This window comes from Serratia sp. ID 25-353, from assembly GCF_054792795.1.
The window spans coordinates 4,653,983-4,765,379 of the sequence record NZ_CM139236.1; the positions used below are offsets into that span (position 1 = coordinate 4,653,983).

Sequence of the window (111,397 nt, forward strand, 5' to 3'; positions counted from 1 at the left end):
CTCGTCCATGTTGATGTCGATGATCTGCGCGCCGCTCTCGACCTGCTGGCGCGCCACGTCGAGCGCCTCGTTGTATTTCTCTTCTTTGATCAGGCGCTTGAATCGCGCCGAACCGGTGACGTTGGTGCGCTCGCCGACGTTGACGAACAGGGTGTTGGCGTCGATGGTCAGCGGCTCCAGACCGGCCAGGCGGCAGGCAACCGGGATCTCCGGCAGCCGGCGCGGCGGCACGCCCTCGACCGCCTTGGCCATCGCGGCGATATGTTCCGGCGTGGTGCCGCAGCAGCCGCCGATGATATTGAGGAAGCCGGCCTGCGCCCACTCCCCGACCTGGCGCGCCATCTCGGCCGCATCCAGATCGTACTCGCCGAAGGCGTTCGGCAAACCGGCATTCGGGTGCGCAGTGACGTAGGTCTCCGAGATGCGCGCCAGCTCGGCGACGTACTGACGCAGTTCGTCCGGGCCCAGGGCGCAGTTCAGGCCAAAGGTCAGCGGCTTGACGTGGCGCAGCGAATTGTAAAACGCTTCGGTGGTCTGGCCGGACAGGGTGCGGCCGGAGGCGTCGGTGATGGTGCCGGAAATCATGATCGGCAGTTCCACCCCCAGCGCTTCGAATTCGGTTTCCACCGCAAAAGCGGCGGCCTTGGCATTCAGGGTGTCGAAGATGGTTTCGATCATGATCAGATCGACGCCGCCCTCCACCAGCGCACGGGTCGATTCGCGGTAAGCCACCACCAGCTCATCGAACGAGATGTTGCGGAACGCCGGATCGTTGACGTTCGGCGAGATGGACGCGGTGCGGTTGGTCGGCCCCAACACCCCGGCGACGTAGCGCGGTTTCTCCGGCGTGCGCGCCGTCCATTCGTCGGCGCAGACGCGCGCTAGGCAGGCGGCCTGATAGTTAATCTCGGCGGACAGCGACTCCATGTGGTAGTCGGCCATGGCGATGGAGGTCGAGTTGAAAGTATTGGTCTCAAGGATATCGGCGCCCGCCTCGAGATAGGCGTAATGAATGGCGGTGATCACTTCCGGCTTGGTCAGCACCAGCAGATCGTTATTGCCTTTCAGATCGCTGCGCCAGTCGGCAAAACGCTCACCGCGGAAATCGCGCTCGTCCAGACGGTAGCTCTGGATCATGGTGCCCATGCCGCCGTCCAACACCAAAATGCGCTGCGCTAACTGGCGGCGCAGTTGTTCTACTCGATTCGTCACTGTAACCCCTTCCATTGCCATCCAGCCCATTGCTCAACTGCCGCAAAAACCAACGAGTCATCCTAGCACAGCTTGTAGGGACAAAGGGCCAGGCGACAATTGAGAGTTTTTCAGGTTGTGCGCCAACACCTCCGATGAGCTGACGGCGACTTGCAATTCATCGACAAAAAACGAAAATGAATTCCATCATACGGAAAAAGGAATCTCATCCATGGCCACCCCTGCTCCCGCCAAACGCGGCAAGAAGCCCCGCGCAGCAGCCCCGGCCGCCAGTGCGGCGACCGGCCAGGTACAATCGTTGACCCGTGGCCTGAAGCTGTTGGAATACATTTCGGAAGCCCAGGGCAACGTGGCGCTGACCGATCTGGCCCAGCAGGCCGGCCTGCCGAACTCCACCACTCACCGCCTGCTCACCACCATGCAGCAGCAGGGATTCGTGCGCCAGGTTGGCGATCTCGGCCTGTGGACCATCGGCTCGCACGCCTTTGTGGTCGGCAGCAGCTTCCTGCAAAGCCGCAACCTGCTGGCGATGGTGCATCCGACGCTGCGCCGCCTGATGGAAGAGTCCGGCGAAACCGTCAATCTGGCGGTGCTGGATACCAGCGAGTACCAGGCGATCATCATCGATCAGGTGCAGTGTACGGCGCTGATGCGCATGTCGGCGCCGATCGGCGGCAAACTGCCGATGCACGCCTCCGGCGCGGGCAAAGCGTTCCTCGCCACCCTGCCGGACGATCAGGTGACCAAACTGCTGCACAAGAAAGGTATGCACACCTACACGCCGCACACCCTGACGCCGCACAACCTGAAAGAGGGGCTGGCGCAGATCCGCAAACAGGGCTTCTCCTTTGACGACGAAGAGCACGCGCTCGGCCTGCGCTGCGTGGCGGCCTGTATCTTCGACGAGCACCGCGAAGCCTTCGCCGCCATCTCCATCTCCGGCCCGGTGTCGCGCATCACCGATGACCGCGTGATCGAACTGGGTGCGCTGGTGATCCACGCGGCGAAAGAGATCAGCCTGGCCTACGGCGGCGTGCGCTGATCCCCCCTCCGAGGGGCGCCCCTGCGCGCCCTCTCTCCTGATTCCTTGCTCTGTTGTCAGCATGTAACAGGCTATCGGCATCCTGTTTAGCACACGGGAAAAAAGCTTGAAGCCGATCACAGTTAACGATCCTCACGGCGAAAGCCCATTGCAACCGCTCACACTTCCTTCGACAATGTTACCGATAACATGTTACCGGTAACAACAGGCTGAACGAAGGTAACGTCACCCGGTGTTTTGGAGCCAAGCCATGACCAACAATCAAAATCGCATTTACGTCGTTATGGGCGTTTCCGGCAGCGGCAAGTCCGCCGTCGCCGCCGCCGCGGCCCGCCAACTCTCCGCCGGTTTCCTCGACGGCGACTTCCTGCATCCGCGCAGCAACATCCTGAAGATGGCCGCCGGCGAAGCGTTGAACGACGACGATCGCGCGCCGTGGCTGGCCGCGCTCAATGACGCCGCCTTCGCCATGCAGCGCACCAACAACGTGTCGATCATCGTCTGCTCGGCGCTGAAAAAGCAGTATCGCGACCGCCTGCGCGCCGGCAACGGCAACCTGTCGTTCATCTATCTGCACGGCGAGTTCCCGGTGATCGAGTCCCGCCTGGCGGCGCGTAACGGCCACTTCTTCAAACCGCAAATGCTGGTGACCCAGTTCGCCGCGCTCGAGCAGCCGGGCGCCGACGAAAGCGACGTGATGGCGATCGACATCAATCAGCCGCTGGACGCGGTGATCGCCGATACCGTGCGCCATATCCAGAGCTTCCTGCCGCAGGACGTGTGCGCGTGAGTACCGTTACGCTGGTCGGTACCGCAGTCGGCTCGGTTTTACTGCTGTTATTCCTGGTGATGAAGGCGCGCATGCACGCCTTCGTCGCGCTGATGCTGGTGTCCATCGCCGCCGGCATCTTCTCCGGCATGCCGCTGGACCATATCGCCGACACCATGCAAAAAGGCATGGGCGACACGCTGGGCTTCCTGGCGATCGTCGTGGCGCTGGGGGCGATGTTCGGCAAGATCCTGCATGAGGTCGGCGCGCTCGATCAAATTGCGGCGCAATTGCTGAAACGATTCGGACAAAGCAAGGCGCACTACGCGCTCGGCATCGCCGGCCTGATCTGCGCGCTACCGCTGTTCTTCGACGTGGCGGTGGTGCTGCTGATCGGCATCGTGTTCGCCGTGGCGCGCCGCACCGACGGCAATATCGTCAAGCTGGCGATCCCGCTGTTCGCCGGCGTGGCCGCCGCAGCGTCCTTCCTGCTGCCGGGGCCGGTGCCGATGCTGCTGGCTTCGCAGATGAAGGCCGACTTCGGCTGGATGATCGCCATCGGCCTGGTGGCGGCGGTGATCGGCATGCTGATCGCCGGCCCGCTGTACGGCAGCTTTATCAGCCGCTTCGTCAACTGGCTAATGCCGCCGGAAGAGAACGAGCCGACGCTGACCAAGGGCAATCTGCCGTCGTTCGGCTTCAGCCTGGCGCTGGTGCTGTGCCCGCTGGTGCTGGTCGGCATGAAAACCATCGGCGCGCGGCTGGTCACTCCGGGTTCGCAGTTGCAGCAGTGGCTGGAGTTTATCGGCCACCCGTTCACCGCCATCCTGCTGGCCTGCCTGATCGTGATTTACGGCCTGGCGAAACCGCGCGGCATGAGCAACGAACAGACGCTGGCCATCTGCTCCGCCGCGGTGCAACCGGCCGGGATCATCCTGCTGATGACCGGTGCCGGCGGGGTGTTCAAACAGATCCTGGTGGATTCCGGCGTAGGGCCGGCGCTGGGTGACGCCATGATCGGCGCCGGCCTGCCGATCGCCGTGGCCGCGTTCGCGCTGTCCGCCATGGTGCGGGTAATTCAGGGCTCGGCCACCGTTGCCTGTCTGACCACCGTCGGCCTGGTGCTGCCGGTCACCAGTCAGCTCGGGCTGAACGGCGGGCAATTGGCCGCGCTGGCAATCTGCATCGCCGGCGGCTCCATCGTGCTGAGCCACGTCAACGACGCCGGTTTCTGGCTGTTCGGCAAATTCACCGGCGCCAACGAACTGCAAACGCTGAAAACCTGGACGGTGATGGAAACGATTCTGGGCAGCGTCGGCGGCGCCATCGGCATGATTGCATTCACGATGTTTTAAATCCAAATCGCCCCCGGCCTTGCACACCAGGGCTGCAAATTACCCCCGGGGGCACCGCCACAGGCGGCGACTATAACAACAGCAATGTGAGGAAGGCATGATTAATCCAACCTTGTCCCGTGTCACACAGCGCATCATCCACCGTTCCCAGGCCAGCCGCATCGCCTATCTGGCGCGCATCGAGGCGGCCCGTTCCCAAACCGTCCACCGCGCGCAGCTGGCCTGCGGCAACCTGGCCCACGGCTTCGCCGCCTGTCAGCCTGATGACAAGACGGCGCTGAAAAACATGGTGCGCAGCGATATCGCCATCATTACCGCCTACAACGACATGCTGTCGGCCCACCAGCCGTACGAACACTACCCGCAGCGGCTGAAACAGGCGCTGAAGGCAGTGGGCGCCGTGGGCCAGGTGGCCGGCGGCGTGCCGGCGATGTGCGACGGCGTGACGCAGGGGCAGGACGGCATGGAGCTGTCGCTGATGAGCCGCGACGTGATCGCCATGTCGGCCGCCGTCGGCCTGTCGCACAATATGTTTGACGGCGCGCTGTTCCTCGGCATTTGCGACAAGATCGTGCCGGGGCTGGTGATGGCCGCCCTCTCCTTCGGCCACCTGCCCGCGCTGTTCGTGCCGGCCGGCCCGATGAGCAGCGGTTTGCCCAACAAGGAAAAGGTGCGCGTGCGCCAGCTGTACGCCGAGGGCAAGGCCGATCGTCTGGCGCTGCTGGAAGCTGAGGCCGCCTCCTATCACGGCATCGGCACCTGCACCTTCTACGGCACCGCCAACACCAACCAGATGGTGATGGAAGTGATGGGCCTGCATCTGCCAGGCGCCTCTTTCGTGCATCCGGACACGCCGCTGCGCGACGCGCTGAACGACGCCGCTGCGCGCCAGGTGACGCGACTGACCGACACCGCCGGCAACTACCTGCCTATCGGCCGCCTGGTGGACGAGAAAGTGGTGGTAAACGGCATCGTCTCGCTGCTGGCCACCGGCGGTTCCACCAACCTCACCATGCATCTGGTGGCGATGGCGCGGGCGGCGGGCATCATCATCACCTGGGACGATTTCTCGGAGCTGTCGGAGGCGGTGCCGCTGCTGTGTCGCATCTACCCGAACGGCCCGGCCGACATCAACCAGTTCCAGGCCGCCGGCGGCGTGCCGTTGGTGGTGCGTGAGCTGTTGCAACACGGGCTACTGCACGAAGACGTGCACACCGTGGCCGGTTTCGGCCTGCATCGCTACACCCAGGAACCGTGGCTGGATAATGGCCAGCTGGTGTGGCGCGCAGGCGTAGCCGGCTCGCTCGACGCCAGCGTGATCGCCAGCGTCGCTCAGCCGTTCGAACATCACGGCGGCACCAAAGTGATGGCCGGCAATCTGGGCCGTGCGGTGATGAAAACCTCGGCAGTGCCCACCGGCAACCAGATCATCGAAGCGCCGGCGGTGGTGTTCGACAGCCAGCACGACATCGTGCCGGCGTTCGAAGCCGGCAAACTGGATCGCGATTGCGTGGTGGTGGTGCGCTTCCAGGGGCCACAGGCCAACGGCATGCCTGAGCTGCACAAGCTGATGCCGCCGCTGGGCGTGCTGATGGATCGCGGCTTCAAAGTGGCGCTGGTGACCGATGGCCGCCTGTCCGGCGCCTCCGGCAAGGTGCCTTCCGCCATCCACGTCACCCCGGAAGCCTATACCGGCGGCCTGCTGGCGAAAGTGCGCGACGGCGATCCGATCCGCGTCAACGGCCGCAGCGGCGAGCTCCAGGTGCTGGTCGACGCCGACGAACTGGCCCAGCGCACGCCATGCCAACCCGATCTGAGCGCCGAACACATCGGCTGCGGCCGCGAGCTGTTCGGCGCGCTGCGCAGCCAGCTGTCCGGCGCCGAACAGGGCGCCTGCTGCATCACATTTTAATCGATAGCCTGGCCGCATCGCCGCCTGGCGGCGGCCACAGAGGAGAACGTCATCATGAACAAGTGGAAAACAAGCGCCGAGCAGATCCTGACGGCGGGGCCGGTGGTGCCGGTCATCGTGATCAACAAGCTGGAACATGCGGTGCCGCTGGCGAAAGCGCTGGTCGCCGGCGGCGTGCGAGTGCTGGAAGTAACGCTGCGCACCGCCTGCGCCATGGACGCCATTCGCGCCATCGCCCAAGCAGTGCCGGAAGCGATCATCGGCGCCGGTACCGTGATCAATCCGCAGCAGCTGCGTGAAGTGACCGAGGCCGGTGCGCAGTTCGCCATCAGCCCAGGCCTGACCGACGAACTGCTCAAGGCGGCCACCGCCGGGTCTATTCCGCTTATTCCGGGCATCAGCACCGTTTCCGAGCTGATGCAGGGCATGGATTACGGCCTGCGCGAGTTTAAATTCTTCCCGGCTGAAGCCAACGGTGGCGTAAAAGCGCTGCAGGCGATCGGCGGCCCGTTCCCACAGGTGCGCTTCTGCCCGACCGGCGGCATCTCGCCGGACAATTACCGCAGCTATCTGGCGCTGAAAAGCGTGCTGTGCATCGGCGGCTCCTGGCTGGTGCCGGCGGACGCGCTGGAAAGCGGCGACTACGCCCGCATCACCGAACTGGCGCGCGCCGCCGTCGCGGGCGCTCAGGCCTGATTTACATCGCAGCGGTGGCGGCCGGTAGCGCCGCCCCGCTGCGCTGGCTGAACCGCTGCTTCTTGCGATAAGCGAACACGTCTTCCACATGCCCCTCGCGGATGCGCTGCTGCAACCCGCGCCAATACTCCGCCGTAAACAGATCGCTGTGCAGCTCTTCAAACACCTGCCGAATGCGCCGATCGCCGCACAGGAAGTGGCGAAACTCCTCCGGGAACACGTCGTTGGGCGCGATGCTGTACCACGGCTCGCTGGCCAGCTCGTCCTCCGGATAGCGCGGCGGCGGAATGTCGCGGAAGTTAACCTCGGTCATGTAGCAAATTTCGTCGTAGTCGTAGAACACCACCCGCCCGTGGCGCGTCACGCCAAAGTTCTTGAACAGCATGTCGCCGGGGAAGATATTGGCGGCGGCCAACTGCTTGATGGCATTGCCGTACTCTTCGATCGCATCGCGCATCTGCTGGTCGTTGGCCTGCTCCAGATACAGGTTCAGCGGCGTCATGCGCCGTTCCATATACAGATGCTTGATTACGATGCGGTCGCCGAGATCCTCCAACTTGCCCGGCACTTCGCGCCGCAGTTCAGCCAACAGCTCTGGGCTGAGGCGCGCCTTGTCGACGACAAAATTCTCGTACTCCTGGGTATCCGCCATGCGCCCGACGCGATCGTGCTCTTTCACCAACTGATAGCAGGCCATCACCTGCGCCTGCGTCACCTCTTTTTGCGGGGCGAATTCGTCTTTGATCACTTTGAATACCCGATCGAAAGACGGCAGGGTGAATACCAGCATCACCATGCCCTTCACTCCCGGCGCAATGATGAATTGCTCCTGCGACTGCGCCATAAAGGTCAGGTATTCGCGATAGCATTCGGTTTTGCCGTGCTTCTGGCAGCCAATCGCCATGTACAGCTCGGCGGTGGTCTTGCCCGGCAGGATCTCGCGCAGCCACTCCACCATCGCCGCCGGCAGCGGCGCGTAGACCATGAAATAAGAACGGGCGAAGCCGAAAACGATGCTGGCCTCGGCCTTACCGGTCAGGCAGGCGTCGATAAACAACGCGCCCGACTCGCTGTGGTGGATCGGCAGCAAGAACGGATAAACGCCGTCGGCCAGGCGCAGCTTGCCAACCAGCCAGGCGGCCTTGTTGCGATAGAACAGTTCGTTGGCGATCTGGAAGGTTGCCCCCGCCAGCTGCTGTGCGCTGAAGGCACGTTGCAGCGCCTGAGTGATGTCGCGAATATCGCGCGTCAAATCCTCCCACGGCAGCCGCAGCGGCAGATCGCTCAGCACGCTGCGCAGCATCGCCGGCAGATCGCCATGGGGAGTGAAATCGCGCGCCAGCGGACGCGGAATGTCGCGAAAACGCCGCTCCGGCTGCGAACTGAAGACGAACAGTTTGTCCGGCGTCAGATCGCGGTGCTTAAACAGCCGGCAGTAGACCGAGTTAAAGAAGCTTTCGGCAATCTCGAAACGCGGATAGTCCGGCAACAGGTCGATATAGACTGCTTTGACCCGGCTGGGGAAGTCGGCGTCGAAGTATTTCTGCCCGGTGATGCATTTGAGCTGCTCCACCACCAGGCCGACGTGATGGTCGTACAGATGGATGCGCTTTTTCATCGCCTGCTGCACCGCCGGCCAGTCCGCCTGCTCGAAGCGCTGCTGCGCGCCGGCGGTCACCTCCAGAAAGCGGCCGTACTGCGCGTCGAAGCCCTGCAGGATCGTCTGTGCGATCAACAACTCCAGTTTTGCCGCCATCCTTACCCCCGCCAGAAAAAGAAGCCTGCGCATGCAGGCTCCGGGTGAAACGTCTTCAAGCTTGCCGCATCAGAACTGCTGTTCTTCCGTCGAACCGGTCAGCGCGGTGACCGAAGAGGCGCCGCCCTGAATGATGGTGGTGACCTTGTCGAAGTAGCCGGTGCCCACCTCTTGCTGGTGCGACGCGAAGGTATAACCGCGATCCACCGCGGCGAACTCCGCCTGCTGCACCTTCTCGACGTAGTGTTTCATACCCTCGCCCTGCGCATAGGCGTGCGCCAGGTCGAACATGTTGAACCACATGCTGTGGATGCCCGCCAGCGTGATGAACTGATATTTGTAGCCCATGTCCGACAGCGCCTGCTGGAAGCGAGCGATGGTCTGGTCGTCGAGGTTCTTCTTCCAGTTGAACGACGGCGAGCAGTTGTAGGCCAGCAGCTTGCCCGGGTATTTGGCGTGGATGGCGTCGGCGAAGCGTTGGGCGGCGTCCAGATCCGGCGTTGAGGTTTCGCACCACACCATATCGGCGTAAGGGGCGTAAGCCAGGCCGCGACTGATCGCCTGCTCGACGCCGGCATGGGTACGGAAGAAGCCTTCCGCCGTGCGCTCGCCGGTGACGAAGGCGCTGTCATACGGATCGCAGTCGGAGGTCAACAGGTCGGCCGCATCGGCGTCGGTGCGGGCGATCACCAGCGTCGGCACGCCGAGCACGTCGGCCGCCAGGCGCGCGGCGACCAGTTTCTGGATCGCTTCTTGCGTCGGCACCAGCACTTTGCCCCCCATATGACCGCATTTCTTCACCGCCGCCAGCTGGTCTTCAAAGTGCACCCCGGCGGCGCCGGCGGTGATCATCGCTTTCATCAGCTCGAAGGCGTTCAGCACGCCGCCGAAGCCGGCTTCCGCATCGGCGACGATCGGCAGGAAATAATCGGTGTAGCCTTTGCTGCCCGGCTCAATCTGGTTAGCCCATTGGATCTGATCGGCGCGGCGGAAGGTATTGTTGATGCGCTCGACGACCTTCGGCACCGAGTCCACCGGATACAGCGACTGGTCAGGGTACATGGCCGCCGCGCTGTTGGCGTCCGCCGCCACCTGCCAACCGGACAGGTAGATAGCCTCGACGCCGGCTTTGGCCTGCTGCAGCGCCTGGCCGCCGGTCAGCGCGCCCAGGCAGTTCACGTAGCCTTTGCGCGCCTTGCCGTTCAACAATGCCCACAGTTTGGCGGCGCCGTTTTGCGCCAGGGTGCATTCCGGGTTGACCGAACCGCGCAGGTTGATCACGTCTTCGGCGCTGTAAGGGCGGGTGATGCCTTCCCAACGGGCCGATTTCCATTCCTGTTCCAGCTGCTGGATCTGTTGAGAACGAGAGGTAGACATAATTTTTATCCTTTCAGTCATGTAGGGTTGATTGGGAAAATTCAGGCCAGCAGCTCATAGCCGGGCAGCGTCAGGAAATCGATTAATTCATCTTGCGTGGTGATGCGCTCCATCAGGCGCGCCGCCTCTTCAAACCGGCCGGCGTTAAAGCGTGCTTCCCCTACTTCTTCACGCACCACCAACATCTCTTCTTGCAGCATCTGGCGGAACAGCGCCTTGGTGACCGGGCGCCCATCGCTCAGGCTCTTCTCGTGGTGGATCCACTGCCAGATAGACGTACGGGAGATCTCCGCCGTCGCCGCATCTTCCATCAAACCGTAAATCGGCACGCAGCCGTTGCCGGAGATCCAGGCTTCGATGTACTGCACCGCCACGCGGATATTGGCGCGCATCCCCGCTTCGGTGCGTTCGCCGTCGCACGGTTCCAACAACTGTGCGGCGCTGATTGGCGCGTCTTGCTCACGCAGCACCTCCAGCTGGTTTTGGCGATCGCCCAATGCTTTGCCGAATACCTCCATCACCGTGTCCGCCAGCCCCGGGTGCGCCACCCAGGTGCCATCGTGACCGTTGCTGGCCTCCAGCTCTTTGTCCGCCCGTACCTTGTTCAACACCCAGTCATTTTTCTCGGCGTCTTTGCTCGGAATAAACGCCGCCATACCGCCCATGGCAAACGCGCCGCGCTTATGACAGGTTTTGATCAGCAGGCGCGAATAGGCGCTGAGGAAAGGCTTCTCCATGGTCACCGACTGACGATCCGGCAGCACGCGATCGCCGTGATTCTTCAGCGTTTTGATGTAGCTGAAGATGTAATCCCAGCGGCCGCAGTTCAGGCCGACGATGTGGTCGCGCAGGTGGTAGAGGATTTCGTCCATCTGGAACACCGCCGGCAGGGTTTCGATCAGCACGGTCGCTTTGATGGTGCCGCGCGGCAGATCGAAACGATCCTCGGTAAAGCTGAAGACATCGCTCCACCAGGCCGCCTCTTCCCAAGACTGGGTTTTCGGCAGGTAGAAATATGGGCCGCTGCCCTTGGCCAGCAGCTGACGATAGTTGTGATAGAAGTACAGCGCGAAATCGAACAGGCCGCCGGGAATGGCTTCATCACGCCACAGCACGTGTTTTTCCGGCAAATGCAGGCCGCGCACGCGGGCGATTAACACCGCCGGGTTCGGCTTCAACTGGTAGATTTTGCCGGCTTCATTGGTGTAGGAAATGGTGCCGTTAACCGCATCGTGCAGGTTGATTTGGCCATCGATGACTTTGTCCCAACTTGGTGCCAGCGAGTCTTCGAAATCCGCCATGAACACTTTTACGTTGGCGTTCAGCGCATTGATCACCATCTTGCGCTCGACCGGCCCGGTGATCTCCACGCGACGATCGCGCAGGTCTTGCGGAATACCACGGATTTGCCAGTCGCCTTCACGAATGGAATCGGTTTCCGAAATAAACCCCGGCAGTTCGCCGCGATCGATATTTTGCTGCCAGCGGACACGCGCCGCCAGCAGCTCGTTGCGCCGCGGCGTGAATTTCCCCACCAGTTCCGCCAAGAATTCAACCGCTCCATCCGTCAACACCTGGTGCTCCGCTGCGGCGAAACCCTGCGTAAACCTTAACTCCGTGCCTGCTATCTGTTGCGTCATGACCTTGCTCCTTCCCATCGTTGCGCCCGAGCGACCGGCGCATTTTCATCAGAAATCACTGTGGATCAGGGCGGATGAAACGATCCTCAACTGGTCAGATCTCATCCCGATAGAGTTAAGAATACTCAACAAAAAATAAAAATCAAAAACCATTTCCATTTTATTATTAAATATTTTATTAACACTTTGTTATCAATTGGTTAGGATAAATAACACAATCATCAGGTAAGGAAACTGCTTCCAGTAACTTAATGAAGACGCACTAACGCCTTGTTGGACAATAGATTTTTTGGAGAAGTGACGGATAAAAAGAAGGGCGTGCAGAGGGTCAACAGTGCGGCGGCCTCGATTCAGCCGCCGGCAAGCAGAAAAGATCAGTCGAGCGTCGGATTCATATGGCGCAGATCGTACGGCGTGATCTGGTAGACGTAATAGTTGAGCCAGTTGGAAAACAGCAGATGCCCGTGGCTGCGCCAGGTGGCTTTCGGTGTCAGGGCGGGGTTGTCATCGGGGAAGTAGTTGAGCGGAACGGCAGGATCGAGGCCAGCTTCGTTGTCGCGACAATACTCCCCCGCCAGGGTCAGCGTATCGTATTCCGGATGGCCGGTGACAAACGCCAGGCGCTTGTCCCTGCTGGCGAACAGGTAGGCGCCGGCTTGTTCGGATTCGGCCAGAATATCCAGGTCGGTATATTGGCGAATCACCTCGGTCGGGAAATCGGCATAGCGTGAATGCGGTGCCAGGAAGCTTTCGTCGAAGCCGCGCGTCAGCAACGCATGCTGTTGCAGCGTTTGGTGCGGGTAAACGCCGGAGAGCTTCACTTCGCGCGTCATCTTGGGAATGCCGTACAGGATGTTCAGCGCCGCCTGTACCGCCCAGCACACGAACAGCGTGGAGGTCACGTGGTTCTTGGCCCAGTCGATCACCCGTTCGATCTGCGGCCAGTAGGCAACATCGCAGAAATCGACCAGTCCCAGCGGCGCACCGGTAACGATCAGACCATCGAAGTTCTCGTTCTGGATGTCTTCAAAGTCGCAGTAGAAGTTGTTCAGATGCTCGGCTGGCGTGTTCTTCGATTCGCGGCTATCGATACGCAGCAGCTGGATATCGATCTGCAGCGGCGAATTGGACAACAGGCGCAGAAACTGGTTTTCCGTTTCGATCTTCTTCGGCATCAGGTTGAGGATCAGCACTTTCAGTGGCCTGATTTCCTGTGTTTTTGCCCGCGAGGATGTCATCACGAAGACATTCTCACCGCGCAAGAAATTGACCGCAGGTAACTCATCAGGAACACGAATCGGCATTGCTTAACCCTCACACATCCATTTATACGTTTAGACTTCTAGATGCCCGAAGATAGCGTTTTTTTCCGTCGCTGTCGAGCATTCAGCGAGAAGGTGAAAATGTTTCATTGCGCGATCTGCGCCAAGATATGAGTAGAGGGAGTAAAGGGGCTGAAAAGCGAAAAGGCCATGCTCGTGCAGAACGCCAGATAACAGATAAAACAAAAAGCCCCATGCTTTCGCATGGGGCTTGTTGCTTTATTTGATGCTTGGCAGTGTCCTACTCTCGCATGGGGAGACCCCACACTACCATCGGCGCTACGGCGTTTCACTTCTGAGTTCGGCATGGGGTCAGGTGGGACCACCGCGCTATTGCCGCCAAGCAAATTCTTTTTTCTGCCGAACTTCTAAACCCACTTTAAATAAAGTGGTGCTGATACCCAGAGTCGAACTGGGGACCTCACCCTTACCAAGGGTGCGCTCTACCAACTGAGCCATATCAGCACGCTTAATTTGATGCCTGGCAGTGTCCTACTCTCGCATGGGGAGACCCCACACTACCATCGGCGCTACGGCGTTTCACTTCTGAGTTCGGCATGGGGTCAGGTGGGACCACCGCGCTATTGCCGCCAGGCAAATTCTGTTTCATTCCAACCGCTTCACTCTCGTGTCGCCATCAGAACCAATCTCGGAACTTCGCTGAAAATCTCTCTAAAAACACCTTCGGTGTTGTAAGGTTAAGCCTCACGGATCATTAGTACTGGTTAGCTCAATGCATCGCTGCACTTACACACCCAGCCTATCAACGTCTTAGTCTTAAACGTTCCTTCAGGGACCTTAAAGGCCCAGGGAAGACTCATCTTGAGGCAAGTTTCGCGCTTAGATGCTTTCAGCGCTTATCTTTTCCGCACTTAGCTACCGGGCAATGCCATTGGCATGACAACCCGAACACCAGTGGTGCGTTCACTCCGGTCCTCTCGTACTAGGAGCAACCCCTCTCAATCTTCCAACGCCCACGGCAGATAGGGACCGAACTGTCTCACGACGTTCTAAACCCAGCTCGCGTACCACTTTAAATGGCGAACAGCCATACCCTTGGGACCTACTTCAGCCCCAGGATGTGATGAGCCGACATCGAGGTGCCAAACACCGCCGTCGATATGAACTCTTGGGCGGTATCAGCCTGTTATCCCCGGAGTACCTTTTATCCGTTGAGCGATGGCCCTTCCATTCAGAACCACCGGATCACTAAGACCTACTTTCGTACCTGCTCGAGCCGTCACTCTCGCAGTCAAGCTAGCTTATGCCTTTGCACTAACCTCACGATGTCCGACCGTGATTAGCTAACCTTCGTGCTCCTCCGTTACTCTTTGGGAGGAGACCGCCCCAGTCAAACTACCCACCAGACACTGTCCTCACCCCGGATCACGGGGCCGAGTTAGAACATCAAACATTAAAGGGTGGTATTTCAAGGATGGCTCCACGCAGACTGGCGTCCACGCTTCAAAGCCTCCCACCTATCCTACACATCAAGGCTCAATGTTCAGTGTCAAGCTATAGTAAAGGTTCACGGGGTCTTTCCGTCTTGCCGCGGGTACACTGCATCTTCACAGCGAGTTCAATTTCACTGAGTCTCGGGTGGAGACAGCCTGGCCATCATTACGCCATTCGTGCAGGTCGGAACTTACCCGACAAGGAATTTCGCTACCTTAGGACCGTTATAGTTACGGCCGCCGTTTACTGGGGCTTCGATCAAGAGCTTCGCCTTGCGGCTGACCCCATCAATTAACCTTCCAGCACCGGGCAGGCGTCACACCGTATACGTCCACTTTCGTGTTTGCACAGTGCTGTGTTTTTATTAAACAGTTGCAGCCAGCTGGTATCTTCGACTGGCTTCAGCTCCATCCGCAAGGGACTTCACCTACATGCCAGCGTGCCTTCTCCCGAAGTTACGGCACCATTTTGCCTAGTTCCTTCACCCGAGTTCTCTCAAGCGCCTTGGTATTCTCTACCTGACCACCTGTGTCGGTTTGGGGTACGATTTAATGTTACCTGATGCTTAGAGGCTTTTCCTGGAAGCAGGGCATCAACTACTTCTGCACCGTAGTGCATCGTCATCACGCCTCAGGGTTAGTATGCAACCGGATTTACCAGGTCACACCCCCTACACGCTTAAACCGGGACAACCGTCGCCCGGCTAGCCTAGCCTTCTCCGTCCCCCCTTCGCAGTAACACCAAGTACAGGAATATTAACCTGTTTCCCATCGACTACGCTTTTCAGCCTCGCCTTAGGGGTCGACTCACCCTGCCCCGATTAACGTTGGACAGGAACCCTTGGTCTTCCGGCGAGCGGGCTTTTCACCCGCTTTATCGTTACTTATGTCAGCATTCGCACTTCTGATACCTCCAGCAACCCTCACAGGCCACCTTCAACGGCTTACAGAACGCTCCCCTACCCAACAACGCCTAAGCGTCGCTGCCGCAGCTTCGGTGCATGGTTTAGCCCCGTTACATCTTCCGCGCAGGCCGACTCGACCAGTGAGCTATTACGCTTTCTTTAAATGATGGCTGCTTCTAAGCCAACATCCTGGCTGTCTATGCCTTCCCACATCGTTTCCCACTTAACCATGACTTTGGGACCTTAGCTGGCGGTCTGGGTTGTTTCCCTCTTCACGACGGACGTTAGCACCCGCCGTGTGTCTCCCGTGATAACATTCTTCGGTATTCGGAGTTTGCATCGGTTTGGTAAGCCGGGATGGCCCCCTAGCCGAAACAGTGCTCTACCCCCGAAGATGAGTTCACGAGGCGCTACCTAAATAGCTTTCGGGGAGAACCAGCTATCTCCCGGTTTGATTGGCCTTTCACCCCCAGCCACAAGTCATCCGCTAATTTTTCAACATTAGTCGGTTCGGTCCTCCAGTTAGTGTTACCCAACCTTCAACCTGCCCATGGCTAGATCACCGGGTTTCGGGTCTATACCTTGCAACTATTCGCCCAGTTAAGACTCGGTTTCCCTACGGCTCCCCTATACGGTTAACCTTGCTACAAAATATAAGTCGCTGACCCATTATACAAAAGGTACGCAGTCACACCACGAAGGTGCTCCCACTGCTTGTACGTACACGGTTTCAGGTTCTATTTCACTCCCCTCGCCGGGGTTCTTTTCGCCTTTCCCTCACGGTACTGGTTCACTATCGGTCAGTCAGGAGTATTTAGCCTTGGAGGATGGTCCCCCCATATTCAGACAGGATGTCACGTGTCCCGCCCTACTCATCGAACTCACGACCTGTGCATTTTAGTGTACGGGGCTATCACCCTTTGCTGCGCGACTTTCCAGACGCTTCCACTAACACACAAGCCGATTCAGGTTCTGGGCTCCTCCCCGTTCGCTCGCCGCTACTGGGGGAATCTCGGTTGATTTCTTTTCCTCGGGGTACTTAGATGTTTCAGTTCCCCCGGTTCGCCTCATGCCACTATGTATTCATGACATGATAGTGTGTCGAAACACACTGGGTTTCCCCATTCGGGTATCGCCGGTTGTAACGGTTCATATCACCTTACCGACGCTTTTCGCAGATTAGCACGCCCTTCATCGCCTCTGACTGCCTAGGCATCCACCGTGTACGCTTAGTCACTTAACCTCACAACCCGAAGATGTTTCCATCGTTCGCGCTGCAAACATTTGAGAGACTCTATGACAGGTTACTCTTTATCCCAGTACTTCTACGGAGGGATAAATTTCAGCCGTCATGTTTCAATTTTCAGCTTGTTCCAGATTGTTAAAGAGCAAAATACTTCGCAGCATACTGTTTCCAATATACTCTGAAGTATTGAAATACCGGACTATATGGTGGAGCTAAGCGGGATCGAACCGCTGACCTCCTGCGTGCAAGGCAGGCGCTCTCCCAGCTGAGCTATAGCCCCATACAGTCACGTGCAGTACCTTTTCCACTTCGAAGAAGTGGTAGGCCTGAGTGGACTTGAACCACCGACCTCACCCTTATCAGGGGTGCGCTCTAACCACCTGAGCTACAAGCCTATAAAGGTATTTCTGCTCGTTACTTTCTATCAGACAATCTGTGTGAGCACGCCACTCGAACTAATATCTTTAGGTAAGGAGGTGATCCAACCGCAGGTTCCCCTACGGTTACCTTGTTACGACTTCACCCCAGTCATGAATCACAAAGTGGTAAGCGCCCTCCCGAAGGTTAAGCTACCTACTTCTTTTGCAACCCACTCCCATGGTGTGACGGGCGGTGTGTACAAGGCCCGGGAACGTATTCACCGTAGCATTCTGATCTACGATTACTAGCGATTCCGACTTCATGGAGTCGAGTTGCAGACTCCAATCCGGACTACGACATACTTTATGAGGTCCGCTTGCTCTCGCGAGGTCGCTTCTCTTTGTATATGCCATTGTAGCACGTGTGTAGCCCTACTCGTAAGGGCCATGATGACTTGACGTCATCCCCACCTTCCTCCAGTTTATCACTGGCAGTCTCCTTTGAGTTCCCGGCCGAACCGCTGGCAACAAAGGATAAGGGTTGCGCTCGTTGCGGGACTTAACCCAACATTTCACAACACGAGCTGACGACAGCCATGCAGCACCTGTCTCAGAGTTCCCGAAGGCACCAATCCATCTCTGGAAAGTTCTCTGGATGTCAAGAGTAGGTAAGGTTCTTCGCGTTGCATCGAATTAAACCACATGCTCCACCGCTTGTGCGGGCCCCCGTCAATTCATTTGAGTTTTAACCTTGCGGCCGTACTCCCCAGGCGGTCGATTTAACGCGTTAGCTCCGGAAGCCACGCCTCAAGGGCACAACCTCCAAATCGACATCGTTTACAGCGTGGACTACCAGGGTATCTAATCCTGTTTGCTCCCCACGCTTTCGCACCTGAGCGTCAGTCTTCGTCCAGGGGGCCGCCTTCGCCACCGGTATTCCTCCAGATCTCTACGCATTTCACCGCTACACCTGGAATTCTACCCCCCTCTACGAGACTCTAGCTTGCCAGTTTCAAATGCAGTTCCCAGGTTGAGCCCGGGGATTTCACATCTGACTTAACAAACCGCCTGCGTGCGCTTTACGCCCAGTAATTCCGATTAACGCTTGCACCCTCCGTATTACCGCGGCTGCTGGCACGGAGTTAGCCGGTGCTTCTTCTGCGAGTAACGTCAATTGATGAGCGTATTAAGCTCACCACCTTCCTCCTCGCTGAAAGTGCTTTACAACCCGAAGGCCTTCTTCACACACGCGGCATGGCTGCATCAGGCTTGCGCCCATTGTGCAATATTCCCCACTGCTGCCTCCCGTAGGAGTCTGGACCGTGTCTCAGTTCCAGTGTGGCTGGTCATCCTCTCAGACCAGCTAGGGATCGTCGCCTAGGTGAGCCATTACCCCACCTACTAGCTAATCCCATCTGGGCACATCTGATGGCAAGAGGCCCGAAGGTCCCCCTCTTTGGTCTTGCGACGTTATGCGGTATTAGCTACCGTTTCCAGTAGTTATCCCCCTCCATCAGGCAGTTTCCCAGACATTACTCACCCGTCCGCCGCTCGTCACCCAGAGAGCAAGCTCTCTTGTGCTACCGCTCGACTTGCATGTGTTAAGCCTGCCGCCAGCGTTCAATCTGAGCCATGATCAAACTCTTCAATTAAAAGCTTGATTTGCTTCCACTCGAGAAGCGATGCTCAAAGATTTACTGCATGAATTTTACTTCAGTTAGTCACTCTTCAAGACTTGATATTTTTTTGCATCCGAAGATGCTGGATATCGTCTTGTGGAGTGCCCACACAGATTGTCTGATAAATTGTTAAAGAGCAGTGAGTTAGGCGCTTTCGCTTGCTAACTCGAGGTGGCGTATATTACGCTTTCCTCTTTCAGAGTCAACCCTAATTTTCAGGATTTTTTCTCTTTCTTCCCGGCCGCTGTGTGAAGTGAATCACTTGCGCCGTGTCGATGGAGGCGCATTATAGGGATCCGAGTTTTTTGCACAACCCCTTTTTTGATCTTTTCTTTCTGTTTGCACACTTTTCAGCCCTTCCGTGTGGATCTTGTGCGATCAGGGCCATTTTCCGCAGGATCCGGCGCTGCCGTTGGTTGTAATTCCATCGCCAGAGTCTAGTATTGCCGGTAAATATGATCCCGACGTGAGGCAGCACTATGTCCGATGCAGTACGTTCTTATCTTCAATACACCCCCAAACTCGGTCAGCGCGTCTTGATCGATCCTTCCAGCGTCGTGATCGGCGACGTCGATCTGGCGGATGACGTCAGCATCTGGCCGCTGGTCGCCATCCGCGGTGACGTCAACGCAGTAAAGATTGGCGCGCGCAGCAATATTCAGGACGGCAGCGTACTGCATGTAACTCACCGCTCCGAACATAACCCCGACGGTTATCCCCTACTGATTGGAGAAGATGTGACCGTAGGCCATAAAGCGATGCTGCACGGCTGCGCCATCGGCAACCGGGTGCTGGTCGGTATGGGATCGATCCTGTTGGACGGTGTAGTAGTAGAAGACGACGTAATGATTGGTGCCGGCAGTTTGGTGGCGCCGGGCAAACGCCTGGTCAGCGGCTATCTTTATATGGGTAGCCCGGCACGCCAGGTTCGGCCTTTGACCGCCGCCGAGTTGGAAGGATTGCTTTATTCTTCTAACAACTATGTACGCTGGAAAGATGAATACCTGTCGGAAGACATCTGACGGGCACCCCGTTCCTTATGAAAGAGAACGGGGTAGGATTTATGCCGCCAGTTCGCTGCGCAGTTGGCGCAATACCGGCTCGATCTCTGGCATCACTCCGTGCCAAAGCAGGAAAGCATGCGCCGCCTGCCCCACCAGCATGCCCAACCCATCGGCATATTCCGTTGCCCCCCGCTGCTGCGCCCAGGCCAGGAACGGCGTGACGCCCTGCTGATAGAACATGTCATAGCAACGGGTTTGCGCGTTCACCACGCCTGCGGGCAACGCCGGGATCTCCCCGCTGATACCGGACGCCGTCGCGTTGATCACCAGATCGAACGCTTGCTGATTCAGTTGATCCATCGGTACCGCCGAGATCTCCCCCAGATGCCGGAAAGCGTCGGCCAACTCTTGAGCCCGGCTGAAGGTGCGGTTGGTGATCGTGAGCCGGCAGCCGAAAGACAGCAGCGGCAGAATCACGCCACGCGCCGCGCCGCCGGCGCCCACCAGCAGGATATGATCCTGCGGCCGGATCAATTGCTGACGCTGCAAATCGGTCAGCAAACCGATGCCGTCGGTGTTATCTCCCAATAGACCACCATTCGGCAACACCTTCAAGGTATTGACCGCCCCGGCCATCGCTGCACGCTCGCTCAGCTCGGAGGCGAGCTCATAAGCACGCTCTTTGAAAGGCACCGTGACGTTCGCCCCCTGCCCTCCGGCGTGGATAAACGCCTGCAGACGGGTTTCAAAACCATCAAGCGGCGCCAGCACTGTTCCATAAGGATGCTCAATGCCGGTCTGAGCAGCGAACAGCGCATGAATTCGCGGCGACTTGCTGTGACCGATAGGGTTGCCAAATACCGCAAATTTCTCCATGCCCATTACCTCTAGCCCTGACGGATCTGTTCGCCGGTCAAAGCATCTCTGATTTCGGAAGGATTAAGACGGCCGCCCACCTCGCCGGCCAATACCGGGAAAGCTTCGCCGAATTGCCGTGTGACCTCATCCGTACTGCGGCATGGCTCCAGCCCACTGAGATTGGCGCTGGTCGACACCAGCGGCTTGCCATACTGCCGGCACAGCAGCTGCACCAACGGATGGTCGCTGACGCGCACCGCCAGCGAGCTGAAACGCCCTGTCAACAAGCGCGGCGTCTCCGGCCGGGCGGGCAACACCCAGGTTACCGGCCCTGGCCAACTGGCAAACATCGTTGCGCGCTGCTGTTCGCTGAGCGCGCTGTCGTCGATATAGGGCTTAAGCTGTGCATAATCGGCGGCAATCAGAATCAGCCCCTTTTCCCACGGCCGCTGTTTCAACGCCAGCAGCGCATTGACCGCTTGTTCGCTGTCGGGATCGCAACCCAGGCCGAATACCGCTTCGGTGGGATAAGCGATAACCTGCTGTTGATGCAAAGCATCGATGATAGATACAAGGTTCGGGCTTAATTCTGAGTTCATGATGTGATTATTCTGTAGTCGCGACGGGTTTTCCGCACAGCTTGCTGGCACAGCACAGGACGGGGCCTTTTGCCGTGCGCTTTTCCATCAGCAGCGGATAATGGCAATAGGCACATTCACCGGCGACGGGTTTAACATTGAGGGCGAATTGGCATTCAGGGTAACGATCGCAGGAATGAAAAATCTTGCCGTAGCGCGACTTGCGCTGCAGCAGTTTGCCCTGACCGCACTGCGGGCAGGTAATGGCGGTTTCGTCAGGCTTATCGATCACTTCAGTGTGATCGCACTGCGGATAAGCACTGCAACCGATAAACATGCCATAGCGCCCCTGGCGCAGCACCAACGTCGCCTGGCATTTCGGGCACTGCTGCCCATCCAGCACCTTGACGATATGCCCATCGGCCTGCGCTTTCAGCGGGCGAATATATTGGCATTCAGGGTACTGGGAACAGCCGAGGAAGGGGCCATGGCGACCGCTACGGATCACCAGCTCAGCCCCGCATTCCGGACAGGGTTCATTTTGCCTAGCGGCAAAAATCGCGTTTTTTGTCATAACGTCTTCTATGCGCGTTATCGGCTCAATGCAGATAACCTTCGTTCACTTCAAACAACAGTTCTTCCATTTGCTGATAGGCGCTTTCATATCCGGGGATATTAAACAGCACCATCAACACGACCCATTTCAGATCTTCGAGATCGAATTCCGCATTATCCAAGGCCATAACGCGGTCGATAACCATTTCACGGGTTTCGAGGTTCAATACCTGAATCTGTTCCAGGAACAGGAGAAAACCACGGCAGCCGGCGTCCAAACGCGCGCTTTCCTCTTCGGTGTAGATCCGCATTGCCAGCGGATCGGCATCCATAAAGTAAGGCGCATTTTGACCTTCTTGCAGGTCAGCCAACTTCTCAAGCCAATTCAACGCGTTGTAGATATCATCCCGATCAAACCCCGCCTGAGCGAGATCATCGGTCAGTTGATCCTGATCGACGCGCATCTCTGGTTCATTGTGGATATAAGTTTCAAACAAGTACATGAGTACGTCGAACATGGCTTGCCCTCCTTATTCGGACATAGCCGCCGGGTACAGCTGCGATCCACCCTGCTAACTCCAGTTCGAGTAACTTGATTACCACCACTGGCACAGGTTGGCCGGCACGTTCAGCGACGACGTCAACAGGTGTCACCTCATCTCCTACGTTAGCCAACACATCGGCAAATGGCAATTCAACTTCAGCCTGCGACGCACAAATAGTTGTATTTTCGTTCAGTGGCAGCCATTGAAGACCGCTTCCCAGCAATTCGGCGATATCTTTCGGCCCAGTCACCAGATGCGCGCCCTGTTGGATCAGCCAATGCGTGCCTTCGCTCATCGGATTCCCTAACGGCCCCGGCAAGGCGAATACCTCACGCCCCTGCTCCAGCGCATAGCGAGCCGTCACCAGGGTACCGCTGCGCAACGAGGCTTCTATGACCAGAACGCCCTGGCTCAGCCCGCTGATAATGCGGTTGCGGCGCGGAAAATGGTCGGCCAGAGGCAAATCGGTGACCAAATGATCTGAAATCACCGCGCCGCCCTGCTCGACAATCTGCTCCGCGAGCCTGCGGTGCCGGCGTGGATAAACATTGGCCAGCCCACTGCCCAACACCGCTACCGTGCAACCCCCGGCCGCCAGCGCTGCGCGATGGCAAATGCCGTCGATACCGATCGCCAAACCGCTGGTGATGGTGAAACCGCAACGCGCCAATTCCTCGGCGAAATAATTGGCCCAACGCTCGCCGTAGTGGCTGAACTGCCGGCTGCCAACCATGGCGAGCTGCGGGCGCAGCAACGCCTGAGGATCGCCCTCGATCAGCAGAAACAGCGGTGCATCGTCGATCTGGGCCAGACGTTCGGGATAGCCGGCAGCCCCATAGTTCAGCATACGGTGCGCCGGCTCCTCCAGCCAACGCAGAGTCGCGGCCAAATAACCGGGATCCAGCTGGTTGAACTGCGTCTGCTGCCGTTCGTTCAACCCCAGCTCATGCAGCACGCGGCGAGGCTCGTTCCCCATTTGCGATAGCTGCCGCACGATCCGGCTGGCCACGACGGTCTGCAGCCCCGTTACCCCTCGCATCCGTAAAGCGATCTCTTCCGGCCGCATCGTCTGTTCCCTCAGCAAAAACGGTGGTATTACCAATCCGAGCAATTGGTGCGCAATGCTGTCAATCAGGCCGGGAAATGTCTAGAATAGAGGTTAAACCTCGTTCATTACTCGGATACAGATCTAAAGATATATGTCAGTCTTGCAGGTATTACATTTCCCAGACGAGCGTCTGCGCAAAGTCGCAGCGCCGGTAAAAGAAGTCAATGCAGATATCCAGCGCATCGTGGATGATATGTTTGAAACCATGTACGCAGAGGAAGGTATTGGCCTGGCTGCGACTCAGGTGGATATCCATCAGCGCATTATCGTGATCGACGTCTCCGAGAATCGCGATCAGCGCCTGGTGCTGATCAACCCGGAATTGCTGGAAAAGAGCGGCGAAACCGGCATCGAGGAAGGCTGTCTTTCCATTCCCGAGCAGCGTGCGTTGGTACCACGTGCCGCGCAGGTGAAGATCCGCGCGCTGGATCGTGAAGGCAAACCTTTCGAGCTGGAAGCGGACGATCTGTTGGCGATCTGCATTCAGCACGAGATGGATCACCTGATGGGTAAACTGTTCGTCGATTACCTGTCGCCGCTCAAGCGTCAGCGCATTCGTCAGAAACTGGAAAAAATGGCCAAGCTTCAAGCCCGCGCCTAACCGATCAGGAAATCAACGTGTCTGATTCTTTACGGATTATTTTCGCCGGAACACCAGACTTCGCAGCGCGTCATCTTGACGCGCTGTTGTCATCTGAGCACCAGATTGTCGGCGTTTTTACCCAGCCCGACCGCCCGGCGGGCCGCGGCAACAAGCTGACGCCAAGCCCAGTCAAAGTGCTGGCCGAGCAACACCACCTGCCGGTATTTCAGCCCAAATCGCTGCGCCCCGAAGAGAACCAACGCCTGGTGGCCGATCTCAACGCCGACGTGATGGTGGTGGTTGCCTACGGGCTGATCCTGCCGCAGGCGGTGCTGGATATGCCGCGTCTCGGTTGCATCAACGTACATGGCTCGCTGCTGCCTCGCTGGCGCGGCGCGGCACCGATCCAGCGTTCGCTCTGGGCCGGCGACAGCGAGACCGGCGTGACCATCATGCAGATGGACGTCGGCCTCGATACCGGCGACATGATGCACAAGATTGCCTGCCCGATTGAGAGCAGCGATACCAGCGCCAGTCTGTACGACAAGCTGGCACAGCTCGGCCCACAGGGCATGCTGACTACGCTGCGCCAAATGGCAGACGGTAGTGCCACCCGCGAAGTGCAGGACGAAGCGCTGGTCACTTACGCCGAGAAACTGAGCAAAGAAGAAGCCCGCCTGGACTGGAATCTGTCCGCAGCCCAGCTGGAGCGCTGCATCCGCGCCTTCAATCCTTGGCCGATCAGTTACTTCACCATCGACGATCAACCGGTGAAAGTATGGCAAGCCAGCGTACTGGCGCAAAGTGCCAATGCGGAGCCAGGCACCGTTGTCCATGCCGACAAACACGGCATCCAGGTGGCAACCGCCGACGGCATCCTCAATCTGATCCAACTGCAGCCCGCCGGCAAGAAACCGATGTCGGCGCAAGACCTTTTAAATTCACGTCGTGAATGGTTTGCCCCGGGTAACCGGCTGTAAGTCACCCCACTGCCCGGCCGTTCATCGCCGGGCCGTTATTTTCTTAATGCCGATCGTTATCAGCTTCAGCCTATGAAAAATAATTACAATCTCCGCAGCATCGCTGCCAAAGCCATCGGCCAGGTGCTGGATCAAGGGCAGTCACTCAGCACTGTCCTGCCGGCGCTCCAAGCCGCCATCAGCGATAAAGATCGCGGGTTGTTACAGGAACTGTGTTTCGGCACGTTGCGCGTGCTGCCGCAGCTCGAATGGTGCATTCAACAATTGATGGCCAAGCCGCTGACCGGCAAACAGCGTACGCTGCACTATCTGCTGATGGTCGGCCTGTATCAGCTGCTGTATACCCGTATCCCGGCGCACGCTGTATTGGCCGAAACCGTGGAAGGCGCGGTGGCGCTGAAACGTCCGCAGTTGAAAGGCCTGATTAACGGCGTCTTGCGGCAATTCCAGCGCCAGCAGGAAGAGCTGCTGCAGCGCGCCGCCAACAATGACAGCCGCTATCTGCACCCGAGCTGGTTACTGAAACGCATTCAACAAGCCTATCCCGCCAACTGGAAACAGATCGTCGATGCCAATAACCAGAAGCCACCGATGTGGCTGCGCGTCAACCGCCTGCATCACACCCGCGAAGCTTATCTGCAGTTGTTGACCGACGCCGGTATCGCCGCAGAGCCTCATTCAGACTATGCCGATGCAGTGCGGTTGCTGGCGCCTTGCGCCGTGACCGATCTGCCTGGGTTCGCCGACGGCTGGGTCACCGTGCAAGATGCCTCAGCCCAGGGCTGTGTCGATCTATTGGATCCGCAAGACGGTGAACAGATCCTCGATTTGTGCGCCGCGCCTGGCGGCAAAACCACGCATATACTGGAAGCGGCACCGAAAGCGCACGTCATGGCGGTCGATATCGACGAACAGCGCCTGGCGCGGGTGAAGGAAAACCTGCAGCGCCTGCGTTTGCATGCCGAGGTTAAACTGGGCGATGGCCGCACCCCGCAGCAATGGTGCGGTGACAAGCAGTTCGACCGGATCCTGCTGGACGCGCCTTGTTCCGCCACCGGCGTGATCCGCCGTCACCCCGACATCAAATGGCTACGCCGCGATCGCGACATCGCCGAACTCGCCGCGCTGCAGGCCGACATCCTGAAAGCCGTCTGGCCCCATCTGAAATCGGGCGGCGTGATGGTTTACGCCACCTGCTCTATCCTGCCGGATGAAAACAGCGGCCAGATCGCCGCGTTCTTGCAGCGCCACGCCGATGCCAAGCTGCTTGAAACCGGCGATGCGCAGCGGCCGGGGCGGCAGAATATCCCGCATCCCGAGGACGGCGATGGCTTCTTTTACGCTAAGCTGATTAAAATGTAATGCTTCGGGGCGTGCATGCGCGCCCTAAGTCTTTCAGTGTGAAGCAGAGAACACGATGAAAATAATTATTCTTGGTGCCGGTCAGGTTGGCGGGACACTGGCGGAAAACCTGGTGGGTGAAAACAACGATATCACCGTCGTCGATACCGATTCCGGTCGTCTGCGTCAGCTGCAGGATAAATTCGATCTGCGGGTGGTTCAGGGACACGGCTCTCACCCTAGGGTGCTGCGCGAAGCCGGCGCGGAAGACGCCGACATGCTGGTCGCCGTCACCAACTCCGACGAAACCAACATGATCGCCTGCCAGATCGCCTATTCTCTGTTTAATACCCCCAACCGTATCGCCCGTATCCGCGCGCCGGAATATATCCGCGAGTCGGAGAAACTGTTCCTGCCGGAAGCGGTGCCGATCGACCATCTGATTTCACCGGAGCAGTTGGTCATCGACTATATCTACAAGCTGATTGAATACCCCGGTGCGCTGCAGGTAGTCAATTTTGCCGAAGGCAAGGTCAGCATCGCCGCGGTTAAAGCCTATTACGGCGGCCCGCTGGTCGGCAATGCGCTCTCTTCGATGCGCGAACACATGCCGCATATCGACACCCGCGTCGCCGCGATTTTCCGCCAGGACAGACCGATCAGGCCGCAAGGCTCGACCATTATCGAAGCCGGTGATGAAGTCTTCTTCGTCGCAGCCTCACAGCACATCCGTGCGGTGATGAGCGAACTGCAGCGGCTGGAAAAACCGTATAAGCGCATCATGATCGTCGGCGGCGGCAACGTCGGCGCAGGCCTAGCCGCCAGGTTGGAAAAAGACTACAACGTCAAACTGATCGAGCGGAACCAGCAACGCGCCGCAGAACTGGCCGAGCAGCTGCACGATACCATCGTGTTCTATGGCGATGCCTCCGATCAAGAACTGCTGGCCGAAGAGCACGTCGAGCAGGTGGATGTCTTCATCGCCATCACCAACGACGATGAGGCCAACATCATGTCGGCCATGCTGGCCAAGCGCATGGGCGCCAAGAAGGTGATGGTATTGATCCAGCGCCGCGCCTATGTCGATTTGGTGCAGGGCAGCGTGATCGATATCGCCATTTCACCGCAACAGGCGACCATCTCCGCCCTGTTGGGGCACGTGCGCAAAGCGGATATCGTCAGCGTGTCGTCGCTGCGCCGCGGGGTGGCGGAAGCGATCGAGGCGATTGCCCACGGCGATGAAAGCACGTCCAAAGTGGTCGGCCGCATCGTCGAAGACATCAAGTTGCCACCGGGTACCACCATCGGTGCGATCGTGCGTGGCGACGATGTGATCATCGCCAACGGCAATAGCAAAATCGAACAGGGCGATCACGTCATCATGTTTATTACCGACAAGAAATTCGTGCCGGACGTTGAACGCTTGTTCCAACCGAGCCCGTTCTTCTTGTAGAACGAATTTATTAGGCGATGGTCTATAATCGCGTAGTTGTTCTCTGCCTTGGGGGGAGATAAAACTTCTCTCCTTTTGTGGCAAAGGGAAATTGCTTTGTTAAACTTGAGTTATTAATTCTGCAAGGGGTGCGTTCTATGAGTATGTTGAAAGAGTTTCGCGAATTTGCCATGCGTGGCAACGTGGTCGATTTGGCCGTCGGTGTGATTATCGGTGCTGCATTCGGCAAGATTGTTTCGTCCTTCGTGGCCGATATCATCATGCCACCTCTGGGCTTGCTGATCGGCGGCGTCGACTTTAAACAGTTCCATCTGGTATTACGTGAAGCTCAGGGCGCCGTCCCGGCGGTGGTAATGAACTACGGTTCATTCATTCAAACCGTATTCGATTTCGTGATTGTCGCCTTCGCCATCTTCCTGGCGATTAAATTGATGAACAAAATGCGCCGCAAGCAGGAAGAAGCACCGGCAGCGCCGCCAGCACCTACTGCAGAAGAGAAACTGCTGACGGAAATCCGTGACCTGCTGAGCCAGCAACAGCAGCCAAAACTGTAAAACAGCGTTTGGTTATGCCAATAAAAAGCCACCTGACGACGGTGGCTTTTTTAATGCCTTAAAACCAGAAGGCCAGTGGTAACTTATCGTTTGATAGTTTACCACTGGCCTCCCAGTTACCGCCTTTGTTGTGTTTTTCTTTACGCCGATAGCTGCCTTTGCCTTTCACATTCTTTTCTACTCTTTGACGGAATAGCGGATCATGCAGCAGCGCCTCAATGGCGTTATCTTGTATCTGACCTTTAGTGTGACGATATTTCGTCATGATAATGCTCCTGTAAAAGGTGTGGTGATAAAACGGGGCGATAATACTGCCGGCGGTATAAAAATTAAAGTGCCGTCAACAACCTTTTTTACCTTTTTCATCGCTGGCGCCCTGTTCTAAGGCTTCCAGAATAGAACAATAATTGCTGGTATGGGCAGTACCGCAGCAGGCATCACTCAGCCGCTTCAGCGATTCACGCATACGAGTCAGCTCCGCCAACTTGCTTTCCACTTCGCTCAGGCGCGCATCGACGATAGACTTCGACTCCTGACAGGTATGATGCTCAGGATCGACGCGGATCGACAGCAGCTCGGCGATCGTTTCCAGAGTAAATCCCAGTTGCTTAGCATAGCGAATGAAGCGCAGCCTCTGCAGATCCTGCTCGGTGTACAGCCGATAGCCACCTTCGGTGCGGACATTGTGATCCATCATGCCCTGCTTTTCATAGTAACGCACGGTATCCGGCGTCACTTCGGCGAGTTTGGCCAACTGACCTATCTTGAACATTACTTCTCCTCTCGGGTAAATTTGCCGTCCAATGCACGCTGATATTCACCATGTAAGAAATCCGTGCTCATCCCAGCCTGGCGCAACCGGTGCTCCAGCAGCGCCATGCGTTTGCTGAGTTCGACATAATCCGGATGCTCACCGTTAATCCCTTGCAGCAAGCGAGCAACGGTCAATGCCTCTTTGCGATCTTCCAGTACCGGTGGCAAGTAACCGGTATTCTTCAGCAGACGGTAACCGGCGCGCAGCTCAGCCGGCACTGCGCTGTCATCTTCCAGCGCCAACGGTTGGCCCTGTCCGGGCAGATTGTCGAACTCGCCTTTATCCTGGGCATCAAGGATATGGCGTTCCGCCCATTGATCGAGCAACCCCATGACAGACAACCTCGGTAAGCCTAATGATGAAGCCTTAGCATAGCGGATAGGGGCGGGGATCTTAAGCGCAGCGGGAGAATTACGCACATTCGGCTAGGTTTGGACGTAAAAAAACCGGGCAAGCCCGGTTTTTTTACGCGTCTACAGATTACTCTGCAGTTGCTACTTCTGCTTGAGACTCAGCACGATCAACCAGCTCGATGTATGCCATCGGCGCGTTGTCGCCTGCGCGGAAGCCACACTTCAGAATGCGAGTGTAACCACCGGCACGGCTCGCGAAACGCGGGCCCAGCTCGTTAAACAGTTTTGCCACGATCTCGTTATCACGAGTACGGGCGAATGCCAGACGACGATTAGCTACGCTGTCGGTCTTGGCAAGAGTAATCAGCGGCTCAACAACGCGACGCAGCTCTTTTGCTTTTGGCAGGGTCGTCTTGATGATCTCATGACGAACCAAAGAGCCGGCCATGTTACGGAACATAGCCTGGCGATGGCTGCTGTTACGGTTCAGTTGACGACCACTCTTACGATGGCGCATGACCTTATCCTTCTCAGTAAAACCTTAACCTGTGATCCGGTTACTCGTCAGCAATGCTTGCCGGCGGCCAGTTTTCCAGGCGCATGCCCAGAGACAGACCACGTGAGGCCAGCACGTCTTTAATCTCGGTAAGAGATTTTTTACCCAGGTTTGGCGTTTTCAGCAACTCAACCTCGGTACGCTGTACCAGATCACCGATGTAGTGGATAGCTTCTGCCTTGAGGCAGTTAGCAGAGCGGACAGTCAATTCCAGATCGTCAACAGGGCGCAGCAAGATCGGATCGAACTCTGGTTTCTCTTCTTTAACTTCCGGCTGACGTACATCACGCAGGTCAACGAAAGCTTCAAGTTGTTCAGCCAGAATGGTGGCCGCACGGCGGATCGCCTCTTCAGGATCGATCGTGCCATTGGTCTCCATCTCGATGACCAGCTTATCCAAGTCAGTACGCTGTTCTACACGCGCAGCTTCAACATTGTAGGCGATACGCTCTACAGGGCTGTAGCAGGCGTCAACCAACAGACGACCGATTGGGCGCTCATCTTCTTCCGAATGAATTCGGGCAGAAGCCGGCACATAACCGCGACCGCGCTGAACTTTGATACGCATGCTGATAGCCGCGTTCTCATCAGTCAGGTGGCAAATCACGTGCTGAGGCTTGACGATTTCGACATCACCATCATGGGTGATGTCGGCAGCGGTCACAGGGCCAATGCCAGATTTATTCAGGGTAAGAATAACTTCGTCTTTGCCTTGAACTCTCACCGCCAGCCCTTTCAGGTTGAGCAGGATCTCCAGGATATCTTCCTGTACGCCTTCTTTGGTGCTGTACTCATGCAGTACACCATCAATCTCAACCTCGGTCACCGCGCAACCCGGCATAGATGAAAGCAGAATACGGCGCAGTGCGTTGCCAAGAGTATGGCCAAAGCCACGCTCTAAAGGCTCAAGGGTCACCTTGGCGTGCGTCGAACTGACTTGCTCGATATCTACCAGGCGCGGTTTTAGAAACTCTGTCACAGAACCCTGCATTGTGTCCTCTCTTTGGTACTAAGCTTTACTTGGAGTAAAGCTCGACGATCAGGTGTTCGTTAATGTCCGCAGACAGATCGGTACGTTCAGGCATACGCTTGAACACGCCTTCCATCTTAGCAGCATCAACTTCCAGCCAAGTCGGCTTTTCACGCTGCTCAGCCAGCTCCAGAGAAGCTTTAACACGAGACTGCTTTTTAGCTTTCTCGCGGATGCTGACTACGTCATTCGGAGATACCTGATAAGAAGCGATGTTAACAACGTGACCGTTTACCATAACTGCTTTGTGGCTAACCAGCTGACGTGACTCTGCACGAGTAGCGCCGAAGCCCATACGGTAAACAACGTTGTCCAGACGACCTTCCAGCAGCTGCAACAGGTTTTCACCGGTGTTGCCCTTCAGGCGGGTTGCTTCTTTGTAATAGTTACGGAATTGACGCTCCAGAATGCCGTACATACGGCGAACTTTCTGCTTCTCACGCAACTGAACACCGTAATCAGACAGACGCGGTTTACGCGCACCGTGCTGACCAGGTGCTTGTTCAATTTTACACTTGGAATCGATCGCGCGAACGCCAGACTTAAGGAACAGGTCTGTGCCCTCACGACGGCTCAGCTTGAGCTTAGGACCCAAATATCTTGCCATTTTCTTTCTCCAACAATCCTAAAAGCTGCGTTACACGCGGCGCTTTTTCGGCGGACGACAACCGTTATGAGGGATCGGAGTCACATCAGTAATATTAGTGATGCGGAAACCAGCCGCGTTCAGAGCGCGGATAGTAGACTCACGACCAGGACCAGGTCCTTTAACCATAACTTCCAGGTTCTTGATACCGTATTCTTTTACTGCGTCAGCACAACGTTCTGCTGCAACCTGTGCTGCGAACGGAGTGGACTTACGAGAACCACGGAAACCGGAACCACCGGCTGTTGCCCAACCCAAAGCATTACCCTGACGATCAGTGATGGTAACGATGGTGTTGTTGAAAGAAGCATGGATATGAGCCACGCCGTCAGAGACTTGCTTTCTTACACGTTTACGTGTACGAACAGGTGCCTTTGCCATTATTCAATAACCCCGATTATTTCTTGATCGGCTTGCGCGGACCCTTACGGGTACGAGCGTTGGTCTTGGTGCGCTGACCGCGTACCGGCAGACCACGACGATGACGCAAACCACGATAGCAACCAAGGTCCATAAGACGCTTGATGCTCAGGGTAATTTCACGACGCAAATCACCCTCGACGGTGTATTTGGCAACTGCATCACGAAGCTTTTCGATTTGCTCTTCAGACAGCTCACTGATCTTAACATTTTCAGCAATACCCGTGGATGCACAGATAGCCTGTGAACGGGTTTTACCGATACCGAAGATCGACGTTAAGGCGATAACGGTATGTTTATGATCAGGAATGTTAATGCCTGCTATACGGGCCACTATGCACTCCTACTATTTTATACAGCAACACCATTCTGAAAAGCCCGTTTTCAGGATACTCAAATAGTGTTGCAGTGCGACATACAAAAGATTGGCTGGCTAATCTAGCCAGCTCAACCCAACTTTGCAAGAAAAATATGCGAGATAATCAGCCTTGACGCTGTTTATGCTTCGGCTCGGCGCTGCAAATCACACGAACGACACCGTTACGCTTAACGATTTTGCAGTTACGACATAATTTCTTGACGGAAGCACGAACTTTCATTTTTACTCTCCGTAACTTCTCAAACGAATCTGACTAGCGGTTATAGCCTTTCAGATTTGCTTTCTTCAATGCAGACTCGTACTGACTTGACATCATCAGAGTTTGCACTTGAGCCATAAAGTCCATGATGACGACAACCACGATCAGTAGCGAGGTACCACCAAAGTAGAATGGTACTTTCATTGCATCACGCATGAACTCCGGGATCAGGCAGATGAAAGTAATGTACATCGCGCCCACCAGGGTTAAACGCGTCATTACTTTATCGATATACTTCGCCGTTTGCTCTCCCGGACGAATTCCTGGTACGAAGGCACCGGACTTCTTCAGGTTATCTGCTGTCTCACGCGGGTTGAAGACCAACGCCGTGTAGAAGAAACAGAAGAAGATGATTGCAGACGCATAGAGTAACACATAAAGCGGTTGCCCTGGCTGCAAATACAGCGAAATCGTAGTCAGCCAGTTCCAACCGGTACCGCCCCCAAACCATGATGCAATCGTGGCCGGGAACAGAATAATGCTGGAAGCGAAAATCGCCGGGATAACACCCGCCATGTTCACTTTCAACGGTAAATGTGTACTCTGTGCTGCATAAACACGACGACCTTGTTGACGCTTCGCATAGTTAACGACGATACGACGTTGACCACGCTCGATGAAAACAACGAAGAAGGTTACTGCAAACACCAATACTGCAACCAACAGCAGCAGGAGGAAGTGCAGGTCGCCTTGCCGCGCTTGCTCGATAGTATGGGCCACTGCCGGCGGGAGCCCCGCTACAATACCCGCGAAGATAATGATCGAGATACCGTTACCGATACCGCGCTCAGTAATCTGCTCACCCAGCCACATCAGGAACATTGTCCCGGTTACCAGGCTCACAACCGCAGTAAAGTAGAATGCAAAGCCTGGGTTTAACACCAGGCCCTGCATACCAGGCATATTCGGCAGACCGGTAGCAATACCGATCGACTGAAATATGGCCAATACCAGCGTACCGTAACGGGTGTACTGGCTAATCTTGCGACGGCCAGCCTCCCCTTCTTTCTTGATTTCCGCCAACGCTGGATGAACCACCGTCAGCAACTGGATAATGATCGACGCCGAGATATACGGCATGATCCCCAGAGCAAAGATAGAAGCACGGCTGAGGGCACCACCAGAGAACATGTTAAACATTTCAATGATAGTGCCTCTCTGCTGCTCAAGCAATTTGGCAAGCACAGTGGCATCGATACCAGGAATCGGAATGAAAGAGCCGATACGGAAGACAATCAGCGCGCCGATTACAAACAAAAGTCTGCGCTTCAGCTCGCCGAGCCCGCCTTTAGCACTTTGAAAATCTAATCCTGGTTGCTTAGCCATCTGCTACTTATTCCTCAATTTTACCGCCAGCAGCCTCGATAGCAGCACGAGCGCCTTTGGTGACACGCAGACCACGCAGGGTTACCGGACGAGCGACTTCGCCAGAAAGTACAACTTTCGCGAATTCGATCTGGACACCAACTACGTTAGCGGCTTTCAGCGCGTTCAGGTCGATAACATCGCCTTCAACCAGAGCCAGTTCAGACAGACGAACTTCTGCCGTGATCATCGCTTTGCGTGAAGTGAAGCCGAATTTCGGCAGACGACGGTACAGAGGCATCTGACCACCTTCGAAACCACGACGTACGCCACCGCCAGAACGAGACTTCTGACCTTTGTGACCACGGCCGCCGGTTTTACCCAGGCCAGAACCAATACCACGACCTACACGCTTAGGCGCATGCTTGGCACCTTCAGCCGGAGACAGAGTATTTAAACGCATCTGTTACTCCTCAACTTTAACCATGTAGGAAACCAGGTTGACCATACCGCGAACAGCAGGAGTATCCTCGCGCTCTACGGTGTGACCAATACGACGCAGACCCAGACCGAGCAGAGTAGCTTTATGCTTCGGCAGACGGCCAATTGAGCTGCGAGTTTGTGTAACTTTAATAGTCTTAGCCATGGTCAATTACCCCAGAATGTCGGCAACGGATTTACCACGCTTAGCAGCGACCATTTCAGGAGACTTCATATTCGCCAGAGCGTCGATAGTTGCACGAACCACGTTGATCGGGTTGGTGGAACCATAAGCTTTAGCCAATACGTTGTGCACCCCAGCAACTTCGAGAACGGCGCGCATTGCACCACCCGCGATGATACCGGTACCTTCATGAGCAGGCTGCATGAACACGCGAGAACCCGTGTGAGCGCCCTTAACAGGGTGCTGCAGGGTGCCGCTGTTCAGCGCGACGTTCATCATGTTGCGACGGGCTTTTTCCATCGCTTTCTGGATCGCTGCTGGAACTTCGCGTGCTTTGCCGTAGCCAAAACCAACGCGACCGTTACCATCACCAACTACAGTCAGTGCGGTAAAGCTGAAAATACGGCCACCTTTTACGGTTTTAGATACGCGGTTTACCGCGATCAGCTTTTCCTGCAGTTCGCCAGCTTGTTTTTCGATGTGAGCCATCTTAAACCTCTTCCTTAGAACTGAAGGCCAGCTTCACGGGCAGCATCTGCCAGTGCCTGGACTCGACCATGATATTGGAAACCGGAACGGTCAAAGGATACTTTCGCAATCCCTTTTTCCAACGCGCGCTCAGCCAGAGCTTTACCTACGGCTGCTGCTGCGTCTTTGTTACCGGAATACTTCAGTTGCTCCGCGATAGCTTTTTCTAAAGTAGAAGCGGCTACCAGTACTTCAGAACCGTTTGGAGCAATCACCTGTGCGTAAATGTGACGCGGGGTACGATGTACCACCAGGCGGGTTGCACCCAGCTCTTGGAGCTTGCGGCGTGCGCGGGTCGCACGACGGATACGAGCAGATTTCTTATCCATAGTGTTACCTTACTTCTTCTTAGCCTCTTTGGTACGCACGACTTCGTCGGCGTAACGAACACCTTTGCCTTTGTAAGGCTCAGGACGACGGTAAGCACGCAGATCTGCTGCTACCTGGCCAATGACCTGCTTATCAGCGCCTTTCAGCACGATTTCAGTTTGGCTTGGGCATTCAGCAGTGATACCTGCCGGCAGCTGGTGATCGATAGGGTGAGAGAAGCCCAGGGCCAAATTCACCACGTTGCCTTTAACGGCAGCACGATAACCAACACCTACCAGTTGAAGCTTTTTGGTGAAGCCTTCGGTAACACCAACAACCATTGCGTTCAGCAGAGCGCGCGTGGTACCCGCTTGAGCCCATGCGTTAGCAAAACCTTCGCGCGGAGCGAAAGTCAGTGCGTTAGCTTCTTGCTTCACTTCAACGGCGTCGTGGATAGTACGAGTCAACTCGCCGTTTTTACCCTTAATCGAAATAACCTGACCGTTGAGTTTTACCTCTACGCCGGCAGGAATGACGACGGGTGCTTTTGCAACACGAGACATTCTTTCCTCCCGAATTAAGCTACGTAGCAGATAATCTCGCCACCAAGACCAGCCTGGCGAGCTGCACGATCGGTCATAACACCTTTAGAGGTAGAAACAACAGCGATACCCAAACCGGCCATAACTTTTGGCAGCTCATCTTTTTTCTTGTAGATGCGCAGACCTGGACGGCTGATACGTTGAATGCTTTCTACCACAGCTTTGCCCTGGAAGTACTTCAGTACCAGTTCCAGAACAGGCTTGGCGTCGCCTTCGATTTTGAAATCTTCAATAAAACCTTCTTCCTTCAGCACGTTGGCAATTGCCACTTTCAGCTTGGAGGAAGGCATGGTGACCGCAACTTTGTTCGCGGCTTGACCGTTACGGATACGGGTCAGCATATCCGCGATCGGATCTTGCATGCTCATCTGTCTTTACTCCCGTGATTCAATTGGTAATTACCAGCTAGCCTTTTTCAAGCCTGGTACTTCACCGCGCATAGCGGCTTCACGAAGCTTAATACGGCTCAACCCGAATTTGCCCACATAACCATGTGGACGGCCAGTTTGGCGGCAGCGTTTACGCTGACGAGACGGGCTGGAATCACGCGGCAGAGTTTGCAGCTTGAGAACGGCATTCCAACGATCTTCATCGGATGCGTTCACATCAGAGATAATAGCTTTCAGTTCAACGCGTTTTGCAAAGAACTTGTCAGCTAATTTCACGCGCTTGACTTCGCGTGCTTTCATTGATTGCTTAGCCATCAGTAACCCTGCCTTACTTGCGGAACGGGAAGTTAAAAGCAGCCAGCAGCGCGCGGCCTTCATCATCAGATTTCGCAGTAGTGGTAATGGTAATATCCAAACCACGAACGCGATCGACTTTGTCGTAGTCGATTTCTGGGAAGATGATTTGCTCACGCACGCCCATGCTGTAGTTGCCACGGCCATCGAATGACTTGGCGGACAGGCCACGGAAGTCACGGATACGTGGAACAGCAATGGAGATCAGGCGCTCAAAGAACTCCCACATGCGTTCGCCACGCAGAGTTACTTTACAGCCGATCGGATAGCCCTGACGGATTTTGAAGCCTGCAACAGATTTGCGGGCTTTGGTGATCAACGGTTTTTGACCGGAGATAGCTGTCAGGTCCGCTGCGGCGTTATCCAGCAGTTTCTTGTCAGCAATCGCTTCACCAACACCCATGTTCAGGGTGATCTTCTCGACCCGAGGGACTTGCATGACAGAGTTGTAATCAAACTGAGACATCAGTTGTTTGACTACCTCGTCTTTGTAGTAATCATGCAGTTTCGCCATCGTATTACTCCAAATTACTTGATAGTTTCGCTGTTAGATTTGAAGAAACGGACTTTTTTGCCGTCTTCGAATCTAAAGCCTACACGGTCAGCCTTGCCGGTAGCCGCGTTGAAGATAGCAATGTTAGAAACCTGAATTGCAGCTTCTTTTTCAACAATGCCGCCTGGTTGGTTCAGAGCCGGAACCGGCTTCTGGTGTTTCTTAACCAGGTTGATGCCTTCAACAATGACCTTGCCAGCAGACAGGACATTTTTTACTTTACCGCGCTTACCTTTGTCTTTCCCGGTAATCACGATAACTTCGTCATCACGACGGATCTTCGCTGCCATGTTCGCTCCTTAGAGTACTTCTGGTGCCAGAGAGATAATTTTCATGAACTTCTCATTACGCAGTTCACGAGTTACCGGCCCAAAAATACGCGTACCGATAGGCTGCTCGCTGTTATTGTTCAAAATAACGCATGCATTGCCATCGAAGCGAATGACAGAACCGTCCGGGCGACGTACACCCTTCTTGGTGCGCACCACTACCGCCTTCAGAACATCGCCTTTCTTCACCTTACCGCGAGGAATTGCTTCCTTGATGGTAATTTTGATGATGTCGCCGACGCCTGCGTAGCGACGGTGCGAGCCACCTAGAACCTTGATACACATTACGCGACGTGCACCGGAGTTGTCGGCGACGTTCAGCATAGTCTGTTCTTGGATCATTTTAGTGCTCCGCTAATGTCAACTACTACTTTAAAGACCCAAGTAAAAATTAGGCCGTTGAAAAGCCCCATAACCGAGGGCGCAGCATTATAACACCGCTTACTTGGTATGGGTAGAAAAAATAAACGGCTCATTTTCTGAGCCGTTTATTAAGTGAGAGCCAGCTACTCTATTACAGAATCGCTTTCTCTACAACGCGAACCAACGTCCAGGACTTAGTCTTGGACAGTGGGCGGCATTCGCGGATTTCCACCACGTCGCCGGTACCACATTCGTTGTTCTCGTCATGTACGTGCAGCTTGGTCGTACGTTTGATGAATTTCCCGTAGATCGGGTGCTTCACAGTACGTTCGATAGCAACAACGATGGATTTCTCCATTTTATCGCTAACAACACGACCCTGCAGGGTACGGATAACTTCAGTCATTTACACACCCGCCTTTTGAGTCAGTAAAGTCTTAACGCGTGCGACGTCACGACGCACTTGTTTCAACAGGTGAGTTTGTTGCAGCTGGCCACTGGCCGCCTGCATGCGCAAGTTGAATTGCTCACGCAGCAGGTTGAGCAGCTCGGCATTCAGCTCTTCAACGCTTTTTTCACGCAGCTCTTGTGCTTTCATTACATCACCGTCTTAGTTACAAAGGTGGTTTTGATCGGCAGTTTCGCTGCTGCCAGTTTGAATGCCTCGCGGGCAACCTCTTCTGGCACGCCGTCCATTTCGTACAGGACCTTACCAGGCTGGATCAGGGCAACCCAATACTCCACGTTACCCTTACCTTTACCCATACGCACTTCCAGCGGCTTCTCGGTGATCGGTTTGTCCGGGAATACACGGATCCAGATCTTGCCTTGACGCTTAACTGCACGAGTCATTGCACGACGAGCTGCTTCGATTTGACGAGCAGTCAGACGGCCACGGCCAACAGCTTTCAGACCGAAAGTGCCGAAGCTAACATCCGTACCTTGCGCCAGACCACGGTTGCGGCCCTTGTGCACCTTACGGAATTTTGTACGCTTTGGTTGTAACATCAGCGACTCTCCTTACTTGCGGCCTTTACGCTGCTGCTTTTTAGGTTGAGCAGCCGGTTCCGGTTGTTCAACTGCAGCCATACCACCCAGGATCTCACCTTTGAAGATCCATACCTTAACGCCGATTACACCATAAGTGGTGTGCGCTTCAGATGTGTTGTAGTCGATGTCCGCACGCAGAGTGTGCAATGGAACACGACCTTCGCGGTACCATTCGGTACGTGCGATTTCGGCGCCGCCAAGACGGCCGCTTACTTCAACTTTGATACCTTTAGCGCCAAGACGCATTGCGTTCTGTACTGCACGCTTCATAGCACGACGGAACATAACGCGACGTTCCAGCTGAGAAGTGATGCTGTCAGCAACCAATTTAGCGTCGAGTTCCGGTTTACGGACTTCGGCGATGTTGATCTGTGCAGGAACGCCAGCGATGTTCGCTACGACCTTGCGCAGTTTTTCGACGTCTTCACCTTTCTTGCCGATAACGATGCCTGGGCGAGCAGTGTGAATGGTCACACGGATGCTCTTCGCAGGACGCTCGATAACGATGCGAGAAACGGAAGCTTTCGACAGTTCCTTAGTCAGGAATTGACGAACTTTAAAGTCGCTGTCCAGGTTGTCAGCGAATTCTTTGGTATTCGCATACCAAGTAGAGTTCCAAGGTTTGACAATACCCAGGCGAATACCATTAGGATGTACTTTCTGACCCATTGCTAGTCTCCAGAGTCTCAGCGATCGGACACAACCACAGTAATGTGGCTGGTGCGCTTCAGGATGCGATCTGCACGACCTTTTGCACGCGGCATAATGCGCTTCATGCTTGGGCCTTCGTCTACGAAGATTTTCGTAACTTTCAGATCATCGATGTCAGCGCCATCGTTGTGTTCTGCGTTAGCAATGGCAGACTCCAGCACTTTCTTAACCAGACCAGCAGCTTTCTTGTTGGTGTAGGTCAGAGTTTCCAGAGCTTGCGACACTTTCTTACCGCGAATCAGGTCAGCAACAAGGCGAACCTTCTGAGCAGAAGAACGAGCGTGGCGATGTTTAGCGATAGTTTCCATCTCTTCCTCCTACCTTAGCGCTTTTTAGCTTTTTTATCAGCCGCATGGCCGCGATAAGTACGAGTCGGCGCGAATTCACCCAGTTTGTGACCGACCATTTCATCGGAAACGAACACTGGTACGTGCTGACGACCATTATGGACAGCGATGGTCAAACCGATCATGTTAGGAAAGATCGTTGAACGACGGGACCAAGTGCGCAAAGGCTTCTTGTCACCGCTTTCCACCGCTTTCTCTACCTTCTTCAGCAAGTGCAGGTCAATAAAAGGACCTTTCTTGAGAGAACGTGGCATGGCTTATCCTCTAATTATTTTTTGCTACGGCGACGTACGATGAACTTATCAGTACGCTTGTTGCTACGGGTCTTCTTACCTTTGGTCTGAACGCCCCACGGAGTTACCGGGTGCTTACCAAAGTTACGACCTTCACCACCACCGTGCGGGTGATCTACCGGGTTCATCGCCGTACCGCGAACGGTAGGACGAACACCACGCCAACGTGCAGCACCTGCTTTACCCAGAACGCGAAGCATGTGTTCAGCGTTACCGACTTCACCCAGGGTGGCGCGGCAATCAGCTGGAACTTTACGCATTTCGCCGGAGCGCAGACGCAGAGTTACGTAGGAACCATCACGAGCAACGATCTGAACGTAGGCGCCAGCGGAGCGAGCCATCTGGCCGCCTTTACCTGGTTTCATTTCTACGTTGTGAACCGTTGAACCAACTGGAATGTTGCGCATCGGCAGGGTGTTACCCGCTTTGATTGCAGCATCAACGCCAGATTGAATCTGGTCACCAGCTTTCAGGCCTTTCGGCGCCAGGATGTAACGGCGTTCGCCGTCTTTGTACAGAACCAGCGCGATGTTCGCGGAACGGTTCGGATCGTACTCCAGACGCTCAACCACAGCAGGGATACCGTCTTTGTTGCGCTTGAAGTCAACCAGACGATAATGTTGCTTGTGGCCACCACCGATATGACGGGTGGTGATACGGCCATTGTTGTTACGACCACCGCTTTTGCTCAGTTTTTCCAGCAGCGGGGCATAAGGTTTACCCTTGTGCAGCTCAGGGTTAACCACTTTAACAACGTGGCGACGACCCGGAGATGTAGGTTTACATTTAACAATTGCCATTGTTCTTACTCCTCCGACTTACTCTGCGCCGCCGATGAAGTCCAGATTCTGGCCTTCTTTCAGGGTGACGTAAGCTTTTTTCCAGTCGCTACGACGACCAACACGCTGACCGTGACGCTTCACTTTCCCTTTAACTACCAGGGTGTTCACGTCTTCGACTTCGACTTCAAACAGTTTCTGCACTGCAGCTTTGATTTCTGCTTTGGTCGCGTCTTTGGCAACTTTGAGAACGATGGTGTTGCTTTTTTCCATCGCAGCGGATGCTTTTTCAGATACGTGCGGTGCACGCAGCACTTTCAGCAAACGTTCTTCACGGATCATGCCAGCATCTCCTCAACTTGCTTCACAGCATCAGCAGTCATAACCACTTTGTCGAAGGCGATCAGGCTAACCGGATCGATACCTGCTACATCGCGCACGTCAACCTTGTACAGGTTGCGAGCTGCCAGGAACAGATTCTCATCCAGTTCACCGGTCACGATCAGCACGTCTTCCAGAGCCATATCTTTCAGTTTCTGTGCCAGCAGCTTAGTTTTAGGCGCTTCTACAGAGAACTTCTCGACAACGATCAGACGATCTTGACGTACCAGCTCGGACAGGATGCTTTTCAGCGCGCCGCGGTACATCTTTTTGTTTACTTTCTGACTGTGGTCCTGTGGCTTAGCAGCAAAGGTCACGCCGCCTGAACGCCAGATCGGGCTCTTTACAGAACCTGAACGCGCACGGCCGGTGCCTTTCTGACGCCATGGCTTTTTGCCGGAACCAGTTACTTCAGCACGGGTCTTCTGAGCACGGGTACCTTGACGGGCACCTGCTGCATAAGCAACAACAACCTGGTGTACCAGCGCTTCGTTGAAATCACGACCGAAGGTAGTTTCGGAAACAGTCAGCGCGCTTTGCGCGTCTTTCAATACTAATTCCATTGCTATCCCCTTACGCCTTCACAGCTGGTTTAACGATCAGGTTGCCACCGGTTGCGCCCGGTACAGCACCCTTAACCAGCAGCAGGTTGCGCTCAGCGTCAACACGTACTACGTCCAGGCTCTGAACGGTTACGCGCTCATCACCCAGGTGGCCAGCCATTTTCTTGCCTTTGAACACTTTGCCCGGAGTCTGGTTCTGACCGATAGAACCCGGAACGCGGTGAGACAAGGAGTTACCGTGGGTAGCGTCTTGGGTACGGAAGTTCCAGCGCTTAACAGTGCCAGCAAAACCTTTACCTTTAGAAGTACCGGTAACATCGACTTTTTTAACGTCAGCGAAGATTTCTACGCTAATTTCCTGACCTGCAGCGAACTCTTGACCTTCTTCAAGGCGGAATTCCCACAGACCACGGCCAGCTTCAACGCCAGCTTTAGCGAAATGGCCCGCTTCCGGTTTGGTTACACGGTTAGCTTTTTTGCTACCAGTGGTAACCTGAACGGCACGGTAACCGTCGGTGTCCAGGCTTTTAACCTGAGTCACGCGGTTCGCTTCAATTTCAATTACGGTTACTGGGATAGAAACGCCATCTTCAGTGAAGATACGGGTCATACCCACTTTTTTACCGACTAAACCAATCATTGTTTCAACCTCTCAATCGCTCAATGACCTGATTAACCCAGGCTGATCTGCACGTCTACACCGGCAGCCAGATCCAGACGCATCAGAGCATCAACGGTTTTCTCGGTTGGCTCAACGATGTCAACCAGACGCTTGTGAGTGCGAATCTCGTACTGATCACGCGCGTCTTTGTTGACGTGCGGAGAGATCAGAACGGTAAAGCGCTCTTTGCGAGTTGGCAGCGGGATCGGACCACGGACTTGCGCACCAGTGCGCTTTGCAGTCTCGACGATTTCCGCGGTTGATTGATCGATCAGACGATGATCAAACGCTTTCAGGCGGATACGGATTCTTTGGTTCTGCATGAGACCAGAGCTCCAATTATTTATAAACGTAAATAATTACTCCTCACACCCATTTCGATTGATGGGGGAGTGTAATCGTCAACATATAACCCCCATATCGGGAGTATTGTTCGAAGGGCAAAAAAGCCTGCCAATCGACTGATTCGCTAAAATCAGGCTTACCAAGATTAGGTAAGCCCGCGCATTATACGCAAAATGGCCCAGGAAGCAAGCCGCAGTTGGAAATATGCTCAGGAAATCGTCATTTTTGCGCGTTCAGCGGCAGTAGGCGGGTTAACACGGTGAACAGGGAATGCATTATGCTTGGGCGGGGATATTCTCCCCTGCCCCGCCGTGAAAACGGACGCCGGCAGGAGAGGCAATGGCGAATGGGCGAAAGGCTTATTCTTTGCGCTCCAAAATCTGGGCCTGGGCATAGTTTTGAATACCGAGGCGAGCGATGAGATCCAGCTCGGTCTCCAGCCAGTCGATATGCTCTTCTTCATCGGCCAGGATATCTATCATCAAATCGCGGCTGACGTAATCATGAATCGAGTCGGCATAGGCGATACCTTCGCGCAGGTTTTTGGCGCCCGCTAGCTCCAGAGCCAGATCGGAACGCAGCATCTCTTCAATGTCTTCGCCGATGTTCAGCTTGCCGAGATCTTGCAGGTTAGGGAGCCCTTCCAGGAACAGGATACGCTCGATGTAGCGATCGGCATGTTTCATTTCGTCGATCGACTCGTGGTATTCCTTGTCGTTGAGGCGCATTAAGCCCCAATTCTTGAACATACGGGCGTGCAGAAAATATTGATTGATGGCAACCAGCTCGTTGCCGAGCAGCTTGTTGAGATGAGCAATGATCTTTTTATCGCCTTTCATAGGTAACTCCTCCTGGCCAGTTCTAAAAGTGTAGAACCTGTAAGCCAAGAGTCAAAAATAACCTTACCCTTTGTTAGGCAACTTCATGCATTGGGATGATAGTTCCGCGTTCCTCCACCATAATCTGTCTTGCCTGACGAATGCACTTTCCACAGTCGGTACCAATCGGCACAAGTTCACGCAGCTGCTTCATGGTATGGGGATTGTGCTGACGCACCGCATTACGGATCGCTTTGTCAGTCACCGCATTACACAGACATACATACATAGAGAGACTCACTTCTTAACCAATGCATTGAGTCTAAATAGGAATGGTTTTTATTTCAATTAAGATTTAAACAAATTGTATAAAAAAAGGGCACCGAAGTGCCCTTTTTTGTGTCGAAAAATTATTCGCGATTAAGCGATAACTTTAGCAACAACACCAGCGCCTACAGTACGGCCGCCTTCACGGATTGCGAAACGCAGACCGTCGTCCATCGCGATTGGGTGAATCAGGGTGACAATCATGTTCACGTTGTCGCCTGGCATTACCATCTCTACGCCTTCTGGCAGTTCGATGGTACCGGTCACGTCAGTGGTACGGAAGTAGAACTGTGGACGGTAGCCTTTGAAGAATGGCGTGTGACGACCACCTTCATCTTTGCTCAGGATGTACACTTCAGATTCGAACTGGGTGTGTGGCTTGATAGAGCCTGGCTTAGCCAGTACCTGACCACGTTCGATGTCTTCGCGCTTGATACCACGCAGCAGAACACCTACGTTCTCACCCGCACGGCCTTCGTCCAGCAGTTTGCGGAACATTTCAACGCCAGTACAGGTAGACTTAACGGTGTCTTTGATACCAACGATTTCAACTTCTTCGCCAACTTTGATGATACCGCGCTCAACACGACCGGTAACAACGGTACCACGACCGGAGATGGAGAATACGTCTTCGATTGGCAGCAGGAACGGCTTGTCGATAGCACGCTCTGGCTCTGGGATGTAGCTGTCCAGGGCTTCGGCCAGTTCGATGATTTTCGCTTCCCACTCAGCTTCGCCTTCCAGCGCTTTCAGCGCGGAACCGCGGATTACTGGCAGGTCGTCGCCTGGGAAATCGTAAGCGGACAGCAGTTCGCGAACTTCCATTTCTACCAGTTCCAGCAGCTCTTCATCATCAACCATGTCGCATTTGTTCATGAATACGATGATGAAAGGAACGCCAACCTGACGACCCAGCAGGATGTGCTCACGGGTCTGAGGCATTGGGCCGTCAGTCGCAGCTACTACCAGGATCGCGCCGTCCATCTGAGCGGCACCGGTGATCATGTTTTTCACGTAGTCGGCGTGCCCTGGGCAGTCAACGTGCGCGTAGTGACGAGTCGGGGTGTCATACTCAACGTGAGAGGTGTTGATGGTGATACCACGAGCTTTTTCTTCTGGCGCGTTATCGATCTGGTCGAAAGCACGTGCAGAACCGCCGTAGGTTTTAGCCAGTACGGTAGTGATCGCTGCAGTCAGGGTAGTTTTACCGTGGTCAACGTGGCCGATAGTACCAACGTTAACGTGCGGTTTTGTACGTTCAAATTTTTCTTTAGACACGGCTATATTCCTTACTATAGCGCTCTCCCCTTCTGGAGAGAGCACGGGACTTTGGTTTTAACCCTGCGGCTTATTTGCCACGGGCTTCGATTACGGCCTGAGCGACGTTGTTCGGTGCATCATCATACTTCAGGAATTCCATGGTGTATGATGCGCGACCTTTAGTCAGAGAACGCAGCTGAGTTGCGTAGCCGAACATTTCGGACAACGGTACTTCAGCGTGGATCTTAACGCCAGTCACTTCAGATTCCTGACCGCGCAGCATGCCGCGACGACGGCTCAAGTCACCGATAACGTCACCGGTGTTCTCTTCTGGAGTCTCAACTTCAACCTTCATGATAGGCTCAAGCAGAACCGGTTTCGCTTTCTTAAAGCCTTCTTTAAAGGCGATAGACGCGGCCAGTTTAAACGCCAGTTCAGAGGAGTCAACGTCGTGGTAAGAACCGAAGTGCAGACGAATACCCATGTCTACTACCGGGTAACCAGCCAACGGACCAGACTTAAGCTGCTCCTGGATGCCTTTATCAACGGCAGGGATGTATTCGCCAGGAATTACACCACCTTTGATGTCGTTGACGAACTCGTAACCTTTCGGGTTAGAGCCCGGCTCCAGTGGGTACATGTCGATCACAACGTGACCATACTGACCGCGACCACCAGACTGCTTGGCGTGCTTACCTTCAACGTCGGTAATCTTCGCGCGAATCGCTTCGCGGTAAGCTACCTGAGGTTTGCCCACGTTAGCTTCAACGTTGAATTCACGCTTCATGCGGTCAACGATGATGTCGAGGTGCAGTTCACCCATACCGGCGATGATGGTCTGGTTAGACTCTTCGTCAGTCCATACGCGGAACGACGGGTCTTCTTTAGCCAGACGGCCCAGAGCCAGACCCATTTTTTCCTGGTCAGCTTTGGTTTTCGGTTCAACGGCGATAGAGATTACCGGCTCAGGGAATTCCATACGCTCCAGGATGATTGGAGAGTCTGGATCACACAGGGTGTCCCCGGTGGTCACGTCTTTCAGACCGATCGCAGCGGCGATATCGCCTGCGCGAACTTCTTTGATCTCTTCACGCTTGTTGGCGTGCATCTGAACGATACGGCCAAAACGCTCGCGCGCAGACTTAACGGAGTTCAGCACGGTGTCGCCGGAGTTAACAACGCCGGAGTACACGCGGAAGAAGGTCAAGTTACCTACGAACGGGTCGGTAGCGATTTTGAACGCCAGAGCAGAGAACGGCTCGTCATCACTTGCGTGACGCTCAGCCGGAGTGTCTTTACCGTCGTCCAGGATACCGTTGATCGCAGGAACGTCAGTTGGTGCCGGCAGGTATTCGATTACCGCATCCAGCATCGCCTGCACGCCCTTGTTCTTGAACGCAGAACCACAGGTAACCAGGATGATTTCGTTGTTCAGTACGCGCTGACGCAGAGCTGCTTTGATTTCTTCCTCGGTCAGATCTTCGCCGCCCAGGTATTTTTCCATCAGCTCTTCGGAAGCTTCCGCAGCGGACTCGATCAGGTTCTGGCGCCATTCTTCAGCCAGATCCATCATGTCAGCCGGGACGTCTTCGTATTCGAAGGTTACGCCTGCGTCTTCTTCGTTCCAGTTGATCGCCTTCATTTTCACCAGGTCGATAACGCCGGTGAATTTGTCTTCTGCGCCGATAGCCAGCTGCAGAGGAACAGGGTTAGCGCCCAGACGAGATTTGATCTGGCCAACAACTTTCAGGAAGTTAGCGCCCATACGGTCCATTTTGTTAACGAACGCGATACGTGGCACTTTGTATTTGTTAGCCTGACGCCATACGGTTTCAGACTGTGGCTGAACACCACCAACAGCACAGTAAACCATTACCGCGCCATCCAGCACACGCATGGAACGTTCTACTTCGATGGTGAAGTCAACGTGCCCTGGGGTGTCGATGATGTTTACGCGATGCGGTTCGAACTGCTTGGCCATACCAGACCAGAAAGCAGTAGTCGCTGCAGAAGTGATGGTAATACCACGCTCCTGCTCCTGTTCCATCCAGTCCATGGTGGCAGCGCCGTCATGAACTTCACCGATTTTGTGGTTTACACCGGTGTAGAACAGAATACGTTCGGTAGTGGTGGTTTTACCGGCGTCGATGTGAGCACTGATACCGATGTTGCGGTAGCGTGCAATGGGTGTTGTACGAGCCATTTGATTCCTCTATTCCTAGGGCGTTCAAGTTCAGTTAACCCAAGCGGGCCGATTTGACGCGCCCGCTTGGTTAGCATGACTACAGCCGGGTGATTACCAGCGGTAGTGGGCGAACGCCTTGTTGGCTTCGGCCATACGGTGAACGTCTTCACGCTTCTTAACAGCAGAACCTTTGTTCTCTGCTGCGTCAGACAGCTCGTTCGCCAGGCGCAGAGCCATGGATTTATCACCGCGTTTACGTGCAGCATCAACGATCCAACGCATTGCCAGAGCATTACGACGAACCGGGCGGACTTCAACTGGTACCTGATAAGTAGAACCGCCAACGCGACGCGACTTAACTTCTACAGTCGGGCGAACGTTGTCGAGAGCGACTTCGAAAGCTTCCAGGTGATCTTTACCAGAACGCTGAGCCAGGGTCTCCAGCGCGGTATAGACGATTGCTTCTGCAGTAGATTTTTTACCGTCTACCATCAGGATATTTACAAATTTGGCCAGCAGCTCAGATCCGAACTTAGGATCTGGCAGGATTTTACGTTGGCCGATTACGCGACGACGTGGCATGGAAATACTCCGTTGTTAATTCAGGATTGTCCAAAACTCTACGAGTTTATTTTGACATTAAAGTTAAAACGTTTGGCCTTACTTAACGGAGAACCATTAAGCCTTTGGCTTCTTCACGCCGTACTTGGAACGAGCTTGCTTACGGTCTTTAACACCGGAGCAGTCAAGTGCACCACGGACGGTGTGGTAACGCACACCTGGCAGGTCTTTTACACGACCGCCACGGATCAGGATTACGGAGTGTTCCTGCAGGTTGTGGCCTTCGCCACCGATGTAGGAAGTTACTTCGAAACCGTTGGTCAAACGCACACGGCAAACTTTACGCAGTGCGGAGTTTGGTTTTTTCGGGGTAGTGGTGTATACGCGGGTGCATACGCCACGTTTCTGCGGGCAGGCTTCCAGCGCTGGAACGTTGCTTTTAGCAGCCTTCACAGAGCGTGGTTTGCGAACCAGCTGGTTAATTGTTGCCATTAAAAAAGCTCCTGGTTTTTGCTTCGTACTAGCTTCGTAAACATGTGATAAATCCCCTCGTATGCACTATTGGCAAAGTACGAGGACGCAGAATTTTAGGGCTGACCAGTATGGGTGTCAAGAAATATACAACATCACTCTCATTACCAGGCCATTTGGCTGCGGTGTTGTTCGGTTAATTCAACGAAGTGATTATAGCCGACGACAGTGATTTTGTGCGAAAAGTGACCAATCAGTCCCCGGGCTTCCAGGTCGTCCTGCAGCGCGTAAAGGGATATGGGGGCGGCGAGCAGTAATTCAAGATGGGCGCTGCCGGCAAGGCCGGCAAGCACGCCGTCCTGCAGCAGCAGCAGCGCGTCCCCCTCCGCCGTCAGGCGCAGCAGGGCGGGTAAGTCACATTGGTTTGGCGAATGGCTCAGGGTATAGAGCATCAGAGGATCCTAAAACGTCATCACGGTGTCGTAGCCGGCCAGTTCGCGGCGCAGTTCGTCCGGCGCCAGCACCTCGGCATCCAGCACCCAATCGGTCACCTGACCCAGCCCGCGTTCCTGCAGCGAAGCCTGGCACAGATAACACCTCTCCACGTCATACAGCGGCAGCACGCCGAAGGTGGCGATGTAATTGCGCGCCAAAATCTTTTCCGGTTGCTGGCCCGGCAACAGCTGCAATACGCCATCGCCGACAAAAAACACCCCCAAGTCTTCACTGAGCGCCGACGTGGCGAGCAGCGCATCCAGCCCTTCCCTGCCACCGGCGCCGCCGTGCGGCCCGTGGGTGAAAACAAAAGCGACTCGTTTCATCATATCCTCAGAACTGCACCAGACGGTCGCAACTCAGCGACGCTTCAGCCAGGGAACCCAGCCCGCTCAGGGTAAAGCCGGGCTGCAGGTTGGCGCTTGCCAACCCCTGTTGCGCCGCCTCCTGCTCGTCGGTGACGCCACGGCGCAGCGCGGCAGCTACGCAGACGTTGAGCGCCACGCCGTGTTGCTGCGCCAACTGCGTCCAGCCGCGCACCAGGTCGAACTCGTCGCTGGCCGGCGCGGTCAGCTGGTTGGCGTTCAACACCCCTTCACGGTAGAAAAAGACGCTGGAAAGCCGGTGCCCTTTCGCCAACAAAGCCTGAGCGAACTGATAGGCGCTGCTGGCCTGCTGCGTGCCGTAAGCCGGGCCGGTGACCAACAGGCAATAATCAAGCATCAACGGTCGCTTCCCAACAGATCGCCGCTCTTGAACTGGCGGATGTACAGATACACGGTGTGTTTGGAGATATTCAGGCGATCCGCCACCTGGTTGATCGCATCCTTGATGTCGAAGATGCCTTTCTCATAGAGGTTGAGCACTACCTGGCGATTCTTGGCGTTATTGGACACCGAGCGGTCGGCGTTCACCTCTTCGATGGTGAACTCGAGCGTCTGCGCCACCAGATCGTCGACGGAAGACGCGAAATTCACCGACGACGGCACGTCCTGCGTGGCCGGCGGCATAAAGGTCTGCATGATCTGTGAGAACGGCACGTCGAGGTTCATGTTGATGCACAGCAAGCCGATCACCCGCTGCTCGCGATTGCGAATGGCGATGGTCACCGACTTCATCAACACGCCGCTCTTGGCGCGGGTAAAGTAGGCTTTCGACACGCTGCTGTCGTCGCCGGCCATGTCGTGCAGCATGCGCAGCGCCAGGTCGGTGATCGGCGAGCCGATTTTACGCCCGGTATGTTCACCGTTGGCGATGCGTACCGCTGAGCTGTTCAGGTCTTCCAGCGCGTGCAATACGATCTCGCAATGGCCGCCGATCAACATCGCCAGCCCGTCGACCACCGCTTCATAGGATTTCAGGATTTCATGATCCGTTTGAGTAAACGGACGTTCATTCAGCAAATCAAGTTCGCTGGCTTCGCTGGATAAAAGCGAATTCGACATCGAAGATACCACCCTCATAGATCGCCTGTGCCAGGGGGCGCAGCTAAAACCGCTCGGACCGGATCGCTGCCGTCGTCGGCACGCCGCAGCGCGGCCGGCTGAGAGCGGCATCGAACGGCACGATGACATCCGCGGGCGAGGCGGCCGGGAACAATTTTAGGTACACGCCCTAAGGGGCAGACGCATGACTGATAAGTCAGAATTATTAGTCTAGCAAAGCGGCCGGAGCAAAGTCCTTGCGTTTGCGCGTGGTATTGACGTTAAGCCCGATGCCCGGCAGGCGTCAAGCGTTCAATGGAGAGAGAGGCGGCGGCTGCCGAAATGAAAACCGCCGCGGAGAGCATCCGCGGCGGTGGCAAACAGAGCGACGATGTTATTTCGCTTTAGCGTCAGCTTTCGCATCAGCCGGTTTTTCGGCTTTAGCCTCGGCTTTCGGCGCCGCTTTCACGTCCAGCAGCTCAACGTCAAAGACCAGCGTGGAGTTAGCCGGGATGCCCGGAACGCCAGTTTTGCCGTAGGCCAATGCAGGTGGGATCACCAGCTTGATTTTGCCGCCTTTCTTGATGTGCTTCAGGCCTTCGGTCCAGCCTGGGATCACGCCGTCCAGACGGAACGACAGCGGCTCGCCGCGGGTGTAGGAATTATCGAACTCGGTACCGTCGGTCAGGGTACCTTTGTAGTTCACTACCACGGTATCGCTGTCTTTCGGAGCTTCACCCGCGCCCGGCTTCTCTACCTGGTACAGCAGGCCGGATTCGGTTTTCTTCACGCCTTTTTCTTTAGCGAAGCTATCGCGGTACTTGGCGCCTTTGGTTTCGTTGTCCTTGGCGTCCTGTTCCATCTTCGCCTGAGCAGAAGCCTTCACGCGCGCTTCGAAGCCCTGCAGGGTCTTCTCGATGTCGGCATCGTTCAGCTTGCTCTTGTTGGCGAACGCGTCCTGAACGCCGGCAATCAGCTGATCTTTGTCCAGCTTGATACCCAGCTTCTCTTGCTCTTTCAGAGAGTTGTCCATGTAACGGCCGAGAGAGGCGCCCAGTGCGTAGGCCGCTTGCTCGTCGTCGTTTTTGAACTTGCCGGTGCTCGGTGCTGCCGCCGCGTCCGCTGGTTTAGCGGCTTCTGCCGGTTTGGCGGCATCGGCTGCCATGACCTGGGTCGCATTCAGAGCAAAAGCCATGGTGGTTGCCAGAAGCGTGACTTTAAACAAAGATTTCATCCATTTCTCCAGTGTCTGAAGCAATGCCCCAAACAATCATTAGGTAAGATAACCGGGCTACTATAGCTGCCTGAAACAAAACAAAACAGTCGCACAGGTAACCAATCGAGTCAAAGTGTGACTCCCGCTTTGCCAAGAAGTTTCCCACCGTGTGCTACTCGCATGATAAATCAGATTTTTCTTGCAGAATATTCGGCGAGGTTAGCAAAAAACGGCGTATCGGGCGCGCAACTTTTCAGCACTTTACACTGCCGATCGCAACGTTGCGCGCCGTCTGGAGAAATAGCGCGAGCAAACCCGGCGCCAGCTGTTACCATAGCGCCGAATCAGGATTTTATCGCGTCAGAGGTAGCCCCATGCACAACGCCGACATTCAACGCCTGCTACAGCGGCTTGAAGAACTGGAGAGCCGTCAGGCTTTCCAAGAGCTCACCATCGAAGAGCTCAACCAGACCGTTACCCAGCATCAAATGGAAATGCTGAAGATGCGCGAACATTTGCGCATGTTGACCGACAAGCTGCGCTCGACCCAAACCTCAATGATCGCCTCGCAATCGGAAGAAACCCCTCCGCCGCACTATTGAGGGCCCGCCATGCGGTTATTTCAGGCGTGCCAGCCCTTCGACGGCACGCTCGAGATACCGGCGCGGGCACCCCAGGTTGATGCGGATAAAACCGCTCCCCTGCGGGCCGAAACCGCTGCCCATCGACGGTGCCAGCTTCGCCACCGCCACCAGCGCCTGCTGCAAGTCAGCATCGTTCAAACCCAGCGAGCGGCAATCCAGCCAGGCGAGATAAGTCCCTTCAGCCTGGGTCATTGCACACCAGGGCGCGGCGGCCGCCAGCGCCTGCTCAAACCAGCGCCGATTCTCCGCCAGGTAGTCGAGCAGCTCATCAAGCCAGGCTGCGCCCCGTTGATAGGCCGCGGTCGCCGCCGTCATCGACAGCGCGTTGAATACATCCAGCCCGTGGGCGTTCAGCCGATCGACAAACGCCTGCCGAAGCCGGGCGTTGGGGATCAGGAAATTCGAAATGCGCAGCGAGGAGAGGCCGAACGTTTTGCTGGCGGACGTCGCCGCAATCACCCGCTCGCGATATTCCTCGCCCAGATGCAACACCGACGTAAACGTCTCGCCGGGCAGCAGCAAATCGGCCCAAATTTCATCGGAGATCACCGTGACATCGTGGGCGTGACAGAGCGCCATAAGCCGCTCCAGTTCATCGCGGCGCCAGCAACGGCCGGTCGGATTGTGCGGGTTGCACAGCAACAACAGCGGCGGTTTACGCTGCGCCAGACAGGCGGCCAGCCGATCGAAATCGATCCGGTATCCCTGCGGGGTTTCCAGCAGCGGGTTTTCAATCACCTCTCTGCCGTTCATGGTGACTATCTTGGCGAACGAGCCATAGTACGGCCCCTGCACCACCACCCCGTCCCCCGGCTTGCTGAGCAGTTGGATCAGCATCGCCAACCCCGGTACTACCCCTTCAATCGACGTGAACCATTCGCGCCGCAGCGGCAAGCCGTGCCGCTTGGCAAACCAGTCGATCGCCGCCTGATAGTAAGCGTCGTCGCGTTCGCTGTAGCCAAAGACGCCGTGCTCCACCCGCTGATGCAGCGCCTGCTGCACCTCTGGCGGGCACGGAAAGTCGAAATCGGACACCCACATCGGCAACAGCTCACTGCCGTCCAGTTGCAGATAGCGGTCGATGAAGTCCCACTTCACGGAGCCGGTGTTGTGGCGATCGATGATGGCGTTGAAATGACTCGTCATGTCAGGCTTCCTTACGCTGCAAGTCGTGCTGAGGTTGGAGTTTGGCGATACCGAAGCCGGTGAACCCATAAATCAGGGCGAACACTACCGCGGCATAACATTGGATCGCCCACGGCAGCAGATCGAGCGTGCTGACCCCCAGCGTGGTCGCCATGTAAATACCGGCGGCCGTCCACGGGATCAGCGGTTCGATGACGGTGCCCGCATCTTCGACGGTGCGCGACAGATTTTTATTGTCCAGCCCCATGCGTCGATAGGCCCCTTTGAACAGCTCCGCCGGGATCAGCAGCGCCAGCTTGCCGTCGCTGGTCGCGCCGGTCACCAGGATAGTGGTGGCAACGGTGGCGGCGATCAGCTGGCCGGTGGTGTGCACCACGTTCAGCAGCCGGCTGATGATCACCGTCAGCGCGCCGGTCAGCGTCAGGGCACCGGCGAAGGAAAAGGCGCAGAACACCAGCAGGATCGTACTCATCATCGAGAACATGCCGCCGCGGTTCAGCAGGCGCGGCACATCGGCGACGATCCCCTCAACGTTGTGGCCCTGAGTGGCGAACATCGAAAGATTGAAACCGTCCATCAACGCATTCAGCCCCTGCTGCAGGCTAAAGCCTTGCAGCGCGACGCCGATGGCGATCGCCAACGCGCAGGCGGCCAGCATGACGGGGATCACCGGCCGTTTGGTCACCGCGCCCCATAGCACCAGCACCGGCGGCAGGATCAGCAGCAGATTGAAGTGGTACAGCCCTTCGAGCGCGCCGACGATTTCGGTCACTTTTTCCGGCGTTGCCACGCTGCCCACCGCGCCGGTGTGGCCGGCGATCAGGTACACCACGGCGGCCAGGATGAAGCTCGGCAGCGTCGTGTACATCAAATGCTGGATATGGCTGTAGAGATCGGTATCCGCGACGATAGCCGCGAAGTTCGTCGAATCGGACAACGGCGAAATTTTGTCGCCGAAGTAAGCGCCGGACACCACCGCCCCGGCAGCGGCGGCCAGCGGCACGTCCAGACCGGCGGCCACGCCCATCAGCGCCACGCCCACGGTGCCGGCCGCTCCCCACGAGGTACCGGTGCACACCGAGATCACGCTGGTGATGAAGAACGCGGCGATCAGAATGTATTGGGGGCTAATCAGCTTCAGCCCCCAATACACCATGTAAGGAATTGTGCCGCTGATCATCCAGGTGCCGATCAGGCCGCCCACGCAGATCAGAATCAGGATAACCGGCATCGCCTTCGCCAGCTTGGCCACGATGGCCTCGATGATGTCGTCCCAGCGGTAGCCTTGCCACCAGGCCAACGCGGCGGCGATGGCGGCGGAAACCAGCAGCAGCGGTTCAATACGCAGGCCAAACTGGCCATAGCCGATGATGAGCAGCAACAGCATGGCCACAATCGGCAGCGTCGCCAGCCCAAGGTTGAGCGTTTTCTTATTATCCATATACGGCTCCTGTTGAAGATGGGGTACTGCAACAGCGTAATGGCTTCGATAATCGGAGGATGTGAGCGCAGGCAACCAACCATGTAATCGGTTTCATGGGCTAACGTTGTGTGAGCCGTCTCTCATTCGCCGCGCTTGCTTTGCTCATGCGGATCGCCGTCGGCTACGGAGTCTCGCAGGATAAGCTCGGCCGAAAAGCGGTTGTTCTGCGGCGCGACGTCGCTGCCGCTGTGGATCTGCAGCGCCAGGCGCGCGGCGCGTCGGGCCATTTTCTCGATGGGGTAATGCACCGTGGTCAGCGAAGGGTGGAGATATTTCGCCAGGGCAATGTCGTCAAAGCCAACGATCGACAGCGCCTCGGGCAGCTGAATGTGCCGTTGGTGGCAGGTGCGCATCATGCCGGCGGCCATCACGTCGTTGAAGGTCACTGCGGCGGTGAAGCGTGGGTCGCTGGCCAGCACGCGCTCGGCCGCCAGTTCGCCCCCTCTCTCGTTGAAGGGTACGCTGATGATCCAGACCCCGGGCACCTCAATGCCGGCGGCGGCCATGGCCTTGCGGTAACCCGCTAACCGCTGCGCGCGGTCGTCAATCGGCAGATCCGCCGTCACGCAGGCGATTCTCCGATGCCCCTGGCGAATGAGCAGCTCGGTCGCCGCCTGCGCCGCATTGGCGTTGTCGAGCCAGATGCAACGGTTGGCGATGGCGGGCAGATAACGATTGATCAGCACCAGCGCAGGCGTGTGGGCGGCGTAGCGCAGCAGCTCCTCCTCCCCCATGCGCGTGACGTGCGCCACGATGGCTTCGCATCCCTGGTTGATGAGAAAGTCGAGGCCGCTTTTTTCCAATTCGGCCTGATGTCCGCCGCTGCACAACATCAAACGTACGCCGGCCTGGCGCGTGATGTCTTCCACGCCCCGCGCCAGGCGCGAGAAAAACGGATCGTCGAGGTTGCCGGTCAGCAATCCCAGCATATTGCCGCTTCTTTTCGCCAGCGCCAGCGCGGCGGCGTTACGGTGATAGTTAAACTCGCGCATCGCCTTCTCGACGCGTTCGCGGGTCACCGGTTCAACGTAGGCGGTATTATTGATCACCCGGCTGACGGTGGCCGTGGAAACGCCGGCGCGCCGCGCAACGTCTTTCATGGTGGCCATGGCATGTCCTGTTATACCGTTCGGCGCCCGTTGCGCCGCGCATAAAAAAGGGCAGCCGATGGCTGCCCTCTTGTCTCGTCACTGCGATCTGCTTAGTGGCAGCCGCAGCCGCCGTTACCGCAGCCGCCTTTACCGTGGTCGTGACCATGGTCGTGATCGTGGCCGTGGCCGTGACCGCCGCAGCAGCCTTCACCGTGTTCGTGGTGATGGTCGTGCTCGCCGTGTACGTGGCCGTGCGCCAGTTCTTCTTCGGTCGCTTCGCGGATCGCGACAACTTCCACATTGAAGTTCAGGTTTTGGCCGGCCAGCATGTGGTTGCCGTCAACCACCACGTGGTCGCCGTCAACTTCGGTGATTTCAACCGGTACCGGGCCCTGATCGGTGTCAGCCAGGAAACGCATGCCAACCTGCAGTTCGTCAACGCCCATGAAGACGTCTTTCGGTACGCGCTGCACCAGGTTTTCGTCGTAGTTGCCGTACGCGTCGTTCGCGCCGACGTGAACGTCAAAACGATCGCCAACGTCGTGGCCTTCGAGTGCTTTTTCCAGACCTGCGATCAGAGAACCATGCCCGTGCAGATAGTCCAGCGGTGCGCTCACCGGAGACTCATCAACCAAAACACCGTCTTCTGTACGTACTTGGTAAGCCAGGCTGACCACCAAGTCTTTTGCTACTTTCATGATATCTCCTACCGTTGGCTACTAGGACGCGCACCGTTATCGGGATGCGCGCCTTTTCCGGACAGATTGTAACGGAAATCTGCCTCGCTGTACCCTCCGGGATAAAAAAACGCTACTTCGGCTGGAAAATGCCGATCACCTGTTCTTGCGGGCGAACGTGTTTTTCCACCTGTTGTTCGGTCTGGCGCTGATGGTGACCGCACTTGACGCACTCCACCACCTCCACCTGATCCTCCCGCCATACCGCCAGCGTATCCATGGCGCTACAGCTCGGGCACACCGCCCCGGCGATAAATCTCTTACGTGTTGCAGACATCGTTATGCTCCCGCTTATTCGTATTCGTCCCAGCCGTCGAACTGGCGACTTTCTTTTTGCATTTCGCGATGGAACAGCTCTTCCAGCTCGCGCCGCGCCTCTTTCACGCGGGAAATTTGCGCCACATCGCCCTGATGCGGCGGCATCAGTTCACGCAGCATGCGCATATCCAGGCGGCGGAAATGCTGCTGGGCGCGGAAGGCCTGATGCGGGTGCATGCCCAACTCCATCAGCGCCTTGCGCCCCAGTTCCAGCGCGCTGGAGAAGGTCTCGCGGCTGAACTGCTTCACGCCAGCCTGCAGCAACTCATGCGCCTCCACGCGGCCGCGCGCCCGCGCAAGAATGCTCAGGTTTGGAAAGTGTTGCTGACACAGCCGCACGATCTCCATGGTGTCTTCCGGCTCATTGCAGGTGATCACGATCGACTTGGCCTTCTCGGCGCCCGCCGCGCGCAGCAGCTCAAGCTCGGTGGCGTCACCGTAATAAACCTGGTAACCGTAACGCCGCAGTACGCCGACGGCGCTGACGTCGCGCTCCAGTACGGTAATGCGCATTTTGTTGGCCATCAACAGGCGGCCGATCACCTGGCCGAAACGCCCGAAGCCAACGATGATCACCTGCGGATCGTCGTCCTCCACGTATGGCGTCTCCTCGTCTTCGCCTTTGGCGTTATAGCGGCGCGCCAAAATGCGGTCGATGGCCTGCATCAGCAGCGGCGTGGTCATCATCGACAGCGTCACCACCACCAACAGCAAAGAGAGTTGATCCGGCTGCAGCACCTTTTGCGCGCCCGCCGCCGAAAAGAGCACGAAGGCGAACTCGCCGCCCTGGCTGAGCACCCCGGCAAACTGCAGGCGCACCGAACTGCGCAGGCCGAACAGGCGCGACACACCATAGAGCACGCCGGATTTGACCGCCACCAGCGCCAGCACGCCGATCAACACCTCGGCCAGATGGGTGTAGAGCACGCCGATATTCAACACCATGCCCACCGAAATAAAGAACAGCCCCAGCAGCAGCCCTTTAAACGGCTCGATGGAAATTTCCAGCTCGTGGCGGTATTCGCTCTCCGCCAGCAGCACCCCGGCGATGAAGGTGCCGAGCGCCATCGACAGGCCGAGCGCTTCCATAAACAGCGCCGAGCCGAGCACCAGCAACAGCGCTGCGGCGGTGAAGATCTCGCGCACGCCGGAAGCGGCGATATAGCGGAACAGCGGCCGCAGCAGGAAACGGCCGCCGATCAGCATGCCGCCGAACGCCGCCACCTTGAGCGCGATCTTCGCCCAGTCGTCGCTGGTGCCGCCGGCGCCGGCCAGAATAGGGATCAGCGCCAGCGCCGGGATCACCGCCATATCCTGGAACAGCAGCACCGAGAAGCCGAGCTGCCCCCCTTCGTTGCGGTTCATGCCCTTCTCGCGCATCAGTTGCAGCGCCATGGCGGTGGAAGACATCGCCAGGCCGATACCGCCGATCACCGCCGCCTGCCAGGCGAAGTGCGTCAGGTACAGCAACGCGCCCAGCACCGCCGCGGTGATCAACACCTGGCCCGCGCCGGCGCCGAAGATCGAACGCCGCAGCTCCCACAGCTTGCTGGGGTTCAGTTCCAGGCCGATGATGAACATCAGGAACACCACGCCCAGCTCGGAGAAGTGCAGGATTTCGTCGACGTCGCGGATGAAGCCCAGTCCCCAAGGGCCGATGGCGATGCCGGCGATCAGATAGCCCAGCACCGCGCCGATCCCCAGGCGACGGGCGATCGGCACCGTCACCACCGCGGCGAACAGGAACAGTAAAATGGCGGTCAGTAAGGTCGATCCTTCCATCGTCACCGCCCTCCGTGAGGCAGCGGGTGGCTCAGCCACTCGCCGTAGGCGTCCGCATGGCTGCGCAGCACCTCCGGCTTTTGCCGCCGCGCCCAGTACACCACGAACGGCGTCAACCAGTGCATATGGCACATCCCGGCGGTCAGCTCGAACGGCCGCAGAATATCTTCCATCGGGTAGTGGTTATAACCGCCGGTGCGGTAGGCGCCTTCCGGTTCGCCGGTGGTGATCACCGAGCGCCAGTATTTGCCCGCCAGCGCATTGCCGCCCACGCCGCTGGCGAAGCCGCGCGACAGCACGCGATCCAACCACTCCTTCAGCAGCGCCGGGCAGCTGTAGGTGTACAGCGGGTGCTGAAACACGATGACCTGATGCTCACGCAGCAGCTGTTGTTCATGATGGATATCGATAAAAAAATCAGGGTAGTGCGCGTAGAGATCGTGCACGGTGACATGTTCCAACTGCTGCGCCGGTCGAAGCAAAACCCGGTTCGCCACCGAGTCATGGGATTCCGGATGGGCATACAGCAGCAAGACCTTGGGCGGCTGCGACATCATTCCCCTCCAAAGCGTCGTCAGGGTAGCGGTTTTCCGTTACCATGCATCGCAAAGACAAAAACAGCGCGCGGTACGCGTTCTGTTACCTTAATGATAATTTAACATACTCTGAACATACGGCGCTTTATGATTGTATTCTCCTCGCTACAAATCCGACGCGGCATCCGCGTCCTGCTGGACAACGCCACGGCGACGGTTAATCCAGGTCAGAAGGTCGGCCTGGTGGGCAAAAACGGCTGCGGCAAATCCACGCTGCTGTCGCTGTTGAAGGGCGAGATCGCGGCAGACGGCGGCAGCTTTACCTTCCCCGGCAACTGGGCGCTGGCCTGGGTCAACCAGGAGACGCCGGCGCTGGACGTGCCGGCCATTGAGTATGTTATCGACGGCGACCGCGAGTTTCGCCAACTCGAAGCCGAATTGCAGGCGGCCAACGACCGTAACGACGGCCACGCCATCGCGACCCTGCACGGCAAGCTGGACGCCATCGACGCCTGGACCATCCGCTCCCGCGCCGCCAGCCTGCTGCACGGCCTCGGCTTCTCCAACGAACAGCTGCAAAGCCCGGTGCGCGACTTTTCCGGCGGCTGGCGCATGCGCCTCAACCTGGCGCAGGCGCTGGTGTGCCGGTCGGACCTGCTGCTGCTCGACGAACCGACCAACCACCTGGATCTCGATGCGGTGATCTGGCTGGAGCGCTGGCTGAAAAGCTATCCCGGCACGCTGGTGCTGATCTCGCACGACCGCGACTTCCTCGATCCGATCGTCGACAAGATCCTGCATATCGAACAGCAGACGATGAATGAATACACCGGCAACTATTCGTCGTTTGAACGCCAGCGCGCCACCAAGCTGGCGCAGCAGCAGTCGCTGTATCAGCACCAGCAAGAGAAAGTGGCGCACCTGCAAAGCTATATCGACCGTTTCCGCGCGCAGGCCACCAAGGCCAAGCAGGCGCAGAGCCGCATCAAGATGCTGGAGCGCATGGAGCTGATCGCCCCGGCGCACGTCGACAATCCGTTCACCTTCAGCTTCCGTCCGCCGGAAAGCCTGCCGAACCCGCTGCTGCGCATGGACAAAGTCAGCGCCGGGTATGGCGATAAAGTGATCCTGAAGTCAATCAAGCTGAACCTGGTGCCCGGCTCGCGCATTGGCCTGCTCGGCCGCAACGGTGCCGGTAAATCGACGCTGATCAAACTGCTGGCCGGCCCCCTGGAACCGCTGAGCGGCGAGATAGGCCTGGCGAAAGGCATAAAGCTGGGTTACTTCGCCCAGCACCAGCTGGAATTCCTGCGTGCCGACGAATCGCCGCTGCAGCACCTGAGCCGCATCGCACCACGGGTGCTGGAGCAGCAGCTGCGCGACTATCTGGGCGGTTTCGGTTTCCAGGGCGACAAGGTCAGCGAAGTGACCGAACGTTTCTCCGGCGGCGAGAAGGCGCGGCTTGTGCTGGCGCTGATCGTCTGGCAGCGCCCTAACCTGCTGCTGCTCGATGAACCGACCAACCACCTGGATCTCGACATGCGTCAGGCGCTGACCGAGGCGCTGATCGATTTCGAAGGCGCGTTGGTGGTGGTCTCGCACGACCGTCACCTGCTGCGCTCCACCACCGACGATCTGTACCTGGTGCACGACGGCCAGGTCGAGCCTTTCGAGGGCGATCTCGACGACTACCAGCAGTGGCTTGTCGACCTGCAGCGCCAGGAAAGCCAGCAGGACGCACCGGAAAAAGAGAGCGGCGGCAACAGCGCGCAGGCGCGCAAGGATCAAAAACGCCGCGAGGCGGAGTTCCGTACGCAGACCCAGCCGCTGCGCAAGCAGATCGCCAAGCTGGAACAACAGATGGAAAAACTGGGCGCCGAACTGGCGGCGGTGGAGGCACAGCTGGCGGATTCCGCACTGTACGACATCAGCCGCAAGGCCGAGTTGACCGACTGCCTGCAAAAGCAAAGCCAGGCCAAATCCGTGCTGGAAGAGACGGAAATGACCTGGCTGGATGCGCAGGAACAGCTGGAACAGTTAACGCAGGCGTTCGAAGCCTAAGCTTCAGGCCTTGTAAAAAGGCCTATCCCCCAGAATGGTCGCGCGGTGCATGATGCGCCGCTGCGGCAGATAATCCGCGTTCGCGTAGTGCTGCGTCACGCGGTTATCCCAGATCGCCACGTCATTTTCCTGCCAGCGCCAGCGCACCTGAAACTCCGGTTTGGTGATGTGAGCAAACAGGAAATTCAGTAAAGCGTCGCTCTCTTTCGGCGCCAAATCGACGATCCGCGTAGTAAACCCTTCATTGACGAACAGCGCCTGCCGGCCGCTGACCGGGTGAGTACGCACCACCGGATGCAACAGCGGCGGATTTTTCTGCACCGCCAGCTGCCAGCGCTGATGCTCCTCTTCACTGCCGCGATGCTTGTGTTCCGGGAACGACTTGGTGAAGTCATGCTCCGCGCGCAGCCCCGCCAACAGCGTTCTGAACGGCGCCGACAGCGCCTCGTAGGCCGCGATGCCGCTGGCCCACAGCGTGTCGCCGCCGGTGGAAGGCAGCGTCTTGGCCGCCAGGATCGCCCCCAGCGGCGGGTTCTCGATAAAGGTCACGTCGGTGTGCCAGTTATCGTTGTCCGGCGGGTTGTCGTCGTGGGTATCGAGCACGATGATCTCTTCCACGTCGGTGGCGTGCGGATAGACCGGATGGATATGCAGATCGCCGAAGCGGCCGGCCAGATCGCGCTGCTGCAGCGGCGTGATCGGCTGATTGCGGAAGAACAGCACCTGATGCTTCAGCAAGGCATGATAAAGCTGTTCAAACTGCCCGTCGCCCAGCGGTCGGGCCAACTCGACGTTTTCCACCAGCGCCCCGATGTAAGGCCCCAGCGGGGTGATATTCAGACGTTCGTTCATTGCTGTACTCCATGCCACGGGGTCAATCGGCGCTGCAGGGCACGCAGCCCCAGCTCCAGCCCAAATGCAATCACCGCAATCACGCCGATGCCGGCCAACACCACGTCGGTCGCCAGAAACTCACCGGCGGATTGCACCATAAATCCCAGGCCGCGCGTGGCGGCGATCAGTTCAGCGGCCACCAGCGTCGACCAGCCGACGCCCAGCCCGATGCGGATGCCGGTCAGGATCTCCGGCAGCGCGCTCGGCAGCACCACGAAACGCAGCACCTGCCAACGCGTGGCGCCCAACGCGCGGGCGGCACGCACCCGCACCTGGGCCACGCTGCGCACGCCGGCCACGGCAGACAGCGTCACCGGCGCGAAGATCGCCAGATAAATCAGCAAGATCTTTGAGGTTTCACCGATGCCGAACCAAATCACCATCAGCGGCAGATAGGCCAGCGGCGGCACCGGGCGATAGATCTCAATCAGCGGATCGAGGATGCCGCGCACCGTGTCGTTCAGCCCCATGGCGATGCCCACCGGGATGCCGACGATCACCGCCGCCAACAGCGCTACCAGAATGCGTCCCAGGCTGGCCGCCAGATGTTGCCACAGCGTGGCGTCCATAAAACCCTGCGGGCTGGCGATGGCGATCAGCTGGTGCAGCACCTGCTGCGGCGCCGGCAAAAACAGCGGGCTGATCAGCTGCAGCGCCGTCACGCCCCACCAGACGATCAACACCGTCAACAGCGTGGCGCTGCTCAGCCAAACATTGCGCGGCACGCTGAAACGGCGCGCCGCTTTGCCCTGCGGCTGCGCCGCGGCCTTCAGAGTGGAATGCAGGCTCATAGCAAGGCCTCGCGCTGTTGGAAAACTTTGCCCAGCACGTATTCGCGCTGCGCGATAAATTCAGGATCTGACTTGATGGCGCGGCAGGCTTCGCCGTCGGCATAGCGTTGGCCGAAGTTCAGCGACAGCCGCTCCACCACTTGCCCTGGCCCCGGCGACAGCAGCAGCAGTTCGCTGGCGAGGAACACCGCCTCTTCGATATCGTGGGTGATCAGCAGCACCTGTTTGCCGGTCTCACGCCAAATGGTCAGCAACAGCTCCTGCATTTGCTCGCGGGTGAACGCGTCCAGGGCGCCGAACGGCTCGTCCAACAACAACAGCCGTGGATCGGCGGCCAGAGCGCGGGCGATGCCGACGCGTTGGCGCATGCCGCCGGAAAGCTGCCAGATAAAGTGCTGTTCATACCCCGCCAGCCCCACGCGCTGCAGCATCTGCTCCGCCACCTGGCGGCGCTGCGCCTTGCCGACGCCGGCCAGCTGCAGGCCGAACTCGACGTTGTCCACCACGTTGCGCCACGGCAGTAAGCCCTCATGCTGGAACACCACGCCCCGTTCGGCGCTCGGGCCGTGAACGGGCGTTCCATCCAGCGTGATGCTGCCAGCTGAAGGCTCGATAAACCCGGCGATCAAATTCAGCAGCGTGGTCTTGCCGCAGCCCGACGGGCCGAGCACCACCACCAGTTGCCCGGTGGCGATCTGGAACGACACGTCACGCAGCGCGGGCCGCCCCTGATACTCTGCTGAAAGATGATTGACGTTTAGCATCCTGCTTCCTTACGACTGCGGCGCAGCCTGCACCTGTTTCACAAAGCGGTCGGTCACGTAAGCGCTGTAGTCGCTGTCGACCTGCGGGATCTTGCCCTGCTGCTTGAGGAATTCGGCGGTATCGCGGATCGCCTTGTCCACCGGCTGGCCGAGTTGGGCAACCTGATCCGCCACCGGCAGATAACGGTTTCCCTTCACCAGCTCAGGCACCTGCGCTTCCGGCACGCCGCTCAGGCGCGCCAGCGTGCTGAGATGGCTTGGATCTTTCAGCCACTGTTCCGGCGCCGCCAGGTAGGCCTTTTGCGCCTGCAGGGCGCTGGCGGCAAAGGCGGTCACCACGTCGGGATGTTTCTCGGCAAAGTCTTTGCGCACCACCCACACGTCCAGCGTCGGCGAACCCCATTCGCCCACCTGCGCGGAGTCGGTCAACACCTTGCCCTGTTTGGCCAGTTCGTTGACCACCGGCGCCCAGACGTAAGCACCGTCGATGTCGCCGCGCTGCCAGGCGGCGGCGATGGCCGGCGGCTGCAAATTGAGGATCTTCACCTGCTCAGGCTTAATGCCCCAATGCTTGAGCGAGGCCAGCAGGCTGTAATGGGTGGTGGAGATAAACGGCACCGCAATGCGCTTGCCGATCAGATCCTGCGGGCTTTTGATGTCATTCTTCACCACCAGCGCTTCGGAGCTGCCGAGCTGCGAGGCGATGAGGAACACTTCGATGGGGAGTTTCTGACTGGCGGCCACCGCCAGTGGGCTGGAGCCGATATTGCCGATCTGCACATCGCCGGAGGCCAGCGCACGCAGCACGCTGGAGCCGCTGTCGAACTTACGCCAGTCGACGGTCGCGCCGGACCGTTTGGCGAAGCTGTTTTCCGCCTGCGCCACCTTGGCCGGTTCTGCCGACGTCTGGTACGCCACGGTCACGTCCACCGCGTAGGCGCTGGCTGCGCTGAGCGACAGCGCCAACAGCGCCGCGTTGCGTAAGGAAAAGAGTTTGCCCGCCATGTTCCGCTCCGTTGATAAAAATCTGTTCAGTTGCTGACAGTTTTATCTGAGCGATGACGGGCGATAAAAGAATAAAAAAGTCTTCTTTATTACCTTGAGTAATATAAACGCAGATTACAGCGCGATCTTTCCGCGCAGGAACACATGAGCATAACCGCCGAGCAGCGTGCGATCCCCTTGCAGTTCGCAGAACAGCTCGCCGCCGCGCGCTGAGATCTGCCGCGCATGCAGCCGATGGCGGCCGAGACGCGCCGTCCAGTAAGGCATCAGCGTGCAGTGCGCGGAGCCGGTGACCGGATCTTCACCGCCGTCGAGCGTGAAATAGCGCGACACGAAGTCCACGGTATCACCCGGCGCGGTAACGATCACCGCACGCTCCGCCAACGCGATCAGCGCCGGAATGTCCGGCCGCAGCGCGCGCACCTGCGCCTCGCTTTCCAGCACCACCATCAGCGCTTTCGCCTGCCACACCTCCTGTGGCTGCACACCCAGCAGCGCCGCGAGGCCCGCCGGTTCAGCCACCTTCTGCGGCGGCCGCGCGGGGAAGTCGAGCACCAGCCGTTCCCCGTCCTGCGCATCGCGCTTGACGAACAGCTCGCCGCCGGCCGATCTGAAACGAATATCCTGCAGCGCCGGATTGATCGCGCTGAACATCACATGCGCCGCCGCCAGCGTGCCGTGGCCGCAAAGATCGACCTCGCGTTCCGGGGTAAACCAGCGGATGGCGGTCATGTCGCCGTCATCCCAGACAAAGCTAGTTTCCGGCAGGCCGATCTCGTTGGCGATCGCCTGCAGCCGCGCCGCCGGCAGCGGCTGCGTCAGCAGGCACACTCCGGCCGGGTTGCCGCGCAGCCCTTCACCGGTAAAGGCGACCACGTGATAATAATTTTCCGCCATCGTTCGCTCCTTAATGCCAGATCAGTAACACACAGGCTGCGGTCAACAACCCCATGGAAACGTTGAAGATAACCCAGGCCTTTTTGCTGCGCAGCAGGCGGCCGATCACGGTGCCGAACGCCAGCCAGATAATGCCGGCGACGATGTTGACCACCAAAATGCCCAGCGCGATCGCCGCAATGGACCCGTTGTACTTATCGCCTGCCAGGCTGAAGCTGGCCACCGCCCCCAGCGCCATCAGCCAGGCTTTCGGATTGAGGAACTGCAGCAGCCAGCCCTGATACAGCCGCACCGGCTGCGGCGGCGCCACGTCGGTTTCCAGTTTTTCATAGGCGGCGGTGGCGACTTTCCACGCCAGCCACAGCAGGTACAAACTGCCGAGGATTTTCAGGATCAGGTGCAGCGACGGGTAGACCAGGATCAGGCTGCCGACGCCGAAGGCCACCAGCAGCAAAATGCTTTGCATGCCGAGCATGATACCGATCATCAGCCACAGCGATCGCATAAAGCCGAAGTTGGCGCCAGAGGTGGTCAACAGCAGGTTATTGGGGCCAGGCGTGATGGCGGCGACCCACAGGAAGCCCAGCATCGAAAGGAATAAACTCGGTTCCATGGCACGGGTGCTCCTCACCCAAGGCGCTTTTTTGCAGTATCATTGTTAATTCTTGGTATTGAAGCTAACAGTGCGCTAGGGATCTCACAATAGCCGCCCACAACATTTTTACTCAGCCTATGCCTAACACCTTTCGCCCTCTGACCGGGGCCAGTAACCCGCACCTGCAAACGCTGTTGCCGCGGTTGGTGCGCCGCCGCGTGTTATTGAAACCGCATTGGCAACGGCTGGAATTGCCCGACGGCGATTTCGTCGATCTCGCCTGGAGCGAAGATCCGGCGCAGGCGCGCGACAAACCGCGTGCGGTGCTGTTCCACGGCCTGGAAGGCAGCTTCTACAGCCCCTACGCGCATGGCCTGCTCAACGCCTGGCGTGAGCGTGGCTGGCTCGGCGTGGTGATGCACTTTCGCGGCTGCAGCGGCGTGCCCAACCGCAAGCAGCGCATCTACCACTCCGGTGAAACCGAAGATGCGCGCTTCTTCCTGCGCTGGCTACGTGACCGCTACGGCGAGGTGCCGACCGCGGCGGTAGGCGTTTCGCTCGGCGGCAACATGCTGGCCTGCTATCTGGCGCAGCAAGGCGCCGACAGCTTGCTGCAGGCGGCGGTGGTGGTCTCGGCGCCGCTGATGCTGGAGCCTTGCGCCTACCGCATGGAGCAAGGCTTCTCCCGCGTTTATCAGCGCTACCTGCTGGGGCAGCTGAAACAAAACGCCACCCGTAAGCTGTTGCACTACCCGGACACTCTGCCGCTCAAGCTGTCACAGCTGAACGGCTTGCGACGCATCCGCGAATTCGACGACGCCATCACCTCACGCATTCACGGCTTCAGCGACGCTATCGACTATTATCGCCGCTGCAGCGCCCTGCCGCTGTTGCCGGCTGTCCAGACGCCGCTGCTGATCATCCATGCGAAGGACGATCCCTTCATGACCCATGAGGTGATCCCCGACGTCACCGGCCTGCCGCGCAATATTGAATATCAGTTGACCGAGTTCGGCGGCCACGTCGGCTTTGTCGGCGGCACGCTGAAAAAACCGCACATGTGGCTGGAGCATCGCATTCCGGCCTGGCTTTCCCCTTATCTGGACATCCCGACGTGATCATTCCCTGGCAAGAACTGGCAACCGACACCCTGAACAGCCTGATCGAATCCTTTGTGCTGCGCGAAGGCACCGATTACGGCGAGCACGAACGCTCGCTGGAACAGAAGGTGGAGGACGTGCGCCGCCAGCTGAAAAACGGCGAAGTGGTGCTGGTGTGGTCGGAACTGCACGAGAGCGTCAACATCATGCCGCGCGGCCAGTTCCGCGCCGGGCAGGAAGAAATTTAGTGGCGATCGGTTCTATGACTGACGGAAAAAATCAGGTAACAATGGGGCATTGCAAACCAGCGCGCGCCATTTTTTCCTGACATAGAGAGCGTCAACAAGAGCCACAATAATCCCCTGACGCCGGCGCATTCAACACGGAGTGACAACCACCATGTCTGCCAAACATCCCGTTATCGCGGTGACCGGTTCCAGCGGCGCCGGTACCACCACCACCAGCGTGGCGTTCCGCAAAATATTCCAACAGCTCAACATTCGCGCCGCCGAGTTGGAGGGTGACAGCTTCCACCGCTACACCCGGCCGGAAATGGACGCGGCGATCCGCAAGGCGCGCGATCTGGGCAGACACATCAGCTATTTCGGCCCCGAGGCCAACGACTTCGGCCTGCTGCAGCAGAGCTTTATCGACTACGGCAAGAACGGCACCGGCCGTTCGCGCAAGTATCTGCACACCTACGACGAAGCGGTGCCCTACAATCAGGTGCCGGGTACCTTCACCCCGTGGGAACCGCTGCCGGCGCCGACCGACGTGCTGTTTTACGAGGGGTTGCACGGCGGCGTGGTCACCGAGCACCACGACGTGGCAAACCACGTCGATCTGCTGGTCGGCGTGGTACCGATCGTCAACCTGGAGTGGATCCAGAAACTGATCCGCGATACCGGCGAGCGCGGTCACTCTCGCGAAGCGGTGATGGACTCGGTGGTGCGTTCGATGGAAGATTACATCAACTACATCACGCCGCAGTTCTCGCGCACCCACATCAACTTCCAGCGCGTGCCGACGGTGGACACCTCCAACCCGTTCGCCGCCAAGGCGATTCCCTCACTGGACGAAAGCTTCGTCGTGATCCACTTTCGCGGGCTGGATCAAATTGACTTCCCCTATTTGCTGGCGATGCTGCAGGGCTCGTTTATCTCGCACATCAATACGTTAGTGGTGCCGGGTGGCAAGATGGGGCTGGCGATGGAACTGATCATGGCGCCGCTGGTGCAGCGGCTGCTGGAAGGCAAGAAGATCGAATAAACGCGTTGAGCGCGGCGCCGGGCCGCGCTCCGTCTCGATTACGCCGGGTGGCGGATCTCGAAACTGTGGGTCACCGTGGCGGCCTTGTTAAGCATCAACGCCACCGAGCAGTATTTCTCCGCCGACAGGTTCACCGCACGCTCGACGATCTTGTCGGTCAGGTCCTGGCCGGTAACGATGAAATGCAGGTTGATATGGGTGAACAACCGCGGGGCTTCTTCACGGCGCTCGGAGGTCAGCTTCACCTCACAGTCGCGCACGTCGTTGCGCCCTTTTTGCAGGATGGACACCACGTCGATCGCGCTGCAGCCGCCCACCGACATCAGCACCATCTCCATCGGGCTGGGCGCTTTATCGCCGGCGTTGCCATCCATCAGCACCTGGTGGCCGGAGGCCGATTCACCCAAAAACGTTAACCCTTCCACCCATTTAACTCTTGCCTGCATTCTGGTCACTCCGGTTAATTTCTTAAAATCAGGGTACGCTTTCGCATAGAAACAGGCAACGTAACCTGATGCTAATCATGCTGAAGCGAGACAACACGAGACACCCGCCTTACTCTGTGCTACAAACAGAGCCGCAATAAATCTTTCCGGGACACTGAATTTCAGGGAAACGCCCAGAGAAAGGCTCCTTTACCGGTATGTTAACAGAATGTAGCTTGCAGCGCTTACGGCAAGTTAATATGCTAGAGCGACAGCGTATTTTTATGACACGCCTCAAAACTTGCCGGTAGCCCTCGCTCATGACTGCGGCTACAGGCGGGTTTTACAGGGAACTCTGACCCCTGTGACACAAGGCAGCGATAACAACAGAGGATAACAGCGAATGGTTCTCGGCAAACCGCAAACAGACCCTACTCTCGAATGGTTCCTGTCTCATTGCCATATCCACAAATATCCATCGAAGAGTACGCTGATTCACCAAGGTGAAAAGGCCGAAACGCTTTACTACATCGTGAAAGGCTCCGTCGCGGTGCTGATCAAGGATGAAGAAGGTAAAGAGATGATCCTGTCCTACCTCAACCAGGGGGATTTCATCGGCGAGCTCGGATTGTTCGAAGAAGGCCAGGAGCGCAGCGCCTGGGTTCGCGCGAAAACCGCCTGTGAAGTGGCCGAAATTTCCTACAAGAAATTCCGTCAGCTGATCCAGGTGAACCCGGACATCCTGATGCGTCTGTCCGCCCAAATGGCAAGCCGCCTGCAGGTCACTTCCGAAAAAGTGGGCAACCTCGCCTTCCTGGACGTGACCGGCCGCATCGCGCAAACCCTGCTGAATCTGGCGAAGCAACCCGACGCCATGACTCACCCGGACGGCATGCAGATCAAGATCACCCGTCAGGAGATCGGCCAGATCGTCGGCTGCTCGCGTGAAACCGTTGGCCGTATTCTGAAAATGCTGGAAGATCAAAACCTGATTTCCGCCCACGGCAAAACCATTGTCGTCTACGGCACCCGTTAATCCCTGAAGAAACGGCGCAATCTGCGCCGTTTTTTTGTCTGCTTTCTGCCATGTGGCGCCGCCTGATCTACCACCCGGAAATCAACTACGCACTGCGACAAACGCTGGTGTTGTGCCTGCCGGTGCTGTTCGGCCTGCTGATAGGCCAGCTACAGCTCGGCCTGATGTTCTCTCTGGTGCCCGCCTGCTGCAATATCGCCGGTCTGGACACACCGCATAAGCGCTTCTTTAAACGTCTGATCGTCGGCGGTTCGCTGTTCGCCTTCAGCAGCGTGCTGCTGCAACAGGCCATGTTGTGGCACGTGCCGCTGCCGGCGCTGATGCTGGGCCTGGCACTGCTGCTCGGCGTCACCGGTGAAATCAGCCCGCTGCACGCCCGGCTGTTGCCGGCGGCGCTGGTGGCCGCCATCTTCGCCCTCAGCACGGCCGGTACGGTGCCTCTCTGGCAGGCGCCGCTGCTGTACGCCATCGGCACCGCCTGGTACGGCTTATTCACTTGGTTCTGGTTCAAGCTGTGGAAAGAGCAGCCGATGCGCGAGACGCTCAGCCAGCTCTACCTGGAACTGGCGGACTATTTCGAAGCCAAATACTCGCTGCTGACCCAGCATATTGATCCGCAAACCGCGCTGCCGCCGCTGCTGGTGCGCCAGCAAAAGGTGATGGATCTGATCAGCCTTTTGTACCAACAGCTTAATTTCCTGCCGCACGCCAACAACCTCGAGCAAAAGCGCCTGCAGCGCGCCTTTCAGGTGGCGATGGATCTGCAGGAGCACATCACCGTCAGCCTGCATCTGCCGGAAGAGGTGCAAAAGCTGGTGGAGCAGAGCCAGGCCGAAGCGATCATTCGCCGCAATGCTCAGGTGATCGCCGGCCGGCTGCGCGTGGTGGCGCACGATATTCTCTACCATCAACATTCGAAGCGCTTCTCCATGACCCACGAGCTGGCGGCGCTGGAAAAAATGGCGGCGCAGCATCCCGATAACCCGGTCGGCCAGTTTTGTTATTACCACTTCAGCCGCATCGCCCGCCTGCTGCGTACCCAGCATCCGTTGTACCGCCGCGATCTGATGCCCGGCCAACACCGCCTGCCGTTTTGGCCGGCGCTGGCCAGCTACCTGTCGTTCAAATCCACCGCCCTGCGCAACGCCGCACGGCTGGGCGTGACGCTGGCGATCGGCAGCAGTCTGGGCGCGGTGTTCAACCTGCCGAAGCCTTACTGGATCCTGCTCACCATCATGCTGGTAAGCCAAAACGGGTATAACGCCACCCGGGTGCGCATTCAGCACCGTGCGCTGGGCACGATTGCCGGGCTATTGCTGGCGGCCGGGCTGCTGCAGCTGCAGTTGCCGGAAGGCGAAACGCTGAGCATCATGTTGGTGATCACGCTGCTGGCCTACCTGGTTTCGCGCAAGAACTACGGGCTGTCGGTGATTGGCTTTACGGTCACGGCGGTTTACACCCTGCAGCTGCTGGCGCTGAACGGCTCGCATTTTCTGGTGCCGCGCCTGATCGATACGCTGATCGGCTGCGTGCTGGCGTTCGGCGGCACCATTTGGCTGTGGCCGCAGTGGCAAAGCGGGCTGCTGCGCAAGAATGCCCATCAGGCGCTGGAGAACGATCAAGCCGCGCTGCGGCTGATGCTGAAGCAACCGGAACCGGACGCCACCGCGTTGGCCTATACTCGCATGCAGGTTAACCAGGCGCACAACGCGCTGTTCACCTCGCTCAATCAGGCGATGCAGGAGCCGGGGTTCGCGTCAAACTATCTGGCGGACATGCGGCTGTGGGTCACTCACAGCCAGTTCATCGTCGAACACCTGAACGCCATGACCATTCTGGCGCGCGAGCACTACATGCTGACGCCGAAACTGGCGGAAGCGTATCTGCAAACCTGTGAAATCGCGCTGCAAAGCTGCCAGCAGCGGTTGGAATACGACGGCCCGAGCAGCGGCAACAGCGGCATCATGCAGCCGCCGGATCTGCATCCGGACATGCCCGTCACCGAGATGGAGCGCCACCTGCGGCGCATTTTGTCGCACCTGAGCGTGATGCACACCATTTCGTCGCTGGCCTGGCGCCAGCGCCCGCACCACGGCATTTGGCTCAAGCGCAAACTGCGCGATCAATAAGGGCGCGGCATGCCGCGCCCCGTTATATGCCGCGCGGGCTTCAGGCGTTGATCACATCCTGCACCGCCAGCTCGAACAGCGCCATGCCGGCCTCGATATCCTGCAGCTCCACCACCAGCGACGGCGCGAAACGGATCACGTTCGGCCCGGCGTTGAGGATCATCAACCCACGCGCGGCGGCGGCGGTGAGGAAGTCGCGCGCTCTGCCGTGATAATGCGGCGTCAGCTCGGCGCCAATCAGTAACCCCATGCCGCGAATCGCGGTGAAAATACCGTATTTATCACCGATATGCTGCAAAGCCTGCACATACAGCGCATGACGCTGCTCGATGCCGCTCAGCACCTCCGGCGTATTGATCACGTCCAGCGCCGCCTCCGCCACCGCGCAGGCCAGCGGGTTGCCGCCGTAGGTGGTGCCGTGGGTGCCCACCTGCATCACCGACGCAATTTCTTCGGTTGTCAGCATGGCGCTGACCGGGAAACCGCAGCCCAGCGCCTTGGCGGTGGTGAGAATGTCCGGCGTCACGCCATAATGCATATAGGCGAACAGTTTGCCGCTGCGCCCCATGCCGCTTTGCACTTCGTCGAACACCAGCAGCGCCTGATGTTGATCGCAAAGCTCGCGCACGCCGTTGAGGAAGCCGGCGTCGACCGGCGTAATACCGCCCTCACCCTGAATCGGCTCCATCACCACCGCGCAGGTGTGATCGTCCATCACCGCCTTCACCGCCGCCAAATCGTTGAACGGCACGTGCACGATGTCGGCCGGCTTCGGCCCGAACCCGTCGGAGTATTTGGCCTGCCCGCCCACCGACACGGTGAACAGCGTGCGGCCGTGGAACGCGTTATAGAAGGCGATGATTTTGGTTTTGTACGGACTGTGGCGGGTGATGGCGTAATGGCGCGCCAGTTTGAACGCCGCCTCGTTGGCCTCTGCGCCGGAGTTGGCGAAGAACACCCGGTCGGCAAAGGTGGCGTCGATCAGTTTGCTTGCCAGGCGCAGCGCCGGTTCATTGGTGAAGACGTTGCTGGTATGCCACAAAGTCTCGCCCTGGCGTTTGAGCGCCTCGACCAGCGCCGGGTGGCAGTGTCCCAGCGCCGTCACCGCGATGCCGCCGGAAAAATCGATGTACTCTTTTCCCTGCTGATCCCAGACCCGGCTGCCTTTGCCGCGCACCGGCACAAACTGGGCGGGTGCATAAACAGGCAGGATCACCTGGTCAAAGGTGCTGCGGCTCACTGCGGATTTTTCAGTCATTTTCGGCTCCACCCTGAAAGTTTTTCAGCGCTATCGTAATATCAGATTGAAAACATAATCACAAAATATGCATAAAAAACCAATCAAGCGCAAATGCAAAACGCCTGACGGGCGAAAAAAACGCACCGGAGTTAACGCTTGAGGAAATTATCCAGCAGTTGATGGCCCTGCTCGCTGAGCACGCTTTCCGGATGGAACTGCACACCTTCCAACGCCAAAGTGCGGTGGCGGATGCCCATGATCTCGTCGCGCACGCCGTCGCGTTCGCTCCAGGCGGTCACTTCAAAGCAGCCCGGCAGCGTATCGGCTTTCAGCACCAGCGAGTGATAGCGGGTCACGGTCAGCGGATCGCTCAGGCCGCGAAACACGCCGACGCCCAGGTGACGAATCGCCGAGGTTTTGCCGTGCATCACCGCGCGGGCGCGCACCACCTCGGCGCCGAACGCCTGCCCCAGCGCCTGGTGCCCCAGGCAAACGCCGAGGATCGGCAGCTTGCCGGCGAAATGACGAATGGCGGCCAGTGAGATGCCCGCTTCATTCGGGGTGCAGGGGCCAGGGGAAATCACCAGATGCTGCGGCGCCAGCCGCTCGATATCGGCCAGCTGCAGCTCATCGTTGCGCTTCACCAGCACCTCGGCGCCCAATTCGCAGAAGTACTGGTAAAGGTTATAGGTAAAGGAGTCGTAGTTATCGATCAGCAGCAGCATGTTAGGTCCGACAGAGAAAAATGCCGCCACAGTGTACTGATTTAACCCGCCGCTGCCGACGATAATTTCCGCTTACTTTTTACGGCCGCCGGTGATCGAACCCAGCACGCCGCGCAGGATCTGGCGGCCGAGATCGCGCGCCATGCTCTTGGCGGCGGTCTGGACGATGCCGTCGCGCTTGCCGCCGCGCGGGCCAGTGGAACCGAACAACAACTCGTTCAAGCCGTCCATCAGGCCGCCGCCCGCCTGCTGTTGTTGCTGTTGCGCCTGCGGTTGCTGCCCCTGCTGCGGGGTGCCGAGGGTGGCAAAGCCCCCCGACGACAGCTTCTCGTAGGCGGACTCGCGGTCGATCATATCCTCATAGCGGCCATACAGCGGCGACTTGTTGATTGCGCTGTTCAGCCCTTCCGCACCGAGCATGCCCATTTTGGATTCCGGCGCGATCACCATCGCCCGCTCCACCACGTTCGGCCGGCCCTTCTCGTCGAGGAATGACACCAGCGCTTCGCCCACGCCCAGCTCGGTGATCGCCGTTTCGGCATCGAAGGCCGGATTGGCGCGCAGGGTTTGCGCCGCCGTCTTCACCGCCTTCTGATCGCGCGGGGTAAAGGCGCGCAGCGCATGCTGCACGCGGTTGCCCAACTGGCCAAGTACGCTGTCCGGGATGTCCAGCGGGTTCTGGGTGACGAAGTAAATGCCGACGCCTTTGGAGCGGATCAGGCGCACCACCTGTTCGATCTTGGTCAACAGCGCCGCCGGCGCATCGTTGAACAGCAGGTGCGCCTCATCGAAGAAGAACACCAGCTTCGGCTGTTCAGGGTCGCCCACTTCCGGCAGGTGCTCAAACAGCTCGGCCAGCAGCCACAGCAGGAACACCGAATACAGCTTCGGCTGATTGATAAGCTTATCCGCCGCCAGCAGGTTGATCACGCCGTGACCGTTGGCGTCGGTTTTCATCAGATCGTTGATGTCCAGCATCGGCTCGCCGAAGAACTGATTCGCGCCCTGCTCTTCCAGCGTCAGCAACCCTCGCTGGATAGCGCCGATCGACGCGGCAGAGATATTGCCGTACTGGGTCTGGAATTGTTTGGCGTTGTCGCCGACGAACTGCACCATGGCGCGCAGGTCCTTCATGTCCAGCAACAGCAGCGCGTTGTCATCGGCGATCTTGAACACCAGCTGCAGTACGCCGCTTTGCACCTCGTTCAGATCCAACAGGCGCCCCAGCAGCAGCGGCCCAAGATCGGAAATCGTGGCGCGGATCGGGTGGCCCTTTTCGCCGTAAATATCCCACGGGATAATGGTGCAGGCCTGCGGCTGCCAGTCGGTGACGCCGATCGCCGCCAGGCGCGCCTGCAGTTTCTCGGAAGGCACGCCCTCGGCGCCAATGCCGGACAGATCGCCCTTCACGTCCGACAGGAACACCGGTACGCCGATGCGCGAGAACTGTTCGGCCATTTTCTGCAGCGTCACCGTCTTGCCGGTGCCGGTTGCCCCGGTGATCAGCCCGTGGCGGTTGGCCAACGCCGGCAAAATCACCAGATCCTGCTCCGGTTTTCCGTCTTTCATCGCCTTGGCGATAATCCGTGGTTCACTCATTTTCTGTTCCTTTGACGCTGACGCGGCGCGAAAAGCGCCTGTGGATGCAATAAAGCTATAAGCGCCGCGTAACCCCGTCAAGGACAAACAAAAAGGGCGCCGTCGGGACGCCCATGATGCCTGTCTTTTCAGAATCCCCCTAAGACCTGCGTCACCCCCGCAGCCCCAGTTGTTCCTTCAGCGCCTTCAAATAGCGCCGGCTGACCGGCACCGGATCGCCGGCCGACATGATCATCTCCGCCGCGCCGCCCTCTTCGAAGCGGATCTCGCGCACCTGCTCCAGGTTGACCAGATACTGCCGATGGCAGCGCACCAACGGGGTACGGCTTTCCAGCGTGCGCAGCGTCAGCTCGGTGAAACACTCCATGCCGTCGCTGCGCACCACGAAGACCCCGCTCAGCTTGGAACGGATCGCCAGCACTTCGTCGAACCGCAGCAGATAGATGCGGCTGTGGCCGGTGCAGGGAATGTATTTCAGGTAACCGGCGCTCTCATCCAGCGCCGTCACGTCCTGCGGCGCACTGCGCTGCCGCAGGCGTTGCAGCGTCTTGCTCAGCCGCTTCGGCTCCGCCGGCTTCAGCAGATAATCGAAGGCGTGCTCCTCGAACGCCTGCACCGCGTATTCGTCGTAGGCGGTCAGAAACACGATGTGCGGCATGCGGTTGGGATCCAGCATGCCGACCATTTCCAGCCCGCTGATGCGCGGCATCTGGATATCGAGAAACACCACGTCCGGCTGCAACCGGTGGATCTGGCTGATGGCTTCGATGGCGTTGGCGCACTCGCCGATAATCGCGATCCCCGCTTCAGCTTCCAGCAGGTGGCGCAGGTTGTCGCGCGCCGAAGGTTCATCGTCAACAATCAGTGCGTTTAACATCAGGCGGCCCTCTCCATGGGAACATTGAGCGTAATGCGGGTGTAGGCGTCCGGCCGGCAATCCACCTGCACGCCATAGCCTTCGCCGTAGCGCACGCGAATGCGCTTATCCACCAGATTCATCCCCAGCCCGCTGCAGTTCGGTTTCGGCTGAAACAGCCCGGCGTTGTCCGTCACCTGCAGCAGTAAATGCTCGCCTTCGCAGCAGGCACCGATCTCGATGCGGCCCACGCCCAACAGATGCGAGGTGCCATGCTTGATGGCGTTTTCGACGATCGGCTGCAGCGAGAATGCCGGCAGCCGCACCGCCAACAGCGCCTCGGGTAGCGATACCGCGATCTCCAGCCGATCGGCAAAGCGCGCTTTCTCGATCTGCAGATAGGCGTTCACGTGTTCGATCTCGTCCGCCAGGCTGACTTCGTCATCCGAGCGTTTGAGGTTTTTACGAAAGAAGGTCGAGAGGGACTGCACCAGATCGCAGGCGCGCTCGCCATCGCGGCGGATCACCGCCACCAGGGTGTTCAAGGCATTGAACAGGAAATGCGGATTGACCTGCGCATGCAACAGCTTGATCTCCGACTGCGCCAGCAGCTGCTTGTGCCGCTCGTACTGTCCGGCCATGATCTGCGCCGACAGCAGGCTGGCGATGCCTTCGCCCAACGTACGGTTGATGGTGCTGAACAGCTGGCTTTTCGGTTCGTACAGCTTGATGGTGCCGATCACCCGCTGGTTTTCGCCGCGCAGCGGGATCACCAGCGTCGATCCCAGCTTGCAGGCCGGATTGATCGAGCAGCAGTAAGAGAGCTGATTGCCGTCGGCGTACACCACTTCGTTGTTGTCGATGGCGCGATGCGAATGCACCGAGGCGATCGGCGTGCCGGGCAGGTGGTGATCGTCGCCGATGCCGATAAACGCCAGCAGCTTGTCGCGATCGGTGATCGCCACCGCGCCGATGCCCAGCTCCTGATAGATCACCCGGGCAACCTTCATGCTGTTCTCCTGATCGAAGCCCTGCCGCAGGATGCCCTCGGTGCGCTCGGCGATCTTCAGCGCCTTGGAAGAGAAGGCGCTGGTGTATTTTTCGAACATCGCGCGCCTATCGAGCAGGATTTGCATGAACATCGCCGCGCCGACGGTATTGGCGATCATCATCGGCAGCGCGATGTGCTCCACCAGCTGCAACGCTTCGTCGTAGGGGCGCGCCACCGTGAGGATGATCGCCATCTGCAGCACTTCCGCCACCAGCGCCACGCCGCCGACGAACAGCGGATTGAACAGCAGCTCGATGCGCCCCCGGCGCATGGCGATGCTGTGTACGATGCCGCCGACCAGGCCTTCCGACACCGTGGAGATCGCGCAGGCTACGTCGGTCATGCCGCCGAGCGTATACCGGTGCAAACCGCCGGTCAGCCCGACCAGAAAGCCCACCGACGGCCCGCCCAGCAACCCGCCCAGGACAGCGCCTATCGCGCGGGTGTTGGCGATCGAATCCTGAATGTGCAGCCCGAAATAGGTGCCCATGATGCAGAACACCGAGAAGATCACGTAGCACAGCAGCTTGTGCGGCAGGCGGATGGTCACCTGCATCAGCGGGATGAACAGCGGGGTTTTACTCAGCAGATAGGCGATAACGAGATAGACGCACATCTGCTGCAACAGCAACAGCACCTGGTTAAATTCATACATGGCAGCAACTCATCCAGAGACAACAAAGGGCGAACGCCGGATTTCCGGTCTGATTATTGTCTGCCGATTAGAGCATGGGCCGCGGGAGAAAACAGTGATGAAGGCAAGGCTTCGGGAGGAAGGAGCGGCCGGCCCCACTGGGATCGGCCAAAAAACTTACGGCAGCACCTTGGCTGACAGAATCACCACCGGTTTGGTCGGCACATTCTGGTAAGGGCCGACGTTGCCGGTTGGCACCTGAGCAATTTTGTCCACCACGTCCATGCCTTTCACCACTTTGCCAAATACCGCGTAGCCGAAGTCACGCTGGCCGTGATCCAGGAAGGCGTTATCCGCCACGTTCAGGAAGAACTGGCTGGTGGCGCTGTCCTTGTCGGCGGTGCGCGCCATCGAGATGGTGCCGCGCAGGTTGCGCAAGCCGTTGTCGGCTTCGTTCTTGATTGGCGCCTTGGTGGATTTCTGCTGCATGTCAGCGGTGAAACCGCCGCCCTGCACCATAAAGCCCGGGATAACGCGGTGGAAAATGGTGTTGTTGTAGTACCCGCTGTTCACGTAATCGACGAAGTTCTGGGTGGAAACCGGTGCCTTCTGGCTGTCGAGCGCCAACTCGATATTCCCCGCCGAGGTCGTCAGCATGACGTGGGTCTCACCGGCGGCGAGTGCGGCTGGCGCCACTGCGGACAGGGAACACAGCGCGACGAAGGTCACTAAAGTACGTTTGAACATTAACGGGTCCTTTCTCTGAGAGACAAACAACGGAAAAGCGCTTTGATTCTAAAGAGCTGTATCGGCAAGTACCAGCCATTTACCTATATTTACCCAATTACGGGACATATCCTAGGCGGCCCTGAATTTTGCTGCGGAAAGTATGGGCGCAGAAGGCTTTTTTGCCAACCGCATCACGCATTTTTTGCCCCGCGCTGCCCTGGGTCAGTTTTTGCGATCTGCCTCCCAGTTTGCGCACATATTGCCGTTACTCTATATGAATGAGAGCGCTCTCATTATAAAAAGAACGGATACTGAGGCATCCCACGGCGGCGTCGCCGCGCAACCCCTGGAGAAATGACGTGAGTGAATTGATGACTGAAGTCAGCCCCGAGTTTGAAAGCACCATCATGGAACTGCTGGTGTTCTCCGGCAGCGCGCGCAGCAATGCGTTGATGGCGTTGCGACAAGCGCGCGCCGGTGATTTCGCCGCCGCGGCCAAGCACATGGTCGAATCCAAAGAATGGGTGAAGAAAGCACACCTGATCCAGACCGAGCTGATCGGTCTGGACGAAGGCTGCGGCAAGCTGGCGATCAACCTGATCACCGTGCATGCGCAGGATCATCTGATGAACGCCATGGTGATCCAGGATCTGGCCGACGACATGATCGAGCTCTATCGCCGTCAGTCGCAGACGGAGGGCCGCCCATGAGCACGCTTAAAATCGCCGTGATCGGCGGCGGCAGCAGCTACACCCCCGAACTGGTTGATGGACTGATCCAACGCATCGAGGAGCTGCCGGTCACCGAACTGGCGCTGGTGGACGTCGAACCGGGCCGGCAAAAAGTGGAAACCATCGCCGCCTTGACCCGCCGCATGCTGGCGCGCCACGGGCTGGAGCAGGTGAAGGTCAGCGTGCATTTCGCGCTGGACGACGCCATTCGCGGCGCCGCTTTCGTGCTGACCCAGTTCCGCGTCGGGCAACTGCCGGCGCGCGCCGCCGATGAACGGCTGGGCCTGAAATACCAGCTGCTCGGCCAGGAAACCACCGGCGTCGGCGGCTTCGCCAAGGCGCTGCGCACCATCCCGGTGATGCTGGATATCGCTCGCCGAGTGGAAAAGCTGGCGCCGGACGCCTGGATCATCAACTTCACCAACCCGGCCGGTATCGTCACCGAGGCGGTGTCTCGCTTTACCAAAGCGAAGATCATCGGCCTGTGCAATGTGCCGATCAGCATGCATCACATGATCGCCAACATGCTGCAGGCGCCTTACGCCGATGTGCAGCTGCAGTTCGCCGGCCTGAACCACATGGTCTGGGTGCATCAGGTCACGCACCTGGGGCGCGATGTCACCGCCAAGGTGATCGACATGCTGTGTGACGGCGCGGCGCTGACCATGAACAACATCAAGGAAGAGCCCTGGCAGCCGGACTTCCTGCGTGCGCTCGGCGCGATCCCCTGCCCCTACCACCGCTATTTTTACCAGACCCGCGAGATGCTGGCGGAAGAGATGGCCGCCGCCGGCGAGCGCGGCACCCGCGCCGAGCAGGTGATGCAGGTGGAGAAAGAGCTGTTCGAGCTGTATGCCGATCCGCAGCTAAACACGAAACCGGAGCAGCTCAGCTTCCGCGGCGGTTCTTTCTATTCCGAAGTTGCGCTGGAGCTGATTCGTGCTATCCATAATAATCTCGGCACGCAATTAGTGGTCAACACCGCAAACCGCGGCGCAATCCATGGCCTGCCGGACGATGCTGTGATAGAAATCAACTGTATCGTCGATGCTCAGGGCGCACACCCGCTGACCTTCGGCCCGCTGCCGGAGCCGATGCAGGCCCTGACGCAGCAGGTGAAAGCCTACGAACGTCTGACCATCGAAGCCGCGGTGCACGGCGATCGCCGCAGCGGGTTGCTGGCGCTGATCGCCAACCCGTTAGTGGGCAACGCTAACCTGGCGCAGCCGCTGCTGGACGAGGTGTTGACGATAAACGCGCCGTATTTGCCGCAGTTCAGGTAAGCGGCTATACGCAGCCAGACAGGGGTTCGGCGCGCCGAACCCATTTTTTTAGCCGTAATTCAGGAGTGGGACGATGGTGACACTGGAAGATGTCGCGGCGCTGGCGGGCGTTTCGCGCGCCACCGTATCGCGTGTGGTGAACGGCGACAGCAACGTCAAGGCACCGACCCGCGAGAAGGTTGAACGCGCCGTCGCCCAGCTCGGTTATACCCCCAACCCGGCGGCCCGCGCGCTCGCCTCCAGCCACAGCAATACCCTCGGGCTGGTCACCACGTCGTACCGCGGCGGCTTCTTCGGCGCGCTGATGGACTTCGTGCAGACCGAGGCCGAATCCCACGGCAAACAGCTGCTGGTGACCCAGGGCCGCAACAGCGCCGAAAACGAATGGCAGGCGGTGCAGCGGCTATTTAGCCTGCGCTGCGACGGCGTGATCCTGCACGTGCGTTTTCTCAGCGACGATCGGCTGCGCCAATTGGCGGCGGAACAACGTGATTTCGTGTTGCTCGATCGTCTGGTACCGGGGCTGGAAGCCCGCTGCGTCACCTTCGATCACCCGCTGGCCAGCCGCATGGCGACGCAGCAGCTGCTCGATGCCGGGCACCGGCGCATCGCCTGCATCAGCGGCCCGCGTGAACGCCCGTCGAGCCGCCTGCGGCTGCAGGGATTTGAAGAGGCGATGCAGGCGGCGAATATCGAACCGGTGGCCTGCCTGGAGGGCGTCTACGATCTGGAAAGCGGTTACCGCTGCGCCGATCGGCTGCTGCGGCAAGACACGCGGCCCAGCGCCATCTACTGCTGCAACGAAGAGATGGCGATCGGCGCCCTGCTGGCAATCAACGAGCACCGCCTGCGGGTGCCGCAGGATATCTCCTTGATCTGCTACGACAGCGGCGAACGCGCGCCTTTCGTACGCCCGGCGTTGAGCAGCGTACATTTTCCCATCAGCGAGATGGCCCAATACGCGGCGCGCAGGCTGATCGACCCCGCCACCCCGATGCACCGATTTGAGCCGACGATCGTCAACCGTGATTCCATTGTGACGGTACGCAAATAGATCACAATAATGCGCATCACCCCTTCATGGGTTACATCAAAAAATCGACAGCCATCACAAAAAATCCCGTTGTCTGTGCTAGGATCCGCCCCCTGGTGGCCTGATCGGGACTTTTTTCTGCGTTTGCCAGGAAAAGCCAGCGGCCTTATGCCAGCGTTAAAACCTCTAACAGACATATTCAGGCCTATACAATGAATGACAGTAACCGCATACGGCTTACCTGGATCAGCTTCTTTTCGTACGCGCTGACCGGTGCTTTAGTGATCGTCACAGGGATGGTGATGGGAAACATTGCAGAGTACTTTAATCTGCCGGTTTCCAGCATGAGTAACACCTTTACTTTCCTCAACGCCGGTATTTTGATTTCGATCTTCCTCAATGCCTGGCTGATGGAAATCATCCCGCTGAAGCGTCAGCTGATCTTCGGCTTTGTCCTGATGGTGCTGGCGGTCGCAGGGCTGATGCTCGGCAAGAGCCTGACCATGTTCTCGCTGTGCATGTTTATCCTCGGCGTGGTTAGCGGTATCACCATGTCGATCGGCACCTTCCTGATCACCCACATGTATGCCGGCCGCCAGCGCGGTTCGCGCCTATTGTTCACCGACTCTTTCTTTAGCATGGCCGGGATGATCTTCCCGATCGTCGCCGCGATGCTGCTGGCCCGCCATATCGGCTGGTACTGGGTTTATGCCTGCATCGGCCTGCTGTACGTGGGGATCTTCGTGCTGACCCTGTTCTCCGAATTCCCGGTGCTGGGCAAAAAAGGCGCCGACGCCGGTCAGCCGGTCGAGAAAGAAAAATGGGGCATCGGTGTGTTGTTCCTGTCGATCGCCGCGCTGTGCTACATCCTCGGCCAGCTGGGCTTCATTCAGTGGGTGCCTGAGTACGCCACCAAGTCGTTCAACATGGACATCGGCCAGGCCGGTAAGCTGGTGAGCGACTTCTGGACCTCTTACATGGTCGGCATGTGGGTGTTCAGCTGCATCCTGCGCTTCTTCGATCTGCAGCGCATCGTTACCGTACTGGCCGCACTGGCTACCGGCGCGATGTACCTGTTCGTTAGCACCGACAACCCGGAGCACCTGGGCTACTACATCATGGCCTTGGGCTTCGTTTCCAGCGCCATCTACACCACGCTGATCACCCTCGGCTCGCTGCAGACCAAGGTCTCCTCGCCGAAGCTGGTCAACTTTATCCTGACCTGCGGCACCATCGGCACCATGCTGACCTTCGTGGTCACCGGCCCGATCGTGGCGAAAGGCGGCGCGCACGCGGCGCTGACCACCGCCAACGGCCTGTACCTGGCGGTGTTCGTGATGTGTCTGCTGCTGGGCTTTGTGACCAAACACCGCAGCCACGGCCACGTGACGCACTGATTTCTTTTTATTAAATGTACCAAGGGCGCCCGTAAGGCGCCCTTTTTTTGCGCCTTAGCGCCGAAAATCCACCGTCTCATCCTGCTGCAAATGCAGCGTGGTTTCCGCCGGCCGCGTTTCGGCGATCACCGCCCCCTGGCGAATCGAATAACGCACCGGCGTCTGGCGGCGCACCGCGTCGAAGCCGCTTTCCGCCGGCAGGATCACCAGGTTGGCGCTGTTGCCGGCCGCCAGGCCGTAGTCGCTCAGGTTAAGGGTACGCGCGCTGTGGTGGGTGATCAGCTTCAGCCCATCGTCGATCTGGCCATAGCCCATCAGCTGGCACACGTGTAGCCCCATATGCAGCACCTGCAGCATGTTGGCGGTGCCGAGCGGGTACCAGGGATCGAACACGTCGTCATGGCCGAAGCAGACGTTGATCTCTGCCTCCAGCATCTCCTTCACCCGCGTCACGCCGCGCCGTTTCGGGTAGCTGTCGAAACGCCCCTGCAGGTGAATGTTCACCAGCGGGTTGGCGACGAAGTTGATGCCGGACATTTTCAGCAGGCGGAACAGCCGCGAGGCGTAAGCGCCGTTGTAAGAGTGCATCGCCGTGGTGTGGCTGGCGGTGACTTTCTCGCCCATCTCCAGCTTCAGCGCCAGCGCCGCCACGGTCTCGACGAAGCGCGATTGCTCGTCGTCGATTTCATCGCAGTGCACGTCCACCAGCCGATCGTATTTTTGCGCCAGCGCGAACGCCTTATGCAGCGACTCCACGCCGTATTCGCGGGTGAATTCGAAGTGCGGAATGGCGCCCACCACGTCGGCCCCCAGCCGCAGCGCCTCTTCAAGCAGCGCTTCGCCGTTGGGATAGGAAAGGATCCCCTCCTGCGGGAAGGCGACGATCTGCAGCGTCACCCAGGGCGCCACCTCCCGTTTCACCTCCAGCATGGCACGCAGCGCGGTCAGTGTGGGATCGGAAACGTCGACGTGGGTGCGCACATACTGCACGCCATTGGCGATCTGCCACTTGAGCGTTTGCCAGGCGCGCTGTTTGACGTCTTCATGGGTCAGCAACGCTTTGCGTTCGGCCCAGCGCTCAATGCCCTCGAACAGCGTGCCGGACTGGTTCCAGGCCGGCTGGCCGGCGGTTTGCGTGGTATCCAGGTGAATATGCGGTTCGACGAACGCCGGCAGTGCCAACCCGCCCTGCGCATCCAACGCGTCGCTGCGCCACTCCTGGCCTTCCGGCTGCGGCACCAGATGCGCGATGCGCCCCTGTTCGATCGCCAGTTGCCACAATCCTTCATGCCCGCTTAAACGCAGGTTGTCGATAAACTTCAATGGACGTTTCGCCACCTTTCACCTCGGCTGTTGCACTGGTTTTCTTCATCATACTGGCAGCGGATCGCGCTGACAAAGTCGCCGTTGCCTGCCTACCCCCAACGTTTACTCCCTGCGGGGTAGTTTGCAGGAAAACTGACTCGCTTCAGCTAAAGGTGAATAAAATCCGCAACTTATCAAAAAACGTGAAAAATCATCCATATACCACGTTAGAGGTATATGAGGGTGTGATTGATTTGCATCAATAAATTGCCCATTGGGAGAGATAAGGTAAGCCTAGGAAACCAGAATTTTGAGGCAATAATGAGCAGAGTCAAACTTGCCGTCGTCGGCAATGGCATGGTCGGCCACCGGTTCATCGAAGATCTGTTGGATAAAGCAGACAAAGACCAATTCGACATCACCGTATTTTGCGAAGAGCCACGCATCGCTTACGATCGCGTGCACCTTTCCTCCTACTTCTCGCACCACACCGCCGAAGAGCTGTCGCTGGTGCGCGAAGGCTTTTACGAAAAACACGGCGTGAAGGTGCTGGTCGGCGAGCGCGCTATCACCATCAATCGCGACGAGAAGGTGATCCACTCCAACACCGGCCGCACCGTCTATTACGACAAGCTGATCATGGCCACCGGCTCCTATCCGTGGATCCCGCCGATTAAAGGCTCGGATAGCCAGGACTGCTTCGTTTACCGCACCATCGAAGACCTGAACGCCATCGAAGCCTGCGCGCGCCGCAGCAAACGCGGCGCGGTAGTCGGCGGCGGGCTGTTGGGGCTGGAAGCCGCCGGCGCGCTGAAAAGCCTGGGGGTGGAAACGCACGTGATCGAGTTCGCTCCGGTGCTGATGGCCGAACAGCTCGACCCGATGGGCGGTGACCAGCTGCGCCGCAAGATCGAGCGCATGGGCGTCAAGGTACACACCGGCAAAAATACCCAGGAGATCGTCAACGGCGGCGGCACGGCGCGCAAAACCATGCATTTCGCCGACGGCAGCCTGCTGGAAGTGGATTTCATCGTGTTCTCCACCGGCATCCGCGCCCAGGACAAGCTGGCGCGTCAGTGCGGGCTGGAGATTGGCCGCCGCGGCGGCATCGCCATCAACGACAGCTGCCAGACGTCGGATCCGGACGTCTACGCCATCGGTGAGTGCGCTGCCTGGCGCGATCGCACCTTCGGCCTGGTGGCGCCGGGTTACAAAATGGCGCAGGTGGCCGTCGATCACCTGCTGGGCCGCGAAAACGGCTTCCAGGGCGCCGACATGAGCGCCAAGCTGAAGCTGCTGGGCGTGGACGTCGGCGGCATCGGCGATGCCCACGGCCGCACCGAGGGTGCCCGCAGCTACGTTTATCTGGATGAAAGCAAAGAAGTCTACAAACGCATCGTGGTCAGCGCCGACAACAAAACCCTGCTCGGCGCGGTGCTGGTGGGCGACACCAGCGATTACGGCAACCTGCTGCAGCTGGCGCTGAACGGCATCGAGCTGCCGGAAAACCCGGACGGCCTGATCCTGCCGGCCCACGCGGGCAGCAAACCGGCCATCGGCGTGGATTCGCTGCCGGAAAGCGCGCAGATCTGCTCCTGCTTCGACGTCAGCAAAGGCGACATTATCCAGGCGGTCAACAAAGGCTGCCACACCGTGGCGGCGCTGAAGGCCGAAACCAAAGCCGGCACCGGCTGCGGCGGCTGCATCCCGCTGCTCACCCAGGTGCTGAACGCCGAGCTGAGCAAGCAAGGCATCGAGGTCAACCATCACCTGTGCGAACACTTCGCCTACTCGCGCCAGGAGCTGTTCCACCTGATCCGCGTCGAAGGGATCAAGTCGTTCGAGGCGCTGCTGGCCAAATACGGCAAAGGCTACGGCTGCGAAGTGTGTAAACCGACCGTCGGCTCATTGCTGGCTTCTTGCTGGAACGAATATATCCTCAAGCCACAGCATACGCCGCTGCAGGATACCAACGACAACTTCCTCGGCAATATCCAGAAAGACGGCACCTACTCGGTGATCCCGCGCTCCGCCGGCGGCGAAATCACCCCGGACGGCCTGCTGGCCATCGGCCAGATCGCCAAGGAATACAACCTCTACACCAAAATGACCGGTTCACAGCGCATCGGTATGTTCGGCGCGCAGAAAGACGACCTGCCGGCCATCTGGCGCAAGCTGCTCGCCGCCGGCTTTGAAACCGGCCACGCTTACGCCAAGGCGCTGCGCATGGCGAAAACCTGCGTCGGCAGCACCTGGTGCCGCTACGGTGTCGGCGACAGCGTCGGCTTCGGCGTCACCCTGGAACATCGCTACAAAGGCATCCGCACCCCGCACAAAATGAAGTTCGGCGTCTCGGGCTGCACCCGTGAATGCGCCGAAGCACAGGGCAAGGACGTCGGCATCATCGCCACCGAGAACGGCTGGAACCTGTATGTGTGCGGCAACGGCGGCATGAAACCGCGCCACGCCGACCTGTTGGCCGCCGACCTCGATCGCGAGACGCTGGTGCGCTACCTCGACCGCTTCATGATGTTCTATATCCGCACCGCCGATAAGCTGCAGCGCACCTCGGTGTGGCTGGAGAGCCTGGAAGGCGGCATCGATTACCTGCGCAAGGTGATCATCGACGACAAGCTCGGCATCAACGACCAGCTGGAAGCGGAGATCGCCCGCCTGCGCGATGCGGTGATTTGCGAGTGGAAAGAGACCGTCGAGCATCCGGAAACGCAGCTGCGCTTCGCCCACTTCATCAACAGCCCGCTGCGCGATCCGAATGTGCAGGTGGTGGCCGAACGCGACCAGCACCGCCCGGCGCGCCCTGACGAACGCATTCCCGTCACCCTGATCGATACCGAGGAGAGCCACGCATGAGCCAGTGGATTACCGTTTGTCCCGTCGCCGACATTCTGCCCGGCACCGGCGTGTGCGCCCTGATCGGCGATCGGCAGGTGGCGGTGTTCCGCCCCTATGCCGACGAGCAGGTGTTCGCCATCAGCAATATCGACCCGTTCGCCCAGGCCAGCGTGCTGTCGCGCGGTCTCATCGCCGAGCATCAGGGTGAGTTGTGGGTCGCCAGCCCGCTGAAGAAGCAGCATTTCCGCCTGTACGACGGCCACTGTCTGGAAGACGACAGCCGTTCCGTCGCCCGCTTCGCCAGCCGGGTGGTCGACGGCATCGTCCAAGTCGCGGCATAACCTTTCGGGAGGCAACATGTTTACCGACACCCTCAACAAATGCGCCGCCAACGCGGCGCGCATCGTTCGCCTGGCGAAGGAGAGCCCGCTCGGCTTCTGGATCAGCTCGGCGATGGCCGGCGCCTACGTCGGCCTCGGCATCATCCTGATCTTCACCCTCGGCAACCTGGTCGACCCAAGCGTGCGGCCGCTGGTGATGGGCGCCACCTTCGGCATCGCGCTGACGCTGGTGATCATCGCCGGTTCCGAGCTGTTCACCGGCCATACGATGTTCCTGACGCTCGGCGTCAAGGCAGGCACCATCCGCCAGAGCCAGATGTGGGCGGTGCTGCCGCAAACCTGGCTCGGCAACCTGCTCGGCTCGGTGCTGGTGGCGCTGATGTATTACTACGGCGGTGGCAGCCTGCTGCCGGTGGATACCAGCCTGGTGCACAGCGCCGCGCTGGCGAAAACCACCGCGCCGGCAGAAGTGCTGTTCTTCAAGGGGGTGCTGTGCAACTGGCTGGTTTGCCTGGCGATTTGGATGGCGATCCGCGTAGAAGGCGCCGCCAAGTTCATCGCCATTTGGTGGTGCCTGCTGGCCTTTATCGCCTCGGGTTACGAACACTCCGTCGCCAACATGACGCTGTTCGCCCTCTCCTGGTTCGGCAACCACAGCGAGGCCTACACCCTCGCCGGCATCGGCCACAACCTGCTGTGGGTGACGCTGGGCAATATCCTGTCCGGCTCGGTGCTGATGGGTCTGGGGTATTGGTACGCTACGCCGCGCGCCGAACGCCCGCAGGCGGCGAAAGCCGCCGCACGTCAGACCGCCTGAGTTTTCGGGGGCGCACTTCGCCCCCACACTGATTATCCCGAGGAGTGCCGATGGACTACCTGCCGATTTTCTGCCAACTGCAACATAAAGCCTGCCTGCTGGTCGGCGGCGGCGAGATCGCCGAACGCAAGGCGCGCCTGCTGCTGGACGCCGGCGCGGCGCTGACCGTCAACGCCCTGGCATTCAGCCCGCAGTTCCACCAGTGGGCGGCAGAAGGCCTGCTGACGCTGACCGAGGGCGAATTCAGCCCGGCCCTGCTGGCGGAAAAATGGTTGGTGATCGCCGCTACCGACCGGCTGGAAGTCAACGCACTGGTGTACCAGTGCGCCAACCAGCAACGGGTGTTCTGCAACGTGGTGGACGATCCGAAACGCGCCAGCTTTATCATGCCGTCTATCATCGATCGTTCGCCGATCATGGTCGCAGTGTCCTCCGGCGGCAAAGCGCCGGTGCTGGCGCGACTGCTGCGCGAGAAGCTGGAAGCGATGCTGCCGCAGCACCTCGGCAAGCTGGCCCAGTTGGGCGGCTCACTGCGGCAGCGGGTAAAACAACGTTTCAGCAGCCTCGGCGCGCGCCGTCGCTTCTGGGAACGGTTATTCGCCCACGATCGGCTGGCGCAGTCGCTGGCCAACGATGACGCCGCGCTGGCCGAACGCCAGCTCGAGCAGCTGTTCAGCGAACAGCCGGAAGATCGCGGCGAAGTGGTACTGGTGGGCGCCGGGCCGGGCGATGCCGGCTTGCTGACGCTGAAAGGGCTGCAACAGATCCAGCAGGCCGACGTGGTGGTTTACGACCGGCTGGTCTCCGAAGAGATCATGACGCTGGTGCGCCGCGACGCCGAACGCATCTTCGTCGGCAAACGCGCCGGCCACCACTGCGTGCCGCAGGAGCAGATCAACCAAATCCTGCTGCAGCAGGCGCAGCAAGGCAAACGCGTGGTGCGCCTGAAGGGCGGCGATCCCTTTATCTTCGGCCGCGGCGGCGAAGAACTGGAGACGCTGGCGGACGCCAACGTGCCGTTCTCGGTGGTGCCGGGCATTACCGCCGCCTCCGGCTGTTCCGCCTACAGCGGCATCCCGCTCACCCACCGCGACCATGCGCAGAGCGTCCGCCTGGTGACCGGGCACGCCAAGGCCGACGGTGGATTGGATTGGGCGACGCTGGCCGCCGGGCAACAGACGCTGGTGTTCTATATGGGGCTATCTCAAGCGGCGGAAATCCAGCGCCAGCTGATCGCACACGGATTGCCGGCCAACACGCCGGTGGCGCTGGTAGAAAACGGCACCTCTTGCCGCCAGCGGGTGATCGAAGGCAAGCTCGGTCAACTGGGCGTCTTGTCACTACAGGCCGCCAGCCCCAGCCTGATCGTCGTCGGCAGCGTGGTCAGCCTGCGCAGCAAGCTCAACTGGTTCACCAGCGAGGCATCGCCCTCCGGCCTGGCGCAAATGGCGTGATACCGACGTAAAAAAAGCGGCCTGTGGCCGCTTTTTTTATTTGCGCCGGCGTTACGCCTGCGGCGGCACGAAACCGACGGCCTGATAGACCTTCGCCAGGGTTTCCTGCGCGCGTGCGCGGGCCTTGGCGGCGCCGTCGCGCATCACCTGCTGCAGATAGGCTTCGTCGTTGCGGAAGCGGTGGTAGCGCTCCTGCAGCTCACCCAGCATGCCGGAGACGGCGTCCGCCACCGCACCTTTCAGGTGGCCGTACATCTGGCCTTCGAACTCGGCTTCCAGCTGCGCGATGCTCTTGCCGGTCACGCCGGCGAGGATGTCCAGCAGGTTGGAGACGCCCGCCTTGTTGACCACGTCGTAACGCACGACAGGCGGCTCTTCCGAGTCGGTCATTGCGCGTTTGATCTTCTTGGTCACCGCTTTCGGATCTTCCAGCAGGCCGATCACGTTGTTGCGGTTATCGTCCGACTTGGACATCTTCTTGGTCGGCTCCTGCAGCGACATCACGCGCGCGCCGGATTTAGGAATAAACGGCTCCGGCACTTTGAACACGTCGCCATACAGCGCGTTGAAACGCTGCCCCACGTCGCGGCTCAGTTCCAGGTGCTGCTTCTGGTCTTCGCCCACCGGCACCTGGTTGGTTTGATACAGCAGGATATCCGCCGCCATCAGCACCGGATAGCTGAACAGCCCGGCGTTGATGTTCTCCGCGTAGCGCGCGGATTTGTCTTTGAACTGCGTCATGCGGCTCAGTTCGCCGAAATAGGTGTAGCAGTTCAGCACCCAGCTCAGCTGCGTGTGCTCAGGCACGTGCGACTGCACGAAGATGGTGCTTTTTTCCGGATCTATACCGCAGGCCAGGTACAGCGCCAGCGTATCCAGCGTGGCCTTGCGCAGCTTCTCGGCGTCCTGGCGCACGGTGATGGCATGCAGATCGACGATGCAGTAGATGCAGTCGTAGTCGTCCTGCATCTGCACCCACTGACGCAGCGCACCCATGTAGTTGCCGATGGTCAGTTCGCCGGACGGCTGCGCGCCGCTAAATACGATGGGCTTACTCATGTTTAAATTTCCTGATTCTCTAAAGATGACAGCCCAAGAGCGGGCAACAAATCGGCGAAGCGCTCCAACACCCGATCGGGGTGGCTCAGGGCGATCGATTCGCCGTAGTTATAACCGTAGGTAAAGCCGACGCTTGGGCAACCGGCGCCCTGCGCGGCTTGAATATCGTTGCGCGAATCGCCGACGAACAGCAGCTCATGCGCCCGCAACCCCAGCTTGCCGAGCACCAGGTACAACGGCGCCGGGTGCGGTTTCTTTTCCGTCACGTCATCGCCGCCGATCACCAGCGAGAAATAGTCGCCAATGCCCAACGATGCCAACAGCGGCGCCACGAACGGTGTCGGCTTATTGGTCACCAACGCCATCGGGTAACCGTGCGCGGCCAGTCGGGCCAGCGTCTCTTGCACCTGCGGGAACAAGCGGCTGCCGCTGTCGACGGTCTGCGCGTAGAAATGGTCGAAGCGTTCACGCAGCCGGCTGCACTGCTCCGGCGAGCCTTCCGCTTCCGCCCAGCGCAGCGCGCGCTGCACAAGCACGTCGGCGCCGTTGCCGATCCAGGTGCCAACCCGTTCTTCACCCGCCTGCGGCAAGCCCGTCTCTTCCAACGCCATATCGATGGCGGCCGCCAGGCCCGGCGCGCTGTCGACCAGCGTGCCGTCCAGATCGAAGGCCAATGCGCGGATCGCGCCGAAATCAGCCATGAGTAACCTTCGCCAGCTCGCTGCGCATCTCGTCGATCACCTTGCGGTAGTCCGGCTGGCCAAAGATGGCGGAACCGGCGACGAACATATCGGCGCCTGCGGCGGCGATTTCGGCAATATTATCCACCTTCACGCCGCCGTCGACTTCCAGGCGGATATCGCGACCGCTGTCGTCGATCAGCTTGCGCACCTGGCGCAGCTTGTCCAGGGTACCGTGGATGAACGACTGGCCGCCGAAGCCCGGGTTGACCGACATCAGCAGGATCACGTCGATTTTATCCATCACGTAATCGAGATAACTCAGCGGCGTCGCCGGGTTGAATACCAGGCCAGCTTTACAGCCGTGCTCTTTGATCAGCTGAATGGTGCGATCGACATGCTCGGAAGCTTCGGGGTGGAAAGAGATATAAGACGCGCCGGCCTTGGCGAAATCAGGCACGATGCGATCCACCGGCTTGACCATCAGGTGCACGTCAATCGGCGCAGTAATGCCGTAGTTGCGCAGCGCTTCGCACACCATCGGACCGATGGTCAGATTGGGCACGTAGTGGTTGTCCATCACGTCGAAGTGCACCACGTCACCGCCTGCGGCCAGCACGTTAGCGGTATCTTCACCTAACCGGGCAAAATCTGCCGACAGAATGGACGGGGCAATCAAAAACTTTTTCATCCGCTTCTCCAAACGTAGGGTCGAGTTGTTATGCGCCGGGGTGCCCCGGCTTAGCGATACAGCGCCAAAAGCTCGTTCACTTTGCTGCGGCCGAGAATGTTGCGGCTGATTGTGCGGCGCGCTTTCACCACATACAGCGCAGCATTCTGGTACCAGTCGCGCGTCAGCTCGGTATCGTGATTGGAGATCAATACCGGTACCTGGCTCTCTACCGAGAGCTGGTGCGCCAATTTCGCCAGGCTTTGCTGATCGGCGATGCTGAAGCTGTTGGTGTGGTAAGCGGTGAAATTCGCCGTCGCCGACAGCGGCGCATAAGGCGGATCGCAATACACCACGGCACCGGCCACGGCCTTCGCCATGGTATCGCGGTAATGCTCGCAGACAAAAGTGGCATTGCGCGATTTTTCGGCAAACCAGTAGAGCTCTTCTTCCGGGAAGTACGGTTTCTTGTACCGGCCAAACGGCACGTTAAACTCGCCGCGCAGGTTATAGCGGCACAGGCCGTTATAGCAGTGGCGGTTCAGGTACAGGAACAGCAGCGCCCGGCGGTAAGGCTCGGTGCTAGTATTGAACTCTTCTCGCAGCAGGTAAAACTGATCCGAGTTATTGAATTCATCGGCGAAAAGCGTGCGGGCATCGCGCACGAAGTCATCCGTGCGCAGCTTAACGATGTTATACAGGTTGATAAGATCGCTATTGATGTCGGCGAGAATGTAGGCGTCGTAATCCGTATTCAGAAAGACAGATCCCGCACCCACGAAGGGCTCGATTAAGCAGTCTCCCGCCGGCAGATGGCGACGAATCTCATCTACCAGCGGGTATTTTCCACCAGCCCATTTTAAAAAAGCGCGGTTTTTCTTCATGCCGTCAATTAGCTACTTATACAATTCAGAGCGGCGGATTGTACTCTGTTTCAGACAGCACATCAGCGCACAAATTTAAATGATTTATTTTTTAAGATCTTGCTGCACTTGGTGTACAGGTCGGACCCACGGTTTTTTCGCCTGCACATCCGCCGGCAACGAAGCAATGGCGCGCTTCGCTTCTGCGGAAGACGCATAGTTGCCGCTCACCAGCACGAACCACGGCTTGCCGTCACGCTTGGTGGCGTACACCAGGTAGTTCTGCAACTTCTGCTGCTTGGCATAGGCGTTCAGCGTATCGGAACGCGAAGCGCTGCTCAGTTGCAAGGTATAGTGGCTGCCCGGCGCAGACTGCAGCGAACTGCCGCTGCTGGCGACCGCTCCCGCTTTCGCGGTGGAAGACGGTTTGGCCGGCGGCGTATACACCGTGGTCGGTGATTTATGCTGCGTCGCGGTCGGTTTGGTGGCGGCGGTTTTCGCCGGCGTTTTATGCTGTTGCGGCGCGGTGCCCTGCACAGGACGCGTCGCTTCGCGCGCTGCGGCGCCGCTCATCACCGTCGCCGGTGCGGTCGGCAGCGTCGACGCTGCGCCGGTCACGCCCTGGGTCGCGGCATCCACCTGCCCCTGCTGCTGCGACAGCGCATCCGCCATGTTGCCCGGCAGATCGACGCGCTGCTGCGCACCGCCTTGTTGAGGCTGAGTTTGCGCTTCGGTCGGCGTGCCGGAAATCGGCGGAACGCTGACGTTCTGCGGTTGCTGTGGCTGAGTCGCGCTCACGCCATTGTTGTCGTGGGTATCCGTGGTGCCGCCCGGCACGCCGTTGTTGGCGGTGGTCAGCGACGAAGAACCGGACAGGTTAATATCGCGGGCCGCGCCGTTTTGCGCAGCACTCTCCTGAGCCGCCTCATGCTTGGTCGGCGCCTTCAAGGCGGAACCGATGCCGATAATCAGCAGCAACAGCACCAAAATGCCGATGCCAATCATCAAATGCTGACGCGAAACGGCGAAGCGCGGCGCGGCTGCCGGCTTGCGCGAACGCGTAGGACGACGATCGCTGCTATCAGGTCTGAGATCGTCTTCCGGTTTAAACTCGTCCATCTGAAACCCTCCAACTAGAGGCAAAAGCCCACCACCGTAGACCTACCGTGGCACGGGCAGATTAACCCGATGATGGCAAAGCGACACCCGTCGTGCTCTGCTCACTGTATTAATATAGATGCAAATGGCGGCTAAGCCACTGTTACTTGGTCCGATTTAATTACGCTGCTGCTCAGGCAGGCAGGCGGCGATCGACGCCAGCACCAGCTCATGCCCTACGCCGCCGCGCACTTCCGCCGCACCGATCGCGGTCGGCAGCACCAGACGCAGTTCACCCGCCAGCACTTTCTTGTCACGCAACATGTGCGGCAGATAGGATTCCGGCGTCATTTCCTGCGGCCCGCAGACCGGCAAGCCGGCGCGCAGCAGCAGCGCTTTGATGCGTTCGATGTCTTCAACCGAGAACTGGCCGAGACGGTGTGCGGTTTCCGCCGCCATCACCATGCCTGCAGCCACCGCTTCGCCGTGCAGCCATACGCCGTAGCCCATTTCGGCTTCGATGGCATGGCCGTAAGTATGGCCCAGATTCAGCAAGGCGCGCAGGCCGCTTTCGCGTTCGTCGGCGGCCACGACCTCAGCCTTCAGTTCACAGCAGCGGCGGATACAGTAGGCCAACGCCTGCATATCCAACGCCATCAGCGCATCAATGTTATTTTCCAACCAGACGAAGAATGCGCGATCGAGAATGATCCCGTATTTGATGACTTCAGCCAGGCCGGAAGAGAGTTCACGCGTCGGCAACGTTTTCAGGCAATCCAGATCAACCACCACCGAAGCGGGTTGATAGAAAGCACCGATCATGTTTTTGCCGAGCGGGTGGTTGACGGCGGTCTTGCCGCCTACGGAAGAGTCCACCTGCGACAACAGCGTGGTGGGAACCTGAATGAAGCGCACGCCGCGTTGGTAGCACGCGGCGGCAAAGCCGGTCAGATCGCCGACAACGCCGCCGCCGAGGGCGATCAGCGTGGTATCGCGCCCGTGCGGTTTTTCCAGCAGCGCCGAAAACACCTGCTCCAACACCGCCAGAGATTTGTACTGCTCACCATCGGGAAGGATCACCTGATCCACCACGACGCCACCCTGCTCCAGCACCTGCCGGACACGCTCCAGATAAAGCGGCGCCAGGGTCTGGTTGGTGACCAACATCGCTTGCTCACCCGCCTTCAACGGCATAAAAGAAGCCGGATCGTTAAACAATCCGGCGGCGATGGTAATCGGGTAGCTGCGCTCCCCAAGCGTTACAGTAATTCTCTCCATGTCGCGCTCAGTTCTCTGTATGGTGCGGCGGTGGTTGCTCCCCGCAACAGCGGGGAACACAAATCAGTTTTCCGCATTGGCCGACGGCGAACGCGAAAATCGGCAATCAGTTGCTTTCCAGCATGTTGATGATCTGGTTGGCAACCACTTTAGCGCTCTGATCGTCGGTGCGGATGGTGACATCGGCAATCTCTTCATACAACGGATTGCGCTCTTTCGCCAAGGCTTCCAGCACTTCACGCGGCGGAGAATCAACCTGCAGCAGCGGGCGCTTTTTATCACGCTGGGTACGAGCCAGTTGTTTCTCGATCGTGGTTTCCAGATAGACCACCACACCGCGCGCGGACAGACGGTTGCGCGTTTCGCGCGACTTCACCGAACCGCCGCCGGTCGCCAACACAATCCCTTGTTTTTCCGTCAGTTCATTAATGACTTTTTCTTCACGATCGCGGAAACCTTCTTCCCCTTCCACGTCGAATACCCAGCCCACGTCAGCTCCGGTACGTCGCTCAATTTCTTGATCGGAGTCGAAGAACTCCATATTGAGTTGCTGAGCTAACTGACGGCCAATAGTGCTTTTGCCGGCACCCATAGGCCCAACCAGAAAGATATTGCGTTTCTCTGCCATGTTTTTCGGTATTACTAAGACAATTCGTTAATGTTAACCCGCCCCGCCAATCAAATCAGCGGCGGGACCTAAACTGAAACCTCATGAGCGATAGTGCGAGATCAGACGAAAAATTATCTCAACACTCTTGGTAGTTTGGCAACCGAATAAATCGCAATCCACGCCGCGGGAGGGAAACCATATGTTTTTAACGGCGTCTTGACGCTAACAAAAAACCTCGGTGCTCAATTCGGTAACCCTTGTAAGCTAAATCGGCCGCAGCGTCAAACGCAGATCCCCCCAAGGGGATAAAAAAGTGTATCTGCTCATCAACTTTAGGAGATTTGCCGTCCGGCTGACAGGCAGACGCTTATCCCTTAATCAGGGTCGGCGTAATGAAGATCACCAACTCGCGTTTTTTCTGTTGTGCGCCGCTTTGTCGGAACAAGCTTCCCAATAACGGCGCATCCCCCAATCCCGGTACCTTGTCCGCCGTCTTGCCGCTATGCCGTTGAAAAATGCCGCCGAGCACCAGGGTTTCACCGCTTTTCACCGTGATCTGCGTCTTAATCTCCTGTTTATCGATGGTCAATGCCTCCCCCGCCCCGCGGCTGATGGCGCGCCCCGGCATATTTTGGCTGATGTGCAAGGTCAGCGTGATGCGCCCGTCCGGCAACACTTTCGGCATCACCTCCATGCCCAGCACCGCCTCTTTGAACTCGATGGCGGTCGCACCGCTGGCGCCGCTCGACACTTCGTAAGGGATCTCCGTCCCCTGTTTGATGCTGGCGGTTTGCAGGTGCGCCGTCAGCAAACGCGGGCTGGCGATGATCTCCACCTGATTCTCCTGCTCCAGCGCCGTCAGCTCGAGGCTCAGCAAACGCCCGCTGATGCGCGCCAGATGGAAACCGGCGTTCACCGCGCTGCGCTCCAGTGGCAGGTTAACGCCGAGATTGCCCGGCCGCAGCGGCTGCGCTGGCCTGTCGTCGGCCGCCAACCCCCAACGCACGCCGAGTTCACGCAGGCTTTCGCTGTTGATGGTCACGATATGCGCCGCCAGTTGCACCTGTGCCAGCGGCGCGTCCATTTCCGTCACCCGTTTTTTCAACTGCGCCAGGATTGGCGCCGTGTCGCGCAGCAGCAGCGTATTGGTGCGCTTATCCGCCAGCACGCTGCCCCGCTCGCTGAGCAAGGCGCCGCGTTGGGCATTGAGGCTTTCGGCAATCTCCGCCGCATCGCCGTTCTGTAACGTCAGGGTCAGGCTGTGCAGCGGTTGCCGCTGCGCCAGCGCCTCTCGCTGCTGCCTTTTTTCCTGCGCATCCGGCTCCGGCGAGATCAGCATCACGTTGCCCTCCCGCGTCATCGTCAGCTTGCCCATGCGCAGGGTCAGCGCCAGCGCCTGAGGCCAGGGCACATTCTCCAGCCGCAGCGTCAGGTTGCCGCTCACGCCGGGCGCGGCGATCAGGTTCATCTGCCGATAATCCGCCAGCGCCTGCAGGATGACCGTGACCGGCGCATCCTGAAACTCCAGCGAAATAACTTGTTTATCCTGCGCCTGTGAGGCGCCGAGCGCCAGGCACCACAGCGCCATGCCCAGTCCAGCGCGTCCTTTCATGGTTTGCCATCCTTGTTGTCTATCATCAGCGAGATGTCGCCCTGGCTCGCCGGGCAATCCGGTTCGGCCGCCAGCGCCGTTAACGTCAGGCTGCGCGCCTGCACCTGCGTCACCTGCCAGCGCTCGGCCAGCACCCGCTGCGGCGGCCGCAGGCGCAACCATTGCCCCGCCGGCGTCACCACCCAGCCATAGCGCAGCGTCGGTTGCCCGATGACGCCTTTCAGTCGCCAGCCTGCCGGCGATGCCGCCGTTTGGGCACAAACAGGCAGCGGAGGCGGCGCAAACGGGTCGCGCGGTTCAGCGCATAAGGCCCATGGCCATAGCAGCCACCACCAGCGGCCGGGTCTTTTACTCATCGGCCTGCTCCTCGGTGGCATCCTGCAAAACCAACCGCGCCGTCATGCCAAGGGGCGGCGTCTCCACGCTCAGTTGCTCGAGGCGTAAATCGGCGGGCAGCGCCTCCAGCAGCACCAGCAAACCGGCGTAGTCAATGCGCAAGCTCAGCGTTTGCCGCGGCGGTTTCTCCTGCCGCTGCCAGCGTAGCAAAGCGCCTCCCGCCCGTTGCAGCACGCTCGCCAGATCGCCGGTGGTGGTCGGCGGAAGCGGCGCCGCCGGGATAGCGGTTTCCGGCGCCTCGTCCAGTTGGCGTTGCACCATGACGATCTGTTGCAACAGGCGCTGTTGCCGCTCCGCCGCGCTTTCCCGCTGACGCCATTCGTCCTGCAGCAGCCAACCGCCGCCCAACAGCGCCAGCGTGCCGATGCCCAGCCCTTGCGACAGCAGCAATAACCAGCCCGGCAAGCTCAGCCAGAGGCGCAGCCCGGATGACAAACGGCTATCCATCACGCCCCCACTGCGCCGCCAGATGAAAGGAGTACAGGCCGTCTTCGCGTTGCGCCACCTCAGCCAAACGCAGCCGTGGCATCGCAGGTATCCCCGCCAGCCGCCGTTCGAACTGCGTGATGGCCGCAGGAGAGCGGCTCAACCCACGCAGCCGCAGGCCGTTCACCGCATCGCTGTCCAACGCCGTGAGCCACAGCGGTGGAGGGATACTGGAGGACAATTGCTGCAGCAGCTGCAAATAACGCCGGTTATGTTGGGCGTTGCTCGCCTGCCGTTCGGCGCGGGCGCTGTGCAGCACTCGCTGCGCCCGCTCTTGCTGCTGCTGACGGACGAGCAACGTCAATGCCGCCAGCTCTTCACCCAGCATCGCCAGCCGCGCCTGCCGCTGCGCCTGTTGGTGACGCAGCTGGCCGGCGACCAGGAACAGTGCCAGCAGCAGCGCCGTTACCTGCAACAGCAGCACGCCCAGCCAGAAATAGCCGCGCCGACGATCGCGGCGCTGGCGCCAGGGCATAAAGTTGACCTGATACATCAGCGATCCTCCTCACGCAGCGCCAGACCACCGGCCAACGCGAACGCCGAAGGATGCGCAGGCAACGGCGGACGCAGCTGCGTGAAGGCGCTGAGCGGCGACCAGGCAAGGCAACCGGCGGGCAAGGCTCCCGCCAGTACGCTGCCAGCATAGACCGGCCGATCGTCGCCCGCCGGCATCTGGGCTTGCAGTGCCCGCAGCGCCTGCGCGTCATCGTCGCCCGGTGCCAGGCCAAAGGCGAACGCGCCGTCGGCCGGCGCCACCCACAGCCATTCTCGTTCGAGACGGTGCATCAGCCCCGCGGCGGGCGGCACGCCTGCCGCCGTCGCCATCATCCGCAGCGCGCAGGGGGTGATATCGACCGCTTGTGGATACAGGCCGGCCTGACGCAGACAATGCAGCCACTGCTGCAGCTCCCGCCGCCGCGCGGCGGTCAACAGCAGCGCCGCCTCATCCGCCGGTGCGGCGCGATAGTCGAGCGCCAGCGTCTGGCCGTCGAGCGGAAACTGCTTCAAACCGTGGCCACCGATATAGTCGCTGCGTTCCGGTTCGCGCAGCCGCGCGTCCGGCCGCGCCATGCGCTGCTGCAACACGCGCTGCGCCGGCAGGGCAATGCGTAAGGAAATATGTCGCGGCAGTTGGACGCGCCATTGCCGCAGCACCCGGATCAGGAATTCGGTAGGTTCCAGACAGCCGTCACGTAAAACCGCCTGCGGCAGCGCTTGCTGCCACCAGTGGCGCAACTGCCAGCCGTTGCGGCGGCGTTGGGCCGCCACCGCCCGCACGCAGTCGATTTGTATATCCAGCCCCACCTGCCATGCTTGAGGGAACATGTTTCGCAAGCCTCCATAACATCAGATGATAAAAGAACATATCCATGTCGCAGGCTTGCCTTTATACTACCGCGCGGTTGTTTATAAACTGCCCAAATGACTTAGAAATGGGAAATCTCAGGTGAAGTTCGTAAAGTATTTACTAATCCTTGCAGTATGTTGCATCGTGCTGGGAGCAGCCTCGATTTTCGGCTTGTACAAATATGTCGAGCCGCAGCTGCCCGACGTCGCAACGCTGAAAGATGTGCGACTGCAGATACCGATGCAGGTCTACAGCGCCGATGGCGAACTGATCGCCCAATACGGCGAGAAGCGCCGCATTCCGCTGAAACTGGATCAAATTCCGCCGGTGATGGTGCACGCATTCATCGCCACCGAAGACAGCCGCTTCTATGATCACCACGGCGTCGATCCGGTCGGCATCTTCCGCGCCGCCTCCATCGCGTTGGTCTCCGGCCACGCTTCGCAGGGGGCCAGTACCATTACCCAACAGCTGGCGCGTAACTTCTTCTTAAGCCCGGAACGCACCCTGATGCGTAAAATCAAGGAAGCCTTCCTGGCGGTACGCATCGAGCAAATGCTCACCAAGGATGAAATCCTTGAGCTGTATCTGAACAAGATCTATCTGGGTTACCGCGCCTACGGCGTGGGCGCCGCCGCGCAGGTCTATTTCGGCAAAGACGTCAGCCAACTGACCCTGAGCGAAATGGCGACCATCGCCGGCCTGCCGAAAGCACCGTCCACCTTCAACCCGCTCTATTCGCACGATCGCGCCGTTGCCCGTCGCAACGTGGTGCTGTCGCGCATGCTGGACGAACACTACATCACGCAGGCGCAGTACGATCAGGCGCGTTCCGAAGATCTGGTCGCCAATTACCATGCGCCGGAAATCAGCTTCTCCGCGCCGTATCTCTCCGAGATGGTGCGTCAGGAGATGATCAAGCGCTACGGTGAAAACGCCTATACCGACGGTTACAAGGTTTACACCACCGTCACCAAACGGCTGCAGCTGGCGGCGCAGGAGTCGGTGCGCAACAACGTGCTGGCCTATGACATGCGCCACGGCTACCGCGGCCCGTCCAACGTATTGTGGAAAGTCGGCGAAGCGGCCTGGGATCGCAAACAGATTGTCGATTCGCTGAAAAACCTGCCGAACTACGGCCCGCTGGCGCCGGCGGTGATCACCGCCGCCAACCCGCAGGAAGCGACGGCGATGCTGGCCGACGGCAGCAGCATTGCCCTGCCGATGGCGACCATGCGCTGGGCGCGGCCATACCGTTCAGACACGCAGCAAGGCCCAACGCCGAAACGCGTCACCGACGTGGTGCAGGCCGGCCAGCAGGTGTGGGTGCGTAAAGTGAACGAGGCCTGGTGGCTGTCGCAGGTGCCGGACGTCAACTCGGCGCTGGTCTCGATCAACCCGAACGACGGCGCGGTGAAAGCGCTGGTCGGCGGTTTCGATTTCAACCAGAGCAAATTCAACCGCGTCACGCAGGCTCTGCGCCAGGTGGGGTCGAACATCAAACCGTTCCTGTACACCGCCGCGATGGATAAAGGCCTGACGCTGGCCACTATTCTGAACGACTTGCCGATTACCCGTTGGGATGCCGGCGCCGGCACCGATTGGCGGCCGAAGAACTCGCCGCCGACCTACGACGGCCCGATTCGCCTACGGCAGGGTCTGGGGCAATCGAAGAACGTGGTGATGGTGCGCGCGATGCGCGCGATGGGCGTCGACTACGCGGCGGAATATCTGCAGCGCTTCGGCTTCCCGGCGCAGAATATCGTGCATACCGAATCGCTGGCGCTGGGTTCCGCCTCCTTCACCCCGATGCAGCTGGTGCGCGGCTACGCGGTGCTGGCGAACGGTGGTTACCTGGTCGACCCGTACTTCATCACCAAGATTGAAGACGACAACGGCAATACGGTGTTCGAAGCCAAACCGAAAGTGGTGTGCAGCAGCTGTAACCTGCCGGTGATCTACGGCGACACCCACCGTTCGGCGGTGCTGTCCGACGACAATATCGAAAACGTCGCCACCTCGCAGGAAGGCAACAACAGCACGGTGCCGATGCCGCAGCTGGAGCAGGTCACCCCGGCTCAGGTGCAACAGGACGGCGACCAACAGTTTGCGCCGCACGTCATCAGCACACAGCTGGCCTTCCTGATCCACGACGCGCTGAACAGCAACATCTTCGGCGAACCGGGTTGGATGGGTACCGCCTGGCGCGCCGGGCGCGATCTGAAACGTCATGATATCGGCGGCAAAACCGGTACCACCAACAGTTCCAAGGACGCCTGGTTCTCCGGCTATGGCCCAGATACCGTGACCTCAGTGTGGATCGGTTTCGACGATCACCGCCGCGACCTGGGCCGTTCGACGGTATCCGGCGCCATCCCGGATCAGATTTCCGGCGGCGAAGGCGGTGCCAAGAGCGCCCAGCCGGCGTGGGACGACTTCATGAAGACCGCGCTGGAAGGCATTCCGGAGCAGAAAGTCACGCCGCCGCCGGGCATCATCAGCGTCACCATCGACAAAAGCAGCGGCAAGCTCTCTGGCGGCGGCGGCGGCAGCCGTTCCGAGTACTTCATTGAGGGAACTCAGCCGACGGACTACCCATCGCGCGATACCGGCACCACGTTGACCGATCCGGGCGGTGAAAGCCACGAGCTGTTCTGATCGAAAAGGGCCAGAGAAATCTGGCCCTTTTTTTTATTCGGCGCGAAGCGTATCAGCGCGAAGCGCGCAAAAACGCCTCGGAAAGGAACAGCGCGCTGACGTTGCGCGCCTCACGAAAATCCGGTTCCGCCAACAGCGCCATCATGTTGGCGATCGGCCAGCGCACCTGCGGCAAGGGCTCCGGCTCATCCCCTTCCAGGCTCTGCGGGTAGAGATCGTGCGCCAGCACAATATTCATTTTGCTGGAAAAATAGGATGGCGCCATCGTCAGCTTGCTGAGAAAATCAAAGCGCTTCGCACCGTATCCCACCTCTTCCATCAGCTCGCGATTGGCCGCTTCCAGCACGCCCTCACCGGGATCGATCAGCCCTTTCGGGAACCCCAGCTCATAGGATTCGGTGCCCACCGCATATTCGCGGATCAGCAGCAGGTCATCGCCAATCACCGGCACGATCATCACCGCTTCGCGATCCGAAGGCCGCATGCGCTCATACACCCGCCGAACCCCGTTGCTGAATTCCAAATCGACCGACTCGACGTTGAACAAACGCGAACGCGCGACCGTTTCCACTTTCAGAATTTTAGGTTTTTGCAGGTGTTTATCCATGATTGCCTCAAAGAGGTTACCCAGGCGTGGACGGGGCAACCGAAATAATGATTGGCGTAACGCACGGCTCGTTGGCGCTCAAACGCTGACCAAATTCGATCCTGATCACATTGTGCGTTAAGGGCAAGCTCCGCCGCAACGAGCATGAACAGTAATTTACTTTCTTTTAACAAGCGTAGCCAGCGGCCGGCGATTTTCCGTACTGATTCAGCAAACAGCGTGCAAGAAAATAGGATAATACCGATATCGACGGCAGAGGCCGGTTGCTAGTATCACGCAGGCAAGAATCAGTGATAAAATGGCCTTGCGTCATGAAGGAATGAGATCCAGAGCGAGAATCTGTTTGTTCCCTCATTAGTTCTGGGTGCCTCCTGGCGGTTTACTCCGTATAATATTCACCTTTTCATCAGGTTGGCGAAATTCACGGGTGTGAGATGGGGATTGCATGAGCACAATAGTGTTGATATTGGCCTTAGTGCTTGTCTGCCTGATTGCCGCCGGCCTGTACCTATGGTTCAAGGCGCGTAACCCATCGGCGCTGGCGCACGCGTTGCCATTTATCAAGCCCGCCCACCGCAAGCTGACCGACGAAGAGCGCGCCGCGGTCGAGTTCTATCTCAATCAGCAAAACAAGCTGAGCAACAAGCTGTTGCCCGGTGGCGGCGCTACGCTGCCCGCGGCCAAACTGGCCCTCACCCCGCAAAGTGATAACGTTTATCCCGTCACGCATGCCATTACCCGCTACGGGCTGGCCAGCGACGATCCCAATAAATGGCGCTATTACCTCGACGCTGAAGAGGTGCATCTGCCGCCGTTTTGGGAACCCTATATCACCGCCGACAACCATGTGGAAGTGATCAGAACCCAGACGCTGCCGCTGGTGATTTCGCTCAACGGGCACTCGCTGAAAGATCATATTCACGACCGACCACAGCCGCCGGTGGTGACCGCCACGCCGACCAAAAACGCGTCTATCCGCAAGGAAGAGAGCGAGCATGTCGAGCTGGTCAATATTCGCAAGGAAACGCCGGAAGAGCATGCGCTGAACCGGCCTAACGGCATCCGTGAAGCCGTCATCATCTCCGCCGCGCTGCTGCTGCTGTTCTTCAGCCTGATAAGCCCGGTGCTGGTGATCCCCTGGATGATTTTCGTGGCGGTGCTGATGATCGCCTGGGGATGCTGGAACCTGTTCCGCCGTCCGGCGTCACGCGAGCTGAAAGAGATCCACTGTCTGCGCGGCACGCCGAAGCGCTGGGGCCTGTTCGGCGAATCCGACCAGGGGCAGATCAGCAACATTTCGCTCGGTATCATCGATCTTATCTACCCGCCGCATTGGCAGCCGTACCTGACGCAGGACCTGGGCAAGACCACCGATGTGGACGTCTACCTCAATCGGCAGGTGGTGCGCCAGGGGCGCTTCCTCTCGCTGCATGACGAAGTGAAAAACTTCCCGCTGCAGCAGTGGGGCCGCAACGCGGTGCTGGTCGCCAGCTCGGCGCTGGTGCTGTTGTTGCTGCTGATCTATATCCCGCTCAACCTGCCGCTGACCCTCAGCATGGCCTGGTTGCAGGGCGCGCAAAAAGTGGAAGTGACCAGCGTGCAAGCACTGGAAGCCACGCCGCTGCGGATCGGCGACACGCTGAAGGTGCGCGGCAGCGGCATGTGCTATGTGCCGCCGCCGGCCAACGGGGGTGGCGCCGTCAATTTTGCGCCGTTCGACTGCTCCGGCATTTACTGGAACAATGCCGCCCCGCTGCCGCAGCCGGAATCGGAAGTCATAGACAAAGCGACGGCCCTGCTGGCCACGGTCAACAGCCAGCTGCATCCGAGCGGTGCCGATCAGAAGGTCAACCCGCAGCTGGCCAGCGCCATCGAGAAATCCGGCATGATCCTGCTGGATGACTTCTCTGATATCGTATTGAAAACACAGGATTTGTGCCAGACAGAAAACGACTGCGTGCGGTTGAAGAACGCCTTGGTCAACCTGGGCAACGCCAAAAACTGGAGCAGCCTGGTGAAACGCGCCAGGTCCGGCGCGCTGCAAGGCGTCAACGTCCTGCTGCGCCCGGTGAGCGCCGAGTCGCTGGAAAGCCTGACCAAAGTGGCCACGTCATCGTTCATCTTCAATGAAACGCGCCTGGCCGCCGCGGCGCTCAACAGCCCGCCGCCGGGCGGTTTCCTGATCCGCAGTGACGAAGGCCGCCAGTTGGTCAGCCACCCGCAGCCGTCGGTGCCGCAGAGCGAATACAACGCCCTCGACCAGTGGAATGAGCTGCAGCGTCTTTCCACTCTGCTGCTGCATACCCCGTTCCAGGCGCAGGGGGTGATCACCAGCCTCAGCGTCGATGCCAACGGCACCCGCCACGTGGCGCTGCACAGCGAACCGGACATGATAACCCTGTGGCGCTACCTCGGTACCAGCCTGCTGTTGCTGGCGGTGGTCGTCAGCCTGGGCTATAACGCCTGGCGGCTGGTGCAGCGTCGGCGCATCAATCAGCACCGCGTCGCCGATATCCAGCGTTACTACGACAGCTGCTTCAATCCGCAGCTCAATCCGATGTCGATGCGGCCGATGGCCTGAACCTGACGCCGGGGCCTCCGCCCTGTCATCTGCTTATGCTACGCTAACGCTATTATTCTCATCCGCGGACCGCCCGTCGGTCCGCCCGTGGAGTTTTTATGGTTCCCGAGTTTGATTGGCCGCAGATCGATACCGTGCTGCTGGATATGGACGGCACCTTGCTGGATCTGGAGTTCGACAGCCACTTTTGGCTCAGCCTGGTGCCGCAGGCGCTGAGCGAAAGGCGCGCCATTCCGTTCGACGAAGCCCGCCATATCATTGAGCGGGAATATCAGGCGGTGCAGCACACCATGAACTGGTATTGCTTCGATTACTGGAGCGAACGGTTGGATCTGGATATCTACCGCATGACCAGCGAAGTCGGCAGCCGCGCCCGGCTGCGCGAAGACACCGAGCCGTTTTTACGGGCGCTGCGCGACGCCGGTCTGCACACCATTTTGCTGACCAACGCCCATCCGCACAGCCTGGCGGTGAAAATCGAGCATACCGGCCTCGATCGGCACCTTGATTTATTGTTTTCCACCCACACATTTGGTTATCCGAAAGAAGATCAGCGTCTGTGGCAAGCGGTGCAGCAGCACACCGGATTCAATCCGCAGCGCACGCTGTTCGTCGACGACGGCGAGCCGATCCTCGACGCGGCGCGCACTTTCGGCATTCGTTACTGCCTGGGCGTGCAAAACCCGGACTCCAGCACGGCGGAGAAAAGCTTCCAGCGCCATCCGGCGATGCGCGACTATCGCCTGCTGATACCGGCGCTGGCCAAGGGGGAAGCATGAAGGAAAAAGCGACGCGCGACGACGCGGTCCGGCTGGATAAGTGGCTGTGGGCCGCACGCTTCTATAAGACCCGCGCGCTGGCGCGCGAAATGATCGACGGCGGCAAGGTGCATTACAACGGCCAGCGCGGCAAGCCGAGCAAGATTGTCGAACTCAACGCCGAGCTCAAACTGCGGCAGGGCAACGAAGAACGTACGGTGATCGTGCTGGCGCTGACCAGCCAACGCCGCGGCGCCGGCGAGGCGCAGCAAATGTATCAGGAAACCGAAGCCAGCATCGCCAACCGCGAAAAAATGGCGCTGGCGCGCAAGATGAACGCGTTGACCATGCCGCATCCGGACCGTCGTCCGGACAAAAAGGAGCGGCGCGACCTGATGAAATTTAAATTTGGTGAGCCGGAATAACCCCTCACCGCAATGAGAGAAGATTATGTCCAACCATGACCAATTGCACCGTTACCTGTTTGAAAACTACGCGGTGCGCGGCGAGCTGGTTACCGTCAGCGAAACCTATCAGCAGATCCTGAATAACCACGACTACCCGGCGCCGGTGCAAAAGCTGCTGGGCGAACTGCTGGTCGCCACCAGTCTGCTGACCGCGACCCTGAAGTTCGACGGCGACATCACCGTGCAGCTGCAAGGCGACGGCCCGCTGAAGCTGGCGGTGATCAACGGCAACAACCGCCAGGAGATGCGCGGCGTTGCGCGCACCCAGGCGCCTATCGCCGACGACAGCACCTTGCATCAGATGATCGGCAACGGCGTCATGGTCATCACCATTTCCCCGACGGAAGGCGAGCGCTATCAGGGCGTGGTCGGCCTGGAAGGTGAAACCCTGGCCGAATGCCTGGAAGCCTACTTCCGCCAGTCCGAGCAGTTGCCAACCCGCCTGTTCATCCGCACCGGCGAAGCGGAAGGCAACGCCGCGGCGGCCGGTATGCTGCTGCAGGTGCTGCCGGCGCAGGACGGCCACCTCGATGATTTCGATCATCTGGTGCAACTGACCAACACGGTAAAAAGCGAAGAGCTGTTCGGCCTGCCGGCCAACGAAGTGCTGTACCGCCTGTATCACCAGGAAGAAGTCACCCTGTACGAACCACAGAACGTGCAGTTCCGTTGCACCTGTTCGCGCCAGCGCTGCGCCGACGCGCTGTTGACGCTGCCGACCGACGAAGTGGCGGACATGTTGGAGCAGGACGGCAATATCGACATGCACTGCGACTACTGTGGCAGCCACTATGTCTTTGACCCGGTTGATGTTGCCGCGTTGTATGCGGGTAACACCGGCGAAAGCGACCAGTTGCACTAAGTTACACCTCTTCGGCGGGCGCGCCCGGCGCCCGCCAACGCCCGCCGTTTGCACGTTTGCTTTTTTCCGTGTGCTATCTCTCAGATCGTAACGAAATACCGCCTAAAACGTTAAATATTTGATACCCATCGCGGTTACGCACCGTTAGATCCCTACAATTGCCGCCAGAAATTCTGTGACCAAGGAGTAGTAACATGCGCGTTAAAGGTATAACCCCTCAGGATCTGGCCGCTTACGGCATTCACGACGTTAGCGAAATCGTTCACAACCCGAGCTATGAACTGCTGTTTAAGGAAGAAACAGACCCATCTCTGGAAGGTTTTGAGCGTGGGGTAGTCACCAAGCTGGGTGCCGTCTCCGTCGATACCGGCATCTTCACCGGCCGTTCGCCGAAAGACAAATACATCGTCCGCGACGACATCACCCGCGATACCGTGTGGTGGGCCGATCAGGGCAAAGGCAAAAACGACAACAAACCCCTCAGCCCGGAAGTGTGGGCCGATCTGAAACACCTGGTCACCGAACAACTATCCGGCAAGCGCCTGTTCGTGGTGGATACCTTCTGCGGCGCCAATGCCGACTCGCGCCTGAAAGTGCGCTTCATCACCGAGGTGGCCTGGCAGGCGCACTTCGTGAAAAACATGTTCATCCGCCCAAGCGACGAAGAGCTGGCGGACTTCGAGCCGGACTTCGTGGTGATGAACGGCGCCAAATGCACCAATCCGAACTGGCAACAGCAAGGCCTGAACTCGGAGAACTTCGTCGCCTTCAACCTGACCGAGCGCATGCAGCTGATCGGCGGCACCTGGTACGGCGGCGAAATGAAGAAAGGCATGTTCTCGATGATGAACTACCTGCTGCCGCTGAAAGGCATCGCCTCGATGCACTGCTCGGCCAACGTGGGCGAGAAAGGCGACGTGGCGGTGTTCTTCGGCCTGTCCGGCACCGGCAAGACCACTCTCTCCACCGATCCTAAGCGTCAGCTGATCGGCGATGACGAGCACGGCTGGGACGACGACGGCGTGTTCAACTTCGAAGGCGGCTGCTACGCCAAGACCATCAAGCTGTCTGAAGAAGCCGAGCCGGATATCTACCACGCCATCAAACGCGACGCGCTGCTGGAAAACGTCACCGTACTGGCCGACGGCAGCATCGACTTCAACGACGGTTCGAAAACCGAGAACACCCGCGTTTCTTATCCGATCTATCATATCCAGAACATCGTCAAGCCGGTGTCCAAGGCGGGTCATGCCACCAAGGTGATCTTCCTGACCGCCGATGCCTTCGGCGTGCTGCCGCCGGTATCGCGTCTGACCGCCAACCAGACTCAGTACCACTTCCTGTCCGGCTTCACCGCCAAGCTGGCCGGCACCGAGCGCGGCGTAACCGAACCGACGCCAACCTTCTCCGCCTGCTTCGGCGCCGCATTCCTGTCGCTGCACCCGACGCAGTACGCCGAAGTGCTGGTGAAACGCATGCAGGCCGCCGGCGCCCAGGCTTACCTGGTCAACACCGGCTGGAACGGTACCGGCAAGCGCATCTCGATCAAAGATACGCGCGGCATCATCGACGCCATCCTGAGCGGTGAAATCGACAAGGCGGAAACCGTCACCCTGCCGATCTTCGATCTGGCGATGCCGACCGCGCTGCCGGGCGTGAACCCGGAGATCCTCGATCCGCGCAATACCTACGCCAGCCTCGAGCAGTGGCAGGAAAAAGCGCAGGATCTAGCCGAGCGCTTCATCACCAACTTCGACAAATACACCGACACGCCTGCGGGCGCCGCGCTGGTCAGCGCCGGCCCGAAGCTGTAATTCGGTAGCGTTACCTCTTCAGCTAAGGCGCGGATCCCGCGCCTTTTTTTATTTTCAGTGATTGCTTTTTAACCAGCAAGGCGAGAAAATAAGTCAATGCAATCATTGATAGCAAAGGAGGTTTAAATGGCGACTATCACCGTCAGAAATCTGGACGACGAAATCAAAGAGCTGCTGCGTATTTCAGCGGCGAAAAACGGCCATTCCATGGAAGAGGAAGCGCGCATGATCCTGAAACAGGCGCTGGTGAAAAAGCCGCCGCGCTATGGATTGGGTACCTGGATGCATCAGCACTTCGCCGAATTCGGCGGCGTCGAGCTGGAGATCCCACCGCGTGACGCCGTGCCACCACGCATCGTCACCTTTGATGATGAAGATGACAACGCATGATTATTCTCGACACCAACGTCATTTCAGAAACGCTGCGCCCCAGTCCGTACTACAACGTCATTAACTGGTTAAATGAAAAGGACAATGACGAACTCTATCTGAGCGCCATTGTCCTGGCCGAACTGTTCAGCGGCGTCGCCTGCATGCCTGACGGCAAGCGCCAGCGGGATCTCAAGCTCAAATTGGCGGACGCGATTGAATTGAAGTTCGAGGGGCAGATATTGCCGTTTGATGGGCTGTGCGCGATGCAATACGCGGAATTGACGGCAAGGAATCGGCTTCTGGGTAAAGCGATGAGCGTGCCGGATGCCCAAATCGCCGCCACCTGCCTGCATTACGGCGCCGCCCTGGCCACCCGCAATACCCAAGACTTCCTCCACTGCGGC

At 58.5% G+C, this 111,397-nt stretch carries 120 protein-coding genes, 3 tRNA genes and 4 rRNA genes (2 of these 127 cut by a window edge); 34 read left to right on the forward strand and 93 right to left on the reverse strand.

Features of this window, described 5'->3' with window-relative positions; genetic code table 11:
* Positions 1–1,227, reverse strand: the beginning of a protein-coding gene (metH, locus tag ACYF6X_RS22270; protein ID WP_130017684.1) for a methionine synthase. The gene continues 2,469 nt to the left of window position 1, outside the view; only the first 1,227 of its 3,696 coding nucleotides appear in the window; the start codon lies at positions 1,225–1,227; the stop codon falls past the left edge of the window.
* A gap of 196 nt (positions 1,228–1,423) precedes the next feature.
* Between metH and iclR the strand changes: the two genes are divergently transcribed.
* The 5 genes from iclR (at position 1,424) to ACYF6X_RS22295 (ending at position 6,986) form a co-directional block, all read left to right on the forward strand.
* Positions 1,424–2,254 (forward strand): glyoxylate bypass operon transcriptional repressor IclR, encoded by an 831-nt coding sequence (iclR, locus tag ACYF6X_RS22275; protein ID WP_004936648.1) that lies wholly within the window; start codon positions 1,424–1,426, stop codon positions 2,252–2,254.
* A gap of 250 nt (positions 2,255–2,504) precedes the next feature.
* Complete coding sequence (gene gntK / locus ACYF6X_RS22280; protein ID WP_033636235.1) at positions 2,505–3,044, forward strand: gluconokinase; 540 nt, start codon at positions 2,505–2,507, stop codon at positions 3,042–3,044.
* Positions 3,041–4,378, forward strand: a complete 1,338-nt coding sequence (gntU, locus tag ACYF6X_RS22285) for a gluconate transporter (RefSeq protein ID WP_130017683.1) — start codon at positions 3,041–3,043, stop codon at positions 4,376–4,378. Before gntK ends, gntU begins: the two co-directional genes overlap by 4 nt.
* Before the next feature lie 97 nt (positions 4,379–4,475).
* Positions 4,476–6,290, forward strand: coding sequence for a phosphogluconate dehydratase (gene edd / locus ACYF6X_RS22290; protein ID WP_130017682.1), 1,815 nt, complete (start codon positions 4,476–4,478; stop codon positions 6,288–6,290).
* A 54-nt stretch (positions 6,291–6,344) separates the two neighbouring features.
* On the forward strand, positions 6,345–6,986 hold the full coding sequence (locus ACYF6X_RS22295; protein WP_063988509.1) for a bifunctional 4-hydroxy-2-oxoglutarate aldolase/2-dehydro-3-deoxy-phosphogluconate aldolase: 642 nt from the start codon (positions 6,345–6,347) through the stop codon (positions 6,984–6,986).
* A 1-nt stretch (position 6,987) separates the two neighbouring features.
* Here ACYF6X_RS22295 and aceK read toward each other — a convergent pair whose 3' ends face one another.
* The 11 genes from aceK to ACYF6X_RS22350 all read right to left on the reverse strand — a co-directional run bounded on the left by aceK (position 6,988) and on the right by ACYF6X_RS22350 (position 18,697).
* A complete protein-coding gene (aceK, locus tag ACYF6X_RS22300; RefSeq protein ID WP_063988508.1) occupies positions 6,988–8,742 on the reverse strand; it encodes a bifunctional isocitrate dehydrogenase kinase/phosphatase in 1,755 nt (584 codons plus the stop codon).
* Positions 8,743–8,811: 69 nt separating this feature from the next.
* Positions 8,812–10,119, reverse strand: a complete 1,308-nt coding sequence (aceA, locus tag ACYF6X_RS22305; RefSeq protein ID WP_004936630.1) for an isocitrate lyase — start codon at positions 10,117–10,119, stop codon at positions 8,812–8,814.
* Between the two features lie 41 nt (positions 10,120–10,160).
* Complete coding sequence (gene aceB / locus ACYF6X_RS22310) at positions 10,161–11,759, reverse strand: malate synthase A (RefSeq protein WP_130017681.1); 1,599 nt, start codon at positions 11,757–11,759, stop codon at positions 10,161–10,163.
* Between the two features lie 374 nt (positions 11,760–12,133).
* Positions 12,134–13,063, reverse strand: a complete 930-nt coding sequence (gene metA / locus ACYF6X_RS22315; RefSeq protein ID WP_063988506.1) for a homoserine O-acetyltransferase MetA — start codon at positions 13,061–13,063, stop codon at positions 12,134–12,136.
* A 246-nt stretch (positions 13,064–13,309) separates the two neighbouring features.
* Positions 13,310–13,425 (reverse strand): 5S ribosomal RNA (rrf, locus tag ACYF6X_RS22320).
* Positions 13,426–13,470: 45 nt separating this feature from the next.
* Positions 13,471–13,546 (reverse strand) — tRNA-Thr (locus tag ACYF6X_RS22325).
* 14 nt (positions 13,547–13,560) lie between these two features.
* Positions 13,561–13,676, reverse strand: a 5S ribosomal RNA gene (gene rrf / locus ACYF6X_RS22330).
* Positions 13,677–13,775: 99 nt separating this feature from the next.
* Positions 13,776–16,683: ribosomal RNA gene (locus ACYF6X_RS22335) — 23S ribosomal RNA — on the reverse strand.
* 207 nt (positions 16,684–16,890) lie between these two features.
* Positions 16,891–16,966 (reverse strand) — tRNA-Ala (locus ACYF6X_RS22340).
* Positions 16,967–17,004: 38 nt separating this feature from the next.
* Positions 17,005–17,081, reverse strand: a tRNA-Ile gene (locus ACYF6X_RS22345).
* Between the two features lie 74 nt (positions 17,082–17,155).
* Positions 17,156–18,697: ribosomal RNA gene (locus ACYF6X_RS22350) — 16S ribosomal RNA — on the reverse strand.
* Together the 16S, 23S and 5S rRNA genes with 3 tRNA genes alongside form the textbook arrangement of a ribosomal RNA operon.
* Positions 18,698–19,203: 506 nt before the next feature.
* Between ACYF6X_RS22350 and ACYF6X_RS22355 the strand changes: the two genes are divergently transcribed.
* Positions 19,204–19,746, forward strand: a complete 543-nt coding sequence (locus tag ACYF6X_RS22355) for a gamma carbonic anhydrase family protein (protein ID WP_063991184.1) — start codon at positions 19,204–19,206, stop codon at positions 19,744–19,746.
* Positions 19,747–19,785: 39 nt separating this feature from the next.
* Here ACYF6X_RS22355 and aroE read toward each other — a convergent pair whose 3' ends face one another.
* From aroE to dprA, 5 genes are read right to left on the reverse strand one after another with little or no spacing between them, the layout of a single operon-like run.
* A complete protein-coding gene (aroE, locus tag ACYF6X_RS22360) occupies positions 19,786–20,604 on the reverse strand; it encodes a shikimate dehydrogenase (RefSeq protein ID WP_063991194.1) in 819 nt (272 codons plus the stop codon).
* Between the two features lie 11 nt (positions 20,605–20,615).
* Positions 20,616–21,185 (reverse strand): L-threonylcarbamoyladenylate synthase type 1 TsaC, encoded by a 570-nt coding sequence (gene tsaC / locus ACYF6X_RS22365; protein ID WP_063991185.1) that lies wholly within the window; start codon positions 21,183–21,185, stop codon positions 20,616–20,618.
* A 7-nt stretch (positions 21,186–21,192) separates the two neighbouring features.
* A complete protein-coding gene (locus tag ACYF6X_RS22370) occupies positions 21,193–21,738 on the reverse strand; it encodes a DNA topoisomerase family protein (RefSeq protein ID WP_063991186.1) in 546 nt (181 codons plus the stop codon).
* A 25-nt stretch (positions 21,739–21,763) separates the two neighbouring features.
* Positions 21,764–22,237, reverse strand: coding sequence for a DUF494 family protein Smg (smg, locus tag ACYF6X_RS22375; protein WP_130018788.1), 474 nt, complete (start codon positions 22,235–22,237; stop codon positions 21,764–21,766).
* Positions 22,209–23,330 carry a DNA-protecting protein DprA gene (dprA, locus tag ACYF6X_RS22380; protein ID WP_107228116.1) on the reverse strand — a complete coding sequence of 374 codons (1,122 nt, stop codon included), beginning with the start codon at positions 23,328–23,330 and terminating at the stop codon, positions 22,209–22,211. The genes smg and dprA overlap by 29 nt, the downstream gene beginning before the upstream one ends.
* Positions 23,331–23,463: 133 nt before the next feature.
* Here dprA and def point away from each other — a divergent pair, with 133 nt between their 5' ends.
* The 5 genes from def to mscL all read left to right on the forward strand — a co-directional run bounded on the left by def (position 23,464) and on the right by mscL (position 28,283).
* Positions 23,464–23,973 (forward strand): peptide deformylase, encoded by a 510-nt coding sequence (gene def, locus ACYF6X_RS22385; RefSeq protein ID WP_015379260.1) that lies wholly within the window; start codon positions 23,464–23,466, stop codon positions 23,971–23,973.
* A gap of 17 nt (positions 23,974–23,990) precedes the next feature.
* Positions 23,991–24,935 (forward strand): methionyl-tRNA formyltransferase, encoded by a 945-nt coding sequence (fmt, locus tag ACYF6X_RS22390; protein ID WP_063991188.1) that lies wholly within the window; start codon positions 23,991–23,993, stop codon positions 24,933–24,935.
* Positions 24,936–25,007: 72 nt separating this feature from the next.
* Positions 25,008–26,297: a 16S rRNA (cytosine(967)-C(5))-methyltransferase RsmB gene (gene rsmB / locus ACYF6X_RS22395; protein ID WP_130018787.1), complete on the forward strand. Its 1,290-nt coding sequence runs from the start codon at positions 25,008–25,010 to the stop codon at positions 26,295–26,297.
* A gap of 55 nt (positions 26,298–26,352) precedes the next feature.
* Positions 26,353–27,729, forward strand: coding sequence for a Trk system potassium transporter TrkA (gene trkA / locus ACYF6X_RS22400; RefSeq protein ID WP_063991190.1), 1,377 nt, complete (start codon positions 26,353–26,355; stop codon positions 27,727–27,729).
* A gap of 137 nt (positions 27,730–27,866) precedes the next feature.
* Positions 27,867–28,283, forward strand: a complete 417-nt coding sequence (gene mscL / locus ACYF6X_RS22405; RefSeq protein ID WP_025304493.1) for a large-conductance mechanosensitive channel protein MscL — start codon at positions 27,867–27,869, stop codon at positions 28,281–28,283.
* A 58-nt stretch (positions 28,284–28,341) separates the two neighbouring features.
* Here mscL and ACYF6X_RS22410 read toward each other — a convergent pair whose 3' ends face one another.
* The 42 genes from ACYF6X_RS22410 to fkpA form a co-directional block, all read right to left on the reverse strand.
* Positions 28,342–28,548 carry an alternative ribosome-rescue factor A gene (locus tag ACYF6X_RS22410; protein WP_047729715.1) on the reverse strand — a complete coding sequence of 69 codons (207 nt, stop codon included), beginning with the start codon at positions 28,546–28,548 and terminating at the stop codon, positions 28,342–28,344.
* A 75-nt stretch (positions 28,549–28,623) separates the two neighbouring features.
* Positions 28,624–29,055 carry a Zn(2+)-responsive transcriptional regulator gene (zntR, locus tag ACYF6X_RS22415; RefSeq protein WP_033636251.1) on the reverse strand — a complete coding sequence of 144 codons (432 nt, stop codon included), beginning with the start codon at positions 29,053–29,055 and terminating at the stop codon, positions 28,624–28,626.
* Entirely contained in the window at positions 29,055–29,429 is a 375-nt protein-coding gene (locus tag ACYF6X_RS22420; RefSeq protein ID WP_130018786.1) for a DnaJ family domain-containing protein, read from the reverse strand. The genes zntR and ACYF6X_RS22420 overlap by 1 nt, the downstream gene beginning before the upstream one ends.
* A gap of 148 nt (positions 29,430–29,577) precedes the next feature.
* Positions 29,578–29,967, reverse strand: a complete 390-nt coding sequence (rplQ, locus tag ACYF6X_RS22425) for a 50S ribosomal protein L17 (RefSeq protein ID WP_004929726.1) — start codon at positions 29,965–29,967, stop codon at positions 29,578–29,580.
* Positions 29,968–30,007: 40 nt separating this feature from the next.
* The gene (locus tag ACYF6X_RS22430; protein WP_002919219.1) at positions 30,008–30,997 is read right to left on the reverse strand and encodes a DNA-directed RNA polymerase subunit alpha; all 990 of its coding nucleotides are present in this window, start codon (positions 30,995–30,997) and stop codon (positions 30,008–30,010) included.
* A gap of 25 nt (positions 30,998–31,022) precedes the next feature.
* Positions 31,023–31,643 carry a 30S ribosomal protein S4 gene (gene rpsD, locus ACYF6X_RS22435; RefSeq protein ID WP_025304496.1) on the reverse strand — a complete coding sequence of 207 codons (621 nt, stop codon included), beginning with the start codon at positions 31,641–31,643 and terminating at the stop codon, positions 31,023–31,025.
* A 30-nt stretch (positions 31,644–31,673) separates the two neighbouring features.
* Positions 31,674–32,063 carry a 30S ribosomal protein S11 gene (gene rpsK, locus ACYF6X_RS22440; protein ID WP_004929731.1) on the reverse strand — a complete coding sequence of 130 codons (390 nt, stop codon included), beginning with the start codon at positions 32,061–32,063 and terminating at the stop codon, positions 31,674–31,676.
* 16 nt (positions 32,064–32,079) lie between these two features.
* A complete protein-coding gene (gene rpsM, locus ACYF6X_RS22445; protein ID WP_004929734.1) occupies positions 32,080–32,436 on the reverse strand; it encodes a 30S ribosomal protein S13 in 357 nt (118 codons plus the stop codon).
* A gap of 148 nt (positions 32,437–32,584) precedes the next feature.
* The gene (gene rpmJ, locus ACYF6X_RS22450) at positions 32,585–32,701 is read right to left on the reverse strand and encodes a 50S ribosomal protein L36 (RefSeq protein WP_002227352.1); all 117 of its coding nucleotides are present in this window, start codon (positions 32,699–32,701) and stop codon (positions 32,585–32,587) included.
* Between the two features lie 33 nt (positions 32,702–32,734).
* On the reverse strand, positions 32,735–34,066 hold the full coding sequence (secY, locus tag ACYF6X_RS22455; protein ID WP_004929740.1) for a preprotein translocase subunit SecY: 1,332 nt from the start codon (positions 34,064–34,066) through the stop codon (positions 32,735–32,737).
* Positions 34,067–34,073: 7 nt separating this feature from the next.
* Positions 34,074–34,508, reverse strand: coding sequence for a 50S ribosomal protein L15 (gene rplO, locus ACYF6X_RS22460; protein WP_004929742.1), 435 nt, complete (start codon positions 34,506–34,508; stop codon positions 34,074–34,076).
* 3 nt (positions 34,509–34,511) lie between these two features.
* Complete coding sequence (gene rpmD, locus ACYF6X_RS22465; RefSeq protein ID WP_048232028.1) at positions 34,512–34,691, reverse strand: 50S ribosomal protein L30; 180 nt, start codon at positions 34,689–34,691, stop codon at positions 34,512–34,514.
* 6 nt (positions 34,692–34,697) lie between these two features.
* Positions 34,698–35,198 (reverse strand): 30S ribosomal protein S5, encoded by a 501-nt coding sequence (gene rpsE, locus ACYF6X_RS22470; RefSeq protein WP_004929747.1) that lies wholly within the window; start codon positions 35,196–35,198, stop codon positions 34,698–34,700.
* Between the two features lie 14 nt (positions 35,199–35,212).
* Positions 35,213–35,566 (reverse strand): 50S ribosomal protein L18, encoded by a 354-nt coding sequence (gene rplR / locus ACYF6X_RS22475; RefSeq protein WP_004929748.1) that lies wholly within the window; start codon positions 35,564–35,566, stop codon positions 35,213–35,215.
* A 9-nt stretch (positions 35,567–35,575) separates the two neighbouring features.
* Positions 35,576–36,109, reverse strand: a complete 534-nt coding sequence (gene rplF, locus ACYF6X_RS22480; RefSeq protein WP_004929751.1) for a 50S ribosomal protein L6 — start codon at positions 36,107–36,109, stop codon at positions 35,576–35,578.
* Positions 36,110–36,123: 14 nt separating this feature from the next.
* Positions 36,124–36,516 carry a 30S ribosomal protein S8 gene (rpsH, locus tag ACYF6X_RS22485; RefSeq protein ID WP_004929753.1) on the reverse strand — a complete coding sequence of 131 codons (393 nt, stop codon included), beginning with the start codon at positions 36,514–36,516 and terminating at the stop codon, positions 36,124–36,126.
* 30 nt (positions 36,517–36,546) lie between these two features.
* Positions 36,547–36,852 (reverse strand): 30S ribosomal protein S14, encoded by a 306-nt coding sequence (gene rpsN / locus ACYF6X_RS22490; RefSeq protein ID WP_048232029.1) that lies wholly within the window; start codon positions 36,850–36,852, stop codon positions 36,547–36,549.
* Positions 36,853–36,865: 13 nt separating this feature from the next.
* Positions 36,866–37,405, reverse strand: coding sequence for a 50S ribosomal protein L5 (gene rplE / locus ACYF6X_RS22495; protein ID WP_061800465.1), 540 nt, complete (start codon positions 37,403–37,405; stop codon positions 36,866–36,868).
* Positions 37,406–37,419: 14 nt separating this feature from the next.
* Positions 37,420–37,734, reverse strand: a complete 315-nt coding sequence (gene rplX / locus ACYF6X_RS22500) for a 50S ribosomal protein L24 (protein WP_004929758.1) — start codon at positions 37,732–37,734, stop codon at positions 37,420–37,422.
* Between the two features lie 9 nt (positions 37,735–37,743).
* Positions 37,744–38,115 (reverse strand): 50S ribosomal protein L14, encoded by a 372-nt coding sequence (gene rplN / locus ACYF6X_RS22505; protein WP_000613954.1) that lies wholly within the window; start codon positions 38,113–38,115, stop codon positions 37,744–37,746.
* A gap of 172 nt (positions 38,116–38,287) precedes the next feature.
* Entirely contained in the window at positions 38,288–38,542 is a 255-nt protein-coding gene (rpsQ, locus tag ACYF6X_RS22510) for a 30S ribosomal protein S17 (RefSeq protein ID WP_004929760.1), read from the reverse strand.
* On the reverse strand, positions 38,543–38,734 hold the full coding sequence (gene rpmC, locus ACYF6X_RS22515; protein ID WP_004929762.1) for a 50S ribosomal protein L29: 192 nt from the start codon (positions 38,732–38,734) through the stop codon (positions 38,543–38,545).
* Positions 38,734–39,144, reverse strand: coding sequence for a 50S ribosomal protein L16 (rplP, locus tag ACYF6X_RS22520; protein WP_004929764.1), 411 nt, complete (start codon positions 39,142–39,144; stop codon positions 38,734–38,736). Before rplP ends, rpmC begins: the two co-directional genes overlap by 1 nt.
* 12 nt (positions 39,145–39,156) lie before the next feature.
* Positions 39,157–39,855, reverse strand: coding sequence for a 30S ribosomal protein S3 (gene rpsC / locus ACYF6X_RS22525; protein ID WP_063991193.1), 699 nt, complete (start codon positions 39,853–39,855; stop codon positions 39,157–39,159).
* A gap of 17 nt (positions 39,856–39,872) precedes the next feature.
* Complete coding sequence (gene rplV, locus ACYF6X_RS22530) at positions 39,873–40,205, reverse strand: 50S ribosomal protein L22 (RefSeq protein ID WP_002223844.1); 333 nt, start codon at positions 40,203–40,205, stop codon at positions 39,873–39,875.
* Positions 40,206–40,219: 14 nt separating this feature from the next.
* Positions 40,220–40,498, reverse strand: coding sequence for a 30S ribosomal protein S19 (rpsS, locus tag ACYF6X_RS22535; protein WP_004929772.1), 279 nt, complete (start codon positions 40,496–40,498; stop codon positions 40,220–40,222).
* Positions 40,499–40,512: 14 nt separating this feature from the next.
* Entirely contained in the window at positions 40,513–41,337 is an 825-nt protein-coding gene (gene rplB / locus ACYF6X_RS22540; protein WP_004929775.1) for a 50S ribosomal protein L2, read from the reverse strand.
* An 18-nt stretch (positions 41,338–41,355) separates the two neighbouring features.
* Positions 41,356–41,658 (reverse strand): 50S ribosomal protein L23, encoded by a 303-nt coding sequence (gene rplW / locus ACYF6X_RS22545; RefSeq protein ID WP_004951179.1) that lies wholly within the window; start codon positions 41,656–41,658, stop codon positions 41,356–41,358.
* Positions 41,655–42,260, reverse strand: a complete 606-nt coding sequence (gene rplD / locus ACYF6X_RS22550) for a 50S ribosomal protein L4 (RefSeq protein WP_004929779.1) — start codon at positions 42,258–42,260, stop codon at positions 41,655–41,657. The genes rplW and rplD overlap by 4 nt, the downstream gene beginning before the upstream one ends.
* A 10-nt stretch (positions 42,261–42,270) precedes the next feature.
* Positions 42,271–42,900: a 50S ribosomal protein L3 gene (gene rplC / locus ACYF6X_RS22555; protein WP_015379265.1), complete on the reverse strand. Its 630-nt coding sequence runs from the start codon at positions 42,898–42,900 to the stop codon at positions 42,271–42,273.
* Positions 42,901–42,932: 32 nt separating this feature from the next.
* Complete coding sequence (rpsJ, locus tag ACYF6X_RS22560) at positions 42,933–43,244, reverse strand: 30S ribosomal protein S10 (RefSeq protein WP_001181005.1); 312 nt, start codon at positions 43,242–43,244, stop codon at positions 42,933–42,935.
* 381 nt (positions 43,245–43,625) lie between these two features.
* Positions 43,626–44,105 (reverse strand): bacterioferritin, encoded by a 480-nt coding sequence (gene bfr, locus ACYF6X_RS22565; protein WP_019456183.1) that lies wholly within the window; start codon positions 44,103–44,105, stop codon positions 43,626–43,628.
* A 73-nt stretch (positions 44,106–44,178) separates the two neighbouring features.
* Entirely contained in the window at positions 44,179–44,373 is a 195-nt protein-coding gene (bfd, locus tag ACYF6X_RS22570) for a bacterioferritin-associated ferredoxin (protein WP_015379266.1), read from the reverse strand.
* A gap of 131 nt (positions 44,374–44,504) precedes the next feature.
* Positions 44,505–45,689 carry an elongation factor Tu gene (gene tuf / locus ACYF6X_RS22575; protein ID WP_055314187.1) on the reverse strand — a complete coding sequence of 395 codons (1,185 nt, stop codon included), beginning with the start codon at positions 45,687–45,689 and terminating at the stop codon, positions 44,505–44,507.
* Between the two features lie 70 nt (positions 45,690–45,759).
* Positions 45,760–47,874, reverse strand: a complete 2,115-nt coding sequence (fusA, locus tag ACYF6X_RS22580; RefSeq protein ID WP_063991662.1) for an elongation factor G — start codon at positions 47,872–47,874, stop codon at positions 45,760–45,762.
* 93 nt (positions 47,875–47,967) lie between these two features.
* Positions 47,968–48,438: a 30S ribosomal protein S7 gene (gene rpsG, locus ACYF6X_RS22585; RefSeq protein ID WP_004956203.1), complete on the reverse strand. Its 471-nt coding sequence runs from the start codon at positions 48,436–48,438 to the stop codon at positions 47,968–47,970.
* 96 nt (positions 48,439–48,534) lie between these two features.
* Positions 48,535–48,909: a 30S ribosomal protein S12 gene (gene rpsL / locus ACYF6X_RS22590; RefSeq protein ID WP_004930426.1), complete on the reverse strand. Its 375-nt coding sequence runs from the start codon at positions 48,907–48,909 to the stop codon at positions 48,535–48,537.
* 143 nt (positions 48,910–49,052) lie between these two features.
* Positions 49,053–49,340 carry a sulfurtransferase complex subunit TusB gene (gene tusB / locus ACYF6X_RS22595; RefSeq protein ID WP_063991663.1) on the reverse strand — a complete coding sequence of 96 codons (288 nt, stop codon included), beginning with the start codon at positions 49,338–49,340 and terminating at the stop codon, positions 49,053–49,055.
* Between the two features lie 9 nt (positions 49,341–49,349).
* Positions 49,350–49,709 (reverse strand): sulfurtransferase complex subunit TusC, encoded by a 360-nt coding sequence (gene tusC, locus ACYF6X_RS22600; RefSeq protein ID WP_063918427.1) that lies wholly within the window; start codon positions 49,707–49,709, stop codon positions 49,350–49,352.
* A 7-nt stretch (positions 49,710–49,716) separates the two neighbouring features.
* A complete protein-coding gene (gene tusD / locus ACYF6X_RS22605; RefSeq protein ID WP_033636259.1) occupies positions 49,717–50,106 on the reverse strand; it encodes a sulfurtransferase complex subunit TusD in 390 nt (129 codons plus the stop codon).
* A complete protein-coding gene (locus tag ACYF6X_RS22610) occupies positions 50,106–50,828 on the reverse strand; it encodes a helix-turn-helix transcriptional regulator (RefSeq protein ID WP_004930418.1) in 723 nt (240 codons plus the stop codon). The genes tusD and ACYF6X_RS22610 overlap by 1 nt, the downstream gene beginning before the upstream one ends.
* A gap of 373 nt (positions 50,829–51,201) precedes the next feature.
* Positions 51,202–52,041, reverse strand: coding sequence for an FKBP-type peptidyl-prolyl cis-trans isomerase (gene fkpA, locus ACYF6X_RS22615; protein ID WP_130018350.1), 840 nt, complete (start codon positions 52,039–52,041; stop codon positions 51,202–51,204).
* Positions 52,042–52,397: 356 nt separating this feature from the next.
* Between fkpA and ACYF6X_RS22620 the strand changes: the two genes are divergently transcribed.
* Positions 52,398–52,625: a SlyX family protein gene (locus ACYF6X_RS22620; RefSeq protein WP_025304503.1), complete on the forward strand. Its 228-nt coding sequence runs from the start codon at positions 52,398–52,400 to the stop codon at positions 52,623–52,625.
* Between the two features lie 15 nt (positions 52,626–52,640).
* On the opposite strand, the gene ACYF6X_RS22625 is transcribed toward ACYF6X_RS22620, so the two are convergent.
* From ACYF6X_RS22625 to kefG, 7 genes are all read right to left on the reverse strand, one after another.
* On the reverse strand, positions 52,641–53,813 hold the full coding sequence (locus ACYF6X_RS22625; RefSeq protein ID WP_130018349.1) for a MalY/PatB family protein: 1,173 nt from the start codon (positions 53,811–53,813) through the stop codon (positions 52,641–52,643).
* A 1-nt stretch (position 53,814) separates the two neighbouring features.
* Complete coding sequence (gene nhaC, locus ACYF6X_RS22630) at positions 53,815–55,254, reverse strand: Na+/H+ antiporter NhaC (RefSeq protein ID WP_063991665.1); 1,440 nt, start codon at positions 55,252–55,254, stop codon at positions 53,815–53,817.
* Positions 55,255–55,376: 122 nt separating this feature from the next.
* Positions 55,377–56,405 (reverse strand): LacI family DNA-binding transcriptional regulator, encoded by a 1,029-nt coding sequence (locus tag ACYF6X_RS22635; RefSeq protein ID WP_063991666.1) that lies wholly within the window; start codon positions 56,403–56,405, stop codon positions 55,377–55,379.
* 92 nt (positions 56,406–56,497) lie between these two features.
* Entirely contained in the window at positions 56,498–57,085 is a 588-nt protein-coding gene (gene slyD / locus ACYF6X_RS22640) for a peptidylprolyl isomerase (RefSeq protein ID WP_130018348.1), read from the reverse strand.
* A 112-nt stretch (positions 57,086–57,197) separates the two neighbouring features.
* Positions 57,198–57,401 (reverse strand): YheV family putative zinc ribbon protein, encoded by a 204-nt coding sequence (locus tag ACYF6X_RS22645; protein WP_015379274.1) that lies wholly within the window; start codon positions 57,399–57,401, stop codon positions 57,198–57,200.
* Positions 57,402–57,415: 14 nt separating this feature from the next.
* Complete coding sequence (gene kefB / locus ACYF6X_RS22650; RefSeq protein WP_063991667.1) at positions 57,416–59,224, reverse strand: glutathione-regulated potassium-efflux system protein KefB; 1,809 nt, start codon at positions 59,222–59,224, stop codon at positions 57,416–57,418.
* A 2-nt stretch (positions 59,225–59,226) separates the two neighbouring features.
* A complete protein-coding gene (gene kefG, locus ACYF6X_RS22655; protein ID WP_025159909.1) occupies positions 59,227–59,778 on the reverse strand; it encodes a glutathione-regulated potassium-efflux system ancillary protein KefG in 552 nt (183 codons plus the stop codon).
* A 129-nt stretch (positions 59,779–59,907) separates the two neighbouring features.
* Between kefG and ACYF6X_RS22660 the strand changes: the two genes are divergently transcribed.
* The gene (locus ACYF6X_RS22660) at positions 59,908–61,821 is read left to right on the forward strand and encodes an ABC transporter ATP-binding protein (protein WP_460924727.1); all 1,914 of its coding nucleotides are present in this window, start codon (positions 59,908–59,910) and stop codon (positions 61,819–61,821) included.
* A gap of 3 nt (positions 61,822–61,824) precedes the next feature.
* Here ACYF6X_RS22660 and tauD read toward each other — a convergent pair whose 3' ends face one another.
* The 6 genes from tauD to ACYF6X_RS22690 form a co-directional block, all read right to left on the reverse strand.
* On the reverse strand, positions 61,825–62,673 hold the full coding sequence (gene tauD, locus ACYF6X_RS22665; protein ID WP_033636267.1) for a taurine dioxygenase: 849 nt from the start codon (positions 62,671–62,673) through the stop codon (positions 61,825–61,827).
* Entirely contained in the window at positions 62,670–63,506 is an 837-nt protein-coding gene (gene tauC, locus ACYF6X_RS22670; RefSeq protein WP_063991669.1) for a taurine ABC transporter permease TauC, read from the reverse strand. Before tauC ends, tauD begins: the two co-directional genes overlap by 4 nt.
* Positions 63,503–64,270: a taurine ABC transporter ATP-binding subunit gene (tauB, locus tag ACYF6X_RS22675; protein ID WP_130018347.1), complete on the reverse strand. Its 768-nt coding sequence runs from the start codon at positions 64,268–64,270 to the stop codon at positions 63,503–63,505. The genes tauC and tauB overlap by 4 nt, the downstream gene beginning before the upstream one ends.
* A 9-nt stretch (positions 64,271–64,279) precedes the next feature.
* Positions 64,280–65,275 (reverse strand): taurine ABC transporter substrate-binding protein, encoded by a 996-nt coding sequence (tauA, locus tag ACYF6X_RS22680; protein WP_038878073.1) that lies wholly within the window; start codon positions 65,273–65,275, stop codon positions 64,280–64,282.
* 114 nt (positions 65,276–65,389) lie between these two features.
* The gene (locus ACYF6X_RS22685) at positions 65,390–66,172 is read right to left on the reverse strand and encodes a PhzF family phenazine biosynthesis protein (RefSeq protein WP_063991671.1); all 783 of its coding nucleotides are present in this window, start codon (positions 66,170–66,172) and stop codon (positions 65,390–65,392) included.
* Between the two features lie 10 nt (positions 66,173–66,182).
* On the reverse strand, positions 66,183–66,785 hold the full coding sequence (locus ACYF6X_RS22690; RefSeq protein ID WP_063991672.1) for a LysE family translocator: 603 nt from the start codon (positions 66,783–66,785) through the stop codon (positions 66,183–66,185).
* 119 nt (positions 66,786–66,904) lie between these two features.
* Between ACYF6X_RS22690 and ACYF6X_RS22695 the strand changes: the two genes are divergently transcribed.
* The 3 genes from ACYF6X_RS22695 (at position 66,905) to ACYF6X_RS22705 (ending at position 69,136) form a co-directional block, all read left to right on the forward strand.
* Entirely contained in the window at positions 66,905–67,885 is a 981-nt protein-coding gene (locus tag ACYF6X_RS22695; protein ID WP_130018346.1) for a hydrolase, read from the forward strand.
* A complete protein-coding gene (locus tag ACYF6X_RS22700; protein ID WP_004930376.1) occupies positions 67,882–68,115 on the forward strand; it encodes a YheU family protein in 234 nt (77 codons plus the stop codon). Before ACYF6X_RS22695 ends, ACYF6X_RS22700 begins: the two co-directional genes overlap by 4 nt.
* Positions 68,116–68,266: 151 nt before the next feature.
* Positions 68,267–69,136: a phosphoribulokinase gene (locus ACYF6X_RS22705; RefSeq protein ID WP_033636275.1), complete on the forward strand. Its 870-nt coding sequence runs from the start codon at positions 68,267–68,269 to the stop codon at positions 69,134–69,136.
* A gap of 38 nt (positions 69,137–69,174) precedes the next feature.
* Here the strand turns inward: ACYF6X_RS22705 and ACYF6X_RS22710 are convergent, their stop codons facing one another.
* Positions 69,175–69,582: an OsmC family protein gene (locus ACYF6X_RS22710; RefSeq protein WP_063991674.1), complete on the reverse strand. Its 408-nt coding sequence runs from the start codon at positions 69,580–69,582 to the stop codon at positions 69,175–69,177.
* Positions 69,583–69,964: 382 nt separating this feature from the next.
* On the opposite strand from ACYF6X_RS22710, the gene crp reads away from it, so the two are divergent.
* Positions 69,965–70,597, forward strand: coding sequence for a cAMP-activated global transcriptional regulator CRP (gene crp / locus ACYF6X_RS22715; protein ID WP_004090925.1), 633 nt, complete (start codon positions 69,965–69,967; stop codon positions 70,595–70,597).
* A 50-nt stretch (positions 70,598–70,647) separates the two neighbouring features.
* Positions 70,648–72,726, forward strand: a complete 2,079-nt coding sequence (locus ACYF6X_RS22720) for a YccS/YhfK family putative transporter (RefSeq protein ID WP_107227957.1) — start codon at positions 70,648–70,650, stop codon at positions 72,724–72,726.
* A 40-nt stretch (positions 72,727–72,766) separates the two neighbouring features.
* Here ACYF6X_RS22720 and argD read toward each other — a convergent pair whose 3' ends face one another.
* The 6 genes from argD to ppiA all read right to left on the reverse strand — a co-directional run bounded on the left by argD (position 72,767) and on the right by ppiA (position 79,578).
* A complete protein-coding gene (gene argD / locus ACYF6X_RS22725; RefSeq protein WP_130018345.1) occupies positions 72,767–73,984 on the reverse strand; it encodes a bifunctional acetylornithine/succinyldiaminopimelate transaminase in 1,218 nt (405 codons plus the stop codon).
* A 131-nt stretch (positions 73,985–74,115) separates the two neighbouring features.
* On the reverse strand, positions 74,116–74,691 hold the full coding sequence (locus tag ACYF6X_RS22730; protein WP_063991677.1) for an aminodeoxychorismate synthase component II: 576 nt from the start codon (positions 74,689–74,691) through the stop codon (positions 74,116–74,118).
* Between the two features lie 72 nt (positions 74,692–74,763).
* Complete coding sequence (locus ACYF6X_RS22735; RefSeq protein WP_130018344.1) at positions 74,764–76,290, reverse strand: helicase HerA-like domain-containing protein; 1,527 nt, start codon at positions 76,288–76,290, stop codon at positions 74,764–74,766.
* Positions 76,291–76,441: 151 nt separating this feature from the next.
* On the reverse strand, positions 76,442–77,167 hold the full coding sequence (gene btsR, locus ACYF6X_RS22740) for a two-component system response regulator BtsR (RefSeq protein WP_046688553.1): 726 nt from the start codon (positions 77,165–77,167) through the stop codon (positions 76,442–76,444).
* Positions 77,167–78,852 (reverse strand): sensor histidine kinase, encoded by a 1,686-nt coding sequence (locus ACYF6X_RS22745; protein ID WP_130018343.1) that lies wholly within the window; start codon positions 78,850–78,852, stop codon positions 77,167–77,169. Before ACYF6X_RS22745 ends, btsR begins: the two co-directional genes overlap by 1 nt.
* Positions 78,853–79,008: 156 nt before the next feature.
* Positions 79,009–79,578, reverse strand: coding sequence for a peptidylprolyl isomerase A (gene ppiA / locus ACYF6X_RS22750; protein ID WP_063991680.1), 570 nt, complete (start codon positions 79,576–79,578; stop codon positions 79,009–79,011).
* Positions 79,579–79,931: 353 nt separating this feature from the next.
* Here ppiA and ACYF6X_RS22755 point away from each other — a divergent pair, with 353 nt between their 5' ends.
* The 4 genes from ACYF6X_RS22755 (at position 79,932) to tsgA (ending at position 84,004) form a co-directional block, all read left to right on the forward strand.
* Entirely contained in the window at positions 79,932–80,270 is a 339-nt protein-coding gene (locus ACYF6X_RS22755) for a PTS lactose/cellobiose transporter subunit IIA (RefSeq protein WP_060660177.1), read from the forward strand.
* Positions 80,267–81,574: a 6-phospho-beta-glucosidase gene (locus ACYF6X_RS22760; RefSeq protein ID WP_060441379.1), complete on the forward strand. Its 1,308-nt coding sequence runs from the start codon at positions 80,267–80,269 to the stop codon at positions 81,572–81,574. Before ACYF6X_RS22755 ends, ACYF6X_RS22760 begins: the two co-directional genes overlap by 4 nt.
* Positions 81,575–81,647: 73 nt before the next feature.
* Entirely contained in the window at positions 81,648–82,628 is a 981-nt protein-coding gene (locus tag ACYF6X_RS22765) for a LacI family DNA-binding transcriptional regulator (protein ID WP_130018341.1), read from the forward strand.
* 191 nt (positions 82,629–82,819) lie between these two features.
* Positions 82,820–84,004 (forward strand): MFS transporter TsgA, encoded by a 1,185-nt coding sequence (gene tsgA / locus ACYF6X_RS22770; protein WP_130018340.1) that lies wholly within the window; start codon positions 82,820–82,822, stop codon positions 84,002–84,004.
* Between the two features lie 54 nt (positions 84,005–84,058).
* Here tsgA and ACYF6X_RS22775 read toward each other — a convergent pair whose 3' ends face one another.
* On the reverse strand, positions 84,059–85,327 hold the full coding sequence (locus tag ACYF6X_RS22775; RefSeq protein WP_369919485.1) for a cytosine deaminase: 1,269 nt from the start codon (positions 85,325–85,327) through the stop codon (positions 84,059–84,061).
* Between the two features lie 303 nt (positions 85,328–85,630).
* Between ACYF6X_RS22775 and nirB the strand changes: the two genes are divergently transcribed.
* Genes nirB through cysG form a run of 4 tightly spaced genes read left to right on the forward strand, consistent with a single transcriptional unit; the run spans position 85,631 to position 90,774 of the window.
* Positions 85,631–88,180: a nitrite reductase large subunit NirB gene (gene nirB / locus ACYF6X_RS22780; RefSeq protein WP_130018338.1), complete on the forward strand. Its 2,550-nt coding sequence runs from the start codon at positions 85,631–85,633 to the stop codon at positions 88,178–88,180.
* Positions 88,177–88,503 carry a nitrite reductase small subunit NirD gene (gene nirD, locus ACYF6X_RS22785; RefSeq protein WP_063991685.1) on the forward strand — a complete coding sequence of 109 codons (327 nt, stop codon included), beginning with the start codon at positions 88,177–88,179 and terminating at the stop codon, positions 88,501–88,503. The genes nirB and nirD overlap by 4 nt, the downstream gene beginning before the upstream one ends.
* A gap of 16 nt (positions 88,504–88,519) precedes the next feature.
* Complete coding sequence (gene nirC, locus ACYF6X_RS22790; protein WP_063991686.1) at positions 88,520–89,320, forward strand: nitrite transporter NirC; 801 nt, start codon at positions 88,520–88,522, stop codon at positions 89,318–89,320.
* 50 nt (positions 89,321–89,370) lie between these two features.
* Complete coding sequence (gene cysG / locus ACYF6X_RS22795) at positions 89,371–90,774, forward strand: siroheme synthase CysG (protein ID WP_130018337.1); 1,404 nt, start codon at positions 89,371–89,373, stop codon at positions 90,772–90,774.
* A 51-nt stretch (positions 90,775–90,825) separates the two neighbouring features.
* Here cysG and trpS read toward each other — a convergent pair whose 3' ends face one another.
* The 12 genes from trpS to pilM form a co-directional block, all read right to left on the reverse strand.
* Positions 90,826–91,833 carry a tryptophan--tRNA ligase gene (gene trpS, locus ACYF6X_RS22800; RefSeq protein WP_063991688.1) on the reverse strand — a complete coding sequence of 336 codons (1,008 nt, stop codon included), beginning with the start codon at positions 91,831–91,833 and terminating at the stop codon, positions 90,826–90,828.
* Positions 91,834–91,835: 2 nt separating this feature from the next.
* Positions 91,836–92,534 carry a phosphoglycolate phosphatase gene (locus ACYF6X_RS22805; RefSeq protein ID WP_033631918.1) on the reverse strand — a complete coding sequence of 233 codons (699 nt, stop codon included), beginning with the start codon at positions 92,532–92,534 and terminating at the stop codon, positions 91,836–91,838.
* Positions 92,527–93,204 (reverse strand): ribulose-phosphate 3-epimerase, encoded by a 678-nt coding sequence (rpe, locus tag ACYF6X_RS22810; protein WP_004930320.1) that lies wholly within the window; start codon positions 93,202–93,204, stop codon positions 92,527–92,529. Before rpe ends, ACYF6X_RS22805 begins: the two co-directional genes overlap by 8 nt.
* A gap of 50 nt (positions 93,205–93,254) precedes the next feature.
* Positions 93,255–94,067 carry an adenine-specific DNA-methyltransferase gene (dam, locus tag ACYF6X_RS22815; protein ID WP_063991690.1) on the reverse strand — a complete coding sequence of 271 codons (813 nt, stop codon included), beginning with the start codon at positions 94,065–94,067 and terminating at the stop codon, positions 93,255–93,257.
* A gap of 84 nt (positions 94,068–94,151) precedes the next feature.
* The gene (locus ACYF6X_RS22820) at positions 94,152–95,165 is read right to left on the reverse strand and encodes an SPOR domain-containing protein (protein ID WP_130018336.1); all 1,014 of its coding nucleotides are present in this window, start codon (positions 95,163–95,165) and stop codon (positions 94,152–94,154) included.
* Positions 95,166–95,321: 156 nt separating this feature from the next.
* Complete coding sequence (gene aroB / locus ACYF6X_RS22825) at positions 95,322–96,422, reverse strand: 3-dehydroquinate synthase (RefSeq protein ID WP_063991692.1); 1,101 nt, start codon at positions 96,420–96,422, stop codon at positions 95,322–95,324.
* Between the two features lie 106 nt (positions 96,423–96,528).
* Positions 96,529–97,050, reverse strand: coding sequence for a shikimate kinase AroK (aroK, locus tag ACYF6X_RS22830; protein ID WP_004391482.1), 522 nt, complete (start codon positions 97,048–97,050; stop codon positions 96,529–96,531).
* A gap of 349 nt (positions 97,051–97,399) precedes the next feature.
* A complete protein-coding gene (hofQ, locus tag ACYF6X_RS22835) occupies positions 97,400–98,644 on the reverse strand; it encodes a DNA uptake porin HofQ (protein WP_130018335.1) in 1,245 nt (414 codons plus the stop codon).
* The gene (locus ACYF6X_RS22840) at positions 98,641–99,000 is read right to left on the reverse strand and encodes a HofP DNA utilization family protein (RefSeq protein ID WP_130018334.1); all 360 of its coding nucleotides are present in this window, start codon (positions 98,998–99,000) and stop codon (positions 98,641–98,643) included. Before ACYF6X_RS22840 ends, hofQ begins: the two co-directional genes overlap by 4 nt.
* On the reverse strand, positions 98,993–99,487 hold the full coding sequence (locus ACYF6X_RS22845; protein ID WP_130018333.1) for a hypothetical protein: 495 nt from the start codon (positions 99,485–99,487) through the stop codon (positions 98,993–98,995). The genes ACYF6X_RS22840 and ACYF6X_RS22845 overlap by 8 nt, the downstream gene beginning before the upstream one ends.
* The gene (locus ACYF6X_RS22850; protein WP_130018332.1) at positions 99,480–100,019 is read right to left on the reverse strand and encodes a PilN domain-containing protein; all 540 of its coding nucleotides are present in this window, start codon (positions 100,017–100,019) and stop codon (positions 99,480–99,482) included. Before ACYF6X_RS22850 ends, ACYF6X_RS22845 begins: the two co-directional genes overlap by 8 nt.
* Positions 100,019–100,852: a pilus assembly protein PilM gene (gene pilM, locus ACYF6X_RS22855; protein ID WP_130018331.1), complete on the reverse strand. Its 834-nt coding sequence runs from the start codon at positions 100,850–100,852 to the stop codon at positions 100,019–100,021. The genes ACYF6X_RS22850 and pilM overlap by 1 nt, the downstream gene beginning before the upstream one ends.
* A 121-nt stretch (positions 100,853–100,973) precedes the next feature.
* Here pilM and mrcA point away from each other — a divergent pair, with 121 nt between their 5' ends.
* A complete protein-coding gene (mrcA, locus tag ACYF6X_RS22860; protein WP_063991697.1) occupies positions 100,974–103,532 on the forward strand; it encodes a peptidoglycan glycosyltransferase/peptidoglycan DD-transpeptidase MrcA in 2,559 nt (852 codons plus the stop codon).
* A 52-nt stretch (positions 103,533–103,584) separates the two neighbouring features.
* On the opposite strand, the gene nudE is transcribed toward mrcA, so the two are convergent.
* A complete protein-coding gene (gene nudE, locus ACYF6X_RS22865; RefSeq protein WP_015379304.1) occupies positions 103,585–104,139 on the reverse strand; it encodes an ADP compounds hydrolase NudE in 555 nt (184 codons plus the stop codon).
* A gap of 445 nt (positions 104,140–104,584) precedes the next feature.
* Here nudE and ACYF6X_RS22870 point away from each other — a divergent pair, with 445 nt between their 5' ends.
* From ACYF6X_RS22870 to ACYF6X_RS22900, 7 genes are all read left to right on the forward strand, one after another.
* The gene (locus ACYF6X_RS22870) at positions 104,585–106,720 is read left to right on the forward strand and encodes an intracellular growth attenuator family protein (RefSeq protein WP_130018330.1); all 2,136 of its coding nucleotides are present in this window, start codon (positions 104,585–104,587) and stop codon (positions 106,718–106,720) included.
* A gap of 98 nt (positions 106,721–106,818) precedes the next feature.
* Positions 106,819–107,499, forward strand: coding sequence for a GMP/IMP nucleotidase (gene yrfG / locus ACYF6X_RS22875; RefSeq protein WP_063991699.1), 681 nt, complete (start codon positions 106,819–106,821; stop codon positions 107,497–107,499).
* Positions 107,496–107,903 carry a ribosome-associated heat shock protein Hsp15 gene (gene hslR, locus ACYF6X_RS22880; protein ID WP_015379306.1) on the forward strand — a complete coding sequence of 136 codons (408 nt, stop codon included), beginning with the start codon at positions 107,496–107,498 and terminating at the stop codon, positions 107,901–107,903. Before yrfG ends, hslR begins: the two co-directional genes overlap by 4 nt.
* 25 nt (positions 107,904–107,928) lie before the next feature.
* Positions 107,929–108,807 (forward strand): Hsp33 family molecular chaperone HslO, encoded by an 879-nt coding sequence (gene hslO / locus ACYF6X_RS22885; RefSeq protein ID WP_063991700.1) that lies wholly within the window; start codon positions 107,929–107,931, stop codon positions 108,805–108,807.
* Positions 108,808–109,001: 194 nt separating this feature from the next.
* Complete coding sequence (gene pckA, locus ACYF6X_RS22890) at positions 109,002–110,621, forward strand: phosphoenolpyruvate carboxykinase (ATP) (RefSeq protein WP_015379308.1); 1,620 nt, start codon at positions 109,002–109,004, stop codon at positions 110,619–110,621.
* A 126-nt stretch (positions 110,622–110,747) separates the two neighbouring features.
* Entirely contained in the window at positions 110,748–111,011 is a 264-nt protein-coding gene (locus tag ACYF6X_RS22895; RefSeq protein ID WP_004930730.1) for a FitA-like ribbon-helix-helix domain-containing protein, read from the forward strand.
* Positions 111,008–111,397, forward strand: partial view of a type II toxin-antitoxin system VapC family toxin gene (locus tag ACYF6X_RS22900; protein WP_130018329.1) — the 5' portion only. Its footprint extends 90 nt past the window's final position; 390 of the gene's 480 nt are visible here — the first part of the coding sequence; the start codon lies at positions 111,008–111,010; its stop codon lies off the right edge, out of view. The genes ACYF6X_RS22895 and ACYF6X_RS22900 overlap by 4 nt, the downstream gene beginning before the upstream one ends.

Coding starts and splice junctions, on each gene's coding strand:
- tusC (WP_063918427.1), bottom strand. CDS start 49,709: ATGAAACGAGTCGCTTTTGTTTTCACCCACGGGCCGCACGGCGGCGCC.
- rpmC (WP_004929762.1), bottom strand. CDS start 38,734: ATGAAAGCACAAGAGCTGCGTGAAAAAAGCGTTGAAGAGCTGAATGCC.
- trpS (WP_063991688.1), bottom strand. CDS start 91,833: ATGAGTAAGCCCATCGTATTTAGCGGCGCGCAGCCGTCCGGCGAACTG.
- kefB (WP_063991667.1), bottom strand. CDS start 59,224: ATGGAAGGATCGACCTTACTGACCGCCATTTTACTGTTCCTGTTCGCC.
- ACYF6X_RS22850 (WP_130018332.1), bottom strand. CDS start 100,019: ATGTATCAGGTCAACTTTATGCCCTGGCGCCAGCGCCGCGATCGTCGG.
- fkpA (WP_130018350.1), bottom strand. CDS start 52,041: ATGAAATCTTTGTTTAAAGTCACGCTTCTGGCAACCACCATGGCTTTT.
- kefG (WP_025159909.1), bottom strand. CDS start 59,778: ATGTCGCAGCCGCCCAAGGTCTTGCTGCTGTATGCCCATCCGGAATCC.
- smg (WP_130018788.1), bottom strand. CDS start 22,237: ATGTTCGACGTACTCATGTACTTGTTTGAAACTTATATCCACAATGAA.
- ACYF6X_RS22420 (WP_130018786.1), bottom strand. CDS start 29,429: ATGGGGTTGCTCGATCAATGGGCGGAACGCCATATCCTTGATGCCCAG.
- ACYF6X_RS22685 (WP_063991671.1), bottom strand. CDS start 66,172: ATGGCGGAAAATTATTATCACGTGGTCGCCTTTACCGGTGAAGGGCTG.
- ACYF6X_RS22410 (WP_047729715.1), bottom strand. CDS start 28,548: ATGACGAAATATCGTCACACTAAAGGTCAGATACAAGATAACGCCATT.
- fusA (WP_063991662.1), bottom strand. CDS start 47,874: ATGGCTCGTACAACACCCATTGCACGCTACCGCAACATCGGTATCAGT.
- rplF (WP_004929751.1), bottom strand. CDS start 36,109: ATGTCTCGTGTTGCAAAAGCACCCGTCGTCATTCCTGCCGGCGTAGAG.
- ACYF6X_RS22625 (WP_130018349.1), bottom strand. CDS start 53,813: ATGACGAGTCATTTCAACGCCATCATCGATCGCCACAACACCGGCTCC.
- metA (WP_063988506.1), bottom strand. CDS start 13,063: ATGCCGATTCGTGTTCCTGATGAGTTACCTGCGGTCAATTTCTTGCGC.
- rpsS (WP_004929772.1), bottom strand. CDS start 40,498: ATGCCACGTTCTCTCAAGAAAGGTCCTTTTATTGACCTGCACTTGCTG.
- rplX (WP_004929758.1), bottom strand. CDS start 37,734: ATGGCAGCGAAGATCCGTCGTGATGACGAAGTTATCGTGATTACCGGG.
- ACYF6X_RS22805 (WP_033631918.1), bottom strand. CDS start 92,534: ATGGCTGATTTCGGCGCGATCCGCGCATTGGCCTTCGATCTGGACGGC.
- cysG (WP_130018337.1), top strand. CDS start 89,371: ATGGACTACCTGCCGATTTTCTGCCAACTGCAACATAAAGCCTGCCTG.
- tauD (WP_033636267.1), bottom strand. CDS start 62,673: ATGAACGAACGTCTGAATATCACCCCGCTGGGGCCTTACATCGGGGCG.
- ACYF6X_RS22820 (WP_130018336.1), bottom strand. CDS start 95,165: ATGGACGAGTTTAAACCGGAAGACGATCTCAGACCTGATAGCAGCGAT.
- rpsC (WP_063991193.1), bottom strand. CDS start 39,855: ATGGGTCAGAAAGTACATCCTAATGGTATTCGCCTGGGTATTGTCAAA.
- rpsE (WP_004929747.1), bottom strand. CDS start 35,198: ATGGCTCACATCGAAAAACAAGCTGGCGAACTGCAGGAAAAGCTGATC.
- rpsN (WP_048232029.1), bottom strand. CDS start 36,852: ATGGCTAAGCAATCAATGAAAGCACGCGAAGTCAAGCGCGTGAAATTA.
- dprA (WP_107228116.1), bottom strand. CDS start 23,330: ATGCGGCCGGAAGAGATCGCTTTACGGATGCGAGGGGTAACGGGGCTG.
- rplV (WP_002223844.1), bottom strand. CDS start 40,205: ATGGAAACTATCGCTAAACATCGCCACGCTCGTTCTTCTGCTCAGAAG.
- crp (WP_004090925.1), top strand. CDS start 69,965: ATGGTTCTCGGCAAACCGCAAACAGACCCTACTCTCGAATGGTTCCTG.
- rplR (WP_004929748.1), bottom strand. CDS start 35,566: ATGGATAAGAAATCTGCTCGTATCCGTCGTGCGACCCGCGCACGCCGC.
- rpe (WP_004930320.1), bottom strand. CDS start 93,204: ATGAAAAAGTTTTTGATTGCCCCGTCCATTCTGTCGGCAGATTTTGCC.
- hslR (WP_015379306.1), top strand. CDS start 107,496: ATGAAGGAAAAAGCGACGCGCGACGACGCGGTCCGGCTGGATAAGTGG.
- ACYF6X_RS22370 (WP_063991186.1), bottom strand. CDS start 21,738: ATGACAAAAAACGCGATTTTTGCCGCTAGGCAAAATGAACCCTGTCCG.
- tauB (WP_130018347.1), bottom strand. CDS start 64,270: ATGCTAAACGTCAATCATCTTTCAGCAGAGTATCAGGGGCGGCCCGCG.
- rpsJ (WP_001181005.1), bottom strand. CDS start 43,244: ATGCAGAACCAAAGAATCCGTATCCGCCTGAAAGCGTTTGATCATCGT.
- ACYF6X_RS22610 (WP_004930418.1), bottom strand. CDS start 50,828: ATGTCGAATTCGCTTTTATCCAGCGAAGCCAGCGAACTTGATTTGCTG.
- ACYF6X_RS22730 (WP_063991677.1), bottom strand. CDS start 74,691: ATGCTGCTGCTGATCGATAACTACGACTCCTTTACCTATAACCTTTAC.
- rpsH (WP_004929753.1), bottom strand. CDS start 36,516: ATGAGCATGCAAGATCCGATCGCGGATATGCTGACCCGTATCCGTAAC.
- ACYF6X_RS22660 (WP_460924727.1), top strand. CDS start 59,908: ATGATTGTATTCTCCTCGCTACAAATCCGACGCGGCATCCGCGTCCTG.
- rpmD (WP_048232028.1), bottom strand. CDS start 34,691: ATGGCTAAGACTATTAAAGTTACACAAACTCGCAGCTCAATTGGCCGT.
- ACYF6X_RS22620 (WP_025304503.1), top strand. CDS start 52,398: ATGCACAACGCCGACATTCAACGCCTGCTACAGCGGCTTGAAGAACTG.
- aceK (WP_063988508.1), bottom strand. CDS start 8,742: ATGGCGGCAAAACTGGAGTTGTTGATCGCACAGACGATCCTGCAGGGC.
- rpsQ (WP_004929760.1), bottom strand. CDS start 38,542: ATGACTGAAGTTATCCGTACCCTGCAGGGTCGTGTTGTTAGCGATAAA.
- rplD (WP_004929779.1), bottom strand. CDS start 42,260: ATGGAATTAGTATTGAAAGACGCGCAAAGCGCGCTGACTGTTTCCGAA.
- rplN (WP_000613954.1), bottom strand. CDS start 38,115: ATGATCCAAGAACAGACTATGCTGAACGTCGCCGACAACTCCGGTGCA.
- ACYF6X_RS22840 (WP_130018334.1), bottom strand. CDS start 99,000: ATGAGTAAAAGACCCGGCCGCTGGTGGTGGCTGCTATGGCCATGGGCC.
- argD (WP_130018345.1), bottom strand. CDS start 73,984: ATGACTGAAAAATCCGCAGTGAGCCGCAGCACCTTTGACCAGGTGATC.
- tusB (WP_063991663.1), bottom strand. CDS start 49,340: ATGCTCTATACCCTGAGCCATTCGCCAAACCAATGTGACTTACCCGCC.
- rplQ (WP_004929726.1), bottom strand. CDS start 29,967: ATGCGCCATCGTAAGAGTGGTCGTCAACTGAACCGTAACAGCAGCCAT.
- ACYF6X_RS22710 (WP_063991674.1), bottom strand. CDS start 69,582: ATGCAGGCAAGAGTTAAATGGGTGGAAGGGTTAACGTTTTTGGGTGAA.
- trkA (WP_063991190.1), top strand. CDS start 26,353: ATGAAAATAATTATTCTTGGTGCCGGTCAGGTTGGCGGGACACTGGCG.
- zntR (WP_033636251.1), bottom strand. CDS start 29,055: ATGTTCAAGATAGGTCAGTTGGCCAAACTCGCCGAAGTGACGCCGGAT.
- aroK (WP_004391482.1), bottom strand. CDS start 97,050: ATGGCAGAGAAACGCAATATCTTTCTGGTTGGGCCTATGGGTGCCGGC.
- rpsG (WP_004956203.1), bottom strand. CDS start 48,438: ATGCCACGTCGTCGCGTAATCGGCCAACGTAAAATCCTGCCAGATCCT.
- bfr (WP_019456183.1), bottom strand. CDS start 44,105: ATGAAAGGCGATAAAAAGATCATTGCTCATCTCAACAAGCTGCTCGGC.
- gntK (WP_033636235.1), top strand. CDS start 2,505: ATGACCAACAATCAAAATCGCATTTACGTCGTTATGGGCGTTTCCGGC.
- ppiA (WP_063991680.1), bottom strand. CDS start 79,578: ATGTTCAAACGTACTTTAGTGACCTTCGTCGCGCTGTGTTCCCTGTCC.
- edd (WP_130017682.1), top strand. CDS start 4,476: ATGATTAATCCAACCTTGTCCCGTGTCACACAGCGCATCATCCACCGT.
- nirB (WP_130018338.1), top strand. CDS start 85,631: ATGAGCAGAGTCAAACTTGCCGTCGTCGGCAATGGCATGGTCGGCCAC.
- bfd (WP_015379266.1), bottom strand. CDS start 44,373: ATGTATGTATGTCTGTGTAATGCGGTGACTGACAAAGCGATCCGTAAT.
- ACYF6X_RS22870 (WP_130018330.1), top strand. CDS start 104,585: ATGAGCACAATAGTGTTGATATTGGCCTTAGTGCTTGTCTGCCTGATT.
- ACYF6X_RS22705 (WP_033636275.1), top strand. CDS start 68,267: ATGTCTGCCAAACATCCCGTTATCGCGGTGACCGGTTCCAGCGGCGCC.
- ACYF6X_RS22765 (WP_130018341.1), top strand. CDS start 81,648: ATGGTGACACTGGAAGATGTCGCGGCGCTGGCGGGCGTTTCGCGCGCC.
- nirD (WP_063991685.1), top strand. CDS start 88,177: ATGAGCCAGTGGATTACCGTTTGTCCCGTCGCCGACATTCTGCCCGGC.
- nhaC (WP_063991665.1), bottom strand. CDS start 55,254: ATGGATAATAAGAAAACGCTCAACCTTGGGCTGGCGACGCTGCCGATT.
- rpmJ (WP_002227352.1), bottom strand. CDS start 32,701: ATGAAAGTTCGTGCTTCCGTCAAGAAATTATGTCGTAACTGCAAAATC.
- aroB (WP_063991692.1), bottom strand. CDS start 96,422: ATGGAGAGAATTACTGTAACGCTTGGGGAGCGCAGCTACCCGATTACC.
- rpsK (WP_004929731.1), bottom strand. CDS start 32,063: ATGGCAAAGGCACCTGTTCGTACACGTAAACGTGTAAGAAAGCAAGTC.
- nudE (WP_015379304.1), bottom strand. CDS start 104,139: ATGGATAAACACCTGCAAAAACCTAAAATTCTGAAAGTGGAAACGGTC.
- rplW (WP_004951179.1), bottom strand. CDS start 41,658: ATGATCCGTGAAGAACGTTTGCTGAAAGTGCTGCGTGCACCGCACGTA.
- aceA (WP_004936630.1), bottom strand. CDS start 10,119: ATGTCTACCTCTCGTTCTCAACAGATCCAGCAGCTGGAACAGGAATGG.
- rpsL (WP_004930426.1), bottom strand. CDS start 48,909: ATGGCAACAATTAACCAGCTGGTTCGCAAACCACGCTCTGTGAAGGCT.
- ACYF6X_RS22745 (WP_130018343.1), bottom strand. CDS start 78,852: ATGTATGAATTTAACCAGGTGCTGTTGCTGTTGCAGCAGATGTGCGTC.
- ACYF6X_RS22735 (WP_130018344.1), bottom strand. CDS start 76,290: ATGAGTGAACCACGGATTATCGCCAAGGCGATGAAAGACGGAAAACCG.
- yrfG (WP_063991699.1), top strand. CDS start 106,819: ATGGTTCCCGAGTTTGATTGGCCGCAGATCGATACCGTGCTGCTGGAT.
- aroE (WP_063991194.1), bottom strand. CDS start 20,604: ATGGAGAAATTTGCGGTATTTGGCAACCCTATCGGTCACAGCAAGTCG.
- tsaC (WP_063991185.1), bottom strand. CDS start 21,185: ATGAACTCAGAATTAAGCCCGAACCTTGTATCTATCATCGATGCTTTG.
- iclR (WP_004936648.1), top strand. CDS start 1,424: ATGGCCACCCCTGCTCCCGCCAAACGCGGCAAGAAGCCCCGCGCAGCA.
- ACYF6X_RS22760 (WP_060441379.1), top strand. CDS start 80,267: ATGAGCACGCTTAAAATCGCCGTGATCGGCGGCGGCAGCAGCTACACC.
- ACYF6X_RS22755 (WP_060660177.1), top strand. CDS start 79,932: ATGACTGAAGTCAGCCCCGAGTTTGAAAGCACCATCATGGAACTGCTG.
- def (WP_015379260.1), top strand. CDS start 23,464: ATGTCAGTCTTGCAGGTATTACATTTCCCAGACGAGCGTCTGCGCAAA.
- aceB (WP_130017681.1), bottom strand. CDS start 11,759: ATGACGCAACAGATAGCAGGCACGGAGTTAAGGTTTACGCAGGGTTTC.
- tauA (WP_038878073.1), bottom strand. CDS start 65,275: ATGGCGGGCAAACTCTTTTCCTTACGCAACGCGGCGCTGTTGGCGCTG.
- ACYF6X_RS22695 (WP_130018346.1), top strand. CDS start 66,905: ATGCCTAACACCTTTCGCCCTCTGACCGGGGCCAGTAACCCGCACCTG.
- ACYF6X_RS22355 (WP_063991184.1), top strand. CDS start 19,204: ATGTCCGATGCAGTACGTTCTTATCTTCAATACACCCCCAAACTCGGT.
- rplO (WP_004929742.1), bottom strand. CDS start 34,508: ATGCGTTTAAATACTCTGTCTCCGGCTGAAGGTGCCAAGCATGCGCCT.
- ACYF6X_RS22845 (WP_130018333.1), bottom strand. CDS start 99,487: ATGGATAGCCGTTTGTCATCCGGGCTGCGCCTCTGGCTGAGCTTGCCG.
- slyD (WP_130018348.1), bottom strand. CDS start 57,085: ATGAAAGTAGCAAAAGACTTGGTGGTCAGCCTGGCTTACCAAGTACGT.
- ACYF6X_RS22690 (WP_063991672.1), bottom strand. CDS start 66,785: ATGGAACCGAGTTTATTCCTTTCGATGCTGGGCTTCCTGTGGGTCGCC.
- rsmB (WP_130018787.1), top strand. CDS start 25,008: ATGAAAAATAATTACAATCTCCGCAGCATCGCTGCCAAAGCCATCGGC.
- btsR (WP_046688553.1), bottom strand. CDS start 77,167: ATGTTAAACGCACTGATTGTTGACGATGAACCTTCGGCGCGCGACAAC.
- rpsD (WP_025304496.1), bottom strand. CDS start 31,643: ATGGCAAGATATTTGGGTCCTAAGCTCAAGCTGAGCCGTCGTGAGGGC.
- pilM (WP_130018331.1), bottom strand. CDS start 100,852: ATGTTCCCTCAAGCATGGCAGGTGGGGCTGGATATACAAATCGACTGC.
- ACYF6X_RS22430 (WP_002919219.1), bottom strand. CDS start 30,997: ATGCAGGGTTCTGTGACAGAGTTTCTAAAACCGCGCCTGGTAGATATC.
- rplC (WP_015379265.1), bottom strand. CDS start 42,900: ATGATTGGTTTAGTCGGTAAAAAAGTGGGTATGACCCGTATCTTCACT.
- mscL (WP_025304493.1), top strand. CDS start 27,867: ATGAGTATGTTGAAAGAGTTTCGCGAATTTGCCATGCGTGGCAACGTG.
- secY (WP_004929740.1), bottom strand. CDS start 34,066: ATGGCTAAGCAACCAGGATTAGATTTTCAAAGTGCTAAAGGCGGGCTC.
- nirC (WP_063991686.1), top strand. CDS start 88,520: ATGTTTACCGACACCCTCAACAAATGCGCCGCCAACGCGGCGCGCATC.
- ACYF6X_RS22295 (WP_063988509.1), top strand. CDS start 6,345: ATGAACAAGTGGAAAACAAGCGCCGAGCAGATCCTGACGGCGGGGCCG.
- ACYF6X_RS22635 (WP_063991666.1), bottom strand. CDS start 56,405: ATGGCCACCATGAAAGACGTTGCGCGGCGCGCCGGCGTTTCCACGGCC.
- tauC (WP_063991669.1), bottom strand. CDS start 63,506: ATGAGCCTGCATTCCACTCTGAAGGCCGCGGCGCAGCCGCAGGGCAAA.
- ACYF6X_RS22645 (WP_015379274.1), bottom strand. CDS start 57,401: ATGTCTGCAACACGTAAGAGATTTATCGCCGGGGCGGTGTGCCCGAGC.
- ACYF6X_RS22895 (WP_004930730.1), top strand. CDS start 110,748: ATGGCGACTATCACCGTCAGAAATCTGGACGACGAAATCAAAGAGCTG.
- tsgA (WP_130018340.1), top strand. CDS start 82,820: ATGAATGACAGTAACCGCATACGGCTTACCTGGATCAGCTTCTTTTCG.
- hslO (WP_063991700.1), top strand. CDS start 107,929: ATGTCCAACCATGACCAATTGCACCGTTACCTGTTTGAAAACTACGCG.
- rplP (WP_004929764.1), bottom strand. CDS start 39,144: ATGTTACAACCAAAGCGTACAAAATTCCGTAAGGTGCACAAGGGCCGC.
- pckA (WP_015379308.1), top strand. CDS start 109,002: ATGCGCGTTAAAGGTATAACCCCTCAGGATCTGGCCGCTTACGGCATT.
- hofQ (WP_130018335.1), bottom strand. CDS start 98,644: ATGAAAGGACGCGCTGGACTGGGCATGGCGCTGTGGTGCCTGGCGCTC.
- ACYF6X_RS22720 (WP_107227957.1), top strand. CDS start 70,648: ATGTGGCGCCGCCTGATCTACCACCCGGAAATCAACTACGCACTGCGA.
- tusD (WP_033636259.1), bottom strand. CDS start 50,106: ATGCTTGATTATTGCCTGTTGGTCACCGGCCCGGCTTACGGCACGCAG.
- rplB (WP_004929775.1), bottom strand. CDS start 41,337: ATGGCAATTGTTAAATGTAAACCTACATCTCCGGGTCGTCGCCACGTT.
- dam (WP_063991690.1), bottom strand. CDS start 94,067: ATGAAGAAAAACCGCGCTTTTTTAAAATGGGCTGGTGGAAAATACCCG.
- rplE (WP_061800465.1), bottom strand. CDS start 37,405: ATGGCGAAACTGCATGATTACTACAAAGACGAGGTAGTCAAACAACTG.